At 67.4% G+C, this 115343-nt stretch carries 96 protein-coding genes and 5 tRNA genes (1 of these 101 only partly in view); 50 read left to right on the forward strand and 51 right to left on the reverse strand.

The genetic code is table 11. From position 1 onward, the window contains the following. Positions 1-15 precede the first annotated feature (15 nt). The 3 genes from HEP74_RS10090 to HEP74_RS10100 all read left to right on the forward strand — a co-directional run bounded on the left by HEP74_RS10090 (position 16) and on the right by HEP74_RS10100 (position 1849). Positions 16-615 (forward strand): NADPH-dependent F420 reductase, encoded by a 600-nt coding sequence (locus HEP74_RS10090; protein WP_185816319.1) that lies wholly within the window; start codon positions 16-18, stop codon positions 613-615. A gap of 80 nt (positions 616-695) precedes the next feature. Next, a complete protein-coding gene (locus tag HEP74_RS10095; RefSeq protein WP_185816320.1) occupies positions 696-1109 on the forward strand; it encodes a nuclear transport factor 2 family protein in 414 nt (137 codons plus the stop codon). A 107-nt stretch (positions 1110-1216) separates the two neighbouring features. After that, positions 1217-1849: a class I SAM-dependent methyltransferase gene (locus HEP74_RS10100; protein WP_185816321.1), complete on the forward strand. Its 633-nt coding sequence runs from the start codon at positions 1217-1219 to the stop codon at positions 1847-1849. Here the strand turns inward: HEP74_RS10100 and HEP74_RS10105 are convergent, their stop codons facing one another. The 3 genes from HEP74_RS10105 to HEP74_RS10115 form a co-directional block, all read right to left on the reverse strand. Continuing rightward, the gene (locus HEP74_RS10105; protein WP_185816322.1) at positions 1850-4915 is read right to left on the reverse strand and encodes an efflux RND transporter permease subunit; all 3066 of its coding nucleotides are present in this window, start codon (positions 4913-4915) and stop codon (positions 1850-1852) included. Beyond that, on the reverse strand, positions 4912-6018 hold the full coding sequence (locus tag HEP74_RS10110) for an efflux RND transporter periplasmic adaptor subunit (RefSeq protein WP_185816323.1): 1107 nt from the start codon (positions 6016-6018) through the stop codon (positions 4912-4914). The genes HEP74_RS10105 and HEP74_RS10110 overlap by 4 nt, the downstream gene beginning before the upstream one ends. Before the next feature lie 74 nt (positions 6019-6092). Continuing rightward, entirely contained in the window at positions 6093-6710 is a 618-nt protein-coding gene (locus HEP74_RS10115) for a TetR/AcrR family transcriptional regulator (RefSeq protein ID WP_185816574.1), read from the reverse strand. Between the two features lie 86 nt (positions 6711-6796). On the opposite strand from HEP74_RS10115, the gene HEP74_RS10120 reads away from it, so the two are divergent. The 7 genes from HEP74_RS10120 to HEP74_RS10150 all read left to right on the forward strand — a co-directional run bounded on the left by HEP74_RS10120 (position 6797) and on the right by HEP74_RS10150 (position 18189). After that, on the forward strand, positions 6797-8263 hold the full coding sequence (locus tag HEP74_RS10120; RefSeq protein ID WP_185816324.1) for an efflux transporter outer membrane subunit: 1467 nt from the start codon (positions 6797-6799) through the stop codon (positions 8261-8263). A 457-nt stretch (positions 8264-8720) separates the two neighbouring features. Continuing rightward, positions 8721-11411: a glycoside hydrolase family 31 protein gene (locus HEP74_RS10125; protein ID WP_343203500.1), complete on the forward strand. Its 2691-nt coding sequence runs from the start codon at positions 8721-8723 to the stop codon at positions 11409-11411. Positions 11412-11446: 35 nt separating this feature from the next. Beyond that, positions 11447-12832 carry a glycoside hydrolase family 43 protein gene (locus HEP74_RS10130; protein WP_221893178.1) on the forward strand — a complete coding sequence of 462 codons (1386 nt, stop codon included), beginning with the start codon at positions 11447-11449 and terminating at the stop codon, positions 12830-12832. A 263-nt stretch (positions 12833-13095) separates the two neighbouring features. After that, positions 13096-14217 (forward strand): PAS domain-containing hybrid sensor histidine kinase/response regulator family protein, encoded by a 1122-nt coding sequence (locus HEP74_RS10135; RefSeq protein ID WP_185816326.1) that lies wholly within the window; start codon positions 13096-13098, stop codon positions 14215-14217. Beyond that, positions 14214-14573, forward strand: coding sequence for a response regulator (locus tag HEP74_RS10140; RefSeq protein WP_185816327.1), 360 nt, complete (start codon positions 14214-14216; stop codon positions 14571-14573). The genes HEP74_RS10135 and HEP74_RS10140 overlap by 4 nt, the downstream gene beginning before the upstream one ends. 387 nt (positions 14574-14960) lie before the next feature. Next, on the forward strand, positions 14961-16487 hold the full coding sequence (locus HEP74_RS10145; RefSeq protein WP_185816328.1) for an ATPase domain-containing protein: 1527 nt from the start codon (positions 14961-14963) through the stop codon (positions 16485-16487). Next, entirely contained in the window at positions 16474-18189 is a 1716-nt protein-coding gene (locus HEP74_RS10150) for a response regulator (protein ID WP_185816329.1), read from the forward strand. The genes HEP74_RS10145 and HEP74_RS10150 overlap by 14 nt, the downstream gene beginning before the upstream one ends. A gap of 87 nt (positions 18190-18276) precedes the next feature. On the opposite strand, the gene HEP74_RS10155 is transcribed toward HEP74_RS10150, so the two are convergent. Further along, positions 18277-19629: an Nramp family divalent metal transporter gene (locus HEP74_RS10155; RefSeq protein WP_276568374.1), complete on the reverse strand. Its 1353-nt coding sequence runs from the start codon at positions 19627-19629 to the stop codon at positions 18277-18279. A 148-nt stretch (positions 19630-19777) separates the two neighbouring features. Between HEP74_RS10155 and mntR the strand changes: the two genes are divergently transcribed. The 3 genes from mntR (at position 19778) to orn (ending at position 21424) form a co-directional block, all read left to right on the forward strand. Then, positions 19778-20242 (forward strand): manganese-binding transcriptional regulator MntR, encoded by a 465-nt coding sequence (gene mntR, locus HEP74_RS10160; RefSeq protein ID WP_185816330.1) that lies wholly within the window; start codon positions 19778-19780, stop codon positions 20240-20242. Next, positions 20239-20736 (forward strand): tRNA adenosine(34) deaminase TadA, encoded by a 498-nt coding sequence (gene tadA / locus HEP74_RS10165; RefSeq protein WP_185816331.1) that lies wholly within the window; start codon positions 20239-20241, stop codon positions 20734-20736. The genes mntR and tadA overlap by 4 nt, the downstream gene beginning before the upstream one ends. 109 nt (positions 20737-20845) lie before the next feature. After that, complete coding sequence (gene orn, locus HEP74_RS10170; RefSeq protein ID WP_185816332.1) at positions 20846-21424, forward strand: oligoribonuclease; 579 nt, start codon at positions 20846-20848, stop codon at positions 21422-21424. 60 nt (positions 21425-21484) lie between these two features. Here the strand turns inward: orn and HEP74_RS10175 are convergent, their stop codons facing one another. Continuing rightward, positions 21485-22444, reverse strand: a complete 960-nt coding sequence (locus HEP74_RS10175; RefSeq protein ID WP_185816333.1) for a mechanosensitive ion channel family protein — start codon at positions 22442-22444, stop codon at positions 21485-21487. After that, complete coding sequence (ppsA, locus tag HEP74_RS10180) at positions 22444-24819, reverse strand: phosphoenolpyruvate synthase (RefSeq protein ID WP_185816334.1); 2376 nt, start codon at positions 24817-24819, stop codon at positions 22444-22446. The genes HEP74_RS10175 and ppsA overlap by 1 nt, the downstream gene beginning before the upstream one ends. 146 nt (positions 24820-24965) lie before the next feature. On the opposite strand from ppsA, the gene ppsR reads away from it, so the two are divergent. The 3 genes from ppsR (at position 24966) to HEP74_RS10195 (ending at position 26986) form a co-directional block, all read left to right on the forward strand. Next, positions 24966-25787, forward strand: coding sequence for a phosphoenolpyruvate synthetase regulatory kinase/phosphorylase PpsR (gene ppsR, locus HEP74_RS10185; RefSeq protein ID WP_039009881.1), 822 nt, complete (start codon positions 24966-24968; stop codon positions 25785-25787). A 146-nt stretch (positions 25788-25933) separates the two neighbouring features. Next, complete coding sequence (locus HEP74_RS10190; protein WP_185816335.1) at positions 25934-26440, forward strand: DUF1249 domain-containing protein; 507 nt, start codon at positions 25934-25936, stop codon at positions 26438-26440. A 57-nt stretch (positions 26441-26497) separates the two neighbouring features. Continuing rightward, positions 26498-26986: an NUDIX hydrolase gene (locus tag HEP74_RS10195; RefSeq protein WP_185816336.1), complete on the forward strand. Its 489-nt coding sequence runs from the start codon at positions 26498-26500 to the stop codon at positions 26984-26986. Between the two features lie 293 nt (positions 26987-27279). Here HEP74_RS10195 and HEP74_RS10200 read toward each other — a convergent pair whose 3' ends face one another. Then, positions 27280-28038 (reverse strand): 3-hydroxybutyrate dehydrogenase, encoded by a 759-nt coding sequence (locus tag HEP74_RS10200; protein ID WP_185816337.1) that lies wholly within the window; start codon positions 28036-28038, stop codon positions 27280-27282. A 144-nt stretch (positions 28039-28182) separates the two neighbouring features. On the opposite strand from HEP74_RS10200, the gene HEP74_RS10205 reads away from it, so the two are divergent. Genes HEP74_RS10205 through HEP74_RS10230 form a run of 6 tightly spaced genes read left to right on the forward strand, consistent with a single transcriptional unit; the run spans position 28183 to position 32233 of the window. Next, on the forward strand, positions 28183-28797 hold the full coding sequence (locus HEP74_RS10205) for a CDP-alcohol phosphatidyltransferase family protein (RefSeq protein ID WP_185816338.1): 615 nt from the start codon (positions 28183-28185) through the stop codon (positions 28795-28797). A 46-nt stretch (positions 28798-28843) separates the two neighbouring features. Further along, positions 28844-30052, forward strand: a complete 1209-nt coding sequence (phaE, locus tag HEP74_RS10210) for a class III poly(R)-hydroxyalkanoic acid synthase subunit PhaE (protein WP_185816339.1) — start codon at positions 28844-28846, stop codon at positions 30050-30052. Next, entirely contained in the window at positions 30049-31125 is a 1077-nt protein-coding gene (locus HEP74_RS10215; RefSeq protein ID WP_185816340.1) for a class III poly(R)-hydroxyalkanoic acid synthase subunit PhaC, read from the forward strand. Before phaE ends, HEP74_RS10215 begins: the two co-directional genes overlap by 4 nt. A gap of 19 nt (positions 31126-31144) precedes the next feature. Continuing rightward, positions 31145-31549 (forward strand): DUF5329 family protein, encoded by a 405-nt coding sequence (locus HEP74_RS10220; RefSeq protein ID WP_524540781.1) that lies wholly within the window; start codon positions 31145-31147, stop codon positions 31547-31549. A 28-nt stretch (positions 31550-31577) separates the two neighbouring features. After that, entirely contained in the window at positions 31578-31781 is a 204-nt protein-coding gene (locus HEP74_RS10225) for a PspC domain-containing protein (protein ID WP_179564868.1), read from the forward strand. Then, positions 31778-32233, forward strand: a complete 456-nt coding sequence (locus HEP74_RS10230) for a hypothetical protein (RefSeq protein ID WP_185816342.1) — start codon at positions 31778-31780, stop codon at positions 32231-32233. The genes HEP74_RS10225 and HEP74_RS10230 overlap by 4 nt, the downstream gene beginning before the upstream one ends. Before the next feature lie 3 nt (positions 32234-32236). Here the strand turns inward: HEP74_RS10230 and HEP74_RS10235 are convergent, their stop codons facing one another. Continuing rightward, positions 32237-33448 (reverse strand): NAD(P)/FAD-dependent oxidoreductase, encoded by a 1212-nt coding sequence (locus HEP74_RS10235; RefSeq protein ID WP_185816343.1) that lies wholly within the window; start codon positions 33446-33448, stop codon positions 32237-32239. Between the two features lie 176 nt (positions 33449-33624). On the opposite strand from HEP74_RS10235, the gene HEP74_RS10240 reads away from it, so the two are divergent. From HEP74_RS10240 to HEP74_RS10250, 3 genes are all read left to right on the forward strand, one after another. Further along, the gene (locus tag HEP74_RS10240) at positions 33625-33840 is read left to right on the forward strand and encodes a hypothetical protein (RefSeq protein ID WP_185816344.1); all 216 of its coding nucleotides are present in this window, start codon (positions 33625-33627) and stop codon (positions 33838-33840) included. A 75-nt stretch (positions 33841-33915) separates the two neighbouring features. Continuing rightward, the gene (locus HEP74_RS10245; protein WP_185816345.1) at positions 33916-35541 is read left to right on the forward strand and encodes a hybrid sensor histidine kinase/response regulator; all 1626 of its coding nucleotides are present in this window, start codon (positions 33916-33918) and stop codon (positions 35539-35541) included. 126 nt (positions 35542-35667) lie between these two features. Further along, a complete protein-coding gene (locus tag HEP74_RS10250; RefSeq protein WP_185816346.1) occupies positions 35668-38040 on the forward strand; it encodes a Tex family protein in 2373 nt (790 codons plus the stop codon). Between the two features lie 57 nt (positions 38041-38097). On the opposite strand, the gene HEP74_RS10255 is transcribed toward HEP74_RS10250, so the two are convergent. Next, positions 38098-41901: a PAS domain-containing protein gene (locus HEP74_RS10255; RefSeq protein WP_255427928.1), complete on the reverse strand. Its 3804-nt coding sequence runs from the start codon at positions 41899-41901 to the stop codon at positions 38098-38100. Positions 41902-42058: 157 nt separating this feature from the next. Next, a complete protein-coding gene (locus HEP74_RS10260; protein WP_185816347.1) occupies positions 42059-42439 on the reverse strand; it encodes a response regulator in 381 nt (126 codons plus the stop codon). Between the two features lie 134 nt (positions 42440-42573). Between HEP74_RS10260 and HEP74_RS10265 the strand changes: the two genes are divergently transcribed. The 5 genes from HEP74_RS10265 to HEP74_RS10285 all read left to right on the forward strand — a co-directional run bounded on the left by HEP74_RS10265 (position 42574) and on the right by HEP74_RS10285 (position 43697). Beyond that, positions 42574-42660: transfer RNA gene (locus HEP74_RS10265), tRNA-Leu, on the forward strand. A 532-nt stretch (positions 42661-43192) separates the two neighbouring features. Next, positions 43193-43268, forward strand: a tRNA-Ala gene (locus tag HEP74_RS10270). 48 nt (positions 43269-43316) lie between these two features. Beyond that, positions 43317-43392: transfer RNA gene (locus HEP74_RS10275), tRNA-Glu, on the forward strand. Between the two features lie 105 nt (positions 43393-43497). Continuing rightward, positions 43498-43573 (forward strand) — tRNA-Ala (locus HEP74_RS10280). A gap of 48 nt (positions 43574-43621) precedes the next feature. After that, positions 43622-43697: transfer RNA gene (locus HEP74_RS10285), tRNA-Glu, on the forward strand. A 100-nt stretch (positions 43698-43797) separates the two neighbouring features. Here HEP74_RS10285 and HEP74_RS10290 read toward each other — a convergent pair. The 5 genes from HEP74_RS10290 to HEP74_RS10310 are packed head-to-tail and all read right to left on the reverse strand — an operon-like array spanning position 43798 to position 52187. Further along, entirely contained in the window at positions 43798-45675 is a 1878-nt protein-coding gene (locus HEP74_RS10290) for an esterase/lipase family protein (RefSeq protein ID WP_524540793.1), read from the reverse strand. Then, a complete protein-coding gene (locus HEP74_RS10295; protein ID WP_185816348.1) occupies positions 45675-48770 on the reverse strand; it encodes an efflux RND transporter permease subunit in 3096 nt (1031 codons plus the stop codon). The genes HEP74_RS10290 and HEP74_RS10295 overlap by 1 nt, the downstream gene beginning before the upstream one ends. After that, on the reverse strand, positions 48767-49882 hold the full coding sequence (locus HEP74_RS10300) for an efflux RND transporter periplasmic adaptor subunit (RefSeq protein WP_255427930.1): 1116 nt from the start codon (positions 49880-49882) through the stop codon (positions 48767-48769). Before HEP74_RS10300 ends, HEP74_RS10295 begins: the two co-directional genes overlap by 4 nt. A 19-nt stretch (positions 49883-49901) precedes the next feature. Further along, positions 49902-50705: a MipA/OmpV family protein gene (locus HEP74_RS10305; protein ID WP_185816350.1), complete on the reverse strand. Its 804-nt coding sequence runs from the start codon at positions 50703-50705 to the stop codon at positions 49902-49904. Positions 50706-50729: 24 nt separating this feature from the next. After that, the gene (locus tag HEP74_RS10310) at positions 50730-52187 is read right to left on the reverse strand and encodes an efflux transporter outer membrane subunit (protein WP_185816351.1); all 1458 of its coding nucleotides are present in this window, start codon (positions 52185-52187) and stop codon (positions 50730-50732) included. Positions 52188-52300: 113 nt separating this feature from the next. Between HEP74_RS10310 and HEP74_RS10315 the strand changes: the two genes are divergently transcribed. The 5 genes from HEP74_RS10315 to HEP74_RS10335 all read left to right on the forward strand — a co-directional run bounded on the left by HEP74_RS10315 (position 52301) and on the right by HEP74_RS10335 (position 59229). After that, positions 52301-52990 (forward strand): response regulator, encoded by a 690-nt coding sequence (locus HEP74_RS10315; RefSeq protein ID WP_185816352.1) that lies wholly within the window; start codon positions 52301-52303, stop codon positions 52988-52990. Beyond that, positions 52987-54180 (forward strand): sensor histidine kinase, encoded by a 1194-nt coding sequence (locus HEP74_RS10320; RefSeq protein ID WP_185816353.1) that lies wholly within the window; start codon positions 52987-52989, stop codon positions 54178-54180. Before HEP74_RS10315 ends, HEP74_RS10320 begins: the two co-directional genes overlap by 4 nt. 110 nt (positions 54181-54290) lie before the next feature. Beyond that, positions 54291-54980, forward strand: coding sequence for a TetR/AcrR family transcriptional regulator C-terminal domain-containing protein (locus HEP74_RS10325; RefSeq protein ID WP_185816354.1), 690 nt, complete (start codon positions 54291-54293; stop codon positions 54978-54980). A gap of 89 nt (positions 54981-55069) precedes the next feature. After that, on the forward strand, positions 55070-56164 hold the full coding sequence (locus HEP74_RS10330) for an efflux RND transporter periplasmic adaptor subunit (protein WP_185816355.1): 1095 nt from the start codon (positions 55070-55072) through the stop codon (positions 56162-56164). Further along, positions 56161-59229, forward strand: a complete 3069-nt coding sequence (locus HEP74_RS10335) for an efflux RND transporter permease subunit (RefSeq protein ID WP_185816356.1) — start codon at positions 56161-56163, stop codon at positions 59227-59229. Before HEP74_RS10330 ends, HEP74_RS10335 begins: the two co-directional genes overlap by 4 nt. A 205-nt stretch (positions 59230-59434) precedes the next feature. Here the strand turns inward: HEP74_RS10335 and HEP74_RS10340 are convergent, their stop codons facing one another. The 7 genes from HEP74_RS10340 to HEP74_RS10370 all read right to left on the reverse strand — a co-directional run bounded on the left by HEP74_RS10340 (position 59435) and on the right by HEP74_RS10370 (position 65133). After that, a complete protein-coding gene (locus HEP74_RS10340) occupies positions 59435-59671 on the reverse strand; it encodes a hypothetical protein (protein ID WP_185816357.1) in 237 nt (78 codons plus the stop codon). A 55-nt stretch (positions 59672-59726) separates the two neighbouring features. Next, on the reverse strand, positions 59727-59978 hold the full coding sequence (locus tag HEP74_RS10345; protein WP_185816358.1) for a hypothetical protein: 252 nt from the start codon (positions 59976-59978) through the stop codon (positions 59727-59729). Continuing rightward, the gene (locus HEP74_RS10350) at positions 59975-61312 is read right to left on the reverse strand and encodes a TFIIB-type zinc ribbon-containing protein (RefSeq protein ID WP_185816359.1); all 1338 of its coding nucleotides are present in this window, start codon (positions 61310-61312) and stop codon (positions 59975-59977) included. Before HEP74_RS10350 ends, HEP74_RS10345 begins: the two co-directional genes overlap by 4 nt. A 19-nt stretch (positions 61313-61331) precedes the next feature. After that, positions 61332-62483: an SPFH domain-containing protein gene (locus tag HEP74_RS10355; protein WP_185816360.1), complete on the reverse strand. Its 1152-nt coding sequence runs from the start codon at positions 62481-62483 to the stop codon at positions 61332-61334. Between the two features lie 234 nt (positions 62484-62717). Further along, entirely contained in the window at positions 62718-62993 is a 276-nt protein-coding gene (locus HEP74_RS10360; protein WP_185816361.1) for a hypothetical protein, read from the reverse strand. A gap of 491 nt (positions 62994-63484) precedes the next feature. Beyond that, positions 63485-64408, reverse strand: a complete 924-nt coding sequence (locus HEP74_RS10365) for an alpha/beta fold hydrolase (protein WP_185816362.1) — start codon at positions 64406-64408, stop codon at positions 63485-63487. An 83-nt stretch (positions 64409-64491) separates the two neighbouring features. Then, positions 64492-65133 (reverse strand): cysteine hydrolase family protein, encoded by a 642-nt coding sequence (locus HEP74_RS10370; protein WP_185816363.1) that lies wholly within the window; start codon positions 65131-65133, stop codon positions 64492-64494. Between the two features lie 178 nt (positions 65134-65311). Between HEP74_RS10370 and HEP74_RS10375 the strand changes: the two genes are divergently transcribed. Then, positions 65312-65935: a response regulator transcription factor gene (locus HEP74_RS10375; RefSeq protein ID WP_185816364.1), complete on the forward strand. Its 624-nt coding sequence runs from the start codon at positions 65312-65314 to the stop codon at positions 65933-65935. 177 nt (positions 65936-66112) lie between these two features. On the opposite strand, the gene HEP74_RS10380 is transcribed toward HEP74_RS10375, so the two are convergent. The 3 genes from HEP74_RS10380 to HEP74_RS10390 all read right to left on the reverse strand — a co-directional run bounded on the left by HEP74_RS10380 (position 66113) and on the right by HEP74_RS10390 (position 68349). Further along, positions 66113-66907, reverse strand: a complete 795-nt coding sequence (locus HEP74_RS10380; RefSeq protein WP_185816365.1) for an SDR family NAD(P)-dependent oxidoreductase — start codon at positions 66905-66907, stop codon at positions 66113-66115. Positions 66908-67023: 116 nt separating this feature from the next. Continuing rightward, positions 67024-67515: a cupin domain-containing protein gene (locus HEP74_RS10385; protein WP_185816366.1), complete on the reverse strand. Its 492-nt coding sequence runs from the start codon at positions 67513-67515 to the stop codon at positions 67024-67026. Positions 67516-67737: 222 nt separating this feature from the next. Next, on the reverse strand, positions 67738-68349 hold the full coding sequence (locus HEP74_RS10390) for a hydrolase (RefSeq protein WP_185816367.1): 612 nt from the start codon (positions 68347-68349) through the stop codon (positions 67738-67740). 354 nt (positions 68350-68703) lie between these two features. Here HEP74_RS10390 and HEP74_RS10395 point away from each other — a divergent pair, with 354 nt between their 5' ends. The 6 genes from HEP74_RS10395 to HEP74_RS10415 all read left to right on the forward strand — a co-directional run bounded on the left by HEP74_RS10395 (position 68704) and on the right by HEP74_RS10415 (position 79413). Then, positions 68704-71814: a sensor histidine kinase gene (locus HEP74_RS10395; RefSeq protein ID WP_185816368.1), complete on the forward strand. Its 3111-nt coding sequence runs from the start codon at positions 68704-68706 to the stop codon at positions 71812-71814. A 124-nt stretch (positions 71815-71938) separates the two neighbouring features. Continuing rightward, positions 71939-73270 carry an SWIM zinc finger family protein gene (locus HEP74_RS10400; protein WP_185816579.1) on the forward strand — a complete coding sequence of 444 codons (1332 nt, stop codon included), beginning with the start codon at positions 71939-71941 and terminating at the stop codon, positions 73268-73270. Beyond that, positions 73267-74793 carry a DUF5691 domain-containing protein gene (locus tag HEP74_RS21920; protein ID WP_524540794.1) on the forward strand — a complete coding sequence of 509 codons (1527 nt, stop codon included), beginning with the start codon at positions 73267-73269 and terminating at the stop codon, positions 74791-74793. Before HEP74_RS10400 ends, HEP74_RS21920 begins: the two co-directional genes overlap by 4 nt. A gap of 27 nt (positions 74794-74820) precedes the next feature. Then, positions 74821-75903 carry an ATP-binding protein gene (locus tag HEP74_RS10405; RefSeq protein WP_185816369.1) on the forward strand — a complete coding sequence of 361 codons (1083 nt, stop codon included), beginning with the start codon at positions 74821-74823 and terminating at the stop codon, positions 75901-75903. 13 nt (positions 75904-75916) lie between these two features. Further along, positions 75917-78235 (forward strand): DUF5682 family protein, encoded by a 2319-nt coding sequence (locus tag HEP74_RS10410; RefSeq protein WP_185816370.1) that lies wholly within the window; start codon positions 75917-75919, stop codon positions 78233-78235. After that, positions 78232-79413, forward strand: coding sequence for a vWA domain-containing protein (locus HEP74_RS10415; RefSeq protein WP_185816371.1), 1182 nt, complete (start codon positions 78232-78234; stop codon positions 79411-79413). The genes HEP74_RS10410 and HEP74_RS10415 overlap by 4 nt, the downstream gene beginning before the upstream one ends. Positions 79414-79852: 439 nt before the next feature. On the opposite strand, the gene HEP74_RS10420 is transcribed toward HEP74_RS10415, so the two are convergent. Continuing rightward, a complete protein-coding gene (locus tag HEP74_RS10420; protein ID WP_185816372.1) occupies positions 79853-81133 on the reverse strand; it encodes a phospholipase D-like domain-containing protein in 1281 nt (426 codons plus the stop codon). 262 nt (positions 81134-81395) lie between these two features. After that, positions 81396-81626 carry a hypothetical protein gene (locus HEP74_RS10425; RefSeq protein ID WP_185816373.1) on the reverse strand — a complete coding sequence of 77 codons (231 nt, stop codon included), beginning with the start codon at positions 81624-81626 and terminating at the stop codon, positions 81396-81398. Between the two features lie 166 nt (positions 81627-81792). On the opposite strand from HEP74_RS10425, the gene HEP74_RS10430 reads away from it, so the two are divergent. Genes HEP74_RS10430 through HEP74_RS10455 form a run of 6 tightly spaced genes read left to right on the forward strand, consistent with a single transcriptional unit; the run spans position 81793 to position 86335 of the window. Next, the gene (locus HEP74_RS10430) at positions 81793-82332 is read left to right on the forward strand and encodes a ZrgA family zinc uptake protein (protein WP_255427931.1); all 540 of its coding nucleotides are present in this window, start codon (positions 81793-81795) and stop codon (positions 82330-82332) included. Then, positions 82329-83042, forward strand: coding sequence for an ATP-binding cassette domain-containing protein (locus HEP74_RS10435; RefSeq protein ID WP_185816374.1), 714 nt, complete (start codon positions 82329-82331; stop codon positions 83040-83042). Before HEP74_RS10430 ends, HEP74_RS10435 begins: the two co-directional genes overlap by 4 nt. 2 nt (positions 83043-83044) lie before the next feature. Further along, positions 83045-84298, forward strand: coding sequence for an ABC transporter permease (locus HEP74_RS10440; RefSeq protein WP_221893188.1), 1254 nt, complete (start codon positions 83045-83047; stop codon positions 84296-84298). Between the two features lie 2 nt (positions 84299-84300). Further along, the gene (locus HEP74_RS10445; RefSeq protein ID WP_185816376.1) at positions 84301-84888 is read left to right on the forward strand and encodes a DUF3299 domain-containing protein; all 588 of its coding nucleotides are present in this window, start codon (positions 84301-84303) and stop codon (positions 84886-84888) included. Further along, a complete protein-coding gene (locus tag HEP74_RS10450) occupies positions 84875-85519 on the forward strand; it encodes a DUF3299 domain-containing protein (RefSeq protein ID WP_255423843.1) in 645 nt (214 codons plus the stop codon). Before HEP74_RS10445 ends, HEP74_RS10450 begins: the two co-directional genes overlap by 14 nt. A gap of 33 nt (positions 85520-85552) precedes the next feature. Next, positions 85553-86335: a hypothetical protein gene (locus HEP74_RS10455; protein ID WP_255423842.1), complete on the forward strand. Its 783-nt coding sequence runs from the start codon at positions 85553-85555 to the stop codon at positions 86333-86335. A gap of 235 nt (positions 86336-86570) precedes the next feature. Here HEP74_RS10455 and HEP74_RS10460 read toward each other — a convergent pair whose 3' ends face one another. The 9 genes from HEP74_RS10460 to HEP74_RS10495 all read right to left on the reverse strand — a co-directional run bounded on the left by HEP74_RS10460 (position 86571) and on the right by HEP74_RS10495 (position 97478). Continuing rightward, entirely contained in the window at positions 86571-87665 is a 1095-nt protein-coding gene (locus HEP74_RS10460; RefSeq protein ID WP_185816377.1) for a DUF3800 domain-containing protein, read from the reverse strand. Positions 87666-88065: 400 nt separating this feature from the next. Next, positions 88066-88761 (reverse strand): adenylate/guanylate cyclase domain-containing protein, encoded by a 696-nt coding sequence (locus HEP74_RS10465; protein ID WP_185816378.1) that lies wholly within the window; start codon positions 88759-88761, stop codon positions 88066-88068. A gap of 5 nt (positions 88762-88766) precedes the next feature. Continuing rightward, on the reverse strand, positions 88767-89669 hold the full coding sequence (locus HEP74_RS10470) for a TIR domain-containing protein (RefSeq protein ID WP_185816379.1): 903 nt from the start codon (positions 89667-89669) through the stop codon (positions 88767-88769). A gap of 146 nt (positions 89670-89815) precedes the next feature. Continuing rightward, positions 89816-90340 carry a Pycsar system effector family protein gene (locus HEP74_RS22120; protein WP_221899260.1) on the reverse strand — a complete coding sequence of 175 codons (525 nt, stop codon included), beginning with the start codon at positions 90338-90340 and terminating at the stop codon, positions 89816-89818. Beyond that, positions 90285-91130 carry an E2 domain-containing protein gene (locus tag HEP74_RS10475; protein ID WP_185816380.1) on the reverse strand — a complete coding sequence of 282 codons (846 nt, stop codon included), beginning with the start codon at positions 91128-91130 and terminating at the stop codon, positions 90285-90287. Before HEP74_RS10475 ends, HEP74_RS22120 begins: the two co-directional genes overlap by 56 nt. Before the next feature lie 29 nt (positions 91131-91159). Next, positions 91160-92692 (reverse strand): adenylate/guanylate cyclase domain-containing protein, encoded by a 1533-nt coding sequence (locus HEP74_RS10480; RefSeq protein ID WP_185816381.1) that lies wholly within the window; start codon positions 92690-92692, stop codon positions 91160-91162. 917 nt (positions 92693-93609) lie between these two features. Beyond that, a complete protein-coding gene (locus tag HEP74_RS10485) occupies positions 93610-94317 on the reverse strand; it encodes a TraX family protein (protein ID WP_185816382.1) in 708 nt (235 codons plus the stop codon). Between the two features lie 230 nt (positions 94318-94547). Beyond that, positions 94548-96263, reverse strand: coding sequence for an ATP-binding cassette domain-containing protein (locus HEP74_RS10490; protein WP_185816383.1), 1716 nt, complete (start codon positions 96261-96263; stop codon positions 94548-94550). A gap of 156 nt (positions 96264-96419) precedes the next feature. Continuing rightward, positions 96420-97478, reverse strand: a complete 1059-nt coding sequence (locus tag HEP74_RS10495; RefSeq protein WP_185816384.1) for a phosphoenolpyruvate carboxykinase (ATP) — start codon at positions 97476-97478, stop codon at positions 96420-96422. Positions 97479-97680: 202 nt separating this feature from the next. Here HEP74_RS10495 and HEP74_RS10500 point away from each other — a divergent pair, with 202 nt between their 5' ends. Beyond that, entirely contained in the window at positions 97681-99177 is a 1497-nt protein-coding gene (locus HEP74_RS10500; protein ID WP_185816385.1) for a B12-binding domain-containing radical SAM protein, read from the forward strand. After that, complete coding sequence (locus HEP74_RS10505; protein WP_185816386.1) at positions 99174-100466, forward strand: nucleotidyltransferase family protein; 1293 nt, start codon at positions 99174-99176, stop codon at positions 100464-100466. Before HEP74_RS10500 ends, HEP74_RS10505 begins: the two co-directional genes overlap by 4 nt. A 95-nt stretch (positions 100467-100561) precedes the next feature. Here the strand turns inward: HEP74_RS10505 and HEP74_RS10510 are convergent, their stop codons facing one another. The 15 genes from HEP74_RS10510 to HEP74_RS10580 form a co-directional block, all read right to left on the reverse strand. Continuing rightward, complete coding sequence (locus HEP74_RS10510) at positions 100562-101668, reverse strand: glycosyltransferase family 4 protein (RefSeq protein ID WP_185816387.1); 1107 nt, start codon at positions 101666-101668, stop codon at positions 100562-100564. Next, positions 101665-102789, reverse strand: coding sequence for a glycosyltransferase family 4 protein (locus HEP74_RS10515; RefSeq protein ID WP_185816388.1), 1125 nt, complete (start codon positions 102787-102789; stop codon positions 101665-101667). The genes HEP74_RS10510 and HEP74_RS10515 overlap by 4 nt, the downstream gene beginning before the upstream one ends. A gap of 27 nt (positions 102790-102816) precedes the next feature. Then, positions 102817-104328 carry a B12-binding domain-containing radical SAM protein gene (locus HEP74_RS10520; RefSeq protein WP_185816389.1) on the reverse strand — a complete coding sequence of 504 codons (1512 nt, stop codon included), beginning with the start codon at positions 104326-104328 and terminating at the stop codon, positions 102817-102819. Positions 104329-104351: 23 nt separating this feature from the next. Continuing rightward, positions 104352-105050, reverse strand: a complete 699-nt coding sequence (locus tag HEP74_RS10525) for a class I SAM-dependent methyltransferase (RefSeq protein ID WP_185816390.1) — start codon at positions 105048-105050, stop codon at positions 104352-104354. Beyond that, positions 105047-106276: an amidohydrolase family protein gene (locus HEP74_RS10530; protein WP_185816391.1), complete on the reverse strand. Its 1230-nt coding sequence runs from the start codon at positions 106274-106276 to the stop codon at positions 105047-105049. The genes HEP74_RS10525 and HEP74_RS10530 overlap by 4 nt, the downstream gene beginning before the upstream one ends. Before the next feature lie 3 nt (positions 106277-106279). Continuing rightward, positions 106280-107128 carry a class I SAM-dependent methyltransferase gene (locus HEP74_RS10535; protein ID WP_185816392.1) on the reverse strand — a complete coding sequence of 283 codons (849 nt, stop codon included), beginning with the start codon at positions 107126-107128 and terminating at the stop codon, positions 106280-106282. Positions 107129-107265: 137 nt separating this feature from the next. After that, complete coding sequence (locus HEP74_RS10540) at positions 107266-108123, reverse strand: Wzz/FepE/Etk N-terminal domain-containing protein (protein WP_185816393.1); 858 nt, start codon at positions 108121-108123, stop codon at positions 107266-107268. After that, positions 108120-109307, reverse strand: a complete 1188-nt coding sequence (locus HEP74_RS10545; RefSeq protein ID WP_185816394.1) for a hypothetical protein — start codon at positions 109305-109307, stop codon at positions 108120-108122. Before HEP74_RS10545 ends, HEP74_RS10540 begins: the two co-directional genes overlap by 4 nt. Then, the gene (locus HEP74_RS10550; protein ID WP_185816395.1) at positions 109304-110245 is read right to left on the reverse strand and encodes a glycosyltransferase; all 942 of its coding nucleotides are present in this window, start codon (positions 110243-110245) and stop codon (positions 109304-109306) included. The genes HEP74_RS10545 and HEP74_RS10550 overlap by 4 nt, the downstream gene beginning before the upstream one ends. Next, the gene (locus HEP74_RS10555; RefSeq protein WP_185816396.1) at positions 110245-111498 is read right to left on the reverse strand and encodes an O-antigen translocase; all 1254 of its coding nucleotides are present in this window, start codon (positions 111496-111498) and stop codon (positions 110245-110247) included. Before HEP74_RS10555 ends, HEP74_RS10550 begins: the two co-directional genes overlap by 1 nt. Next, entirely contained in the window at positions 111495-112610 is a 1116-nt protein-coding gene (locus tag HEP74_RS10560) for a DegT/DnrJ/EryC1/StrS family aminotransferase (RefSeq protein ID WP_185816397.1), read from the reverse strand. The genes HEP74_RS10555 and HEP74_RS10560 overlap by 4 nt, the downstream gene beginning before the upstream one ends. Continuing rightward, the gene (locus tag HEP74_RS10565) at positions 112607-113542 is read right to left on the reverse strand and encodes a GNAT family N-acetyltransferase (RefSeq protein WP_185816398.1); all 936 of its coding nucleotides are present in this window, start codon (positions 113540-113542) and stop codon (positions 112607-112609) included. The genes HEP74_RS10560 and HEP74_RS10565 overlap by 4 nt, the downstream gene beginning before the upstream one ends. Further along, positions 113529-114488 carry a glycoside hydrolase family protein gene (locus HEP74_RS10570; protein ID WP_185816399.1) on the reverse strand — a complete coding sequence of 320 codons (960 nt, stop codon included), beginning with the start codon at positions 114486-114488 and terminating at the stop codon, positions 113529-113531. Before HEP74_RS10570 ends, HEP74_RS10565 begins: the two co-directional genes overlap by 14 nt. 4 nt (positions 114489-114492) lie before the next feature. Continuing rightward, complete coding sequence (locus HEP74_RS10575) at positions 114493-115158, reverse strand: acetyltransferase (RefSeq protein WP_185816400.1); 666 nt, start codon at positions 115156-115158, stop codon at positions 114493-114495. 4 nt (positions 115159-115162) lie between these two features. Next, a protein-coding gene (locus tag HEP74_RS10580; protein WP_185816401.1) for a sugar 3,4-ketoisomerase crosses the window boundary here: on the reverse strand, positions 115163-115343 show its end. The gene runs 236 nt beyond the window's last position; only the last 181 of its 417 coding nucleotides appear in the window; its start codon lies off the right edge, out of view; the stop codon is at positions 115163-115165.

Here is a 115343-nt window from a genome sequence, read left to right on the forward strand (position 1 = left end):
CCAACAGGAGGATCTATGAACTACGCAATCATCGGCTTCGGCAATGTCGGCCAGGCGCTGGCCAAGGCGTTCGCGCGCAACGGCATCGAAGTGTCCGTTGCCACCACGCGCGCTCCGGAAAATTTCGCGTCCGCTGCAGCCGCGATCGGCCCCACGATCATCCCCAACACGCTGGCGGAAGCGGTCAAGGCGGACATCGTCTTTTTGGCGGTCCGTTTCGAGTCGCACCCGGATGTCGCCAAAGCGCTCCCCAGCTGGCAGGGGAAGACCATCGTCGATGTGACCAATGCCTACGGCGTGCCCACCGAGGAACTGGGGGGACAGCCTTCTTCCAAGGCCGTCGCGCAAGCCTTCTCTGGCGGACGGCTGGTCAAGGGCTTCAATCATCTGGGCGCCGCGGTCCTCGCCCAGGCCCCCGCGGTACATGGCGGCAGGAGAGTCGTGTTCCTGGCGAGCGACGATGACGCTGCCGCAGCGGAAATCGCTGCGCTTGCGGAAGAACTCGGTTTCTCGCCAGTCAAACTTGGCGGGCTTTCGGAAGGCGGGCTGCTGGTCCAGGCACGCGGGAACAGCTGGGGTCCACTGATCTTCAAGGACTTGGTCAAGTTCGACTGATGAACACGGCGTCCCCGCCCAGCAGGGGCGGGACGCCCGCAATCGAGCGCGATCCGATCCGAAGCAAAGGAGACATTCCCATGAGTACCGAGAAGAACATCCAGACCGTGAAGGACTTCTTCGCCGCACTCGGCCGCGGCGACAGGCAGGGTCTGCTGGCGCTGGTCGCCGAAGACATCGAGTGGATCGTCCCGGGCGAAGAATGGCCGCTGGCCGGCACGTATCGCGGACACGCGGGGCTGGCGGAGTTGCTTGAGACGGCATCCAGGTCGATGGAAACGTCCACGCAACCCCGTGAGTTCGTAGCGCAAGGCGACCGGGTTCTGGTCGTCGGCTTCGCCAGCGGGAAGGTCAAAGCCACGGACAAGAGGTTCGAGGACAACTGGATCTTCGCCATCACCGTCCGTGACGGCAGACTGGCCAGCATCCGCGAATACATCGACACCCAGGCACTGGCGCGGGCCTCGCGGATGGACGCGTCCGGGCTCGCTTAGCGCTGGCCGCGTGCGGCCGCCGGGTCCGGGTAAACGGTGAATCAGCCGTGGATCGCCCACTCGCAGGTCACGCACTGGCCGAATACCCAACCGTAACGGAGATCGCGATGTACGACCAATCCAAACTATCCGAATTGATCCGGTTCGCACGTGTCGATGCAGGCTCCACTGTCATCGACATCTACCCAGGCGACGGCGACTGGACCCGTCTGTTCTCCGACATCGTGGGACCCGCAGGACGGGTCTACAGCGTCGTGCCGGCCGAAGTCGCGCACTTCAGCAACGATCCGGTCGGCCGCATGCGCGCGCTTGCGAAGGAGCCGGGCCGAGACAACGTCGAAGTCGTCTCGGCGGACCTCGTGGCGATGCCGGAGGCCATGCAGCCGGCAGATGTGCTGTGGCTGCACCTGTTCTACCACGATCTGCATACCGCGCTGATCCAGGCCAGGGGCGCGACCGCGGCGCGCTTCAATCGAGCCGTCTACGCGCGGCTGCGGCCCGGCGGGTCCTACGTCATCGTCGACCATGCCGCCGCTGTCGGTGCGGGTACGAGCGAGGCCTCGTCGCTGCATCGGATCGAGCCTGCATCCGTCCGCGAGGAGGTGGAGGCGGCAGGCTTCGTGCTGGAGGCGGAAACCGGCCTGCTCGCGAACCGCGACGATCCGCACTCGGTCAAAGTGTTCGATCCCCTGGTAAAGGGCGAGACCGATCGCTTCGCCTATCGATTCGTGAAGCCTTGATCAGCGCGAAGGTTCCGGCCTGATCCGGAACCAGATGGAGTACATGGCCGGCAGGAACACCAGGGTCAGAACCGTCCCGGCGAAGGTGCCGCCGATCAGCGTGTAGGCGAGGGTGCCCCAGAACACCGAATGGGTCAGCGGGATGAACGCCAGGATCGCGGCCAGCGCGGTCAGGATCACCGGCCGCGCGCGCTGCACGGTGGCTTCGACGACCGCATCGAACGGGCTCAGCCCTTCCTGTTCGTTGTGGTGGATCTGTCCGATCAGGATCAGCGTGTTGCGCATCAGGATGCCCGACAGCGCGATCAGGCCGACCAGCGCATTGATGCCGAAGGGCTGCTGGAACACGAGCAGCGTCGGCGCGACGCCGATCAGGCCGAGCGGACTGGTGGCGAACACCATGACCATGGCCGCGATCGAACGCACCTGCAAGATGATGATGAGCAGGGTGAGCGCGACCATGATCGGGAACAGCGGCAGCATCGCCTTGGTGGCCTTGCCGGCCTCCTCGATCGAGCCCGCCTGTTCGATCCGGTAGCCGGGCGGAAGCGTGCCGATGATCGGCTGCAGTTGGCCCATGATGGCGGTGGAAACGTCCGGGGGCTGCAGGCCTTCGGCGATGTCGCCGCGGACGGTGATGGTCGGCGTGCGATCGCGGCGGCGCAGGATGGGATCCTCCATGCGCACATCGACGCTGCCGGCCTGGGACAGCGGGATGCGCTGTCCTGCCGCTCCGACCAGCGTGAAGCCGGCGATCTTCGCCGGATCGAAACGGATCTCGCCGGCCGCGCGTCCCAGCACCTGCACAGAACGGATGTCCTCGCGCACCTCGGTCAGCGGCACGCCGCTCAACAGGAACTGCAGCTGCGAGGCCACGGCGCTGGAGGTCAGCCCGACGGCCTGGAGCCGGTCCTGGTCGAGGGTGAAGCGCAAGGTGGGGACGCGCGGCCCCCAATCCGTATTGACCGTGCGCATCATCGGGCTGGCATGCATGACATCGGCGACGTCGCCTGCGATCTTGCGCAGCACGTCCGGGTCGGGCCCCATGACGCGATACGCCACCGGAAACGGCGAAGGCGGCCCGAACACGATCTGGGTGGCGCGCACCTGTGCCTCCGGCGCCAAGCCGTCGGCCACGGCCCGGCGCAGCCTGAACTTGAGCACTTCGCGTTGCTTGTCGTCGCCGGCGAGCACCACGATCTTGGCGAACGACGGATCAGGCAGTTCGGGCGACATCGCCAGGAAGAACCGTGGCGCGCCCTGGCCGATGTAGGACGTCACGATCCGCGCTTCCTTCTGTTTCGCCAGCCAGGCTTCGACCTTCGCCGTCGCCGCACTGGTCTGCTCGATCGAGGTGCCGTAGGGCATCTGTACCTCGACCAGCACCTCGGGCCGGTCGGAGGTCGGGAAGAACTGCTTGTTGACCACGCCCATGCCGACGATGGACAGCGCGAACAGCCCGAGCACCGTGCCGGCGACCAGCCATTTGCGCGCGATGACGCGCCCGAGCACCTGCCGGAAGCGGTTGTAGTGGCGGGTGTCGTAGATGGCGGCGTGGCCGCCTTCGATCTTCTTGATGTCCGGCAGCAGCTTCACGCCCAGGTAGGGAGTGAACACCACCGCGACGACCCAGGACGCGATCAGGGCGATGCCGACGATCCAGAACATGTTGCTGGTGTATTCGCCGGCCGTGGAGCGCGCGAACCCGTTGGGCATGAAGCCCACGGCCGTGACCAGCGTGCCGGACAGCATGGGCGCCGCCGTATGGCTCCACGCATAGGCCGAGGCGGCGACGCGGCTATAGCCTTCCTCCATCTTCACCACCATCATTTCGATGGCGATGATGGCGTCGTCCACCAGCAGGCCCAGCGCCAGGATCAGCGAGCCGAGCGTGATGCGGTCGAAGTTCTTGCCGCTCGCGGCCATGACCACGAATACCGCCGCCAGCGTCAGCGGTACCGCCGCGGCGACCACGAGGCCGACACGCCAGCCCATGCTGACGAAGCACACCACCATCACCACCAGCAGGGCGACGAAGAACTTGACCATGAACTCGTCGACCGCCGAACCGATGTTGACGGCCTGGTCGGTCACCTTGCTCAGCGTCATGCCCAGCGGCAACCCGGCGTTGACCTTGGCCACTTCCGCCTCCAGCGCCTTGCCCAGATCCAGGCCGTTCCAGTCCTCGCGCATCACCACGCCCAGCAGCAGCGCAGGTTCGCCGTTGTTGCGGACCAGGAAGGTGGCGGGATCCTCGTAGCCGCGTTCCACGGTCGCCACATCCGACAGCTTCAGCGTCCGTCCCTGGGCGACGATCGGGGTCTGCCGGATCTTCTCCAGGCTGTCGAACGCGCCATCGACGCGCAGGAAGACCTGCGGTCCCTTGGTCTGGATGGAGCCGGCCGGGGTCAGCACGTTCTGGCTGTTGAGCGCGGCGAAGATGTCCTGCGGCGCGACGCCCAGCGTGGCCAGGCGGTCGTGGGAGAAGGAGACGAAGATGCGCTCGGGCTGCTCGCCTATGATGTTGACCTTCTTCACCCCCGCAACGTGCAGCAATTGCTGGCGCAGCGTCTCGGCGTCGCGCACCAGCAGCCGTTGCGGTTCGCCCTTGGCCTTGAGCGCGAACAGCGCGAAGGTCACGTCGGCGTACTCGTCGTTGAGCATGGGGCCGATGACGCCGGCCGGCAGTTTCCTGGCCTCGTCGCCGAGTTTCTTGCGGGCCTGATAGAACTCTTCCTGCACCTGCGCAGGCGGGGTGCTGTCGAGCAGCGAAATCATGGTGAAGGCCAGGCCGGGGCGCGTATAGGTTTCCGCGCGGTCGTACCAGCGCAGTTCCTGCAGGCGTTTTTCCAGCGGTTCGGCGACCTGGTCCTGCATCTCCTGCGCGGTCGCGCCCGGCCAGGCGGTGACGACCGTCATCTGCTTGATCGTGAACGGCGGATCTTCCGCGCGTCCGAGCTGGAAGAACGCGAGCACGCCGGCAACGGAGATCAGGAAGATCAGGAACAGCGTGATCGAACGCTCGCGCACCGCCAGCGCCGACAGATTGAAACGCCCCTCGCTCATGGACGCGCTCCGCCGGCCAGCGCCTGGCCCTGGCCGATCGGCCTGACCAGTTGGCCTTCGCGCAGCAGATGTGCGCCCAGCGACACCACTTGGTCGCCAGCCTGGAGATTGCCTTTCACCTGCGCCACCTCGTCGGTCAGGCCGAGCACCTGGACCGAGCGCCAGACGACCTTTGCAGGCTTGCCCTCGACGGCCCACACGCCCGGGCCCTTGCCTGGATCGAACACGGCGCCGATCGGGACTTGCAGCGAAGCGGCGGCGTCCGTGCCGGTCGGGATTTCGACGGTGACGGTGGCGCCCAGCGGCGCCCGGGCCAACGCGCCGTCGAGCACGTACCTGGCCTCGTAGGTGCGGGTCAGCCGATCGGCCGCATCGGACAGCTGCCGCAAGGTCGCCGGCACCGCGGCCTGGCGATCGCCGTACAGCCTGGCATGCGCCAGCGAACCCACAGCCGGCCGCAGCGTCTCCGGCAATTGCACGATGGCTTCGCGCTGGCCCGCATGCGCCAGGCGCATCACCGGCTGCCCGGCGCCGACCACTTGCCCCGGTTCGGCCAGCGTCTCCACGACCACGCCATCGGCGTCGGCGAGCAGGACGGCATAGCCGGACGCGTTCCTGGCGACGCCGGCTTGCGCCTCGGCCGCCTTGAGTTGCGCCCGCGCCGTGTCGGCGGCGGCCTTGATCTGATCGTAGGCGGACGCCGAGACGGCGCCTTCGGCGACCAGGTCGCGATAGCGCGCCGCATCGTCGGCGGTCTGCGTGGCGCGCGCCCGGGCTGCGGCGACCGTTTCCTGCTGCGCCTGCGCCTGCAGGCCCAGGTCGATCGGGTCCATGCGCATGAGCGCCTGGCCGCGCTTGACGGTCTGGCCGGTATCGACCAGGCGCTCGAGCACCTTGCCCGGCACGCGAAACGCCAGATCGCTTTGGATCCGGGCCGCGACGACCCCCGTGAACGACCGCGGCGCGGCGGCACCGCCGTGGACGGCCCTGACCCTGACCAGCGGCGCCTCCGTACGCGGATCGGCGGCATGTTCGTTACCGCATGCCGCTAGGACAAGAGGCAACAGGCAGATGGCATACGCAACAAACTGGCGCCGAAGCATGGGAACCCTTCCTGACGGGATAGGGCGTCCATTCTATACCTGTGACCAAAATGGTCAATAGTCACAACAAGGGGTCAGGGCGACAGGCTGCGCAGGATCAGGCCGGACAACTGGCCCGCCGCCTCGGCGGCGTTGTCCAGGTTGTGCTGCAGCAACAGCGGATTGATGAACGGGCGCATGACCAGGTAGATGGCGCCGGCTGTCTCGTCCAGCGGGGTCTTGCGCTCGAATTCGCCGGCTTCGCGACCGTCGCGCACGATCTGCAGGACCAGGGCCTTGATGTGCTCTTCGTAGGCGCGGGCGGAGGGCCAGGATTCGGCGGCCGAGGTCCTGGCGATGTCGTAGAGCTTGCGATCGTCGAAGAACAGTTCGCTGCCGGACTCCACAAGAGCCTTGAAAACGCGTCTCAAGCGCTCGGAGGCGGAAGGCGCGCCGGCGACGGCTTCGTCGACCGCGGCCATGATCGCGCTGAGGCGATTGGAGCAGATGACCTCGCCGATCGCCTGCTTGGAATCGAAGAACTTGTAGATGTAGGCCTTGGAAAAGCCGATCGCTTTGGCCAGGTCGGAAACGGTCGTCTTGTCGTAGCCGTACAGGCCGAAATATTCGGTCGCCGCCTCGACGATCTGGTCTCGGACATCGTGGTCCGAAGGTCCCCTGGGTTGGGGCGCGGGAGAAAGGGTCTTGGTCATGGCCACAGCGTACCGCGCGGCCCGTGGATTTGACAAATAGTGACCATTTCGTAATATGGTCACATCAGCCGGCTTTCAGGATCGCCATGCAGTTCCGTCGCTCTCTCGTCCTTTTGCTCTGCGCCGGCGTGACGGCCGGCTGCGCGGTCGGCCCCGACTACCGCCGACCCGAGGCGCCGCTGCCCAGCCACTACGTCGGACAGACGCAGGCCGGGCAGGCCAACGGCCCGTCTGCGGTCGACCTGGCGGCATGGTGGCAAGGCTTCGACGATCCGTTGCTGACGCGCCTGGTGGCGTCGGCGCTCGAGCAGAACCTGGACCTGGCGCAGGCGGCCGCGCGCGTCGCCCAGGCACGCGCCGGGCTTGGCGTGGCCAACGCAGCCCTGCTTCCGTCGGCAGCCGTCAGTGGTTCGACGGCGCGCGCGCGCCAGTCGCTGGAAACCCCGTTGGGGCAGGTGCTCGATGCCGCGCCCGGATACGACAGATTGGGAAGCGCCTACGAGTTGGACCTGGAGGCAGGCTGGGAGGCGGACGTGTTCGGCGGCCTGCGGCGTGGCCATGAGGCGGCATTGGCCGACTATCAAGCCTCGCAAGCCGGTGCCGGGGCAGTGCGGTTGGCGGTAGCCGCGCAGACCGCCGACATCTACATCACCATCCGCGGCCTGCAGACGCGCCTCGACATCGCCCGGCGCCAGGTCGGGACCCAGCAGGAGCTGCTGGCGAAAGTCGGCCTGCTCTACAACAAGGGACTGGCTGCCGAGTACGAAGTGCGGCAGACGGAAGGCGCGCTGTCGCAAGTGCAGGCGACGGTTCCCGGCCTGCAGACGGGCCTGGATGTGGCGATGAACGCCTTGGATGTGATGCTGGGTGTCCCGCCTGGGACGCATCGCGCCGAACTGGAAGCCGCCGCGCCGATTCCGGCGACGCCAGCAATTGCCGGGATGGGGTCCCCGGCCGACCTGCTGCAACGTCGCCCCGACCTCGTCGTCGCAGAACGCCGGCTCGCGGCGGCCAATGCCCGCATCGGTGAGGCGGTCGCGGAGTATTACCCGAAGTTCTCGTTGAGCGGCTTGCTGGGAAGCGCCACCGCGGTATCCAGCGGCAATCTGTTCACCAGCGGCGCCAGCCAGACGGCAGGTGTGTTGGGACTGCGCTGGCGGCTTTTCGATTTCGGCCGCATCAATGCGCAGATCGATCTGGCCAAGGGACAGGATGCCGAGGCCTTGGCCGCCTATCGCCAAGCGGTTCTGCGCGCGACCGAGGATGTCGAGAACGCCTTTTCGGCATTGGTCAATCGTCGGGACCAGGCCACGCTGTTGCAGCAAGGCGAGACATCGCTGACCCGGGCCAGGGGATTGGCGTTTACCGCGTACCAGCGCGGGACCGCGAGCCTGATCGACGTGCTGCATGCCGACGCATCGCTGTTGAACGCGTCCGACGCGAGAGCGCAGGCGCAGACCGAATCGGCGCGAGCCGCCGTCGCCGCGTTCCGTGCGCTCGGTGGCGGCTGGCAACCGATGTCTTCCGACGCGGTAGCGGCTCGTGGACCGTGAGGTACGAATGACTGCTTGACGGTCATGCCATCAAGGCAGATCGCAGGCATGCTGCCGCCGCGGGCCGATGCGATCCCATGGGCCGGGACCGCATGGATGCAGTTGCAACCTTCGGTTGATCGCACGAGCGCATCGCGTACACTTTTTTCGGAAAGCGAACGCCATGCGCCCACGACGGGCGACGAGGGAGTGGCACATGCGGATAGGGCGACAGAGGTTTCTGGCGGCGGCGCTCCTGGCCTTCGGGCTTGCGGTATCCATTCCGGCAGCGTTCGCTGCCGGAGCGAAGCAGGCTGCAAGCGCGACGGAAACCGGCTTGGATGCGCGCGGACATCTGCGCGCTGTCGCGACCGGACGCGGTGAGTCGTTCGCGTATACGCGGCTGCAGCAAGGGGTCCAGGTCCGAATCGGCCAGATCGCCAAGAACGTGATCTTCTACGGGCCGCAGACCGTTCGCGTGAATGCGAACCTTGGAGAGAATTACTGGACTGCTCCCAGCCTGGCGGTGATCGGCAAGCCGCACCCCATCCCCTTCGCCACCAGCGAGACTGCGGAGACGCTGACGCTCAAGAGCGCCGCGCTGCGCGTTGAAATCAGCAAGAAGACCGGCGCGGTGCGTTTTCTCGACGCTGCGGGCAAGCTCTATACCGAAGAAACCAGCGATGCGCCGCAGACCTTGAACAAGGTCGTGGTGTCGGGCGCGCCGACGTTCGAGGCGGCCAACCGCTTCACCTTGCGCCCGGACGAGGCGATCTACGGCCTGGGTTTCCTCGGCGAGCAGAGCAGCAATCGGCGCGGCAAGGAACTGCTGCTGGTGCAGACCAACGTGGGCATCGTCATTCCCGTGCTGATGTCCTCGCGCCGCTACGGGATCCTGTGGGACACCTACTCGCAGATGCGCTTCAAGGACGATGCGGACGGCGCATCGATGTGGGCCGAAAGCGCGCCCGGCGGCGTCGATTACTACTTCATGGGCGGCGACACCCCCGATGCGGTGGTCGCGGCCTACCGGGCGCTGACCGGCCAGGCGCCGATGTATCCGAAGCAGGCGTTCGGCCTGTTCATGAGCAAGGAACGCTACAAGACCCAGGAGCAGTTGCTCGACGTCGCCCGCAGCTTCCGCAACGACGGATTCCCGCTCGACTACATCGTGCAGGACTGGCAGTACTGGGGATCGGACAAGGACGGCAGCTGGAGCGGCATGACCTGGGATCCGGTCCGCTATCCCGATCCTGCCGGCATGGCGCGCCAGGTGCACGACATGCACATGAAGCTGATGGTGTCGATCTGGCCCTCGGTCGGCGACGATACCGCGCTGGCCCACGAACTGGACCAGCACCAGTTGCGTTTCGCGCCGCTGCACTGGATCTCCAAGCACGCGCGCGTCTACGACGCCTACAGTCCGCTGGGGCGGCAGATCTACTTCAAGCACATCAAGTCGGGCCTGCTCGACAAGGGCGTCGATGCGCTGTGGATGGATGGGACCGAGATCGAAGTCAGCAGCGCCATGTGGAACGCGCAGGACAATATCCGCGACACCAAGGCGCTGGGGTCCAACGCCCTGGGCGACTTCACCCGTTACCTCAATCCCTATTCGCTGCTCACCACGCAGGGCACCTACGACGGCCAGCGCGCGACCAGCGACAAGCGCGTGTTCACGCTGACCCGCTCGGCGTGGGCGGGCGCGCAGCGCACCGCGGCGGCGTCCTGGAGCGGCGACATCTACGCCAGTTGGAAGACGCTGCAGCAGCAGGTCGCCGAAGGCGTCAATGTGACCGTGACCGGCAATCCCTACTGGACCCAGGACACGGGCGGCTTCTTCGTCGCCGATTTCCCCGGCGGCGAAGGCAACCCGGCCTGGCGCGAACTCTATGCGCGCTGGCTGCAGTTCTCGGCGTTCAATCCGCTCATGCGGATCCACGGCACCAACGTCGAGCGCGAGCCGTACCGGTTCAAGTCGACGGACCCGGCGGTCTATGCCTCGCTGCTCAAGAGCACGCAGCTGCGCTATCGCATGCTGCCCTATATCTACAGCCTCAGCTGGAAGGTGACCGCGGACGGCTACACGCTGATGCGGCCGCTGATGATGGATTTCCCCGACGATCGCGCCACCGACACCATCGACGATACCTTCATGTTCGGCGGCGCCTTCCTCGTCCATCCGGTGACGCGGGCGATGTACCACGTCGAACCGCCGCCTGCGACGACCATCCCGGGCGAGGTGCTGCGCACGCCGGACGGGAAGCCGGGCCTGGCTGGCCAGTATTTCGAAGGCGAGAATTTCCAGACGCCCAAGAGCCGCTTCGTCGATCCGAAGGTGGACCACACCTGGCCCGATCCGCCGCTGGCCGAGGTGCCGGCCGGCCTTTCCGGCCTGAAGCACTTCTCCGCACGTTGGCAGGGCACGCTGACCGCGCCTGAAGAAGGGGAATACGAGATCGGGGTCGAAGGCGACGACGGTTTCCGGCTGATGCTCGACGGCAAGACCGTCGTGCAGGATTGGGACGCCGGCGCTGCGCGCTACAAGGCAACGACGGTCGCGCTGCGCAAGGGCCAGTTGGTCAGGCTCGGGCTCGAGTATTACCAGGGCGATGCCGAGCGCATGCTGCGCCTGGCGTGGAGAACGCCGAGCGAGCGGCAGGCGCTGAACGCGCCGCGCGCCGCCCTCGACGACAACGTCGACACCTATCTGCCCAAGGGCGCGGACTGGTACGACTTCTGGACCAATCAGCGCTTCGATGGCGGCCGCCACGTCTCACGGCGCACGCCGCTGGATCTGCTGCCGCTCTACGTGCGGGCCGGATCGATCGTGCCGATGGGGCCGCAGGTGCAATACGCCACGCAAGCGCCGGGGGCGCCGTACGAGGTACGGATCTATCCGGGCGCGAACGCACGCTTCACCCTGTACGAGGACGACAACGAGACCTATGCCTATGAAAAGGGCGCCCATGCCACCTACGATCTGGTCTGGAACGATGCGACCAGAACGCTGAGCATCGGCGCGCGGCGCGGCGGCTTTCCCGGCATGACCGCGCAGCGCGAACTCGACGTCGTGCTGATGGACGGCGCCGCCAAAGGCGGCATGGAGCCGGCAGCGGCCACCAAACGCATTTCCTACACCGGCGCCCCCGTCACCGTCCGGTTCTGAAATCTCCCTGCGTCGGTGTCCGGAGGAGTACGCCGTTGTCGAAACCCGCCATGTTCGCCGCGCTGGTCCTCGCCATCGGCCTGCCGCTGGCGACGGCGCGCGCCGACAACCCCATCGTGCAGACCCGGTTCACGGCGGACCCGGCGCCGCTGGTCCACGACGGCGTCCTGTATCTGTACACCAGCCATGACGAGGACGATGCCGCCGGCTTCAAGATGCTCGACTGGCGGCTGTACCGTTCCACCGACCTGGTCAACTGGACCGACCGCGGCGTGGTCGCCTCGCTCAAGACCTTTCCGTGGGCGGTGCAGAGCAACGATGCCTGGGCGCCGCAGGTGGTCGCGCGCGGCGGCAGGTTCTATCTGTATGTGCCGATCAGCGTGGCCGGTTCGCCCAAGAACGTCATCGCGGTCGCCGTGGCCGACACGCCCGACGGGCCATTCCGCGATGCGCTGGGCAAGCCGCTGATCGCGCCGGCCGAGGGCTTCTTCGACCCGACCGTGTGGATCGACGACGACGGCCAGGCGTACCTGTACTGGGGCAACCCGGACCTGTGGTACGTCAGGCTCAACCCCGACATGGTGTCCTATTCCGGCCCGATCACCAAAGTGCAGAGCAAGCCGGCGGACTATCAGGAGGGGCCGTGGTTCTACAAGCGCGGCGGCCGCTACTACATGGCCTACGCGTCGACCTGTTGCCCGGAAGGGATCGGCTATGCGATGAGCGACGGCCCGACCGGTCCATGGGTGCACAAGGGCAAGATCATGGACCCGAACCAGGGCTCTACCGGCAACCATCCCGGCATCGTCGACTACAAGGGCGGCTCCTATCTGTTCGGCTTCAACTACTGGCTCAACTTCGAAACGACGCCGATCCATCACGAACGCCGCTCGGTCACCGTCACCAGGTTCCAGTACCGGCCAGACGGCAGCATTCCCAAGCAGCCGTGGTGGGACCGCAAGGGGGTGGCGCAGCTCGGCACCATCGATCCGTACACGCGGGTGGAGGCCGAGACGATCGCCTGGACGTCGCGGCTCAAGCGCGACCGCGACCGGCCGTACGACTGGGCGCCGGGTGTAGACACCGCAGGCGACGCGGCTACCGGTATGTACGTCACACGCATCGCCGACCGCAGCTACATCAAGGTTGCCGGCGTCGACTTCGGCACGCCGGGCGCCAAGCGTTTTGTCGCCAGCGTCGCCAACGCGGTTGCGCAATCGTCGATCGAGCTGCGGCTCGACGGCGTGGACGGTCCGCCGATCGGCACGCTGCAGGTCGGCGCGAGCGATGCTGCGGGGCGCTGGCAGGAACGCACGGCGTCGGTGTCCGGCGCTGCCGGCACGCACGATCTGTACATGCTGTTCAAAGGCGGCGCGGAGCCATCGCTGTTCGATTTCGACTATTGGCGTTTCGCGCGTTGAAGCCTCTGCCAGGGCGGCACGGGCATTCGTGTTGCGGCGTCATTCGACTGGACGCTCGCGCAGCAATCGCGGCCGCCTGTGGTCGCAGGGTGCGGGCATCCGAGCCCTGCATCACCGGAGCCACGCGATGCGGGTTCCGCAACGACGGACTGTGGGCCGCAGCGAATGCGCGGCGTTACGCGGCGGGAGAGTGGCTGGTTCCACAAAAAACTAACAAATGGCTCGCTATTTTGGGGTCGACTTCACCGCATCATCTGGCTTGAATGCGCACTCCGCTCGCAACCGAAGCAGACCGTCTGCTCTTGCAGAGCGTGACCGACTACGCGATCTACATGCTCGACCCGGAAGGCTTCATCCTCAGCTGGAACACCGGCGGCCGCCATATCAAGGGCTACGAAGAGGCCGAGATCGTCGGCCAGCACTTTTCCAGGTTCTACACGCCGCAGGACACCGCCGCCGGCTTGCCGCGCAAGGGGCTGGACGCGGCCAGGCGCGAAGGCCGCTACGAGGCCGAAGGCTGGCGGGTGCGCAAGGACGGTTCGCAGTTCCGTGCCAGCGTGGTCATCGATCCGGTCTGGAAGGACGGCATGCTGGTCGGCTATGCCAAGGTCACCCGCGACGTCACCGAGAAATTCAACGCCGCCGAAGACCTGCGCAAGGCCGAACGCGCCCTGGCGCAGGCGCAGAAGGTGCAGGCCATCGGCCGCCTGACGCTGGGCATCGCCCACGATTTCAACAATCTGCTGGCGGTCATCGTCGGCAGCCTGGACCTGCTGGCCAAGACCCAGCACGACGCGCGCAGTCAAGTGCTGATCGGGGCGGCGACCGCTGCGGCGGAGCGGGGCAGCAGGTTGTCGCAGCAGATGCTGGCCTTCGCCCGCGGGCAGGACCTGGTCCCCGAGCCCAACGACGTCAACGCGCTGATCGTCGAGGCCGCCGAGCTGTACCGACGCGTGGCCGGCGACGCCATTACCTGCGAGTTCGAGTTCGCCGATGCGTTGCCGACGGTGGTGGTCGACGCCAGCCAGTTCGAAGCGGCGCTGATGAATCTGGTCGCGAACGCGCGCGACGCGGTACTGCAGGGCCGGATCGTGATCTCCACGCGGCTGTGCCGCTCCGACCTGTCCCTGCACGCGGAAGCCAGGCCCGATCAGGACTACGTGTGCGTGGCGGTGCAGGACGATGGCCCGGGCATGTCCGAGGAGGTGCGGCTGCGCGCCATGGAGCCGTTCTTCACCACCAAGGATGTGGGCAATGGCAGCGGCCTGGGACTGAGCCAGGTGTTCGGATTCGCCGGCCAGTCCGGCGGGTTCGCCACCATCGAAAGCGGGCAGGGGCAGGGCGCCCTGGTCACCATGTACATTCCGGTTGCGACGACGCCATGAGCACGAGAAAGATCCTGTATGTCGAGGACGACGCGCTGCTGCGGATGGTGACGGTCCTGGCCCTGAAGGACGCTGGGTTCGACGTCCTCGAAGCGGCCAACGGAACCCAGGCGCAGGCGGAACTGGCCAGCGGGCGGTTCGACTGCGTGATCAGCGACATCAGCATGCCCGGCGGCGTCAGCGGCATCGAGGTCGTGCGCACCGCGCAGGCGATGAATCCGGCCTGCCTAACGATCCTGCTGTCCGGTTATGCGCTGTCGCAGCTGCCGCCCTTGCCGCCCACGGCGCGTTTCCTGTCCAAGCCGTATCGCATGCACGACCTGCTGGGGACGCTGGATCCAGAAGGCCACGCGTGACAGGCGCTCGCCGGACGTTCCGAGTCTTGGCGAACCGCAAACCGGCTCGGGCGGATCGGTTTCGCGACCAGGCCACAGGGGAGTATCGGGGCCTGGCCGTTGATCGACGGCGTTCGCGGCCCTGTTTTCCGCACTGCACGGCGCTGGCGGGGACTGGTCCGACACGGGCTGTGTCTACACAAAAGCATCACTTTGCCGAACGTAGTGTGCTTTGGTCTCACCGAACCGTGAGCGTTGCGCCGTGCCAAGGTGAGCGAGCGCCGGTCGCGGCATCCATGCAAGGCATGCTGGCGAAAGGAGGCTTCCGATGCGAGTTGCTGTGCGCGGCCCTTGCAAGACAGCGGCAACACCTTACCTTCGATCCACACGCAACCTTCAAGGACATCTATGACCGCCCACCGGCAATCCGATCACGCGTACGGCGACGACCCGCCGCGCATCTCGACCGGCAGTGCGGGTCTGGACAATATCCTCGGCGGCGGCGTCGATCCCAACCGCCTCTATCTCTACGAAGGCCGCCCTGGCACCGGCAAGACCACGATCGCCCTGCAGTTCCTGCTGGAAGGCGCGCGGCATGGCGAACGGGCGCTCTACATCACCTTGTCCGAGACCCAGCGCGAACTGAGCCTGGTGGCCTCCCGCCACGGCTGGAGCATGAACCAGATCGATGTGTTCGAACTGGTGCCGCCGGAGATCGTGCTGGATCCGGAGCGCGAGCTCACCGTGTTCCATCCGGCGGAAATGGAGCTGACCGAGACCACCAAGCTGATCTTCGACAAGGTCGAGCAGCTCAACCCGGCGCGGGTGGTGCTGGACAGCCTGTCCGAGCTGCGCCTGCTCGCGCAGAGTCCGTTGCGCTATCGCCGCCAGGTATTGGCGCTGAAGCATTTCTTCGCCAGCCGGCAGTGCACGGTGATCCTGCTCGACGACCTGTCCTCGCAGCAGAACGACCTGCAGTTGCACTCCATCACCCATGGCGTGGTGTTGCTGGAACAACTCGCCATCGACTACGGCGCCGAACGCCGGCGGCTGCGCGTGGTCAAGATGCGCGGCATCCAGTTCCGCGGCGGTTTCCACGACTTCACCATCGAGAAGGGCGGCCTGGAAATCTATCCGCGCCTGATCGCGAGCGATTACAAGCACCACCATATCGAGGAGGTCGTCCCAAGCGGCAATGCCGAACTGGACCGGCTGCTCGGTGGCGGGCTGGAGCGCGGCACCAATGCTTTGCTGTTGGGCGCGGCCGGCGTGGGCAAGTCCTCGCTGGCGCTGACCTATGCCATCGCCGCGGCCGAACGTGGCGAACACAGCGTGTTCTTCGCCTTCGACGAGGGGCGCAGCACCGTGGAGGCGCGCTCGCGCACGCTGGGCTTGCCGCTCGACGAAAAGCTCGACAACGGCCTGATCCGTTTCCAGCAGATCGACCCGGCGGAGATGTCGCCGGGCCAGTTCGCCGCCAACGTGCGCCGCAGCGTAGAAGTGGACCATGCGCGGGTGATCGTCATCGACAGCCTCAACGGCTATCTCAATGCGATGCCGGACGAGCGCTTCCTGATCCTGCAGATGCACGAGTTGCTCAGCTACCTGGGCCAGCAAGGCGTGCTGACCATCCTGGTCCTGGCGCAGCACGGTTTAGTCGGGCCAATGGAAACTCCGCTGGATCTCAGTTACCTCAGCGATTCGGTGCTGATGCTGCGCTATTTCGAGGTGGACGGCACGGTGCGCCGGGCGCTGTCGGTGGTGAAGAAGCGCAGCGGCAGCCACGAGAACACCATCCGCGAGTTCCGGCTCAGCAGCAAAGGACTGGACATCGGTCCGCCGATCACGCAGTTCAGCGCCATCTTCTCCGGAACGCCGCGCTACAGCGGAAACGATCTGCCGTTCACGAGCTCCGTCGCGCATGAGCAGCAGTGACGCCAGCGAAAGCCGGGTCCTGGTCTACGCGCCGATCGGGCGCGACGGCGGGGCCTCGGTGGAACTGCTGCGGCGTGGCGGTGTGGTGGCCTGCAACTGCGTAGATCTGGACAGCGTGGTACGCGAACTGAACATCGGTGCCGCTGCGGTGTTCATCGCCGAAGAAGGCCTGTTCGGGAAGGATGCGAGCGCGCTGTTCGCCTGGGCCGACGCGCAGCCGACGTGGTCCGATCTGCCGTTCGTGGTGCTGACCAGCCATCAGGAACAACCGTCCGTGGTGACCTGGCGGCGCAAGTTGGTGGCCTCGCTGCGCAACGTCGCCTTGCTCGAGCGGCCGGTGCAGGCCATCACCTTGACCAGCACCATCAAGGCCGCGCTGCGCGCCCGCACCCGTCAGTACGAAGTGCGCTCGCTGTTGCGCGAACAGGCCTCGGCGGCGCAGAAGCTGGAGGCGCAGGTGGTGGCGCGCACGCGCGAACTGGAGCAGGCCAATCGCCTGCTGCGCACGCAGATGGACGAGCGCGCGCGGGTCGAGGAAACCCTGCGCCACGCGCAGAAGATCGAGGCCATCGGGCAATTGACCGGTGGCGTCGCGCACGATTTCAACAATTTGCTGATGGTGATCTCCGGCGGCCTGGCGATGCTCGACACCCAGGCCGATCCGGGCGTGCGCAAGCGGCTGATGGATGGCATGCAGAAGGCCGCGCAGCGCGGCGCCGGGCTGACCCGGCAGCTGCTGGCGTTCTCGCGGCGGCAGGAGCTCAAGCCCGAGCCGGTCGACCTGACCCGGCAGATCGGCGGCATGCGCGAACTGCTGGACCGCAGCCTGCGCGGCGACGTGCACGTGGATTTCGATTTCGCCGACGGCCTGTGGCCGATCGAAGTGGATCCGGGCGAGCTGGAGCTGGTGGTGCTCAATCTGGCGGTCAATGCGCGCGATGCGATGCCCAATGGCGGCACCATCGTGGTGCGGGCGCAGAACGTGGCGGGCGCGGGCAAGACCGATCCGGACTTCATCCGCCTGTCGATCGTCGACACCGGCGTCGGCATGGCGCCGGAAGTGAAGGCGCGGGTGTTCGAACCGTTCTACACCACCAAGGACATCGGCAAGGGCTCGGGCCTGGGCCTGGCCCAGGTGCACGGGTTCGTGCAGCAATCCGGCGGCTCCATCCACATCGACAGCGAACTCGGGCAGGGCACCGCGATCCATCTGCTGCTGCCGCGCTCGTTCCGCGCGCCGGCGCCGGACGAGCGGCACCTGGTGGACCTGCAACAGGTGGCGCGCCGCGCCCCGGGCGAGGCCGGCTACGTGCTGCTGGTCGAGGACGACGACGAAGTCGCCGCCCTGGTCGGCGAAATGCTGCGCCAGCTGGGCTACCAGGTGACCCGCGTGGCCAGCGCGGCCGCGGCGCTGGGCGCGTTGGCCAACGAGCGCGTGGTGGACATCGTGTTCTCCGACATCATGATGCCCGGCGGCATGAACGGCCTGGAGCTGGTCCACGAGATCCGCATGCGGCGCCAGGAACTGCCGATCCTGCTCACCAGCGGCTACGCGGAAGCGGCGAAATCTGCGGCCGAGGCCGAAGGCGTGCAGATCCTGTCCAAACCCTACCGGCTGGACGAACTGGCCACGGCGTTGCAGCAGGTACGCGCCAATCCCGGCGCCCAGGACAAACCGGAAGCGGCGCCCCTGTATTCGTGAGTGCAGGCGCCGTTGGCACCGGCCAGCGCCTGCGCCGAATCGCCTCGGGCAGACGCGTCAGCGCGGTGCCTGAGTCTTTGCGCCGGCTCAGTGCAGCAAGGTATCGCCGAGCAGTTTCACGTTCAGCGCCACGATCAGCGCGGCGATGACCCACGACAGCCCGATCAGCCAGCGCGGCGCGACCAGCGCGCCCATCTTGCGTTTGTCGGCGACGAAGCGCACCAGCGGGATCACCGCGAACGGCAGCTGCATCGACAGCAGCACCTGGCTCAGCACCAGCAGCTTGGCGGTGCCTTGCTCGCCGTACAGCCAGGTCACCACCACCACCGGTACGATCGCCAGGCCGCGGGTCAGCAGGCGCCGCGCCCAGGCCGGGATGCGCAGGTGCAGGAAGCCTTCCATCACGATCTGCCCGGCCAGCGTCGCGGTCACCGTGGAGTTGATGCCCGAGGCCAGCAGCGCCACCGCGAACAGGGTCGAGGCCAGGCCGACGCCGAGCATCGGCGCCAGCAGCTCGTAGGCCTGCTCGATCTCCTCCACGTCGGTACGGCCGTGCGCATGGAACACTGCCGCGGCCAACACCAGGATCGCGGCGTTGACGAACAGCGCCAGGCTCAGCGCGATGGTGCTGTCGGCCAGCGCCCAGCGCAGCGCCGAGCGGCGGCCGTCGTCGCTGCGTTCGTAGGCGCGGGTCTGCACGATCGACGAATGCAGGTACAGGTTGTGCGGCATCACCGTCGCGCCGATGATGCCGATCGCCAGGTACAGCGCGGCCGGATTGGTCACCACTTCGGCACGCGGGATGAAGCCGGCCAGTACCTCGTGCAGCGGCGGCGCGGCCAGCACGATCTGCACCATGAAGCAGGCGAAGATCACCAGCAGCAGCGCGATCACGAACGCCTCCAGGGTGCGGAAGCCGCGCCGCATCAGGTACAGCACCAGCAGTGCGTCGATCGCGGTGATGATCGCGCCCAGGGTCAGCGGGATGCCGAACAGCAGCTTCAGCGCGATCGCGGTGCCGATCACCTCGGCCAGGTCGCAGGCCACGATCGCCGCCTCGCAGGCCAGCCACAGCAGGAAGTTGACCGGCTTGGAATAGTGCTCGCGGCAGGCCTGCGCCAGGTCGCGGCCGGTGGCGATGCCCAGCCGCGCCGCCAGCCCCTGCAGCACGATCGCCATCAGGTTCGACAGCAGGATCACCGACAGCAGCAGGTAGCCGAAGTGCGAGCCGCCAGCGATGTCGGTGGCCCAGTTGCCCGGATCCATGTAGCCCACCGAGACCATGTAGCCCGGCCCCAGGAAGGCCAGGAAGCGGCGCCAGCCGAGCCCGCCGCTGGGCACGGCGACGCTGCCGTTCATGCGCCCCAGGCTGCGCCGCGGCGGCTCGCTGGCCTGCGGCCAGGCGGCGTTGGAATCGGGCAGGGGCAGGGGATCGGCCATGGCGGAAACGTGCGTGGGAGGAGCGCGATCGAGTATATAGCACTTGCTATTCTAGTTAGCATTGGCAAATCGGATCGCTGCGATAGACGCGATTTCGGCCAGAATAGGCAGCTGCCGGCGTTCGCCGGCACCGGACAAGGGCGTTGCGATGCAGAAAAGCGGGAAGTTGACGGCACCGGGGGCGGTGCTGCTCGACGCCGAAGTGCAGGTCGAGAGCTTCCGCCAGGTGCGCGAGGCGCACCGCCTGGAGCTGATCGAGGACTATGTGGAGCTGATTTCCGACCTGCTGGCCGACGGCGGCGAGGCGCGGCAGGTGGACATCGCCGCGCGCCTGGGCGTGGCCCAGCCGACCGTGGCGAAGATGCTCAAGCGGCTGGTCAAGGGCGGCTGGGTAATCCAGCGGCCGTATCGCGGCGTATTCCTGACCCCCGAGGGCGAGGCGCTGGCGGCGGCCAGCCGGCAGCGCCACCAGACCGTGGAGCAGTTCCTGCTGGCGCTGGGCATCGACGAGGACATCGCGAGGCGCGACGCCGAGGGCATCGAGCACCATGTCAGCGAAGCCACGCTGGCGGTGTTCGCCGAGTTCGTGCGCAAGCACGCCGCGGCGCGATGAACGCCGACAGCGACACCGCCGCGCGCGACGAGCGCTGGATGCTGCACGCGCTGGCGCTGGCCGATCGCGCCGAGCGCGAGTTCGACGAGATTCCGGTCGGTGCGGTGCTGGTCTCGGCGCAGGACGAGGTGCTGGGCGAGGGCTGGAACCTCAACATCGCCGAGCACGATCCCAGCGCGCACGCCGAGATTGTGGCGCTGCGCCAGGCCGGGCGCAGGCTCGGCAACCACCGTCTGGTCGGCAGCACGCTGTACGTGACCCTGGAGCCGTGCGCGATGTGCGCGATGGCGGTGGTGCATGCGCGCGTGGCGCAGTTGGTGTTCGCGGCGGCCGATCCGAAGACCGGCGCCTGCGGCAGCGTGTTCGATCTGGTTGCCGATCCGCGCCACAACCACCGCGTGCAGGTGCGCGGCGGAGTGCTGGCGGCGCCGGCTGGGCTGCGCCTGACCAACTATTTTCGCGCCAAACGCGGCAAGCCGCTGCTCGGCGGTTGAACGCCGCGGCGCTGGCCAATGTGAAGCCGCCGGGTCACGCGCGGTATCATGCACGACCGATACGAAACCCCCGCGCCGGCAGCGCCGCCGCGAACGACTGGATGGTGATATGGCGGAACCGCACGTGGACAACGATCGTCTGATCTGGATCGATCTGGAAATGACCGGATTGGATACCGACAAGGATTCGATCATCGAGATCGCCACGGTGGTCACCGACAGCCAGCTCAACGTGCTGGCCGAGGGCCCGGAGTTCGCCATCGCGCATCCGCTGCAGACCCTGCAGGCGATGGACGAGTGGAACCGCAACCAGCATCGCCATTCCGGGCTGTGGCAGCGCGTGCTCGACAGCAAGACCACCCTGGGCCAGGCCGAGGCGCAGACCGTTTCATTCCTGGCGCAGTGGTGCAAGCCGGGTGCGTCGCCGATGTGCGGCAACTCGATCTGCCAGGACCGGCGCTTCCTGCACCGGCAGATGCCGCGGCTGGAGCGCTTCTTCCACTACCGCAACCTGGACGTGTCCACGCTGAAGGAACTGGCGCGGCGCTGGGCGCCATCGGTCGCCTCGGGACTGAACAAGACCTCTTCGCACACCGCGCTCAGCGACGTGCACGACTCGATCGACGAGCTGCGCTACTACCGCCCGTTCATGGGCGCATTGAGCGGGCAGGGCAACGGCGCACGCTGAGTCGCGCTGCGCGACACGCAGGCCGCGCCTGTCCGGCGCGGCCTCGCGCAATGATCTGCGTCAACGGGCCAGCGGCGGCCCTTGCTTGGTCTCGCCGTCGTCGGTCACGCCCTTCAGCAACAGCTCGGCGATCGGCCGCCCATCGGCGTCGTGGTGGTACACGTGCAGATCGCGCTGCGGATAGGGAATGCTGAGCCCGTTCTCCAGCAACTGGTTGCGGATGTTCTCCAGCGTGCTGCTCTTGGCCGCGCCGAAGTCGCCGTTCCTGGCGTAGGCGAACAGCATCAGGTCCACCGTGCTCTCGCCCAGGTTGGTGACCTGCACGAACGGCGCCGGCGTCTCCAGGATGTTCGGATTGTCCTGCGCGATCTGCAGCAGCAACTGCTGCGCCTTCTTCAGGTCGTCGCCATAGCCCACGCCCACCGTGATCTCCAGGCGCCGATTGGGCAGGGTGCTGTAGTTGACGATCGGCGCGGTGGTGATGGTGCTGTTGGGCAGGGTGATCATGCGCTCGTCGAAGCTGCGGATGCGGGTCTGGAAGATCCGGATCTCGTCGACGATGCCTTCCTGCCCGGCCACCACCACGTGGTCGCCATCGCGCATCGGCCGCAGCACGATCAGCATCACCCCCGAGGCGATGTTGGACAGCGAATCCTTCAGCGCCAGGCCGACCGCCAGGCCCGCCGCGCCGAGCACCGCGAACAGCGAGGTCGGCGGCACGCCGATCTTCTGCAGCGCGGTGACGAACACCAGTACCAGCAGCAAGGCATAGGCGACGTTGCGCAGGAAGTTGCTGAGCGTGGTCTCCACCCGCGCGCGGACCAGCGCGCGGTGCAGCCACTGGCTCAGGCGCTTGGCGATCCACATCCCGAGCACCAGGATGACCAGCGCCACGCCCCAGTTGAGCGCGTACTGCGCCCAATCGAGGTCTCGCCAGTTGAACGGTCGTCGCGTCTGCGCCGCCGGTGCGGTGGCTGTCGCCGCCGCGACCGCCGCCAGCAACGTTGCTGCCGTGCCCATCAGCCGGCGGCTTTCAGCTTGGCCAGGCGCAGCCAGGTATCGACCACGGTGTCGGGATTCAGCGACACCGACTCGATGCCTTCCTGCATCAGCCACTCGGCCAGATCAGGATGGTCCGATGGCCCCTGGCCGCAGATGCCGACGTACTTGCCCTTGGCGCGCGCGGCCTTGATCGCCATCGACAGCAGCTTCTTGACCGCGGCGTTGCGCTCGTCGAACAGGTGCGCCACGATCGACGAATCGCGATCCAGGCCCAGGGTCAGCTGGGTCAGGTCGTTGGAGCCGATCGAGAAGCCGTCGAAGATCTCCAGGAACTCGTCGGCCAGCAGCGCATTGGACGGCAGCTCGCACATCATGATGATCTTCAGGCCGTTCTCGCCCTGCTTGAGCCCGTTCTTCTCCAGCACCTCGATGACCTTGCGGCCTTCTTCCAGGGTGCGCACGAACGGGATCATCACCCACATGTTGTCCAGGCCCATCTCGTTGCGGACCTTGAGCACCGCCTTGCATTCCAGCGCGAACGCGGCCGAGAAGCTCGGATCGACATAGCGGCTGGCGCCGCGGAAGCCGATCATCGGGTTCTCTTCGTGCGGCTCGTAGTTGCTGCCGCCGATCAGGTTGGCGTACTCGTTGGACTTGAAGTCGGACAGGCGCACGATCACCGGGTTCGGCGCCACCGACGCGGTCAGCGTGGCGATGCCTTCGGCCAGGCGGTTGATGTAGAAGCTGACCGGGTCGGCGTAGCCGGCGATCTTCTCGTCGATCTTCTTCTTGGTCGCCGCGTCCTGCTTGGCGTATTCCAGCAGCGCATTGGGATGGATGCCGATGTGCGCGGCGATGATCATTTCCAGCCGCGCCAGGCCGATGCCGGCGTTGGGCAACTGGCCGAAGTCGAACGCGCGCTCCGGGTTGGCCACGTTCATCATGATCTTCAGCGGCGCCGGCGGCATGTTGCCCAGATCGGTGGTGGTGCGGTCGAACGGCAGCAGGTCGGCGTAGATGAAGCCGGTGTCGCCTTCGGCGCAGCTCACCGTCACCTCGCGGCCGTCCTCGATCAGTTCCATCGCGTTGCCGGTGCCGACCACTGCCGGCACGCCCAGCTCGCGGGCGATGATCGCCGCGTGGCAGGTGCGGCCGCCGCGGTTGGTGACGATCGCCGAGGCGCGCTTCATCACCGGCTCCCAATCCGGATCGGTCATGTCCGCGACCAGCACGTCGCCGGGCTGCACCCGGCTCATGTCGTCCAGGCTGCGCACCACGCGGGCGACGCCGGCGCCGATCTTCTGGCCGATGGCGCGGCCTTCGGCGATCACCGTGCCGCGCTGTTCCAGCGCGAAACGCTCGATCTGGGTGGCATGGCCGCGCGACTTCACCGTTTCCGGGCGCGCCTGCACGATGAACAGCTTGCCGCTGACGCCGTCCTTCGCCCACTCGATGTCCATCGGCCGCTGGTAGTGCTTCTCGATCACCAGCGCCTGCTTGGACAGTTCCTGCACGTCCTCGTCGCTGATCGAGAAGGTGTTGCGCAGCTCGGCGGGGGTGTCCTCGATACGCACGCGCTCGCCGGGCACGTCCGAATACACCATGCGGATCATCTTGCTGCCCAGCGAGCGGCGCAGGATCGCCGGCTTGCCGGCGGCGAGGGTGGGCTTGTAGACGTAGAACTCGTCGGGATTGACCGCGCCCTGCACGACCATTTCGCCGAGGCCGAAGCTCGAGGTAACGAACACCACGTCGCGGAAACCGGACTCGGTGTCGAGCGTGAACAGCACGCCGGCAGCGCCGACGCCGGAGCGCACCATCAACTGCACGCCGGCCGACAGGAACACGTCCTCGTGCTTGAAGCCGTGATGCACGCGATAGGCGATGGCGCGGTCGTTGTACAGGCTGGCGAAGACTTCCTTGACCTTGTGCAGCACGTCGTCGGCGCCGGTCACGTTGAGGAAGGTCTCCTGCTGGCCGGCGAAGCTGGCATCGGGCAGGTCTTCTGCCGTCGCAGACGAGCGCACTGCCACCGCGACGTCGCCGCCGCCGTTCTCTGCACACAGTTGCGCGTAAGCCTCGCGGATCGCCTGATCCAGCTCAGGCTGCAGCGGCGCATCGGTGACCCAGCCGCGGATTTCCTTGCCGGCCACGGTCAGCGCGCCGACGTCTTCCACGTCCAGCGTTGCCAGCTTGTCGAAGATGCGCTGATAGAGATTGTTGTGGGCGACGAACGCCTTGAACGCTTCGGCGGTGGTGGCGAAGCCGCCGGGTACCGAGACTCCCAAACCCGCCAGGTTGCCGATCATTTCGCCGAGGGAGGAGTTCTTGCCGCCGACGCGGGCCAGGTCGGTCAGGCGCAACTCGTGCAACCAAAGGATGTTCTCGTTCAAGCGCGATGCTCCGTTGGGCCATCGCCCGAGGCGGGCAGAGTGGCCGCGTCCGTGGGGGAAGAAGCCGATATCATGCAGTGCGCACCCGAGTCGGCACAAGCGCGGCCGGGGGCATCCGTTGGGTTTCAGCAAGGAGAATCCAGGCAATGTCGACGATCCGACCGGTGTTCTACGTGTCCGATGGAACCGGTATCACCGCTGAAACCATTGGGCATAGCCTGCTCACCCAGTTCAGCGGTTTCAGCTTCGTCACCGACCGCATGTCGTTCGTAGACGATCCGGAAAAAGCGCGCGAGGCGGCGCAGCGCATCCATGCCGCGGGCGAGCGTTATCAGGTGCGGCCGATCGTGGTCAATTCCTGCGTCGATCCGCAGCTGAGCATGCTGCTGTCGGAAAGCGGGGCCTTGATGCTCGACGTGTTCGCGCCGTTCATCGAGCCGCTGGAGCGCGAGTTGAACGCGCCGCGGCATTCGCGGGTGGGGCAGGCGCACGGCCTGGTCGATTTCGAGACCTACCACCGGCGTATCAACGCGATGAACTTCGCGCTGACCCACGACGACGGCATCGCGATCAACTACGACGAGGCCGACCTGATTCTGGTCGCCGTCTCGCGCGCCGGCAAGACGCCGACCTGCATCTACCTGGCGCTGCACTACGGCGTGCGTGCGGCCAACTATCCGCTGACCGAGGAGGATCTGGAGCACGACCGGTTGCCGCCGCGCTTGCGTCCGTATCGCAGCAAGCTGTTCGGGCTAACCATCGATCCGGATCGGCTGCAGCAGATCCGCCAGGAACGGCGGCCGAATTCGCGCTATTCCAACCTGGAGACGTGCCGCCGCGAAGTGTCCGCGGCCGAGACCATGTTCAGGATGGAGCGGATCCCGACCCTGAGCACCACGCATACCTCGATCGAGGAGATTTCCAGCAAGGTGCTGGCGACGCTGGGGCTGCAGCGCGAGATGTTCTGAGCGCGGCAGCGTGGATCGTGGCGCCTGCGTGAAATCGGCCCATCTGTGAGGCGATCGCGCCTCGGTGCCGAGACTTCCAAGGTAGGCCGGCGCGGGCGATCCGTCAATGCTGCCGCGGCGGCGTTGCAGCGTGTAGCATCGGCTCCATGCAACACGCCCTGACCCGCAGCGAACGCATCCCCCGGCTGAGCCGATTCGGCTGGCTGATGGGGCTGTACGCCGAGAACTTCGTGCACCTGAACCGGCTGTTCGTGCCGTCCGACCTGGCCGTGGGCAGCTACCTGTCCTCGATCGGCGACGGCCTGGACCTGCGCCTGGACGTGATCGAGCACCACCGCTACACGGTGGAGTTGCGCATCACCTACGACCTGTGCGACCCGCTCACCGGCGAGCCGGATCCGTCGGCCTACGTGCGCCTGTACCGCGATGCGCGCCAGGCCGAGACCACGCATTGCTATGTCGGCCGCCGCTGGCAGGACGTGATGGGGCTGTATCCGCCGCCGGCGGAACTGATCAGTCACCGCATGCGCATGAACACCTTCCTCAGCAAATGGCTGGAATACCTGGCCGAGCGGGGCCATGGCGTGGCCACGCTGAAGCCGGCCGGGCCGCTGCGGCGCCCGGCCGAGGACACGGCGGCGCCCGCGCCCTGATCGTTGGCCGCGGCGGATGCGGCATACTGCGCGCCCGCCGACTCGCCCGCCTGCCGCATGCCTTACACCCCGATCGTCGCCACGCTGGGCTACGTGCTGTCGCCCGACCGCTCCAAGGTGCTGCTGATCCATCGCAATGCGCGGCCCGGCGACCACCACCTGGGCAAGTACAACGGCCTGGGCGGCAAGGTCGAGGCCGATGAGGACGTGCTGGATGGCATGCGCCGCGAAATCCGCGAAGAAGCCGGCATCGAATGCGATGCGCTGCAACTGCGCGGCACGATCAGCTGGCCCGGGTTCGGCAAGCATGGCGAGGACTGGCTGGGCTTTTTGTTCCTGATCAGCGCCTACAGCGGCGAACCGTTTACCGAGAACGCCGAGGGCACATTGGCCTGGGTGCCGGTGGCGGAGATGGACGCGCTGCCGCTGTGGGAGGGCGACCGCCACTTCCTGCCGCTGGTGTTCGACGGCGATCCGCGCCCGTTCCACGGAGTGATGCCGTACCGCGACGGGCGCATGCTGTCGTGGCGCTATTCGCGGGTCTGAGCGGCATCGCGCCTGCGCCGCGCTTGTCCACAGCGGCTGTGGATCGATCCTGCACAAGCCTGTGGGCAAGCGTGGCAAGTCGCTGAAACTGCTGTCCGATTTTTGTGTGTGGCGAAAATTTCGCCAGTACCGGCTGCGCTTCTCCACAGCGGGTGTGGATGGAACCGGCCAAACGCTGTGGATAAGACTTCGAGCGCGTTGTAGCGCAGTGCCTGTCACCAGGCTGGCGAAAAATTCGCCAGCATCGATTGCGGTTCCTGCCGGCGCCCGTCTTGCCGGAACGCGGCGCGCCGCTACTGCGCGGTCCAGCCGCCGTCGATGGCGATGGTCTGCGCGGTGATGTTGCGCGCCGCCGGCGAGGCCAGGAACGCGACGCAGCCGGCCAGTTCGTCGTAGTCGATGAACACGCCCTTGGGCATCGGCTTGAGCATCACCTGCGCGATCACATCGGCTTCGGAAATGCCGCGGGTGCGCGCCTGGTCGGCGATCTGCTTGTCCACCAGCGGGGTTTTCACGTAGCTGGGGCACAGCGTGTTGATGGTGATGTCGGTGTCGGCGGTTTCCAGCGCCACGGCCTTGGAGAACCCGACCAGGCCATGCTTGGCGGCGACGTAGGCGCTCTTGTACGGGCTGGCGACCAGCGAATGGATGCTGCCGATGTTGACGATGCGGCCGAAGCCGCGCGCACGCATGCCCGGCAGCACGGCCTGGGTCAGGCGCGCCACGCCGGTCAGCATCACCTCGATCAACAGGCCCCACTTGGCCATCGGGAAGTCCTGCAGCGGCGCCACGTGCTGCAGCCCGGCGTTGTTGACCAGCACGTCCAGCGGCCGCGAGATCGCCGCCAGCGCCGCGCCGATGCTGGCCTCGCTGGCCACGTCCAGCGCCACCGCCTCGACCGAGCCGCCGGCTTCGCGCAGCTGTGCGGCTACCGCCGCGGCCGCGTCCGCATCCAGGTCGCTGACGACGATGTGGCGGCCGCCGGCGGCCAGTTCGCGGGCGATGCCGGCGCCGATGCCGCTGGCGGCACCGGTGATCAGGACGGTCTGCATGGGAAGCACCTGTCGGAAGGGGAGGTGCGCAGCGTAGCAGCGCCGGGCGAGGGCGCCATGGCACCGGTCCTCGCCAGTGCGGTGGCGCCACGCTACCCTGTGCCGGTCGCACTCTTCTCACGCCGGATCCGCCACGCTATGCCGATGAAACGCCACTTTTCGATGCTGCGCGAATTCCAGTTGGCCGACTGGTTCACCCTGGCCAATGCCTTCTGCGGCACCGGCGCGGTGTTCGCGTCGATGCGCTTCCTGCAGGAGGGCCGGCGCAGCGACCTGCTGATCGGCATGGCGCTGATTCCGCTGGCGTTCGTGTTCGATGCGCTGGACGGGCGCGTGGCGCGCTGGCGCAAGTCCTCGTCCACGCTCGGCCGCGAACTGGATTCGCTGGCCGACGTGATCTCCTTCGGCGTCGCCCCGGCGGCGCTGGCCTATGCCTGCGGCATGCAGGGCGGCTGGGACTGGCTGGTGCTGAGTTTCTTCGTGTGCTGCGGGGTCAGCCGCCTGGCGCGCTACAACGTCACCGCCGAGCAGCTGGCCGGCGACGGCGACAAGGTGCCGTATTTCGAAGGCACGCCGATCCCGAGCAGCCTGGCGCTGGTGATCGTGCTCGCGGTGGCCGCGCACCTGGGCCATCTCGGCGATGCGCTGTGGTGGGGCCAATGGCGGCTGGGACCGTGGCTGCTGCACCCGCTGGTGCTGCTGTTCGCGCTGTCCGGTTCGCTGATGATCAGCAAGACCCTGCGCATTCCCAAGCCTTGAGCGGCGGCAGGTTGCTATCATCCCCGTCTGACCTGGGAGGGTGGCGATGAAGGCTAGCGGCGGCAGCGGTGCCGGCGATTTCGAAGCGTTGGCGCGGCAGTACTGGGGCGCGTGGAGCGACGCGTTGCGCCAGGGCGGCGGCGCGGCTGCGCAAGCGCCCGCCGACGGTGCCGGCCACGGTTCGTGGCGCGAGGCGATCGACACCTGGGCGCAGTGGTTGCCGCGCGGCACCGGGGCGCAGGCCGAAGATGCGGTGTCGCAGCTGCAGCAGCAGGCCGGCGAGTGGTTCGGCGCGATGCAGCAGGTGGCCGCGCAGTTCGCCGGGCGCGATGCCAGCAGTGCCGACGTGGCCGACGCCTGGAAGCAGCAGGTGCAGGGCCAGCGCGAGCAGATGCTGCAATGGCTGCTCGGCACCGCGCGTGGTGCCGGCCAGGCCGGCGTGGATCCCTGGCTGCAGCAGGCGGCGCAATGGCTGCAGGGCTGGCAGCGCGACAGCGGGCCGTGGCTGCAGATGCCGGGCTTCGGTCCGGGCCGCAACCACCACGCGCGCTGGCGCGCGCTGGCCAAGGCGCAGCAGGACTACCAGGCGCAGTTGCAGGCCTACATGGGCCAGTTGCAGGGTGCGATCGATCGCGCCTTCGGCGTGTTCGAGGCCAAGCTGCGCGAGCACGAGGATCCGGGCCGCCAGCTGACCAACGCGCGGGCGATGTTCGACCTGTGGATCGATGCCGCCGAAGAGGCCTACGCCGCGTCCGCGTTGTCGGAAGAATTCCGCGAGGTCTACGCCGGCTTCGCCAATGCGCAGATGCGCCTGCGTGCGCTGCTGCAACGCGAGACCGAGCAGCTGTGCGAACAATTGGGCCTGCCCACCCGCACCGAGCTGGATGCGGCGCATCGGCATATCGCCGATCTGGAGCGGCGGCTGCGCCGGTTGGAGCGGGGTGCTGCGCCGACCGCTGCGGCGGCGCCTTCGGAACCGACCGCAAGCGGCAAGGCCGCACCGCGGCCGCCGTCGCGATCCAGGCCTGCGGCCGCTGCGGCGTCCAAGGCGACTGGCGCGAGGAGCAAAGCCGCTTCCAAGCCGTCCGCTGCGCGTTCTGCTGCCACGCCCAAGCCGCCGGTCCAGTCCAAGCCTGTCGCGAAGCCAAAGCCCAAGCTTGGTGTGAAATCCAGGCCTGCCGCGAAACCCAAGCCCGCTGCGGCCAAGCCGGCACGTGCCAAGCCGGCTGCGGCGCCGCGTAGGAGCCGCGCATGAAAGGGCCGTTGAGCTTCAGCAGCGACGACCTGCTGCAGGAAACGCTGGAGCTGCAGCGCAAGCTCATGGAAGGGCTGCGCGTGCTGCCGGGGCTGGACGAAGTGCAGTACGGCGTCACCGAGCGGCAGGAAGTGTGGCGCGACGGCAAGGTGGTGCTGTACCGCTTCGTCGGCGAGCGGCCGCCCACCGCGAAGGTGCCGCTGCTGATCGTGTATGCGCTGGTCAACCGCCCGTACATGGTCGACCTGCAGGCGGACCGCTCGCTGGTCAAGGGCCTGCTGGCGCTGGGCGAGGACGTGTACGTGCTGGACTGGGGCTATCCCGACCGTTCCGAGCGCTACCTGACCCTGGAAGACTATCTGCTGCGCTACATCGACGGCGCGGTCGATCACCTGCGCGACGCCGCTGGCGGTGCACCGATCAACGTGCTCGGCATCTGCCAGGGCGGCACCTTCTCGCTGTGCTATGCGGCGCTGCAACCGCACAAGGTCCGCAACCTGGTGACGATGGTGACGCCGGTGGATTTCCATACCTCGGACAACATGCTGTCCAACTGGGCGCGGCAGGTGGACGTGGACCTGTTCGTGGACACGCTGGGCAACGTGCCGGCGGACCTGATGAACGCCAGTTACCTGATGCTCAAACCGTTCCGGCTGAACCTGCAGAAGTACGTCGGGCTGCTGGACATCCTCGACGATCCGCGCGCTCTGGAAGATTTCCTGCGCATGGAAAAGTGGATCTTCGATTCGCCCGACCTGGCCGGCGAGACCTTCCGCGAGTTCGTCAAGCAGTTCTACCAGGACAACGCGCTGATGCATGGCCGCGCGCGCATCGGCGAGCACGCGGTGGACCTGGCCAAGCTCGCCATGCCGGTGCTCAACATCTACGCCGAACAGGACCACCTGGTGCCGCCGGACGCCTCGCGTGCGCTGCGCGGCTTGGTCGGCAGCGACGACTATGCCGAACTCAGTTTCCGCGGCGGCCACATCGGCATCTACGTGTCCGGCCGCGCGCAGCGCGAAGTGCCGGCGGCGCTGCATCGCTGGCTGGCAGAGCGCGATGGCGGCGAGTGAGCGCGTGATGCGGCGCGCCGTGCGATTCCCGCGACGGCTCGGTGTGCGCTTGCTGGCGTTCGGCCTGGCCTGCGTCTGCACGGTCGCCGCTGCCGCGCCATCGCCAGTCGCCGAGCGCGAAATCGCCGCGCTGCTGGCGGCCTTGCAGGCCTCGCCGTGCCGGTTCAAGCGCAACGGCAGCTGGTATCCGGCGGCGGAAGCCAGGGCGCATCTGCAGCGCAAGTACGACTACCTGCGCAAGCGCGACCTGGCCGCCAGCGCGGAGCAATTCATCGAGCGTGGCGCCACCCGCAGCAGTAGCAGCGGGAAGGCCTACCGGGTGGCCTGTCCGGGCCAGCCCGAGCAGGACGCGGCGACCTGGTTCGCGCAGCAACTGGCTGCGCTGCGCCGTCACGCCGTGTCCGCGGCGCCGCGCCCAGACTGAGCGCGCCTTCGCTGCAGGAGCCGCCGCCATGTCCCAGTCCACCCCTACGCTGTCGCGCTCGCTCAACGACCGCATGCTCGCCGGCGTGATCGGCGGCATCGCGCACCGCTTCGGCTGGAGCGCGACGCTGTTGCGCGTGGTCTACGTGGTCGGTTCGATCGCCTCGGCCGCGTTTCCCGGCATCCTGGTCTATCTGATCCTGTGGCTGCTGATTCCCAACGAAGCCGATTGACCTGGCCGGCGCTGGCCGCGCTGCGCCTGGCCTGTTTCGCGCTGGGCGCGCTGTGGACCTCGCCCAATACGCTGCTCGGCCTGATCGCCGGATGCGCCGGCATGCCGTTCGGCGCACGCGCGCGGATCAGCCGGCGCGAGCTGGCGCTGGTGTTCGACCGCTTCCCCTGGGGACCGCGCGGGGCGTTGACGCTCGGCAACGTGATCCTGGTCAGTGCCGACGACCTGGACGTGGCGTGCGCCACCTACGAACATGCCGCCGGCCGCTGCCAGCATCCCAATGTGCGGTTGGGCGACCACGAGCGCGCCCACGTGCTGCAATACCTGCTGCTCGGTCCCTTGTTTCTGCCGGTGTACTTCGTTTGCGGCGGGGTCGGCGTGCGCAATCCGCTGGAGCGCGCCGCCGACCGCTATGCCTTGCACGGCCACGGCTGGTGGCCATGGCGGCGCTGACGCTCAGTCCAGCCGCGCGAAACCGAACAGTTGCTTCAATGGATGCGCGCGGCGCTCGATCTGCGCGCGCAGCAGGGCGGCGCCGAGCATGCTGTAGGTGATGCCGTTGCCGCCGTAGGCCATCGCGAACTGCATGCGCGGCCCGTGCTGCGGGTGCGGGCCGAAGAACGGCAGGCCGTCGGCGGTCTCGGCGAAGGTGCCGGCCCAGGCGAAGGTCGGCTGCAACTGCAGGCCCGGCATCGCCTTGGCGATCTTGCGGCACAGCTTGCGCGCCTTGCTGTCCACGCGCGCGTCGCGGCGCATCGGGATGTCGACGCTGTCGTCCTCGCCGCCGGCGACGATGCGGCCGTTGCCGGTGCTGCGCAGGTACAGATAGGGGCGCGCGCTTTCCCACACCATGGTGTCCTTCAGCACGCCGAGCTGGGCGTCGTCCAGCGGATCGCTGACGAAGGCGTAGCTGCTACGGTTCCTGGCCACGCGCTGGTCCAGCCAGCCCTGGCTGGCATAGCCGGCCGCCATCACCACGTGGCCGGCGCGCACCTGCGCGCCCTGGTCGGTACGCAGGATGGCGCCGCGGCCGTTCACCTGGATGTCGGCGATGCGGGTGCGATCGTAGACGCCGGCACCGCGCTTGTGCGCGCGGCCGAGCAGGCGGTAGGTGAGGCGATAAGGATCGACCCGCGCGGCCTGGTGGCTGAGGATCGCGCCGTGCGCCTCGACCCCGTACCCGGCGCGCAACGCCTGCGCGTCCAGCCATTCCACGTCCAGGCCGTGGCGCGCGCGCAGCTGCAGTTCCTGCTGCAGCACGCGCACGTGGCGACGGCGGCTGGCGTAGTACAGGCTGTCGTTCCAGCCGAAGTCGACGTCGCGCAGCGGCCGTGCCAGCGCACGCAACTGCTCCAGCGCCTGCGCGCAGGAGCGGTAGGCGAGGGCGGCGGCGTCTTCGCCATAGCGCTTGGCCAGGTCGAGCATGTGCGTGTCGATCTCGTACTGCAGCAGCGCGGTGCTGGCCGCGGTACTGCCCCAGCCGATGTCGCGTTGCTCCAGCACCGCGACATCATGGCCATGCGCGACCAGTTCGTCGGCGATCAGGGCCGCGGTGATGCCGCCGCCGACGATCGCCACGTCGCAGCGCAGGTCGCTGCGCAACTGCGGAAAGCTCTGCATCAGGCCATTGCGCACCGACCAGAAGGGATAGCCGCTCTTGAGATCCATACATGCCGGTCGCCGTGGAGGTGCGCGACTAATGCCTAGATCCGGTTAAGCCGGCGTGAGGCAGGCGTAAGTCATTTGCGGGCAAACAGCCGCGATTAACCTGCGTGGAGAGCGCCCTCACGACGCGCTGTGTAGGCTGCGCCCCAGTTCCACGAATTCCCAGCAGAGGAAGCGTCATGTCGGTCGTTCTGTATATCGGTGGCAGCAAGGATGGCCAGAAGGGCGTGATGCCCTATGGCTTCAGCAAATCGATGAAAGAGACCGACAAGGGGCCGGAGATCTATGTCGAGCGCGTGCTCGCGCTGAGCGATCGTCGGGTCCGGATCATGGCGCTGGAATCGCTGCAGGACGAGATCGTCGTGGAACGCTTGCACCAGTATTATTCGCGTTGACACCGGCATGCGAACCCCGGTGTGGTCGCCCGCCTAGCCGGGCCAGCAGCGGTTCGCATCGATCTCTCCTCGACCATGCCCGCACCCGACTCCAGCAATTCGCGCGTCACCGTCCACGAAAGCACCACCGCCGATCTGTCCGAGCACCGCAGCGATATCTTCTTCGCCGCGGTGGAAACCACGCGGATGCCGATGATCGTCACCGATCCGCGGCAGGCGGACAATCCCATCGTGTTCGTCAACCGCGCGTTCCTGGAAATGACCGGCTACAGCAGCGAAGAGCTGCTCGGCAACAACTGCCGCTTCCTGCAGGGACCGGACACCGATCGCGACACCGTGGACAGCGTGCGCGAGGCGATCGCCGCGCGCAACGAAGTGGCGGTGGAGATCCTCAACTACCGCAAGGACGGTTCCAGTTTCTGGAACGCGCTGTTCATCTCGCCGGTCTACAACGAGCACGGCGAGCTGGTCTATTACTTCGGCTCGCAGCTGGATGTCAGCCGCCGCCGCGACACCGAAGACGCATTGCGCCAGGCGCAGAAGATGGAGGCGCTGGGCCAGCTGACCGGCGGCATCGCGCACGACTTCAACAACCTGCTGCAGGTCATGTCCGGCTACCTGGAACTGATCGAGCATGGCCTGGAACGCGAGCCGCTGGATCCTGCGCGGCTGCGCAAGAGCGTGGAGCGCGCGCGCGACGCGTCCGGCCAGGCCGCGCGGCTGACCCAGCAGCTGCTGGCCTTCGCGCGCAAGCAGAAGCTGGAAGGGCGCGTGCTCAACCTCAACACGTTGGTCGCCGGCATGAGCGACGTGGCCGAGAGAACCTTGGGCGACGGCATCGTGTTCTCGCTGGACCTGGCGCCGGACCTGCGCAACTGCCGGATCGATCCGACCCAGGCAGAAGTGGCGCTGCTGAACATCCTGATCAACGCGCGCGATGCGATGGCCGAGCAGCCCGCACGGCGCCTGGTGATCCAGACCCGCAACGTCTCGATCCGCGCCGACGAACCGACCACCTACGACAATCTGCTGCCCGGCCACTACGTCTGCGTGTCGGTCACCGACAACGGCAGCGGCATGTCCGCGGACGTGCTGGCGCACGTGCTGGATCCGTTCTTCACCACCAAGGACGAGGGCAAGGGCACCGGCCTGGGCCTGTCGATGGTCTACGGCTTCGCCAAGCAGTCCGGCGGCGCGGTGCGGCTGTATTCGGAAGAAGGCCACGGCACCACGGTGCGGTTGTACTTCCCGATCGACGACAATGTCGAGAACCCGGCGCCGCGCGATTCGCGCGCGCGCCGCGCCTCCGACCGGCAGGGCAGCGAGACGATCCTGATCGTGGAGGACCGGCCGGACATCGCCGAGCTGGCGCGGTTGTTCCTGGAGGACCAGGGCTATGCCACCCACGTCGTGCACAACGCGCGCGAAGCGCTGGAACTGCTCGACAAGGGCGTGCAGGTGGACCTGCTGTATTCGGACCTGATCATGCCCGGCGGCCTCAACGGGGTGATGCTGGCGCGCGAAGTGCGGCGGCGCAGGCCAAAGATCAAGGTGCTGCTGACCACCGGCTACGCGGAGACCTCGATCGAGCGCACCGACGCCGGCGGCACCGAATTCGACGTGCTGTCCAAGCCCTACAACCGCCAGGAGCTGGTCCGTAAGGTGCGCATCGTGCTGGACGGCCCCACTGGCGTGAGCTGATGCCGACAAGCCGGCCTGCGGCGTGAGCCGACGCCGACAGGTCGGCGCGCCCGTGTCAACGGGTTCCCGGACGGCGCCGGCGCTGCGAAAATGGGGTTTTCCGCAAGGCGGCTTCGGCCGGATGCAATGCACGACACTCAGCTCGCCCAGCAGATCGCCAATACCATCGCCGCCGAGATCGGCGCGCAGCCGGCCCAGGCCCGCGCCGCCATCGCCCTGCTCGACGAAGGCGCCAGCGTTCCGTTCATCGCGCGCTACCGCAAGGAAGTCACCGGCGGCCTCGACGACACACAGCTGCGCAACCTGGAAACCCGCCTGACCTATCTGCGCGAGCTGGAAGACCGCCGCGCCGCGGTGCTGGCCAGCATCGACGAGCAGGGCAAGCTCAGCCCCGAATTGCGCGCGGAGATCGTCGCCGCCGATACCAAGTCGCGGCTGGAAGATCTGTACCTGCCGTACAAGCCCAAGCGCCGCACCCGTGCGCAGATCGCGCGCGAAGCCGGCCTGGAGCCGCTGGCCGACGGCCTGCTGGCCGATCCGTCGCTGACCCCGGACAGTGTCGCCGCCGGCTTCGTCGATGCCGACAAGGGCGTGGCCGACGTCAAGGCGGCGCTGGAAGGCGCGCGCGCGATCCTGATGGAGCGCTGGGGCGAGGACGCGGCGCTGGTCGGCGAACTGCGTGGCTGGCTCGCCGACGTCGGCGTGATCCGCGCGCGCGTGGCCGAAGGCAAGGAGCAGGAAGGCGCCAAGTACCGCGACTACTTCGACCACGCCGAGGCGCTGGCCAAGATTCCCTCGCACCGGCTGCTGGCGCTGTTCCGCGCGCGCCGCGAGGAAATCGTGTATCTGGAACTGGACCCGGGCAGCGATGCCGAGGCCGGCCACCAGTACGCCGAAGGCCGCGTCGCGGTGCGCGCCGGCATCGCCAACCAGGGCCGTCCCGGCGACCGCTGGCTGCTCGACGCGTGCCGCCTGACCTGGCGCGCCAAGTTGCACATGCACCTGCTGCTGGACCTGTTCAACCAGGCACGCGAGAAGGCCGAGGCCGAGGCGATCGCGGTGTTCGGCGACAACCTGCAGGACCTGATGCTGGCCGCGCCGGCCGGCGCGCGGGTGACCCTGGGCCTGGATCCGGGCATCCGCACCGGCTGCAAGATCGCGGTGGTCGATGCCACCGGCAAGCTGCTCGCCACCGACACCATCTATCCGCACGAGCCGCGCAAGCAGTGGGACCAGTCGCTGCACACGCTCCGGCAGCTGTGCACGCAGCATGGCGTGGAGTTGATCGCGATCGGCAACGGCACCGCCAGCCGCGAGACCGACAAGCTCGCCGCCGATCTGATCAAGCAGAACCCGCAGCTGACGCTGGAGAAGATCGTGGTCAGCGAGGCCGGCGCGTCGGTGTATTCGGCGTCCGAATTCGCGGCCAAGGAATTCCCGCAACTGGACGTGTCGCTGCGCGGCGCGGTGTCGATCGCGCGGCGCCTGCAGGATCCGCTGGCCGAGCTGGTCAAGATCGAGCCGAAGGCGATCGGCGTGGGCCAGTACCAGCACGACGTGGACCAGTACCGCCTGGCGCGGGCGCTGGATGCGCGGGTGGAGGACTGCGTCAACGCGGTCGGCGTGCACGTCAACACCGCCTCGGCGGCGCTGCTGTCGCGCGTGTCCGGGCTGTCGGCCAGCGTGGCCGAGAACATCGTCCGCCACCGCGACGACAACGGCCCGTTCAAGCGCCGCAAGGACCTGCTGAAGGTGCCGCGGCTGGGCGACAAGACCTTCGAGCAATGCGCCGGCTTCCTGCGCATCGCCGATGGCGACGAGCCGCTGGACGCCTCGTCGGTGCACCCGGAAGCGTATCCGGTGGTGGAGCGCATCGTCGGCGCCACCGGCAAGCCGATCAAGGCGCTGATCGGCGACGGCGGGTTCCTGCGCGCGCTCAAGCCGGACCAGTTCACCGACGAAAAGTTCGGCGTGCCGACCGTGCGCGACATCCTCAAGGAACTGGAGAAGCCAGGCCGCGATCCACGTCCGGAGTTCAAGGCCGCGCGCTTCGCCGACGGCGTGGAGGACATCAAGGACCTCAAGCCGGGCATGGTGCTCGAAGGCGTGGTCAGCAACGTGGCCGCGTTCGGCGCCTTCGTCGATATCGGCGTGCACCAGGACGGCCTGGTGCACATCTCCGCGTTGTCCGACAGCTACGTCAAGGATCCGCGCGATGTGGTCAAGGCCGGCGATATCGTCAAGGTCAAGGTGCTGGAAGTGGATGTGGCGCGCAAGCGCATCGCGCTGACCCGGCGCCTGGACGATGCGCCTGCACCGGCGTCGGCGCGTAGTGGAGAGCGCGATGGCGGCGCGCGTCCGGCGCCGGGCGCGCCGCGGCGCGAGCGCGATGCGCGCGGCGGCAATGGTGGCAGTGGCAACGGCAAGCCGCGCGCACCGACTGCGCCGCCATTGAACAGCGCCTTGGCCGACGCGTTCGCCCGCGCCAAGCGCAACTAAGCGGCCGCGTGCCGCGGCGGCCGCGGCACGCGTTCGGCGCCGTGGCGCCGCGCCGGCTCAGGCCGGTTCGGCTTGCGCGTTCGGGTCCTGTTCGGTGGCGCTGTGCGGCTGCGCCAGCGAGGCGGCCAGCGCGATCAGTTTGACCGGATCCACCGGCTTGCCCAGATGCGCGTTGAAGCCGGCCTCCAGCGCCAGCGAACGATCCTCGCCGCGCACGTACGCGGTCAGCGCGATCGCCGGAATGCGGCTGACTGCGCCGGCGCCGCGCGCACGCACGCTGCGGATCAGGCTGTGGCCGTCGCGGCGCGGCATGCCCACGTCGCTGACCAGCAGGTCGTACGGACGCTCGCGCAGCAGCGATTCGGCATCGTCGGCGGACACCGCGGCATCGACCACCGCACCGGCTTCCTGCAGAAAACGCTGGGTGACGCCGCGCGAGTCCATGTCGTCGTCGACCACCAGCACGCGCATGCCGTTCAAGCGGATCCCGCCGCGCTGCAACGCGGCGGCGGCGTTCGCCGCGCCGTCGTTGCGTCGCGCCGGATGCAGGCTCTGCGGATCGTTGCGCGGCAGCAGCAGGGTGAAGGTGGCGCCCAGGCCGACGCCTTCGCTGCTCACCGACAGCTGGCCGTGGTGCATTTCGGTCAATTGCTTGGCGATCGCCAGGCCCAGGCCCAGGCCGCCGGCGCTGCGCGTGCTGCTGGCGTCGGCCTGGCGGAAGCGGTCGAACACATGCGGCAGGAACAGCGGATCGATGCCGACGCCGCTGTCGCTGACGCTGATCCGCAGGTGGGTGGCGCTGTTGTCGAGCGTCACCGCGATCTTGCCCGCGCTGGGGGTGAACTTGATCGCATTGCCGATCAGGTTGGTCAGCACCTGCTGCAGGCGCACCGCATCGCCGAGATAGGGCAGGACCGGGGCGTCGCTGCACGGGGTCAGGGCGATGTCGATGCCTTTGCTCTCGGCGCTGGGCCGCGCCGCATCGATCGCTTCGCCGACCAGCGCGCACAGATCCAGTTCGGTGGCTTCCAGCCGCACCTTGCCGGACAGGATGGCGCTCATGTCCAGCAGGTCGTCGATGATCTGCGCCTGCGCATGGGCGCTGCGCTCGATCACTTCCAGGCCCCGGCTCAGGTCCTTTTCGCGTACCGCATCGCCCTGCATCAGCCGCGACCAGCCCAGGATCGCGTTGAGCGGGGTGCGCAGTTCGTGGCTCAGCGTGGCCAGGAATTCGTCCTTCATGCGGCTGGCACGCTCGGCCTCGCCGCGCGCGCTCTGCTCGGCGGCGAGCAACTGTTGCAGGCGCTGATCGGTTTCGCGGCGTTCGATGATGATGCCGGCCAGGTGCGAGGCCGAGCGCGCCAGGTCCTGCTCGTGCACGGTGGGGTAGTGCACGAACGGGTGGTACAGCGCGACCACGCCCAGCACCTGGCCGTCGCTGGCCAGGATCGGCGTGGAGCAGCAGGCCACGATGTCGGCTTCGGTGGCCGCGACCAGATATTCCTGCCAGTTCGGGTCCACGCGCACGTCGCTGCAAAGCACCTGCCGGCGCAGGAACGCGGCGCGCCCGCAACAGCCGCTGCGCTCGCCGATCGGCAAGCGGTGCACCATTTTGCGGAACGCTGCGGGCATGCTCGGCGCGGCGCCTTCCAGCAGGCACTGGCGGTGTTCGTCGACCAGCATGATGGTGCAGCGCAGGCCCGCGTCGCTCTGCGCCTCGATGCCGCGCGCGATCGATTCGAGCACCGCGCGCAGCGGCTTGCCGGTGGTGATCATCTCCAACGCCGCACGCTCGGCGGCGGTGGCGTTCTCGATGCGCTTGCGCTCGGCGATGTCCAGCAGCGAGCCGATGAAGCCGAGGAACTGGCCCGACGAGCTGAAGCGCGGCGAGGCGGTATCCACGCACCAGCGGTACTCGCCGTCGTGGCGGCGCAGGCGGTATTCGATGCTGAAGGCGCGGCGATCGGCGGCGGCGCGGGCCAGCGTGCGCCCGACCGCCGCGGCGTCGTCGGGGTGGATCTTCTCCATCCAGCCCGAGCCCATCGCCTCCTGTTCGGTCTGTCCGGTGAACAGGTACCACTGGCGGCTGACGTATTCGCAATCGCCATCGGCGTTGGCCATCCAGATCAGCACCGGCGCGTTGTCGCACAGGTTGCGGAAGCGCAGTTCGCTTTCCTGCAGGCGCTGCTCGACCACACGACGATCGTGGATGTCGGTATTGGTGCCGATCCAGCGCACGATCCGGCCGCCGTCGTCGCGGATCGGAAGCGCGCGGCCCAGGTGCCAGCGATAGCTGCCGTCGTGGCGGCGCAGCGGGTATTCGATTTCGTAGGGCTGGCCGCTGCGCACGGCCTCCGGCCAGGCCTGCAGCGCCCGCGCCAGGCCGTCCTCGGTATGCACCTTGCGCCAGCTGTCGTAGCTGGATTCGCCGACCGGCAGGCCGGTGTATTCGTACCAGCGCCGGTTGAAATAGTCGACGTCGCCCTCGGGCGTGGCGGTGAACACGATCTGCGGCATCGCATCGGCCAACTCGCGCAGGCGCGCTTCGCTAAGCGCCAGGTCCGACTGCGCGCTGGCGCGCTCCATCGATTCCCAGCAGCGCGCCGCGACCAGCCGCACCAGTTCGATTTCCGCCGAGGTCCATACCCGCGGCCGCAACTGGTGCACACCGACCACGGCGACCAGGCGCCCGGCCTTGTGCAGGGGCGCGCTCAGCAAGGCGCGCATGCCCAGGCGCCGGTAGCCGGGGTTGTCGAAGTGCGGCGGCGGCGAATAGGTCTCGCTGTCCTGCACCACCCATGGCCGGTTCTCGCGCATGCATTCCAGCAGGTCGCTGCCGAAATCGCTGAGGCGCGAGCGCCCGGTCAGATGCGCGGTGCCGTCGGCATAGTCGGCGCGTACATCGAAGGTATCTTCGTCGGCATCGACGATCGCGTACGCGCAGCGGTTCGCCTGCAGGTGCCGGCCGAGCAGCGCGGCGCCGGTCTCGCAGATGGCCTCGGCGCTGTCGAGGTTCTGCAGCGCGTCCTCGAGCATCAACAGGAAGCTGTCATGGGCCTGCGCGCGCGCCTGCTCGGTGCGGTCGATGCCGTGGACCAGCACCCCGGTGACCTTGCCTTCGGTGTCGCGCATGGGCTGGTACACGCATTCCAGCGTGGTTTCGGAGACCGTTTCGTGCGGCGTGCGGCGCAGGTTGAAGGTCATCGACTCGCCGGTGAAGGGCAGGCCACTGGCGCGCACGTTGTCGAGCAGGCGGATGAAGCCCTGCTGCTGGATCTCCGGGATTGCCTCGGCCAGCGGCTTGCCGACCACCTCGCGCGGCCCGACCAGTTGCTGGTAGCGGCGATTGACGCTTTCGACCACATAGTCCGGGCCGCGCAGGATCGCCAGCGCCGCCGGCGACTGCTCGAACGCGTCGGCCATCTGCGTGCGCTGCGCATCCAGCGCCTTCAGCAAGGCATCGCGCTCGCGTTCCAGCTTGATCCGGGCGGTGTCCTCGGTGCACACGCACAGCACGCCGCCGACGCCGCCGTGGTCGTCGAACAGCGGGCTGTAGGAAAAGGTGAAATACACCTCTTCGCTGTAGCCGTTGCGCATCATCACGAACGGGACGTGCTCGTTCCAGGTCGATTCGCCGGTGGCCATCACCTGTTCGGCCTGCGCGCTCACCGTCGGCCACACGTCGGGCCACACCTCGGCCACCGCGCGCCCGAAGGCGAAGGGATGGCGCATCCCCAGGATCGGGATATAGGCGTCGTTGTAGAGGTTGATCATCCGCGCACCCCAGCGGATCACCATCGGGAAGCGCGAGCTCAGGCAGATCGACAGTGCCGAACGCAGGCTCTGCGGCCATTCCTGCATCGGTCCCAGCTCATGGCTGGACCAATCGATGGCGCATAGCAGGTCTCCCGTGACGCTGTTGGCGGGTAGCCAGACAGGAGGGGGCGATCGGTCATGAGCGTTGATGGCGAAATCCCTCGAATCGATCCCTGCGGGGCAGGCTCCCGATCCGGGATTCTCAAGGGCGAGCGGTCATTTTCGCGTGAGCATCGCCCAGCGCCTTGATCAGCTGTTCCGACAGATAGGGCTTGGTCAGCACCACCCCGGCGGCGAAGCCGGCAGGAAGCGATTCGGCCGCGACGCCGGTGGCCAGCACATACGGGATCGCACGCTCGGTCAGCATCCGCGCGACCGCCTCGCTGGTCTCGCCGGCGGCCAGGCGGAAATCGAGCACCGCCCGATCCGGCCGCTCCTGGTCGATCAGCACAAGCGCTTCCCGCACCGATTCCGCCGGGCCGATCACGTCGGCGCCGGCTTGGGCAAGCTGCAATTCCAGCAGCGTGGCGTTCATTTCGTCGTTCTCGACCACCAGGATACGCAGGCCCCGCAATGCCGACATCGCTTGCTCGTTAAGGTTTGGGAACGGAAATTATAGCGGCAGCCGCGCCGACCCTGGTTGGATCGCGATCCCAACGAAGATGAAGGATTTACCCCTGTCGCAGCCGGTTGCGGTCGGCTATACTTCGCGGCCGCGCCGAAGTGGCGGAATCGGTAGACGCAGCGGACTCAAAATCCGCCGCCCTTAAAAGCGTGTGGGTTCGAGTCCCACCTTCGGCACCAGGAACCTACGGCAGCTTCGGCTGCCGTTTGTTTTTTGCGCGATCGGGTTTGGGGCTCCGCACCGGCATGCCGCCGCGCCGCGGTGTCTGGCCGGGAGGATCGCATCTGCACCGAAGCCGGCGTCGATCTCCTGTGCTTGCTGGAGGCGGGCAGGGCATCCCTTTGCTTCCCATCGATGCTTGCTTGCCCGGGAACTGGAAGTAATGACCTGTTCCCGTCCACGCTGCCGCGCGGGCGAACTGGAGCGGGAAGCCGATAGCGACTTCGCCTTCCTTGGCTATCTATCTATTATGTGATGTGCGATTCGGCCTTTCGCGCTCGGCGCGTCTGTCTGGCCCGCACAACGACAGTGGCCAGCTTTCGGCAATCGAATGCGATCGAACACGATTGCGTCGATGCGATGGATGCAGACGATCGGCGCGTTCGACAATCGGTCGCCGAATTCGCCTGCGCCGCGGCGTTAAAAAAACTTCAAAAAACGCTTGCGCAGGCAGGGCGCCATCGCTAATATTCCGCTCCTCGCAGCACACGTGGGGCCATAGCTCAGCTGGGAGAGCGCTTGCATGGCATGCAAGAGGTCGCCGGTTCGATCCCGGCTGGCTCCACCAACTTTTTCGGGCACTAGGCCTGTCCGCAGAAGCTACATCGTTATCAGCGTCCCCATCGTCTAGAGGCCTAGGACATCACCCTTTCACGGTGGCGACCGGGGTTCGAATCCCCGTGGGGACGCCATTTTATTTGCAAGAAATCTGAAGTCCGGCACTGCCGGACTTTTTTTGTGCGGGGTTTGTACATGCCGCCAAAATCGAGTAAGATTCCGCTTCTGCCAGTACACGTGGGGCCATAGCTCAGCTGGGAGAGCGCTTGCATGGCATGCAAGAGGTCGCCGGTTCGATCCCGGCTGGCTCCACCATCTTTTTCGGGCATTAGGCCTGTCCGCAAAAGCTACATCGTTATCAGCGTCCCCATCGTCTAGAGGCCTAGGACATCACCCTTTCACGGTGGCGACCGGGGTTCGAATCCCCGTGGGGACGCCATCTACAAGAAGACACCCGGCATTGCCGGGTGTTTTTTTGTCTGCGTTTCGCGCGGCGCTTCGCATCTGGTCCGCAGCTTTGTCGCTTGCCGCTGCGCGGTTCAGCGCAGCAGCTTGCGGATCTGCAGGATGGCCTGCGGGGTTTCCTGCACGCTGTGCCCGGAGGCGATCACGGTTTCCGACGCCGCGCCGTCCAGGTGCGCGCTCCAGTAGGGCACGAAGCCGTCGTCCGATTGCGCCAGCGGCACGCGCGGATCGCGGCGGGCGATGATCGAGTGATAGGTCACCTGCGGCGCGATCTTCAGCTCCGCTGCGGCCTCGACGAAAGCGTCGTGGTCGTTGAGATTGTCCATGCTGGTCGGCAGCTTGCCGACCAGGCCGGTGCCGGTGATGTCCTGGAATTGGTCGAGAATGCGCGCGGGCAGGCCGATCAGGCCGCCCACCAGGCTGCCGAGCATGCCGGTGGCATGCGGGGTTCCGCGATGCGGCGAGGCCAGGAAGATCGCCTCGGAGACTTCCGGCATCGGTTCGAAGTGCAGCATCGGCGACAGCTTGTCGCGCAGCGTCTGCATCGCCTGCGGCGCGAGCGTCGCGTTGCCGAACAGGCGCTGCCAGAGACGGTCGCCGTCGCTGGAGGACACCATCAAGCGCGCCAGCACGCCGCCCATGCTGTGCACGACCAGCACCATGTCGTGCGCCGAGGCGCTGCGCCGTTGCGGATCGAAATGGTCCAGCGCCTGCTCCAGTCCCTTGCGGATCTGCAGATGGTTGTAGGCGATCGGCAGGTTGGTCGGGTAGTAGACCAGCCAGATCTGATAGCGGGCGCGCAGGTGTTCGTCGCCCAGCAGTTCATTGGCCAGGTTCACCCAGGCCTCGGGGCTGCTGGCCAGGCCGTGCAGCAGCACCAGTACCCGGCGGTTGGGATCGTAGGGCTGGGTCAGGAAGATGTGCGGCCGGTCGATGCCATGGGCCATGCCGAACAGCGTGCGCAGCGATTGCTCGGCGAAACCCGAGCGCGCCATCCACACCCCATAGCCGGCGCTGAAGTCGCCGGCCAGCGTTACCGCGTAGTCGCCCAGCGTGGCTTGAGCGCTCAGGTACGGATCGTAGGCTTCCACCCGCACCGCGCGGCTGGCCAGCACCTTGGCCAGCGTGTCGCCATCGAAGCGCAGCAGCACGGTCAGGCTCGGTGTCGGCATTGCGCTGTAGGCCGGGCTTGTCGCGTCCGACTCGCTTGCCTCGTTCTGCAGCGACGTCGCGTTCGGCAGCACCGCGACCATCTCCGCGCCGAACCCGTCGCGCCGGTACACGCTGCGCAGCCCGGTGAAGCGCAGGCCGCTGGCCGGCAACATCGCGTCCGGCATCGGCATGTCCTGCAAGGCGCCCAATTGGCTCACGTCCAGCGCGATCTTCCAGCCGGGCAGGGCCGACAGTTCGGCCGCGCTGTCGGCCTGCTGGCCCTGTTGCTGGAAGCGCACGAACAGCGCCGACACCGCTTGTTGCACCGCGTAGTTGTAGTAGTCGCGCACCTGGGTCTGGCGGTCCTCGAAGGCGCGCTCGCTGGGTGCGCGCTCGCTGAAGAACAGGTAGGCGTAGGCGTAACGCGCCGTCTCCAGCCAGGCGCTCAGTGCGGCGTCGCTGCGCGGCTGGCGCTTGGCCAACTGCAGCGAGGCCTGCAGCCACAGTTCGGCGACGGTCGCCAGCTTGCGTTCCTGGGCCACGCCGTCGTTGTCGAGCAGCTGCTTTGCGCAGCGCCGGGTATGGGCGCTGCAGGCGCTTTCGTCCAGGCCGAGTACGGTGAGCGTTTCGATCGCAGCGGTGCTGAGGTGGCCGCTGCCGAGCGGGTCGCCGCGCTTGGCCTGGATGTATTCGGCCGCGCTCACTGGTTTCAGCGTGACAGTGGAGCAGCCACCAGCGCCCAGCGCCAGGCACAGCAGGGCGATCGAGCGCAACGCCAGGCGGCGTCCGCGCTGGCCGATCACGCCGCCGCCTCCGCCGTGCGCGTCTCGCTGCGGCCGTTGCGCAGCGAGAACAGCAGGTCGTACAGCACCGGGATCACGCCCAGCGTGACCAGGGTGCCCAGCGCCAGGCCGCCGATCATGGTGATGGCCATGCCGGTCCACAGCGGGCCGGCGAACAGCATCAGCGGGACCAGGCCGACGATGCAGGTCAGCTTGGTCATCACGATCGGGCGCAGGCGCTTGACCGCCGCCGCGATCACCGCGTCGTGCCGGTCCAGGCCGTCCGCCAGTTCGGCATCGATGCGCTCCAGCAACAGCACCGCGTTGTTGACGATGATGCCGGCCAGCGCGAGCAGGCCGAAGGTGGCCATGAAGCCGAACGGGTAGCCGGTGACGAGCAGCGCCAGCGCCGCGCCGATCAGCACGAACGGAACGCTGGCGACGACGATGAACAGCTTGCGGAGCGAGTTGAATTGCCAGATGAACAACAGCAGGATCGCGCCCAGCGCATGCGGCATGTACTGCAGCAAGGCCTGGTTGGCCTCGGCCGAATCCTCCAGTTCCCCGCCCATCTCGATGCGGTAGCCCGGCGGCAGGCGCAGCGCGGCGACCTCGCCGGCCAGCGCGGTCACCACTTCGTCGGTGGTCATGTTCGGGTTGTGCCCGGTGACGGTGATGGCGCGGCTCAGGTTGCGGCGCTGGATCGCCGACGGCTCCGACGACAGCGCGATCTCGGCGATCGCCGACAACGGCACGGCGGCGCCGCCTGACGCGGGATAGAGCAGGGTGCTGCCCGGATCGCTGGCCGCGGCGCGTTCGTCGGCGCCGCCGCGCAGCACGATCGGGACGTTGACGCTGTCGTCGCGGATCATCGAGGCGTCGATGCCGCTGTAGCGCAGTTGCAGGGCCTGGGCGATGTCGTCGCTGCTGACCCCGGCGCGCCGCGCCTTGACCTGATCGACGCGGACGTCATAGCGCGGGATGCGAATCTCCCAGTCGTCGCTGACATCGATGGTGCCGGGCAGCTGGCGCAACGCCTGCGCGATCCCGGCGGCGATGCGGCGCAACTGGGTTTCGTCCGACCCGACCACCCGGTAGATCGCCACGCCGGATTCGGTCGAGCCCATCGAGAAGCGCTTGGGCTCGGCGCGCACGGCGGGATAGCCCTGGCGGATGTGTTGGCGAACGCGGGCGATGAGTGCGTCGAGGTCGGTGCCGGGGCGCACGCTGACGGTGAAGTAGGCGATGTTGGCGGCGGCCTGCGGCGGATTCAGGCCCAGCACGATGCGCGGTCCGCCGTCGGCCACGTAGCCGATGCTGTCCACGATCTCCGGATTGCGCTTGCGATCGGCCAGCCAAGTGCTGATCGACTGCACGGTGCGCAGGGTCTGGCGCGAATCGCTGCCCGGCTGCAGGGTTACCGGCATCTGGAACTGCAGGCGGTCGGACTTGGGCAGGAAGCTGTAGGGAATCGAGCCGAGGATGGTGGCCGCCCCCGCCAACAGCAGCAGCATGCTGCCCAGGAACAGCGCCTTGTGCCCGAGCAGGGTTTCGATGATGCGTCGGTAGCCGCGGTACAGCCTGGAATCGTAGTGGTTGGCATTTTCGCCACCGTCGGCATGCGCGCTGCGGTGCGCCCGCGCGAAGTACATGCACAGCAGCGGGGTCACGGTGACGCTGAGCAGCCACGAGCCGAGCAGGGTCACCGCCAGCACGATCGCCAGCGAACGCATGTACTCGTTGGTGCTGGTCTGGCCGAAGAAGAACGGCGAGAACGCGAGCACGATGACCAGCGAGGAGGTCAGCAACGGCAGCGCCAGCGTGCGCCCGGCGGCTTCGCAGGCGTGCCGGCGTTCCTCGCCGGCGGCCAGGCGGCGCTCGATGTCTTCGGCGATGACGATGCCGTTGTCCACCAGCAGCCCCAGCGCCAGGATGATCGCGGCGATCGACACCGTCTGCAGTTCCACGCTCAGCGCCCGCATCGCGATCAGCGTGCCGAGGATGGTCAGCGGCACGATCGCGCCGACGATCAGGCCGGTGCGCCAGCCCAGGAACAGCATCACCACCGCCATCACGATGAGCACGGTCTCGCCCATGACGTGGTGCATCTTCCCCATCTCGCGTTCCACCACGTCGGCCTGGAACGTGACCACGTGCTGCGAAAAGCCCACCGGCAGCATCCGCGCGGTCTCGCCGAGCTTCTGCCGCAGCGCCTGGCCGACTTGCGCGATGTTGTAGCCGGGCGCCATCGACACCGCCACCACCACCGCCGGCTGGCCCTGGTAGATCGCAGCGCTGTCCGGCGGATCGGCCGGCATCAGCTCGATGCGCGCCAGCTGCGACAGCGGGATCTGGCGCGCGCCAGCGGCGCCGGGAACCGAGATCAGCGCATTGCGCAGTTCGTCCAGGGTGCGGATCTCGCCGGACGTGGTGACGGTCATCGCCAGCCCGGACGCGGCGATCTGGCCGCCGCTGGCGACCACGTTTTGGGTGCGCAGCTGTTGCGCGACCGCGCTGGGCGTCAGCCCGGCCTCGCTCAGCCGGGTCCGCTCGAAGGCGACGTAGATGCGGTCCTCGCGCAGCCCGTGGAAGCTGACGCGTTCCACCCCGGGCACGGTGTACAGCTGCTCGCGCATCTGCCGCAGCGGCGCGCGCATCTCGCTGGTGGCGAAGCCCGGCGCGGTCACCGCGATCGAGGCGATCGCGACGCGGCCGAAATCGTCGTCGACGAACGGCCCCTGCGTGCCCGGCGGCAGTTCGGCGCTGGCATCGGCCGCCTTGGTGCGCACCCGCTGCCACAGCGCGGGCAGGTCGTCGACGTCGTCGCGGGCGGTGAGCTGCACGATTGCGCTGCCCGGCCGCACCGTGGTGACGATCTTCTTGATGCCGGTCAGTTCGCGCAGGTGCTCTTCGAGCGGGCGCGCGATCGTGTTCTCGACGCGCTCGCTGGGCATGCCCGGAAACGCGACCTGCACCACCGCATCGCGCACGGTGACGCTGGGTTCCTCCTGCGACGGAAAACCCAGGAAGGTGACGATGCCGCCGATCAGGATCAGCGCGGCGGTGAACAGCGCGAAGCGGCTGGAAGCGAGGGTGGCGCGGGTCAGGTTCATGGCGAGGCGGAGCCGGTCAGGCGCGTAGCGGGATGGAAGGGAATGACGGTCTGTCCGTCGCTGAGGAAGGCCGCGCCGGCGGCGACGATGCGTTCGCCGGCGCGCAGTCCCTGGCGGACCTGCACGCGGTCGCCTTCGGCATTCCCGGTCACGATCTGGCGCCGGCGCACGCTAGCGTTGCTGTCCTGGTAGACGAACACCATCGGCTTGCCGTTGGCCATGCTCGGCACCAATGCGCTGAGCGGGACGCTCAATAGTCGTGTCGCGTCTTGGGGCAGGGCCAGCAGCAGGTTCTCGCCGCTGCGCAAGCCGGCGGCGTCGGCCGCGGTACTTTCGAACAGCGCCTGCACGGTGGCGCCGCCATCCAGGCGATCGGACACGCTGCGCAGCCGCAACGGCAGTGCCTGCTCGGGTGCGCCGGCCCGATACGCGGTCGCCGCCTGGCCGGGAAGTAGCGACGCTGCCAGCGCCGACGGCAGCGCGACCGTCACCTGTGCACGCCCGCGGCCTTCCAGTTGCAGCACCGGCTGGCCCGCTGCCACGTTGGCGTCGGGCTGCTGCAGCCGAGCCACCACGCTGCCGTCGAACGGCGCACGCAGCTCGGCCTGGCGCAGGCCGCGACGCGCCAGCGCCAGGTCCGACTGCGCGCTGCGCACGCGCGCTTGTGCGCTGGCGAAGGCGGCCTTGGCGGCGGTCAAGGTGGTGGCCGATGCAGCGCCGTCCTCGAACATGGCCTGCTGCTGGGCCAGTTGGGTCTGTTGCTGTTGCAGGTCGGCGGCGGCGATATGGACGCTGGCCTCGGCCTGCTCGACGCGCAAGCGGTTCGGTTCCGGATCCAGCCGCGCCAGGATCTGGCCCTGGCGCACGCTGTCGCCGACATCCACCTCGACCGAGGCGATGCGGCCGCCGCCTTCGAAGCCGAGTTCGGCGCGCTGCGCCTGTCGCACCTGGGCCACGAGGCGATCGCCGGTGCCGTCGGTGCTGCCGACGGCCTCCAGCTTCACCGCGCGCGGCACTTCCGCAGGCGGCGTCGCGTCGCGGCTGCAGGCGGTCAACGACACTGCTGCCAGCGGCACGCAGACGCAGAGGAACATCGCAAGGCTCGGTTTCATGGGCATTCTATGTGGCGGGTCAGAAGGTGTAGGTCACGGCGCCGATGGCGCTGGCGAAGGCGCGGCGCTGCACGATCGGGCTGCCGTCGGCGTTGTCCACATAGCGCGTGCCGGCGACGGTCAGCGAGGTGCTCCAGTGCTTGGACAGCGCATGGTCCCAGTTGGCGGCGACCGAATAGGCGTACAGCCCGGAGCCGGCGCGGTAGGCGGCAAACCCGCTACGTGCGCTCTGTGCATCGGTGACCCCGAAATAGGCCTGGTTGTAGCGGCGGTCGCCCCAGTGCGCGTCCAGGTTCATGGTCAGCGTGTCGCGGTCGTTCTGCAGCAGGGTGAACTTGGCGCCGGCGCGATAGTTGTTGCGGCGCGCAGCGTCCTTCAAGGCGAACTCGGCTTCGGCGTCCAGCATCAGATACGAGGTGAACTGCTGCGCGACCATGCTGCGGCTGGTGATCGACCCGGGCACGTCGCCCATGCCGGCCAGGGTCCTGGAACCCGGGCGCCAGCTGCTGTTGCGGTCCAGCCGGCCGAGGTCGTAGCCGAACGACTGGCTGACGTAGAAGCCGCCATCGCTCTGGAATTGCGCGCCGAGGCCACGCACGCTGTCGAAGAACAGCAGGCCGCTCTGTGCCGCGAGCACCGGGGCGAATTGCACGCGGTCGTCCCTGGAGCCGAAGTAGCGCGGCGCCGCCACTGCGGCGGCGCCGATGCTGAGTTCGGTCTGGTGGCCGAACAGGCGGAAGCCGGAGGCGTCCGCATCGGCGGCGTTGGCCGCCAGCGGCGATACGGCGCAGGCCAGGAGCGGGAGCAAGGCGATGGTTTTCATGAGCGGTCTCTTCGACGTGGGGGATCAGGAGGCGTGCGGCAGTTGCACGCCATAGAAGGCGCGGAACAGCGCGATGCGGTTGAGGATCAGCTCCTGGCGGGCCTGCAGGTGATCCAGTGCGGCCTGCTCGGCGGCGATGCGTTCGCCAAGTAGCGCGGGGCGATCCTGCAGGCCCTGCGCGACGCGCCGGTCCATGCGTTGGATGCGTTGCCGTTCGCGCTCACTGTTGGCCCGCTCGCGCTGTTCGCGTTGCAGCAGGGCGGGGCCGGCGTCGAGCGCATCGGCCACCTCGCGGAACGCGGATTCGATCGCCTTCTCGTAGTCGGCGACGCCGGCCTGCTTGCGCAACTGCGCGATGTCCAGGTTGGCGCGGTTGCGGCCGAAGTCGAAGATCGGCATGGTCAGTTGCGGAACGAAACTCCAGGTGCGGCTGCCGGCGGCGAACAGGCCGCTGAGCACGTCGCTGGCGGTTCCCAGCGAGGTGCTGAGCTTGATCGACGGGAAGAATGCGGCACGCGCGGCGCCGATGTCGGCATTGCGCGCGCGCAACTCGGCTTCGGCCTGCTGGATGTCCGGACGCTGCAGCAAGACCGCTGAATCCAGGTCGCGCAGCGCCATGCTGCTTGCGTCGGCCGGCAGCAACTCCTCGATAGCGCCGGCGCTAGCCGCTGCGTCATAGCCGGCGACCAATTGCAGGGCGCGGCGTGCGGCGGCATGGTCGCTGGCCGCCTGCAAGGCACGGACCCGGGCCTGGTCGGTCTGATGGCGCTGGCGATCGAGCGCATCGGTGGAGATCAGCCCGACATCGTGCTGGTCGTCGGCGAATGCCAACAGCGCGCCGCTGTCGTCGGCGATGGCCTGGAAACGCACCTGTGCCTGGGCGGCGGCGCGTTCCAGCGTATAGGTACGCAACACCTCGGCGACCAGCGCGCCGCGCGCGGCCTGCTGGCCGGCGCTGGACGCCAGATAGCGCTGCTGCGCGGCAGCGGACAAGGAGGCCAGCTTGCCGAACAGATCAAGCTCGAAATCGTCGATGCCGACCGCTGCGGTGACCAGCTTCTGCCCGTAGCGCTCCTGCTGCCGCGGATCGTCGTAGCTCTGCCGGGCCTGCTGCGCATCGATGCCGATCTGCGGCAGCTGCTGTGCGCGCTCGATCCGGTATTGCGCGCGGGCCTGCTGCACTTGCAGGACGGTGTTGCGGAAATCCGGATTGTGCGCCAGCGCCTGCTGCAGCAGCGGCGCGAGGTCGTGGTCCGGCGAGAATGCGCGCAGGAACCGCTGTTCCTGCTCGGACAGCGCTACCGCGGAAGCTGCGCTCGCCTGCGGCAGCGGCGCCGCCGTTGCGCCGCCCAGCGTACTTGGCACGGTGGCCAGTGGGCGCTCGTAGACCGGTGCCAGCGAGCAGCCGCCGAGCAGCACCGCCAGCGCGGCGACGAGGAGGCGAGGGCGGTACGGGCGCTTGCCTGCGGACGATACAATCATGGGGGTCAGTCGGGGTGGCCAATCTCGAGTGATAGAGTCGGCCGGCAAGTTCAAGCTGGCTTCTAGGAATCTTCAAGATTTCGTCAAGACGCGCGACAAGGGCGGCACAGGGCATGAGTTCCAAGAAGATTCTTGTCGTCGAGGACGACGCCGACAGCGCCAGTATTCTCGAGGCCTATCTGCGTCGCGACGGATTCGACGTCGCCATCGCCGGCGACGGCGCGCGCGCGATCCAGCTGCACGCGCAGTGGAAACCGGATCTGGTGCTGCTGGACGTGATGCTGCCCAAGCTGAGCGGGACCGAGGTGCTGTCGACGATCCGCCGCAGCAGCGACACGCCGGTGATCATGGTGACCGCGATGGGCGACGAGCCGGAAAAGCTCGGCGCGCTGCGCTACGGTGCCGACGACTACGTGGTCAAACCCTACAGCCCGAAGGAAGTGGTCGCGCGCGTGTACGCGGTGCTGCGCCGCGCCGGGCCGGCCAGGGCGAGCGAGGAGCCGTTGAAGTACGAGCGGCTCACCGTCGACACCAATGCGGTGCTGGCCACGGTGCAGGACACCGACGGCAACGACGTGCCGCTGGACCTGACCCCGACCGAATTCAACATCCTGGCCACCTTGCTGAAGACGCCGTTCAAGGCCTATACGCGCAGCGAACTGCTGGAAATCTGCCTGCCGGAAAGCGACGCGCTGGAGCGGGTGGTGGACGCCCACGTGCACAACCTGCGCAAGAAGCTGGAAGGCGAGCGCATCACCGGCGTGCTGGTAACGGTGCGCGCGATCGGCTACCGCTTCCGATGAAATGGCAGTGGCCATTCGCGCGGCGTCACGCGCACGCGCCGCTGTGGCAATGGGTCGGCCTGCGCATGAGTGCGTTGGCGGTGGTCACGGTGCTGGTGATCGCATTTGGCATGTGGCTGCGTTTTGCGATCTGGGATATTGCGACCCTGTACAAGCTGCCGCCGGCGGCGCGACAGGAGATGCTGGCGCTGCGCGAGGACCCGCACAGCAATGCACAGCGCCTGTGGCAACTGTTCGAGCGCTATTACGACGTCGCCGATTTCCTGCCGGGATTGGCCAATCGCGACTGGTTGTTGCTGGCGGCCTTGTTGATTGCCTCGATCCCGATCATCGTCGTGTGCGGACTGCTCGCGTCGCGACCCTTGTCGCGCCAGTTCTCCAATGTGGCGGAGGCGGCTAGGCGCATCAGCGACGGCGACTTTTCCGCGCGCGCCAAAGTGATCCCCTCCGCGCCGGACGAACTGGCCAGCTTCGCGATGGACTTCAATGGCATGACCGCGCAGCTGCAGCAATACGAGCGCGAGGTGCGCGATTCCAGCGCGATGCTGGCGCACGAACTGCGCACGCCGTTGAACGCGGCGATGGGCCGGGTGCAGGGCATGCTGGACCAGGTGTTCCCGTGCAGCGACGAGCAGTTGCAGATGGTCCATCGGCAACTGGAACAGATCAATCGCCTGGTCGGTGACCTGCATTTGTTGTCGATGGCGCGCGCCAATCAGCTGATGCTGGAGCCGCACACCTTCCCGATCGACGCGCTGATCCGCGAGCGCCTGGCCTGGCTGGCGCAGCCGCTGCAGGCTGCGCAGATGGAGGTGGAGGTGCGCGTGCCTGGCGGCGTGTCGATCAGCGCCGACCGCGACCGTCTCGGCCAGGTGCTGTCGGTGTTGATCGACAACGCGCTGCGCTATGCCGCTGCTGGCAAGCGCCTGCTGATCGAAGTGAACACCGGGGCCAGCGAGGTGCTGATCTGCGTCAGCGATCGCGGACCCGGCGTGGCGCCCGAACTGTTGTCGCGGATGGTCGATCGCTTCTGGCGCGCCGAGGACTCGCGTGCCCGGCACTCGGGCGGCAGCGGCCTGGGCCTGTCCATCGCCGCGGCGATCTGCCATGCCCATGGCGGCGCGCTGGAGTTCGGCAACCGCGAGGGCGGCGGGTTGTGCGCGCGGGTGCGGTTGCCGCGGGGGGCATGAATCGGACTCGGCAGCCCCGGACACTGCGGTCGAAAGACCGTTCCAGAGCTACACTTGCCCACCCACCCTAACACTGTTAGATTTCGCCAACTAACAGCGTTAGGGTAGGCATGCGCAAGCCCCTCGGGCGCGAACAGATCGTCGACGCGGCCTTCCAGCTCCTGGACGCAGCCGGCATCGAAGGCGTGAGCCTGCGCAAAGTGGCCTGCCAGTTGGGCATCCGCGCGCCGTCGCTGTATTGGCACTTCAAGAGCAAGCAGGCCTTGGTCGACGCCATGGCCGATGCCTTGATCGAACAGGTCGCCCGCGACATTCCTGCCGATCAACCGTGGCGGGCGACCCTGCTGCAGATCGCACATGAGCTCCGATCCGGTTTCAAGGCGCACCGCGACGGCGCGCGCGTCTATGCGGGCACCTACATCGCGAGCGAGAACGTGCTGCGCCTGGGCGAAGCGATGATCAAGGCATTGGCCGAGGCCGGCGCACCGGTCGGCTTCGCCGCCACTGCGGCGATGGATCTGGCCTATTACGTCATGGGCTTCGTCATCGAGGAACAGGCAATGCCCGACTATCGCCAGCTCGAGGACGTGGGCAAGGCGTTCCTGGCGTTGTCCCAGGCGCGTTTTCCCTACTGCTGGCAGGCGAGGCATCTGATGACCGAGCCGGATTTCGATCGGCGCTTCGAGCAGGGCCTGGGATTGATGCTGGACGGCATCGAGCACTGGCTGGCCCAGGCCGACGCGCAACGCGACCAGCAAGGGGCCCTGCCTGCCCAGGCGCGGACCGCCGCTGCGCCATGACCGCCATCGCGTCCCGCTTTCCCTCCCGCCAGCCATCGCCAGCGTCCACTCTTCCAGCGCCCGTGCACTGCGGGCTACAGGCGTCCTCCATGCGTATCCACATCCTGCGTTGTTCTTCCCTGATCCTGATCGGCGCGCTGCTGTCGGCCTGCGGCGGCGCGGACAAGAAACCCGATGAGGCGGGCACCGCGTCCGCGCTTGCGGTCACCGTGGCGGCCGCGCAGACGCAGACGCTGGCACGCACGGTGGTGGTGTCCGGCCCGGTCTCTGCCTACGAGGAAATGCAGCTCGGGGTCGAGCTCTCGGGCCAGCGGGTGACGGCGTTGAAGGTGGACGTGGGCGAATGGGTCAAGCAGGACCAGGTGTTGCTGGAACTGGACCATCGCACCCTGGACAGCGAACTGGCGCAGGCGGACGCCGCGCTGCACCAGGCGCAGACCGCGCAGGAGCTGGCGCGACTCAACTACGAACGCGGCGCGAAGCTGGCGGCCGAGCGGCTGGTCAGCGCCAGCAGCCTGGACGAATTGCGCGCCACGCGCGTGGACGCGGAGGCGCAGACCGCCACCGCCCGCGCCAGGCGCCAGGCGGCGCAGCTGCAGCGCGACTTCGCGCAACTGCGCGCGCCTGCCGACGGCGTGATCTCCAAACGCCTGGTGCAGGCGGGGCAGGTGGTCGCGGCGGGCAACGAACTGCTGCGCTTGATCCGCGATGGCCGGCTGGAATGGCGCGCGGAACTGTCCGAGGAGCAGCTTGCCGGCGTGGCCGTCGGCAACAGCGTCGAACTGCCGTATGCCGGGCAGACCATCGCCGGCCGCATCCGCGCGGTCAGCCCCGGCGTCGATGCGCAGACGCGCACCGGCACGATCTATGCCGATCTGCCTTCGCCTGGCCCGCTCAAGCAGGGCATCTACGTGGAAGGGCGCATCGTCACCGGCGATGGCCGGGCGCTGACCATTCCCAGCGCCGCGATCGTGCAGCGCGACGGGCACAGCTATGTGTTCACCGTGGATGCCAAGCAGCACGCGCAGCGCCGGCGCGTGCGCAGCGGCCAGACCGTGCAGGGGCGGACCGAGATCGTGGAAGGATTGAAGGAGGGCGACCGGGTGGTGGTGGACGGCGCCGGTTTCCTGGGCGAGGGCGACCGCGTGCGCGTGGTCGCCGACGCGAAGGCGGCCGCCCGATGAACATCTCCGCCTGGGCGATCAACCGCCCGCTGCCCGCGATCCTGATCTTCTTCGTGCTGTGCGTGGCCGGCCTGTGGGGCTTCCACCAATTGCCGGTGGCGCGCTTCCCGGACATCGCCTTCCCGATGACCACGGTCACGGTCACCCAGCCGGGCGCCTCGCCCAGCCAGCTGGAGGCCGAGGTCACGCGCAAGATCGAGGATTCCGTGGCCACGGTGACCAACGTCAAGCGGGTGATGTCCACCGTCAGCGAAGGCGTCAGCACCACCACCATCGAATTCCAACTCGAGGCCGACCTGGCCACCGCGCTGGACGACACGCGCGATGCGGTGACGCGCATCCGCACCGACCTGCCGCAGGACATCCAGGAACCGGTGATCTCCAAGGTCGACATCGGCGGCTCGCTGATGACCTATGCGCTGGTGGCGCCGCGGATGACGCCCGACGAAGCCAGCTGGTTCGTCGATCGCGAGATCTCGCGCGCCATGTACGGGGTACCGGGCGTGGCCCGGGTCACCCGCGTGGGCGGCGTGCAGCGCCAGGTGCGCGTTGACCTGGATCCCAACGCCTTGCTCGCCTTCGGCATCACCGCCGGCGACGTGTCCAAGCAGCTGGCGCAGATCCAGGTGGAGCGGGCAGGGGGCAAGGCCGAACTCGGCGGTGAGCAGCAGACCATCCGCACCCTGGGCACCGTGGGCGACGCGCAGGCCCTGCGCGATTTCTCGATCAGCCTGCCCGACGGGCGCGCGGCGCGCTTGTCCACGCTGGCGCGGATCACCGACGCCGCCGCCGATCCCGCCGAAGCCGCCTTGCTGGACGGGCGCGACGTGGTCGCCTTCTCGATGTCGCGCACCCGCGGCTCCAGCGAAATCAAGGTGGAAGCGGGCGTGCACAAGGCGCTGGACGAGATCAAGGCCGCGCATCCGGGAATCGATTTCCGCCTGGTCACCACCGCCATCGACGAGACCCACCGCTCCTACGAATCGTCGATGACCATGCTCTACGAAGGCGCCGCGCTGGCGCTGCTGGTGGTGTGGCTGTTCCTGCGCAACTGGCGCGCGACCTGGGTCTCTGCGCTGGCGCTGCCGCTGTCGATCATTCCCACCTTCGCGGTGATGCACCTGTTCGGTTTCACCCTGAACATGATCACCTTGCTGGCGCTGTCGGTGGTGGTCGGCATCCTGGTCGACGACGCCATCGTGGAAATCGAAAACATCGTGCGCCATCTGCGCATGGGCAAGCCGCCGCTGGAAGCGGCGCGCGACGCCGCCGGCGAGATCGGCAACGCGGTGATCGCCACCTCGCTGACCCTGGCCGCGGTATTCGTGCCGGTGGCGTTCATGCCCGGCATCGCCGGCAAGTTCTTCCGCGAATTCGGCTGGACCGCGGCCACCGCGGTGCTGTTCTCGCTGCTGGTGGCGCGCCTGCTGACGCCGATGATGGCCGCCTACCTGCTCAAGCCGCATGGCGAAGAACAGGCCGATTCGCGGCTGATGCGCTGGTACCTGGGCTGGGTCGACGCGGCACTGCGCCATCGCGCACGCACCTTGTGGATCGCCACCGGGCTGTTCGCCGCCTCGCTGGCGCTGGTGCCGCTGATCCCGGCCACCTTCATCCCGCAATCGGACCTGGGCCGCAGCAATCTGAACCTGGAACTGCCGCCCGGCACCCGGCTGCAGGAAACCGTCGCCGTCACCGAGCGCGCGCGCGCCTTGCTCAAGGACATTCCCGAACTCAAGCAGGTCTACACCGCGGTCGGCAGCGTGCTCGACCTCGGCGATCCGAACGCCACCGGCGTGGGCGAGGCACGCAAGGCCACGCTGGTGCTGGACTGGGGCGTCGCCGACCACCGCGAGCGCGACCAGCGCGTGCTCGAGCGCGATGCGCGCGCGCGCCTGGCCGACATGCCCGGCGTGCGCGTGAGCTACGTGAGCTCGGAACCGGGCAATCTGCTGCAGCTGGTCCTGGCCGGCGACGACCCGCAGCACCTGCAGGACGCCGCCACCGCGCTGGAGCGCGACCTGCGCGGCATCGCCGGACTGGGCAGCGTCACCTCCACCGCGTCGTTGCTGCGGCCGGAGATCCAGATCGTTCCCGACCCCGCGCGGGCCGCGGACATGGGCGTGGCCACGGCCACCATCGCCGAGGCGGCGCGCATCGCCACCGCCGGCGACTACGAGCAGCGCCTGGCCAAGCTCAATCTGCCCGACCGCCAGGTCCCGATCCGGGTCGGCTTCGCCGAATCCACCCTCGCCAATCCGGCGCTGATCGGCCAACTGCGCGTGCCGGGCCGCTACGGACCGGTGCCGCTGGCCGCGGTGGCGGAGATCCGCATGGGCAGCGGCCCGTCGCAGATCTCGCGCTACCAGCGCCAGCGCAACGTCACCCTCACTGCCGAGCTCAACGGCCGGCCGCTGGGCGAGGTGATGGACCAGGTGCAGCAGCTGCCCAGCGTGAAGCAGTTGCCGCCGGGGGTGAGCTTCCTCAACACCGGCGACGCCGAAGTGTTCGTGGAGCTGTTCGTCGGCTTCATGCTGGCGATGGCCGCCGGCCTGGTGTGCATCTACATGGTGCTGTTGCTGCTGTTCAACCATGCGCTGATGCCGATCACCATCCTGGTCGCGGTGCCGCTGTGCGCCGGCGGCGCGTTCGGGGCCTTGCTGCTGACCCAGAACATGCTCTCGCTGCCGGCGCTGATCGGCTTGCTGATGCTGATCGGCATCGCCACCAAGAACTCGATCCTGCTGGTGGACTACGCGGTGATGGCCGAGGACGAGCACGGCATGAGCCAGCACGACGCGCTGATCGACGCCTGCCGCAAGCGCGCCCAGCCCATCGTCATGACCACCCTTGCGATGGGCGCGGGCATGATGCCGATCGCGCTGGGCTTCTCCGGCGATTCCAGCTTCCGCGCGCCGATGGCGATCGCGGTGATCGGCGGCCTGATCACCTCCACGCTGCTGAGCCTGATCGTGATCCCGGCCGCGTTCACCCTGGTCGACGACCTGGGCGAGTGGATGTCGCGGCGCTTCCGCCGCCGGTCGTCGCATTCGGCTGCGGGTTGAGCGCGGTGGCTCAGGCGCGCTACGTGCTCTCGCGTTCGCGTGGCCGCAACGCCAGTGCGCGACGCAGGCTTCAACGGCGGCCCGATCGTGGCGGATTTGGCGGTAAAGTTGTGCCTGGCCGATGCAAGCGGCCAACCTGGATTTCCACGACCGGACAAACGCATTGACTGCAAAGCGCCCAGCCGGGCCGACCGGCACGACCCATTCACAGTGGCAGGCGATCGAGCGAGCCGCGGAAGAGGAACTGCAGCGCCGCACGCGCGAGGCGCATGCGGCGATCCTCGCATTGCTTCAGCGCCATGCCCAGGATTTCAGCCCGCGGCAGATTGCAGGGCTTCAGCGACGCTTGCGCAAAGGGCGTTGAGCGGCAGGGGCGGGCGCGCACATCGATTGGCGCGGAAGCATCGCGCCATGGATGGATCGTCGGGTCAAAGCGGTGCATCTCGCGCTGCACCGCCGCCGTGACCCTTTGGCGCGGCATGGAGCTGGACAGCGCCTCAGCCGGTGTCCCGCTGCACGCGTGCCCGGTAAGAGCGCACGTTGCTGCCGCTGATGTACTGGTCCTGCGTGCCCGTCACCGTCCCGACCTTGCTGTCCGAGCCGGTCACCGGCTTGGCCTCGACGCTCGTCTCCCGCTCGAAGGCGTGCGATTTGTCGGTATTGCGGTAGTACCGGTACAGGGTCCAGTACAACGCGCTCGCGCCGGCCGGACCGGCCAGCAGCAACCAGAGTCCACTGTCGTCGCTCATGAGGTGGTCACCACGATCCAGAGGGCGATGGCTTCGATGACGCTGCCGGCGGTGAGCGCGGCCAGCAGCAGCTTCCACTGCTGCACCGGCACGCTGCCCATGGTTTCGCCGGTGCGGCCGTTCACCGCGATGTAGTGCAGCATGCCGCCGTTGCGGCCGGGCTGGTGGTACGAGTACAGCCACACCGGCAGGTACATCGACACCCAGCGCGTGCCGTGGACCTCGAGCCGTTCGTGCTCCCAGCGCACGCCGCGGTCGTAGCGGTCGACGGAGTCCTCGACCTGGGCGCGGGCGATCGACAGCAACTGGTCTTCCAGCCGCGGCCGCAGGTGTTCGACGTCGCGGTTGCGCTTTTCCGAGGTGAAACCCGCCAGGTACGACGCGTTCCACTGCACCGCGTTCTTGGTGTCGAACGGCAGGATCGTGTTGATGATGTTGTTGGTGTTGGCCTGGGCGTCCAGGTTGCCGCGCTCGGAAGACGATTCCAGCGGCAGGTCGTCCACGGTGAAATCCACGTGCCGTTGCACCTGGTACACGTCGGCGTCGTAGTAGGTGGTCTTGTTCTTCTCGGTGCCGCGCGTGTATTCGCGGGTCTTGATCTCGCCCTTGCCGGCCACGCTGGCGCTCACGTTGCCGTCGACGATCATGTAGGGCAGGTACACGCCGACCACGTTCTCGGGCGTGAACTGCTCCTTGAAGGCCTTCAGCGCGAACAGGCGCCGCTTGTCCACGAACTGGCGGATGCGTGCGACCGCATCCTCTTTCTTGATGTGGAACGGCAGCACCGCGTCGGGCACCGCGCCGTTGGCGATCTGCTCGTTGACGCCGAACACGTGCCGGCACCAGTGACAGCGTGCGGTCATCGTGCTCTCGGTGTTGACCGTGACCTCGGCGCCGCAGCCGCTGCACTTGAAGCTCATCAGGCTGGCGGCGTCGGCGGCGATGTCGCGCGCGCCCGAGGCGATGACCGTACCGTGCAGCTCACCGATGCCGGCACCGAAGCCGAATACCTCTTCGACCCGCGCGCCATGCCATTCGTTGCGGCAGTACTGGCAGACCAGCAGGTCGGTGCCGAGCTTGGGACGGATGTCGGTGGCGCCGCATTTCGGGCAGCGGTTGAGGCCGTCCTTCAGCTCGTTGGCGGCGGTGTCGATGGCGAGCGGATCGGGCGCCTGCAGTTCGTCGCGGATCGGAGCGGGCAGGGTGGCCGGATCGAGCGGAAAACTGCCGGGCAGGGGCGGCACGTCCTGCGGCGAGCCGGGCCCGGTCACGGCCGCCGCAGGCAAGGGCGGCGGCACCGGCGGCAACGGCGGTGGGGTTCTGGAGTCGGACATGATCGTGGCGTCCGGCGGCTTACAGACCCAGCGCCTTGGCTTTGGCCGCGTCGTAGTCGCTTTGGGTGATCAGGCCCATGTCCAGCATCTCCTTGGCCTTCTTCAGCTTGGCGACCGCATCGTCGGCGGCCGGCGCGGCGGGCGCGACCGGCTGTTGCAGACTGCCCACGCCGCCGACCATGCCGGTGGCCATGCCGACCCCGACCAGGCCCGCGGCGCCGCCATGCTCGCCCGCCGACTGGATGCCCTGGGCCACGCTCGCCTGCAGGTTGGAGTTGCCGCGCGCGCCGGCCAGCGCATCGGCGCGCTGCACGGTCTTGAGCAGTTCCCGCGTGTTCGCGTCGTACTCGATCGACACGATCGCGGTCTTGACGATGGCCAGGCCGCGCTCGGAGCGCCACTGGTACGCCTGCTCCACCGCATCGGACAGGCTCTTGGCGAAGCCGAGCGAATCCTGCTGCAGCTTGGTGATGCGGTTGCCCTTGCCCGGGTCGTTCGTGTACAGGCTGAAGGCCGGCGCCAGCGAACCCACCACTTCGTTGAACAACTGGTTGGCAGCGGCGTTGTCGAGGTCGGTGAAATCGAACACCTGGCCCGGCTGCAGATAGCGGGCCGGCACGAAGTTCTTCACGAACAGGATCGGGTCGACGATCTTCAGCGTATAGGCGCCGCGCGTTACCGCACCGACCTGGGTGCCGAGGAAACCGTCGTCCCAGTAGATCTCCGACTGCGTGCCGAAGCGATTGTCCGGCAGCTCCTTCAGCGACACGAAGAACGCGGCCTGCTGCGAACCCGGCTGGCCGCCGAACTTGAAGCGCTCCCAGCTCTGCCGGATGAGCGGCGCGACCAGGCCGTCGCCGGCGAAGATCGACTGCGAATTCGGATCGTCGGAGCGCCATTCGTAACCGCCCGGCTCGGCGACGAAACCGGTGATCGCACCGTCCTGGATCAGCAGCAGCCCGTAGCCCTCGGGCACGACGATCTTGGACCCGTTGCTGATGATGTTCGACGACGCGCCGGTGTTGGAGCCGCGCCCGGCATTGGTGCCATGCGGCACCGCGGCGAACAGCGCCGCCGTCGCCGGCAGGCCGGCCGGCACGGTGTAGAAGTCCTTCCACTGATCGGCGAGAACGCCGCCGACTGCACCTGACACCGCCTGGACAAGACCCATGACAACTCCGTTTGATTCGTGGACGGGCACCATGCCCATCGTGCTGGCCGGACTATATCAGGAGCGGGCGACGGGAGAAGGAGGGGACTGGTCTGGCCCCGGCGTGCCGCTGGCCTTGTGCCGAAGCGGCCATCGCGGTACACCGAACGCCGAAAAACAAAGCCCCGCGGGAGCGGGGCCTTGTTTGGGTGACGGGATTTCAAGGCGCGGACTGGTGCCGCGCCGGTAGCAGCCTTACGGCAGATTGCACTTGAGCTTGCCGTCCACGTAGTAGGGCTTGGGGACATCCGGGTTCTGGCTGGTCTTCTCGAACACCACCTCGAACGACTCGAGATCAGGCGTGCCTTTGCGCGACGTGCAGGCGTCCTGCAGCTTCTGCTTCACCGCGGCGATGCCGGCGTCGCGATTGGCGCCATCGGCGCTGTTGGTCAGGTTGACGACCTCGGCGGAGGCCAGCGGGCTCAGGCCGAGCAAGCAACCGGCGAACACGAGTACGTGCAGCTTCTTCATGGAGTCTCCTTTGCGATGTCGATGTCCGTTGGCGGCCGGTGACGTGGCCTGTGCTCAACAGATCTGCGTGAGAGCGTGGCAGGCGTCGTCCGGCGCGTCGGTAGGATAGGGGAAAGGAGTTAAGGCTTCGTGGGGACGGGAAGGCGCTATGGCATTTCCCATTGGGTCGTACGCCAGCTACGCGTATCGGATCAATGAGCGGGATCTGGTGATCGGGTGTGTAGTCAAGCGGGTAGATGCGATCAGGGCGGCGTTATCGCAGTTAGGCACTGCCTGCGGACAGGCAGCGCCACCATCGACCACCGCGCATATGGTGAATGATCGTTCTATTGCTGGTGGTCGCCGCACCGCGCGTTCGCAGCAGCCATCCTTGCAATTCGCTCACTCCCAGACGGTCTGCATGGGAATGAACCAACCAAATGCCGTTGGCCGGGGACGGCCGCATCGTGCATGCGAGCCGGTTCTTCGCACGGTACGTTTTTTCTCCCGCGCTATTTGTCCAGAAAAGAAACGAGCGCAGGAATTGTCTGCTCCGGCGCCTCCTCCATCAGCCAATGGCCCGAGCCCTTGACGATGACGCCCTCGACATTGGTATCGACCAAACGCGCCTGGTCGATCAGGAACTGGCCACCGGCCTTCTCGCCGGACAGGACCAGCATGGGGACATGGATCGGGGTCCTAGCGAAGTCGGCGAAGTCCTTCGCGTCCTGCTCGAAGTTGCGGAAGTACTCGAAGCCGGCGCGCATGCCTCCCGGCTTGGCGTACTGCGCGGCGTAGAACTGCCGGTCCGCTTCGGAGATCGAACGCGTGCGATCGGCAGCGAAGTCGTTCCAGAAATGCTCGAAGTAGATGCGTTCGCGTCCATCGACCAGCTTGAGCGGCACCTCTCCATAAAAGTGGAAGTGCCAGAGGTCGCGCAGCAGCCAGACCTTGGTCCAGTCGCCTACGCCCGGCAGGAAGGCATCCATCAGCACGACACTTTCGACCTGGTCGGGGTACTGGGCTGCATAGGCGTAGGCGACCATCAGGCCAATGTCGTGGCCGACGATCTTGACCTTGGCATAGCCGAGCGACTGCACCAGCGCATGGATGTCCTGGGCCATGGTCTTCTTGTCGTAGCCGCCTTGCGGTTTCGAGGACGAGCCCGCACCGCGCAGGTCGGGTGCGATCACAACATGGCGATCGCCCAATTGGCTCATCAGCGGACGCCACATGTGGCTGGTCTCGGCATAGCCGTGTAGCAGCACGACCGGCGTACCGGTGCCATGGCCGGCCTGCAGGTAGTGCAGCGTGACGCCATTGACGTCTGCCATGTGGCTCTGGATGGGATCGTTGGCCGCATAGGCGGTGGATGCGGTGAGGAGCACCAGCAATGCGATGACGGCATGCCGGAAGGAGCGAAGCAGCGTTTTCATGGGAATTCCTCGTTGGGAGCGTTGCGGGAGGAGGATTTCCTCCCGGTCATGCGGGCACCGTTGCCGGCGGAGAAGGAACGGGGTCATGGGTCGGGGGCGAACGGCACGCGTGCCAGGAACTCACGCGTTGTCAGCAGTGCATGGGCATAGGTGGGCCCGTTGATTTCGTGCGCGTAGAACATCGCGTCATGGCTCAAGGCCGCCGTGGCATCCGTGACCAGGGTGACGTGGTAGCCCAGTTCGCTGGCGTGGCGGGCGGTGGTTTCGACGCAGAGATTGGCGATCAGCCCGACCACGACAACGTGGCTGATGCGCTGTTGCTTGAGCAGCAGATCCAGGTCCGTGCTGACGAAGCCGTTAGCGCCCCAGTGTTCCTTGGCCACGGTGTCGCCCGACGCCGGCGTGAAGTCCGGATGCCACTGGCCTCCCCAACTGTTCTTCAGGAATTCCTGCGCTTGCGAGCTCGCCTTTTGGTAGGGGGTAGGGTGCCGCCAACGGTCGAAGTCGTTGGACTCCGCGCGGTGATGGGGGACGAAGAACAGCGGCCATCGGGCGCAGCGGATCGCCTGCCGGATCCGGCGCAGGTTCTGCAACAGGTCGACGGCCCCGGCAACTTCGGCCAAGCGTGGCCAGAGCTTTCCGCCGTCGGACAGCACATCGTTGTAAGGGTCTACCAACAGCAGAGCGGTATGGCCTGATGGATAGAACGGCCCCAGCGAATCCATGGCTGCTTCTCCGGGCGCGCCGTTGCGCCCACGACGCCAGCATCGGCCGCTCGTCGCAGGGCGGCATCGCGGATAACGGTGGCTCGCGCGTCCTCCATTTGGGGGATCCCGCTGTCGCCCCGGGTTTGCTGTACATTGCACCGCGAACGACAGCGGCAGGCGTAGCGGGGAGCTGGGCATGGCCATCCGGATACTGACCATCGACGATCATCCACTGGTACGGGAAGGCATTTCCGCCATGCTGGAGGTCGAGCAGGACCTGATCGTGGTAGGCGAGGCCGGCGATGTCGAAAGCGGCCTGGAAACGTTCCGCCGCCTGCTGCCGGACATCGTGCTCGTGGACCTGCAGATGCCAGGCTGCAACGGCATCGAGTTCATCCGCAGGCTGCGCGGGGAGTTTCCCGCGGCCAAGGCGGCAGTGCTCACGACTTACGGCGGGGATGGCAATGCGCGCGAGGCGATGGCGGCGGGTGCGTATGGCTACCTGCTGAAGAGTTCGCTGAGGGGCGAACTGATCGACGCGCTGCGCAAGATCGCGCAGGGAAAGCGCTGCGTGTCCGCCGAGGTGTCGCAGGAGATTTCCCGGCACATCGGCGAGGAGGCGCTGACGGCTCGCGAACTGACGATCCTCACGGCGCTGGCGCGCGGCTGGGAAAACAAGCGGATCGCCAATGAGATGGGAATCTCGGCCGAAACCGTCAAGTCGCACCTGACCCGCATCTTCGAAAAGATCGATGCCAGCAATCGGACCGAGGCATTTCAGATCGCGCTGCGCCGAGGCCTGGTGAGGCTCGACGATTGAACGGTCGCCCCGTACGGACTACGAGGGCGACCGCAGACTGCGTCTCAAGATGATTCCACGTCGCTGACCCCAGCATGCCGATGGACGACGCGGCTTCCTGGCCTTGGTCGATTGCGATTGCAGCAGCGTGACCCAGATCGGCCAGCGCCGCAGCGTCAGCGCAGTCTTACCGTCAGTTCAGACAATGGAGCGCACCACGCCACCATCTACGCGTACGGCCGCGCCGGTGGTGGCCGAGGCCTGCTCCGAGGCAAGATAGACGCTGAGATTGGCGACCTCTTCGACCGTTGCGAGGCGTTGAATCAAGGAGGTCGGGCGGTGGGTGGCAATGAAGTCCTGTTCGACCTCGGCCTGCGAAATTCCCTTCTCCGTGGCGATTTTCCCGAAGAAATCGCCAACACCTTCGGATCTGGTGGGGCCCGGCAGGATGGCGTTGACAGTGACCCCTGTTCCAGCCAGCGATTCGGCCAGGCCGCGCGACACGGCGAGCTGCGCGGTTTTGGTCGTGCCGTAATGCACCATCTCCACGGGAATCTGCACGCCTGATTCGCTGGAGATGAATTGAATGCGGCCCCAGCCACGCCGGGCCATTTCCGGAGCGTAATGCCTGGCAAGGCGAACGCCACTCAGCACATTCACTTCGAAGAATCGCATCCAGTCTTCGTCAGGAATATCGAAGAACGCTTTCGGCTCGAAGATGCCCAGACTGTTGACCAGTATGTCCGTCGCCGATACGGCAGCGATCAGTTCCTGTGCGCCTTTGCTTGTCCCCAGGTCGGCGGCAACACCCGACACCTCGGCATGGGGAACGTTGTTGGTAATGGCAACGATCGCGGCGTCCACGCGCTGCTGGGTGCGTCCAGTGACAACCACTCGCGCGCCAGCAGCGGCCAGGCCATTGGCGATGGCAAGTCCAATGCCTGCCGTCGAACCCGTGACGATGGCGGTCCTGTTGTTCAGGTCGATCTGCATGGAAATCTCCTTAGAGGTTTGACAAACGTTGTTCGGGGCTTGCGGTGGCTCATGAAGCTTTGCATTGCAGCGCCGCGACGTCGAGCGCTCCCTCTGCCAGCACCCGACGGACGGACTCAGTGCTTGGCCCTCGGAGTGTCCGCGGGATTCTCGTAGACCGTGTCCGTCGGCCCAAAACCGGTGATGAGCACGGTGACCGCCTCGTCACCGGTTTGCGCGAAGTGCGCGGCATTTGCCGGCTCGGTGTAGACCGAACCGGCCGTCAGTGTCTTGAGCTTGCCTGGATCGAACTTCTGTCCGTAACCGAAATGCCACGTGCCGGACAATACCGTCCCGGCGCGGTCGCCCGCATGATGATGCGCGGGAATGGAAGCATGCGGGGCCACGCGAAGCAGTTGGCTGTAAGGGCCGGGCTGCGATGGATCGCCGAGAATGGTCACGACCTGCACTTTCGCATTGCCAGAGCCGCCTGCACCGCCGGTGGGGGAAATGGCAGAGAGTTCGCTGGGCGTCTTTGCATAGTTGTCCGAGAACGTGGGGCCACTCGGCTGCTGGGCATGCGCATCCGCGGCAAGAGCAACCAGGAAAGCAATCATCGGCTTGTTCATCTTGTCTCGTCCTTTCGTTGGTGTTCGGTTCCTTTGCACCCGTCATTGGCGACACGGACGCCAAGTGCGCACGGAAGTCCGACGTACCGTGTCGCGCCGGATCGGGTTCCGCGTGGCACCGTCGGCGGGGCCACGCGCCTGCCGACGTTCCGCTTGAGCAGTTGCGTCACTTGCACGAGTCGGCCCGAGGTGACGAAGCGCAACGTTGCTTGCAACGGCGCGTCAATGGCCCTCGATCGCGAAAAGAATCTCGGCGAAGCCGGGCACCGTCGCCTCCCGGTTCCAGTCCCGCTGCAGTTCGCAGATCAGTTGCACCCAGCTTGTTGGCTTGGCGCCGGCCTGGCGTAGGCGGTCGAGGGCAGCGTCGTGGGCCTCGAGCGACGTTCCTGCGCAGGCGTCAACGACGGGGTACACCTCGAAGCCGTCCGCGATGGCGTCCAAGGCAGGATGGACCAGGCACACCTCCGTCCATAGCGCCGCCATGACCAGCTTCTTTCTGCCTGTCGCTTTCACTGCGGACACGAAATCCTGGTCCTCCCAGGCGTTGATGGAGGTGCGGTCGATGATCGGGATATGCCCGAGGACTTCGGTAAGTTGATGGATCGTGGGCTGGTTTCGCCCGGTGGAAACGTTCACCGACGAGAGCACGGTCGGCAGGCCGTAGAGCTTCGCGATACGCGCCAGCGCCGCGATGTTGGCGACCAACTGGCGCTTGTCGCGCGAGGCGATCGAACTTACCTGCACCGGTTGGAAATCGATGATCACCACAGCGGAATTCTGTGGGGTGAGAAGGTGGTCGGTGGCCGCATCTCGGGTGCTGGGATATGACGTCATTTCGAAGATCCTTTGGGATAAGGAATGTCATCGGCGCGGTCAGAAACACTGCGGATATGGAAGGGCTCTGGGAGAACGCGTGGCCCGGTGAACGGACTGGCCGCAGCGAGTCCATGGCAGGTGCTCCAGGCGCGTGCCGTGGCGCTCACCACACCAGCATCGGCCGATCGTCGCAGGGCGACATCGCGAGAATCGGTTGGTCGCCCGTCCTCCATTTGGGGGATTGCCCGTGTTGCCCGCGTTCGCCGATCGCCGCGACCGTGCGCATGCAGCGCTTCACCTGCTGCGCCATACTCCTGACGTCCATCCGGCGTGGGAGATCGCCGGGCACATCCCTCCGACTGCGACCCCCCCATGGCCCTTCTGGTCCCCGTCGTGCCGTCCTTCCGGTTTGGCGAGCCGGGCAGCGTGCGCCGTCTCCTGCATGGCGGCTTCGCCTTGCTCCTGCTCGGCTTGTGCGCCACGGCGCACGCCCTTGCTCCCGATCGCGCCTTGTCGCAGCTGCGGCATGACCGATGGACTCCCGACCAGGGGGCGCCGGCGCAGGTCATGTCGATCGCGCAGACGCCGGATGGCTTCCTCTGGCTGGGATCCCGGCAGGGCTTGTACCAGTTCGATGGGCTGCGCTTCGAGCGGATCACGCAAATCGCAGGCAAGCCCATGAGCGATGACGACATCCTCAACCTGTTCGCCGACGAAGACGGCAGCGTCTGGATTGGCTATGTCAGCGGCGGCATGAGCCGCATGGGCGGACCACGCTCGGCGAACTACGCCTATCAACGCGACGATGTCCCCGTCGGTTCGGTGATCGGGTTTGGACGGGACGCAACCGGGCGGTTGTGGGCAGCCACGTCGAGCGCGATCGTGTATCTCGACCTCGCCACAGATACGTGGAAGACCTCCCGGGACATGGGCTTCGATCCGGCGTGGTCGCCGCGGCGCCTGTTCGTCGATCGCGAGAAGGGCGTGTGGGTGGCCTTTTCGAATGGGGCGCAACACGGTATCGCGCACCTGGCGCCCGGCGCGACGCGGTTCGAGCGCGTGCCGCAGTCCATCGAGACTCCATTTTTCGACCAGGCGCCAAACGGCACGCTCTGGGCGGTGGACGAATGGGGCGCACGTCCGCTTGCTCAGGCGATGCCGCTGCCCGGACACGCTGGGGCCGCGGCCAGCTGGCTCGCAGCGGATTTCAAGGGCGCCGGCCTTCGCTTCGACCGCGACGGCGTGATGTGGCTCGCCACCGCGGATGGAATCGCGCGTGTACGCGATCCCGCCAAGCTGCATGCGCCGGACAAGACCCATCCCGCGCCGTCGCCGGAGTACTTCGGCACCGCGCAGGGATTGACCTCCGAGGTGGTGTGGACGCTGTTCGAGGATCGGGAGGGCAACATCTGGACCGGCACGGCCAACGGCCTGGACCGCTTTCGGGGGAACGCGCTGGCCGCGATCCGCCTGCCGCGGCGCGAGCAGGCATTTTCCATAGAGGCGGATCGCTCGGGCCGCATCTGGGCGGGCAATCCGGACCAGGGGCCGATGCGCGTTACCCCGGATGCCGACCAAGCTACCGGTGCCATCGTGCAGGAAGTTGGGGGCGCGGATGACGGCGTTACCGCACTGCATCGCGACGGCGCCGGCAACCTCTGGGTCGGAGACGCCGACGGCGGGTTGTGGCGCAGCGACGGGGCAGGGCTCCGGCCTGTCCCGCTGCCGCCGGAGGTCGCTGGTGGCGGAAGGATCGTGACCATGGCCAGCGATCACGCAGGTGGACTGTGGCTGAGCAAGGTCAATGGCGGATTGCTACGGTTCCAAGAGGGAAAGTGGGAAGCACAGAACGCCAAGTACGGCATGGACGCGGGGACTGCGCCGCGGGCGCTGGTGGAGGACGCGCAGGGCCGGATCTGGTCCGACGCGGGACAGACGATCCGGGTGTTCGAGCATGGAGGGCACCACGATTTCGATGAAGATGGGCCGGGCGTCGGTCGCATCGCGGTGTTGCGCGCCTGGAAGAGCGAGCTCTGGATCGGCGGCGTGCAGGGCGTGGCGGCGCGTATCGACGAGCACTTCCAGCGCCTGCTGGGCCGCGGTGGCGAGACGTTCGAGCGCACCGCCGGGATCGTGATGCTGGCCAATGGCGAGGCGTGGTTCATCGGGCGCCCCGGCGTCACCCGGGTGCCCGCGAGCGAGATGGCACGCTGGCGTGTGCAGCCTTCCTATCGGGTCGCCTTCGATCGATTCGGGGTGTTGGATGGCCTGCGGGGCGCAGCAGAGCAGAGCGGGGCCTCGCCGGTCGCAGTGGCCGACGGCCAGGGCCGGGTATGGTTCGCGACCAGTCGCGGCGTCCACTGGATCGATCCGCGCGAGCTCCAGCACGGCAATGCGAGTCCAGGTGTCGAGCCCGTCGTGCTGGCCCTGCACGTGGACGAGAAGGAGCTGCCGCTCGCATCGTCACCGACCCTGCCGGCCGGCAGCCGGGACCTGCGGATCGGCTACACGGCGCCATTCCTGCGCAGGCCCGAGCAGGCCCGGTTCCGCTATCGCCTGGACGGACTGGACGATGACTGGCGCGACGCCGGCGCCCGACGCCAGGCCTTGTACAGCCGCCTGGCCCCGGGCACCTATCGGTTCCGGCTCATGGCCAGCGACGGGGCACAAGCCTGGTCCGGACGGGAGGCGGCGTTTACCTTCGAAGTGCTGCCGGCGTTCTGGCAAACCTGGTGGTTCGCACTGGCCTGCCTGGCGCTCACGCTGCTGCTGGTCTGGTGGCTGGTGCGTTGGCGCGTCGCGATCGCGCGCGAGGGCCTGCAGCGGGCGTACCGCGCCCGCATCGGCGAGCGCGAGCGTATCGCGCGTGACCTGCACGATACGCTGCTGCAATCGATGCAGGCGCTGGTGTTCCTGGTGGATGCCGCGCGGGGCCGGCTCGAACGCGGTGACGGCGAAGCCGCCAAGACCGGACTTTCCCGCGCGATACGGGAAGCCACTGCCGGGCTGGTGGAAAGCCGTGATCGTATCCGCGACCTGCGGCAGCAGGGCGCGGAACCCCAGGACCTGGAAGCGGCCCTGCGCGACATGCCGAAGAAACTCGAAATGCCGCCGGACTTCGCCTATGAATTCAGCATGCGGGGCAGGTCGATCCGCTGGCATGCGCCGGAGCAGGACGAGGTGTATCGAATAGTGCGCGAGGCGGTCGCCAACGCAGTGCGGCATGCAGGTGCCAGGCATATCCGCGTGCGCGTGACCGGTGGATGGCTTAGCGTCCTGGTGGAGGTCGAGGACGATGGTTGCGGGATCGAAGCAAACCTCCTGGCACGCGGCAACCGCAATGGCCACTGGGGACTGACCGGCATGCGCGAACGGGCGAGACTTTTGGGGGCGACGCTATCGGTGACCTCCAGGCCGGCGGAGGGCACTGTGGTGCGGCTGCACCTGCTACGTTGGCGCGTGGTTAGAGGCATTGGAGTGTAGGTCGGGTTTCGGCTCTATCTACTCAACGAGGGGGGCGTCGTCACTAATACCCCCAACAACCATGAGTCCTGCAGCTGTATCCGACCTCGGCTATCATCCTCCGCAATCTGATGTGAGTACGGATATGGAAGTGCGACTCACGCGCGAGCAGGTGCTCGCGCTTGCGCCTGATGCATCGTCAAGCAAGGCGGCCGGTGGTCTGGCTACAGATGGAAAGTGGGGCCTGCTCGGTGCAGATGCCGAAGCCCTATGGGGTGAATGCCAAGGCAGCGGCGCCAAGCCATACCAGACCCAAGTGGAGCTGACCACGCTGGTGAGCCGCTGCTCGTGCCCCAGCCGCAAGTTTCCTTGCAAGCATGGCCTGGCATTGCTGCTGCTATATGCCGCCGGCAATCCGCGCTGCGTGCCGGGCGCGCGCCCAGCCTGGGTGGAGGAGTGGATGCAGGGCCGCCGCGCCCGTGCGGTCCGGAAGGAGGAAGCTGCCGCCAACGTGTCCTCGCCGGATCCGCAGGTGCAGGCCGCCGCTGCCGCCAAGCGCGAACAGGCGCGCTGGTCGCGCATGGAAACCGGTGCGGCAGAACTGCAGCGCTGGGTGGCCGACCAGTTCCGCCAGGGGCTGGCCAACCTGGGCGCCGGCTTCGAGCAGGAAGCGCAGCGCATGATGGCACGCATGGTGGATGCGCAGGCCCCGGGACTGGCCAGTCGGCTGGAACGAGCGCTGGGCGAGGGCGGGCGCGACCTTGCCCAGCTGGCCGAACTGGGCGAATGCCTGGGGTTGTTGCAATTGCTCACCCAGGCGGTGCCCCGCATGGACACCTTCAGTGCAGCGCGTCAGGCGGACCTGCGCACTGCGCTGGGTTGGCCGATGGAGCGCGAAGCGGTGCAGCGGGAGGGCGAGGCCGTGCGCGACCGTTGGCACGTGCAGGGTCAACACGTGATTGAACAGCCGGGCAACTTGCTCGAGCGCCGCGTGTGGCTGCACGGCCTGGAAAGCGGGCGGGCCGCGCTGCTGCAGGACTACAGCCACGCTGGGCGCGGTTGGGAGCAGCACTGGCGCAACGGCCATGTTCATGCGGGCACGCTGCATTTTCACGCGGGCACGGTACCGCTGCGTGCGGTGCCGGGCGAGGTGGAAGCGGGCATGGACGCCGGTACGGCGCTGCCGCGCGAAGACACGCTGGACGCCGCTGCGCAGGCGTATGCCGTCAACCCATGGCTGCCGCAGGTACCCATGCGCCTTGGGCAGGCGCATGTGGCGCACGATGGCCGCAACGCTTGGGTGCAACACGCCGAGGGCACGCTGCCGCTTCGGCTTCCGACAATGCAGGGCTGGGCGCTGATGGCGTTTGCCGGTGGCCACCCGCTGTGCCTGATGGGCGAGTGGGACGGCCAGGCGCTGCTGCCACTGACCGCCTGGAACGCGCCGGGCGAGCGCTGGGAAAGGAGTGGGGCATGAGCGAGGCATGGTTGAAGCCGGCCCTGCTGGGCATAGACCGCCCGCAGGTCATCCCCGCCACAGGCGCGCTCGGCGAAGTGCTCGCCGCCGTGGCCACGCAGGAAGATGCCGCGCTGGGCTACAGCCGGCAGGTGGGCGTCCTGGCCGCCTGCCGGCGCGCCGCCTTGCGCATGGCCGCGCCGGTCGCGCTGCCGCCGCCTGCGGAAGTCGATCCTCTGGCGCTGCCCACCGGCCACGCCTGGGCACCGTTGTTGAAGGGGCTATTCGGCAATGCACAGCCGTCGCCGTGGATGAAGCGCGCCCGTTACGAGGCCTGCTTGCAGCTGGCCGCACACAACCGGCACCTGCCGGTGGCGGTGCTGCCGCAGGCGCTGGAAGCCGGTGTCCGCCTGAGCGCGTTGCGCCCCGGCCTGCGCCCGGTGCTGGGTGTACGCGGCCGCTGGCTCGCGGCCCGCAATGCAGACTGGGCCTACGCGGCAGATACAGCGGTCGACGCGGATGCGCCGACGGACCTGGAGCAGGTGTGGAACGAAGGCGCGTTCGATGCGCGCCTGCTGGCCTTCCGGCAACTGCGTGCGCACAACGCCGAGGACGCCCGCGCGCGTTTGCAGGGCACGCTGAAAGACCTTTCCGCGCGCGAGCGGGTGGACTTCGTCGCTGCGCTGCAGCCACAGCTGAGCGAGGCCGATGCGCCGCTGCTGCAGCCGCTGTTGAAGGACCGCAGCCGCGAGGTGCGCATGCTGGCGGGTCCGATGCTGGCCCGGCTGCCGTCCACGCCGCACGCGCAATACGTGCAGGCGCAGATGCTCGCCCTGCTGCAGCACCAGCCTGGCGGGCTGATGCGCCGTATGGCCTGGAAGCTGGAAGCTCCCGCGGCGGCCGATGCCGGATGGGCCGAAGCCGCCATCGACAGCAAGCGCCCCAACAACGATATGTTGGGTGAGCGTGCCTGGTGGCTCTATCAGCTGGCGCGCCAGCTGCCGCTGGCCTGGTGGTGCCATACCCTGGAAAAAGCGCCAGCGCAGGTGCTGGCCTGGGCTCGCGGCACGGACTGGCATGACGCGCTGTTGCGCGCCTGGCTGGAGCGTGTGGACGCCAGCGAACCAGAATGGGTGGAAGCCCTCATCGGTGTGGAGCAGCGGCACATGAGCCTGGGCGATCTGCTGGCAATGCTCCCGCCGGCGCAACGCGAACGGCATTGGCCCACCAGTGCGGCCGAACTTCAACACAAGCGCCTGTTGGGCGAAGTGCTGGACAGCACCGGCCTTGGCCAGACTCTCAGCGCCGCTTACTCGCGGCAACTGGCTGCCGGGCTAGGCGCGCTGTTCGGCGAAGCGTCCCTGCGTTATGACTACACCCTGCGCGACGCGCTGCTGGAACTGTTGGCCGTGCTTCACCCTTCCATGCTGTCGCACGTGCAGGTAGCCGACGCACAGGCCGATGCCACCGAGGCCATGCGCGACTGCGTGCACCAGGCACGCCAACTTCTGGCCTTGCGCCAGACCCTGCATTCCGCTTTCTGATCATCACGCCCTTTCATTGGAGCCAACATGAGCACTGCCGTCCTGCGCCAGCACGCCGAACACCAATACGCAGAAGAGTTGGAAGAACTGCGCCGCCAGGACACCCGTCAGCGCCCGGCCAACTGGATCCTCTCGCCGTGGGCGGTGGTGACCTATCTATTGGGCGGCACGCTGGAAAACGGCTTTGTGGTCAGCCCCAAATACATCGGCGAGCGTCGCCTGATGGAAGTGGCCGTGGCCACCATCGCCACCGATCGCGCCCTGTTGCTGTTCGGGGTGCCGGGCACGGCCAAGTCGTGGGTGTCCGAGCACATGACCGCGGCCATCAGCGGCGATTCCACCCTGCTGGTGCAGGGCACGGCCGGCACCAGCGAAGAGCAGATCCGCTACGGCTGGAACTACGCGCAGCTGTTGGCCCACGGCCCCAGCGAGAAAGCGCTGGTGCCCAGCCCGCTGATGAACGCCATGCGCCTGGGCAAGATCGCTCGCATCGAAGAACTCACCCGTATTCCTGCGGATGTGCAGGATGCGCTTATCACCGTGCTTTCCGAAAAGACCCTGCCGGTGCCGGAACTGGGCAGCGAAGTGCAGGCCGTGCGCGGCTTCAGCGTGATTGCCACGGCCAACAACCGCGACAAGGGCGTGAACGAACTTTCCAGCGCGCTCAAGCGCCGCTTCAACACGGTGATCCTGCCGGTGCCCTCAAGCGAAGAAGACGAAGTGGCCATCGTGGTCAAGCGCGTGGCCGAAATGGGCGTGGCGCTGGACCTGCCGGCCGAACCGCCGGCGCTGCAGGAAGTCGCGCGGGTGGTACGCATTTTCCGCGAGTTGCGCAACGGCGTTACCGAAGACGGCAAGGCCAAGCTGAAGAGTCCCAGCGCCACGCTTTCGACCGCCGAGGTCATTTCGGTGATCAACAACGGCATGGCCCTGGCCGGCCACTTCGGCGATGGCGTGCTGCGCCCGAGCGACATGGCCGCCGGCATGATCGGTGCCATCGTCAAGGATCCGGTGCAGGACGCGCTGGTGTGGAAGGAATACCTGGAAACCGTGGTGAAGGAACGCGACGACTGGAAAGACCTGTACCGCGCATTCCGCGAGCACGTCTGAGCGGCCCGCGCCAATGAGCGAAGGCATCTCCCTTTTCGGCATCCGCCACCATGGACCGGGCTGCGCACGCAGCCTGCTGGCTGCGCTGGAGGCGCTGCAGCCGGACTGCGTGTTGATTGAAGGCCCGGCGGGTACCGAGGCGCTGCTGCCGCACGTGTTGGAGGCAGGCATGCAGCCGCCGGTGGCGTTGCTTTCCTATAGCGTGGACGACCCGCAGCTGGCGGTGTTCCATCCCTATGCGCTGTACTCGCCGGAATGGCAGGCGATGAGCTGGGCGCTGCGCAACGGCGTGCCGGTGCGCTTCATGGACGTGCCCCCGGCGCTGACGCTGGAATGGCAGGCGCAGGCCCGCGCGGACCGCCTGGTGCCGGAGGTCGCCGAGGCGCCGGACGCAGCGGATGAAACAGCGGTGCAGCCCCACGGCGACGCCGGATCTGCCGCCGAAGAAGACGCCGAAGCCCGCCCGGCCGACCCACTGGACTGGCTGGCGCGCGCCGCCGGCCACGCCGACGGCGAGGCCTGGTGGAACTACATGGTGGAAGAGCGGGGCAACGGGCAGGGGCTGTTCGACGCCATTGCCGAGGCCATGGCAGCCGTGCGCGAGCACACACCGGAATACCCCGGCCTGCGCGGCGAGCACGAGGCCGTGCGCGAGGCGCACATGCGCACCGCATTGCGCAGCGCCAGCAAGGAATTCGCGTGCGTTGCCGTCGTGTGCGGGGCCTGGCACGTGCCGGCGCTGCAGCCGGCCGCCCTGAGTGCCAACAGCGCCACGGCAGACAACCGCCTGCTCAAGGGCATGCCCAAGCGCAAGACGCAGAGCACCTGGGTGCCGTGGACCTACCGCCATCTGAGTGCCGAAAGTGGATACGGTGCCGGTGTGGAGGCGCCGGGCTGGTACGACCACCTGTGGCGCAACGCCGGCGCGCACGACCAGCGCACCGTGGGCTGGTACGCCCGCGTGGGCCGGTTGCTGCGCGAGCACGGGCTGGACTGCTCCCCGGCCCATCTCATTGAAGCCACGCGCCTGGCCGACACCCTGGCCGCGCTTCGCGGCCATCCTTCGCCTGGACTGGAAGACATTGCCGAAGCCAGCCGCGCCGTCATCTGCAATGGCGACGACGCGCCCATGCGGCTCATCCGCGAACGCCTCATGGTCGGCGACGCGCTGGGCCAAGTGCCTGAGAGCGTGCCGGTGGTACCGCTGCAGCGCGACCTGGAAGCCCAGCAAAAACGCCTGCGCCTGAAACCCGAGGCGCTGGAAAAAACGCTGGATCTGGACCTGCGCAAAGAGAACGACCTGGCGCGAAGCCACTTGCTGCACCGCCTACGGCTGATCGGCATCGAATGGGGCAGGCTTGCGCGCACCGGGCATTCGGTGCGCGGCACCTTCCACGAGGTCTGGCAGTTGGCGTGGCAACCGCACTTCCTGGTGGATCTGGTGGAGGCCAGCCGCCACGGGCAGACCCTGCTGGACGCCGCTTCCGGCAAGGCCATCGCGCAGGCGCGCAAGGCCGAAGCGCTGCCCGAGCTTTCCGGACTGGTGGATCAGGTGCTGCTGGCCGATCTGCCGCAGGCGGTGCGCGCCATTGCCGCCGAACTGGAGGCGCGCGCAGCCACGGATGCCGATCCGCTGGCCCTGCTTGGCGCACTGCCGCCGCTGGCCAACATCCACCGCTACGGCAACGTGCGTCAGACCGAGGGCGTGCAGGTGGCGCACCTGTTCGACAGCATGCTGGAACGCGCGGTCATCGGCCTGACCCTGGCCCTTTCCGGCCTGGACGAAGCGCGCGCCGAACAGGCCCGCACCGTGGTGCTGGATGCCGACCGCGCCATTGGCCTGCGTGACGACGCAGGCGGCAGTGCCGGCTGGCAGCAAGCATTGCAGCGGGTCGCGCTGTCGTCTTCGTGCAGCGCGCTGCTGCGCGGCGTTGCGCTGCGTTTGCTGTTCGACACGCAGGCGGTGGCGGCCGAAACGGTGCACGTACAGCTGCAGCAGCAGCTTTCGCCGGGTGCCGAGCCGCTGCAAGCCGCGCAGTGGCTGGATGGCTTCCTCAACCGAAACGCTACCGTGCTGCTGCACGATGATGCGGTGTGGCGGATGATCGACGCATGGGTGGTGGCGCTGGACGAGGCGCAGCTGGTGCGCGTGCTGCCGCTGGTGCGGCGGACCTTTGCCGCTTTCGAGGCCGCCGATCGCCGTGACCTGGGCACTCGCGTGAAGCGGGCACCCATGCAGAAACCCGTGGCCGTGCTGGCCCCGGACTGGAACGTGGCACGCGCCGAACGCGCGTTGCCGATGCTGCGCGAACTGCTCGGGCTGCCCGCATGACCGATACCACCGAAGCACTGGACACCCCCACCTCGCGCGAGCAGCGCTGGCGATTGATTCTGGGCCAGGAGGCCGAGCGCAGCTGCGGCGCGTTGCCCAAGAACCTGCAGGGCATCGACCAGGCCCTGGCCGCGCTGTACGAACCTGATGGCCCCGGCGGCCTGGGTCGCCGCGGTGGGCGCGGGGCGTCTTCGCCGAATGTGGCCCGCTGGCTGGGCGACATTCGCCGTTATTTTCCGTCATCCGTGGTCCAGGTGATGCAGCGCGATGCACTGCAGCGGCTGGACCTCACCCAGATGCTGCTGGAAAAGGAAATGCTGGAGCAGGTGCAGCCCGACGTGCACATGGTGGCCAACCTGATCGGCCTGAGCCGGGTGATTCCGGCGCAGACCAAGGACACCGCACGCATGGTGGTGCGCAAGGTGGTGGACGACCTGCTGCGCCAGCTCGAAGAGCCCATGCGCTCTGCAGTGACCGGCGCGCTGGACCGCGCCCGCCGCAACCGCCGCCCGCGCCTGGCCGAGATCGACTGGCACCGCACCATCCGCAGCAACCTGCGCCACTGGCAGCCGGAACTGCGCACCGTGGTGCCGCAGGAGTTGGTCGGCTATGGCCGCAAGGCAAGAAAGCCGCAGCGGGAAGTGCTGCTGTGCATCGACCAGAGCGGTTCCATGGCGGCATCGGTGGTGTACTCGAGCATCTTCGGCGCGGTGATGGCCTCGTTGCCGGCGGTGGCCACGCGCCTGGTGGTGTTCGACACCGAAGTGGTGGACATGAGCGAGCAACTGGACGACCCGGTGGATCTGCTGTTCGGCGTGCAGTTGGGCGGCGGCACCGACATCCACCGCGCGGTGAGCTACTGCCAGGGCATCATCCGTGAACCGCACAACGCCATCCTGGTGCTCATCTCCGACCTGTACGAGGGCGGGGTGGAAGACAACCTGCTGGCCCGCGCCCGCGAGCTGCTGGAGGCCGGCGTGCAGTTCATCGTGCTGCTGGCACTCAGCGACGAAGGCGCACCTTCCTACGATCGAAGCTTGGCCGGCAAGCTGGCGGCACTGGGCGTACCGTCCTTCGCCTGCACGCCGGATGCATTCCCGGGGCTGATGGCCGCTGCGATCCGCCGCGATGACATCAACCAATGGGCAGGCGGGCAGGGGCTGTTGACGACGCGTTGAGGCCTGCACTGGATCGCGCAGCAAGGAATGGTGCACAGACGGGGCAGGGCAGCGCGAACGCATTGCGATTAGGGAGGTTTGACGCCGGATGCGCGGCAGGTCGCAGCGTTGCCGACACCGCGCGCCGCAACGCGCTCGCCTTGGTCGACACGTCGGCGGCGCGGAAGCAGGCGATCGACCCGCCGATGCGTTCGGCCGAATTGGATGCAGGCGGATAGGCCCATGCCTGGCAGTGGCAGTACCGCGGCTGGTGGCCGACGCATTGCGATGACCTCGGCGATTGCACGTTGCGGCGACATCCTGCAAATCGAGGCGGGCGATCACAGCTTGCGCCGTTGCGCGCGCGGGCCGATGGCATGATCGAACGCGCACCGGGCAGACAAACTCTGCTCGAGCCATGGAGGCGCGCGCCTTCAGAGCAATACCAGGGCGCCGGGGACTACTCGGTGCGCGGCGCCTTGTAGTCCTGGCCCGGCTGCAGCGTGGTGACGTAGGGGCCGTTCCAGTCGCGGTCGAAGATGTGCGTCAGCGTTTCGGCCGGGCCCTTGCCCTTGACGAACACCGAGGCGTCCACCGCGGTGTTGAAGTAGCTCCATTCCCAGTTGCCGGTGCCGATGAAGCTGCTGCGGTCGTCGGCCACCGCGTACTTGGCGTGCTCGACGCGCGCATATGGAATGAAGCCTTCCGGCGCCGGCGGCAGGCTGCTGAACTTCACCGTGATGTTCGGGAGTACTGCCAGGCTTTTCAGATACGCCTGCATCGGTTCGCGCAGCGCCCAGTCGGCGACGATGATGTGCACCTGCACGCCGCGCGCCGCGGCATCGCGCATGGCGCTGTCGACCGGCGCCCACCAGCCCTCGGGTCCGAAGCTGCGGATCGCCGAGAGCGTCATCACCTGGATGCGCAGCGCATGCTGGCTGGAGCGGATCATGTCGACAAGGGCCGGCTCCTCGGCGGTGACCCACGCGGGTTGCAGCGTCGGCGGGCTGAAGGCGGGGAAGGCGATCAGCGGCGCGTCGCTGCCGGCATCCAGCAGCACCGGATCGCTGGCGGTGGCCGGGGCGAAGTCCGGCGGCTGCACGCCGCGCGCCTGCGCCTTGGCCAGCTTGCCTTCGTCGGCCAGGCGCCAGCTGAAATCGAAGCTGGCGGCGAAGGTTTTGGCGAAGCGTGCATCGTCGATGCGCGCGCCGATCTCGTGGATCTGCTCCAGCGCACGCCAGTCCCAGTTCTGGCTGCCGACGAACACGCTGGCGTCGTCGATGACCATGTACTTGGCGTGCAGCACGCCGCCGGTCAGCGTATCGACCGGCAGCACACGCACCGTGATGCCCGGCACCTTGCCCAGCCAGGCGATGCTGTCCGGGTTCTTGGCCAGGAAGCTGTGGTCGACCAGCAGATGCACCGTCACCCCGGCGCGGGCGCGGGCGGCCAGTGCGTCGAGCACCGGGGTCAGGCCGGTACCGGGTTTTTCGGAGAGATAGAACGCGGCGATGTCGATGCGGCGCTTGGCGCCGTTGATCATCGCCAGCCAGGTCTGCTGGGTGCGCGGCACCCCCGGCTCGCCGTAGACGCTGGCTTCGGGCACGCTTTCGACGATCTGGAACTGTGAGGGCTGCGGCTGGGCCTCGATGCCGGTCGCTGCCGACAGCAGCAGGCAGGTCAGGGCGGCGTGCAGGGAGCGGCGCGCGGGACGCGCGCGGACGGGGGACGAAAGAGGCACGTTGGGAGTCCTTGCGATGACGTGGGAAGTGGGCGCCATGCCGGCGTCGCGGGTACTGGCCCTATCGCACCGGTGGCTGCAGCGCGTCGGCCAGTGCGGTGGCGTTGTAACGCATGAGTTCCAGATAGCTCGGTGCGGCCCGTCCGCAGCCGACAGCGTATCCGAGCCAGTGCGACCCGCGGCGCGGCGCCCAGCAGCAGCGGGTCGTCGGCGTGCAACGGTTCAGGCGACGGCGCGGTGGCCGCGGGCAGCTAGGGATGGCTCAGGCGCGACCGTCGGCGCGTTCGGCGTGCGCCTGCGCAAACCATTGCAGCACCTGCTGGCGAAGCGGCTCGCCCCAGCAGCGTACGAACTGCTGGGTGTGGTGGTCATTTTTGTCGTTCAGTGCGGCGATGCGTTGCTCGATATAGGCCTGGTGCAGGCTCAGATCGCATTCGACCTCGATGCAGTGGCGCCAGGCGGCGTAGCTGTCGGGGATGACGAGGAGAGACATGGGGATGCCCTTTGCTTGCGGCGCCAAATGAGGGCATGTGCCCGCCGTGCTGCGCGGTCTGGTTGTGGCCGGAGGCGAACCGCGGCTGACTGAGGGCAGCGTCAGCTTGAATCACCTGCCTACTTTTCAAGTAATGTAATATTATAACTTAACTTGCGTGGTCCGTATGCGACATCCCATTCCGCTGTTCCTGCTGCTCGCCTCGGCCAGCCTGCCCGTCGCTGCCATCGCGGTCCGTCATCACGGCCCGCACGTGCATGGCCAAGCCAACCTGGATGTCGCCGTGGATGGCACGGCCTTGGAGGTTCAGCTCAGCGCACCGGGCATCGGCATCCTCGATTTCGAGCATCCGGCGCGCGACGCCGACGAGCGCCAGCGCCTGGATGCCGCGGTCGCCACGCTGCGCGGTGCCCGCTGGCTACAGTTTCCGGTCGCTGCGGCCTGTTCGCTGCGCAGTGCGCAGGTGAACACCGAGGGCTATGACGTGGCGATGGCGGACCCGGACGAACCCGGCCATAGCCATGCCGAGTTCCACGCCCATTACGCGTTCCAGTGCGCGCATCCGGCCCGGCTCGATCATCTGCAGGTGCTGCTGCCGCAGCGCTTCGCGGGGCTGCACAAGGTGGTGGTGAACGTCGCCACCGCGGCCGGCCAGGACCGCACCGAGGCGGTGGCCGGGCAGACCCGGGTGAACCTGCCGGGATGAGCCTGCACCACGTCGTCGAAATGAGCGATGTGCGCTTCGGCTATCCCGGCGCCGCCGCACCGGTGCTGGAGATTGCCACGTTCGCGCTGCCGCGCGGGCAGCAGTTGTTGCTGCGCGGCGCCAGCGGATCGGGAAAGAGCACCTTGCTGGCGCTGATCGCCGGCGTGCTGCAGCCCGATGCCGGTTGGGTGCGCGTCGCCGGGCAGGACCTGGCGGCGTTGCGCAAGGCGGCGCGCGACCGTTTCCGTGCCGACCATTGCGGCGTTGTGTTCCAGCAGTTCAACCTGCTGCCGTTCCTGAGCGCGCGCGACAACATCGCACTGGGCCTGCAGTTCTCCGCGCGCCGCGGCCGGCTGGCGACCGGCACGCAGGCGCTGGATGCGGAGATCGAACGGCTGATGGCTGCGCTGGGGCTGGACGTGGCGGCGCTGTGGTCGCGGCCGGCCAGCCGCCTCAGCGTCGGCCAGCAGCAGCGGGTGGCCGCCGCGCGCGCGTTGATCGCGCGGCCGCCGTTGCTGCTCGCCGACGAGCCGACCTCGGCGCTCGACCCGGTCGCGGCGCAGGCCTTTCTGCAGCTGCTGTTCGCCGAATGCCGACATGGCGGCACCAGTTCGATCGTGGTCAGCCACGATCCGTCGATCGCGCCGCTGTTCGACGCCCAGGCCGACCTGGCCACGCTCAACCGCGCCAGCGCCGGAGGTGCGCGATGACCCTGTTGAAGCTGGCCCTGGCCAGCCTGCGCAGCCGGCGCCTGGGCGTGGCGTTGACCGTGCTGGTGATCACCCTGAGCGTGACCCTGCTGCTTGGCGTGGAGCGCATCCGCGCGCAGGCGCACGAGGGCTTCGCCAGCACGGTGTCGGGCACCGACCTGATCGTCGGCGCGCGTTCGGGCCCGGTGAACCTGTTGCTGTATTCGGTGTTCCACATCGGCGACGCCACCAACAACGTGTCGTGGAAGAGCTACCAGGACCTGACCGCGATGCCCGAAGTGAAGTGGGCGGTGCCGCTGTCGCTGGGCGATTCCTACCGTGGCTACCGGGTGGTCGGCACCAGCACCGGATTCTTCGCGCACTACCACTACGGCGCGCGGCATGCGCTGGCGTTCGCGCAGGGCAGGGCGTTCGCCGATCTCTACGATGCGGTGATCGGCGCCGACGTGGCCGCCGCGCTTGGCCGCCACGTCGGCGACGAGATCGTGCTGACACATGGCACCGGACGGATCGGTCTGGCCACCCACGCCGACAAGCCGTTCCGGATCGTCGGTCTCCTGCGCCGCACCGGCACGCCGGTGGACTCCAGCGTGCTGGTGTCGCTGCAGGCGATCGAGGCGATCCATATCGACTGGCATTCCGGCGTCCGCCTGCCAGGCCGGCACGTCAGCGCCGAGCAGGCGCGGACGATGGACCTGACCCCGGACAACATCACCGCCTTCATGCTCGGCCTGAAGACCCGCATCGCCACCTTCTCGGTGCAGCGGCAGATCAACGAATACCCGGAGGAGGCGATGCTGGCGATCATGCCGGGCGTGACCCTGCAGCAGCTGTGGAGCACGCTGGGCACCGCCGAAGGCGCGCTGCGCATGATCGCCTCGCTGGTCGTGCTGCTCGGCCTGGTGTCGATGGTCGCGCTGCTGGTGGCCACGCTGCAGGGGCGCCGGCGCGAGATGGCGATCCTGCGCGCGGTCGGCGCGCGGCCGCGCGACATCGCCTGGCTGCTGCTGTTCGAGGCCGGCCTGGTCACCCTGGTGTCGTGCGCACTGGCGCTGCTGGTGGTGAGCGCGGCCAGCTGGCTGGCGCGCGGCTGGGTGCTCGACCATTTCGGTCTGGCGATCAACCGCATCGCGCCCAGCGCGGTGGAATGGGGCTGGCTTGGCTGCGTGCTGCTGGCCGGCGTACTCGCCGGCATCGTACCGGCCCTGCTGGCCTATCGCCGCACCTTGGCCGATGGCCTGTCGCCGGAGCTGTGACCATGCGCCGCTGGATGCTTCCGATGCTGGCGCTCGCGCTGCTGTGCGGCTGCGGCCGTCAAACCGCCACCCCAAAGGCGCAGGAGGCACCGGCGGCGCAGCCGGCGCCGGTCGCCGACGCGCCGATCGAGCCGCCGCTGGGCGAGCCCGACGCCGACGGCTATCGCGAGCTGGACTGGACCGCGATGCTGCCGCCCGCCGACCTGCAGGCAATGGAAAACGGCGGCGAACCGCAGGTCGACCACAGCGGCAATCATGCGATGCCGCAGACCGGCACCTACCACACGGTGGCGGCGGTGCTGGCGCGCAAGGTGCGGCTGCCGGGCTACGTGGTGCCGCTGGACAGCGACGACGCCGGCCGCGTGCGCGAGTTCCTGTTCGTGCCGTATTACGGCGCCTGCATCCACGTACCACCGCCGCCGCCGAACCAGATCGTGCATGTGCGCCTGGACATCCCGATCGACCCGCCCGACATGTACAGCCCGTTCTATCTGTCCGGCCAGTTGCGTGCCGAGACCCTGCACGGCGAACTCGCCGGCACCGCCTACACGATGGAGCAGGCCCGTCTGCATCCCTATGAAAAAGATTGATCGCCATCTACCGCTGGCCACGGTGCTGTGCCTGCTGGCCGCCTGCCACGGTCACGACGGGAAGCCCGGCACGAGGCCCGAACCGTCGGCGGCAGCGGCGAACGCGACCGCTGCGGCCAGCGGTGTCGCCGACACGGTGGAGCGCTGGGAACAACTGGCGCCGGCCAACGACATCTACCAGCGCCCGCCGCCGCGCATCAGTGCGGGCTGGAGAGGGGATAGCACCGCGATGGATCAGGCGGCCGGCGACGATGGCCCCTCGATGGTCAACGGCATGCCGATCGACCACTCCGGCACCCAGCGCGCCGCGCAGTTCGGTTCGTCGGAAGTGGTGAAGGCGTTGGAAGGCAAACGCTTCGCCCTGGACGGCTACGTGGTGCCGCTGGAAAGCGACGACCAGGGCAAGGTCAGCGAACTGCTGTTCGTGCCGTTCTATGGCGCCTGCATCCACGTGCCGCCGCCGCCACCGAACCAGATCCTGCACGTCGTGCTGCGCACGCCGATCGACGTGCCGGAGCTGTGGGACCCGTTCCATCTGCAGGGGCGGCTGCATCTGGCCAGCTTCAAGGCGCACATCGCCAATGCGACCTATGACGCCGAGGACGCATCGATCACCCCAGTGAAGGGCTGAGGGCTCGGATCGATGCAGCCGACGTCGCCAAGCATGCGTTGGATCGCGCTCGCCGCATGCGCGCTCGCCGTCGCTGGCGGTGTGCTGCTGGCGTTGCGCGCGCACCGGCAAGCGGGACCGACATCGGGCGCGGCGACCGCGGCGGTCCGCACGCCGGTCGCCCTCGCATTCCATGTCGCGCCATTACCCGACGATGCGGCCGGCAAGCGCATCGCCACGCTGCTGCACAGCGATGCCGCGTTCGCCCGCGACGTGGCGTTCCTGCTGACGGCCAGCGTGCGCGAGCGCTGCGCGCCGGCACATGCCGGCGAACTGGCGAAAATGGCCAACCGCGCGCGCCTGCCGGTGTTGGCCGCGACGTCCGAGGTGACTGCGCGCGAGCAGGACCTGGACCAGCCGATCTACCAGGCGATCCAGCGCATCGCCGCCGCCGCACCGTGCGGGCGCACGCTCGACCTGGCGGCGACCGGCCTGCCGCTGCAACTGGACCCGGAGCGCTACTCGGCCGCGTTCCCCGACAGCTATTACCAACCGACGCTGGACACGGTACCGCACGAGTACGCCAGCCAGCCGCTGGGCGCACGCGCCGCGCAGGAATGCCAGTCGATCGCCTATGCGGTGCTGCCGCTGGGCCGCAGTGGCTGGCAGTGCAGGGCGCTCTGGGCCAGCACGCGCCCCCGGATCGTCAAGGCCTGCGAACAGGCGCGCAGCGAAAGCGGGCAGGGGGCTGGCGAAGCGATTCCGGCCGAGGTCGCAAATCGGTTGACGCCGGTGGTGGCCGGCATGCTGGACAGGTTGCCCGACTCCTGCCGCTGAGTGCTGTTGCTGCTGTTTCTGCGAAAGCAGACTATTGCGAATGGCATGGTGTTGGCCAAGACAGAGGCTCGCGGAGCAGTGGATTAGGGATATTTATCGGGGGTAGGGCGAATGTCCGCTTCGGCCGGAAGCTGACATTCACGGCCTTGCCCTGTCAGTAAGGAGACGACGGCGTCAATAATCTTCGTGGGGTATTCGATCTTCCTGGCATCGCCAAATCGTATCCAGGGGGAAATTAGTATCCGTCAACTCCGAATAATTTATCTACCATGTTGTGCGGCCCTACAATATTGATACCTACTCCCCTGCCTGGATTGATATGGTGAAGGAGAACGTCTACGGGTCGGTCAAGAACGTCGGTGTCATCTTCATTCTTGAGATGAGCCTGATACCAACGCATGCATAGACCTGCGACGATATCTGCCAATTGAACTCCATTACTTTCAGGTGACGCCTTGAAAAATAGATCTGAAATTTGCTTGAAATTATAATCGGAGCAGGGCGGCTTGAACTTATCAAATCTGATATTGACTTTCTCGGCTTGACGTTTTGCAGTAGCAATAATTTCATCGAAATGCGTCTGCTCATCATGGAAGATTCTAGTGCCTTCTAAATTTCTCGAAAGAAATAAATTCATGCGAGCATAGATGTTGGTAAAAGAAGAGTAGTTAGGAAGTAACCAGACCTCCTGTTCGCGCTTGCCTATGTCTGGAATGGGGAGAAAGCGCCGGTGTGCTCTACCACCTTCCTGTTCGATCATTATGCGAAAGTCGTCCTTGCTTTCGTCAACCTGAGACACGATGCCTTTGGCTACGTCGTGAGAGTCTTGGCTGACAAATTCTTTGAGAAGGCCAAAATATGCGGCTGTGTTCTCATTAGAAGGAAAGTTCATGCACTGAACAAAAGCAAAGAAAACTTCATTCGAGAGATTTTGATAGAGATAGTCCGCAAAGATGTTCTTGAGCCACACGGTATTTTGTGATTCTTCCGTGTTGAAGTAGGGAGGCCAGATGAATCCGTTGGTGATGCTCGCCGCAAGCTGGTATTTCTTGTCTACAATTTCAACGAAGAATGGGAAATCGTTCTTGACTAGAAGCTCAACTGCATCCAAAGCAAAAGCAGGCTTGCGCTTCAAAATCTTGCTGAGTTTGAGTTCGGCTGCCTGAACGTTGTGCTTCCTCCTTAGCGCAGCTAGTTCTTCTGTGAGAGATTCTTCGTCCTCAAAGCCGATTGCGGCCAAACTGAAAACAGCCTGCCCACCGAAATCAAGGGTTGGGCCTGTTCGTGCCAAGTCGCCCGTGTTGCCGCTCTCGTCTATGTAGAAATCCATGCACTCCCTCATGCTCATGTGTTGTCAAGAATAAATATCGGAAATGATGTTATGGGCAGGAGATGCGCCCAATTCAGCCCACGATTTTAGTCCATATGGAATCAATGCCGAATGGCCACTTATGGACGAAAACAGGCGCTGAACAGGGCAGGGGATTAGCAGGATTTATCGGGGGGGGTAAGAGTGTAGTTGACGATTAGGAACAAACATCCAGTGGAATGGCGCGCATGGTTGCACATCCCGCCAGCCGCTTGGCGGTGCCCTTGACATACTCATTGATGATGACGATCACGCTGCGCTACACGACATTCCTTTGTCCCCATTCTCTGCAGGAGCTTCGCCAAGCGCTTGTCACTAGAGGATGCTCGGGACGCAAAATTGTTAGCATAAGAGGCATGTTTCAAGAGATCGGTAGCTCCCACGTAGAGGATCGAATCGGGTGCTGGTTCATCGAGGTCCACTCCCATTTTTTCCAGATCGGCACGCCATCCTTAGCTAGTAGCCCCTCAGACAGCTTGTCGTGAACCGCCTTGGTAATCCAGGTAGGACTCTCCGTACTGAGCGTAGTCAGTTTGGCCGCGTAGTTGGCAGCCCGCCCTACCCAGACCAGATCGTTGTCCCCGCGCACGCCCGTCCTAACCGCATGTAGGTCTGAGATATCAATACCTACGGTATGACGGGCTATAAAATCTGTGTTATATCGCGCCTTGATTGCCGGATTTATTATGTTTCGCACTGCCCAATTGATCCGCAATGCGGCTCTGACTGCCGCGTCGCCCCCGTTAGTTTCAAAGAAGATTGCCATGATCCGATCGCCGTCATAGGCGGTGATTACGCCACCCTCCGATTTGACGATTTTGGCCGCTGCATTAAGGAAGTTCTTGTAGACCTCGGCGCTGAACCACCAATATTTGGTGTCTACCATGGCTGTGGACCCGTCAAGATCTGCGTAGAGCACCACCGCTTGCGACAGATTCTTGGCTGCATTACCTAGCCCAATATCTATCGGAGCGGGGACCACGCGCGCGGCGACTACGTCCCATTTGGTGGCATGTACTATCGCGCAGCTGGCAATCAGGTCATCTTTGAGTCCCATCTGTGTTAACCCTCTCGGCGCGGGCCTGTGTTCATGATGTGGTCACGCAGTTCATTGCATGCCGGCGCGATCATGGCCTGCTTGTCTGCGCTGGCCTTGTCGAACCGATAGGTGATGGTCGTGACGCCGGCTAAGTCGCTAGGAAGCTTGACTTTGTTATTGCGTGGCTCGAGTAAGATGGCGCGCTGACGGCCCAGTCGTCCCATGAATAGGCCAAGTTCGAAGATTACATTGTCGCGCGGTGCTGGCCAGTCCTTTTCACAGTACTCGACGATGTCGTCCGCATGAGCGATAGCGATGGCGAAGTCGGCCCTATCGACTTCGTCCTCCAGCGTTTGGAGCGTGTAACCGGTTGCCTTGAAAGCCCCCTCCTGCCAAGGAATAACATCAAAAGCGTCATAGGAAAACGCGTTATGGACGGCACGGGCGATCGGCATGGACTCACGCGAGCTGATCAGAAAGACGCGTATCTTGGAGTGTGTAGCACGCACCCGATCGTTACGCTGCTTCAGCTTCTGGCCCATCAAGACCGCAATGTGCCGAAATACTTCCGGGTGGACGGCGGAAACCTTTGATAAATCCTCTTCTGTCAGCGCGGCGACCAGCCCTTCGGTCACTGCGAATACATCCGCCGTGCGCCGCATTGTTGGGTCGACTGCTGCGATCTCTCCTACCACGTCGTTGATCTTTCTCTGTGCAACTTTTGTGCCTTTCACGACAATGTCGAACGTGCCATCAAGCACGAGGTACAGATCGTTGTCAGCCGCGTTCTCTACGATGAGCGGCTCTCCTGCTTCCAACTGACGTAGTTGGACGAGATCGGCCAGCATCTCAGCCAGCGCCATATTGCCCCCCACCATTTTTTGGTGGATTAGTGCACCGACAAGCAGTCGTCGACCGGCAATCATTCGTCACCTCTAAAACGATTTCATGCATCCCCCTTGAGCTGTAATCCCATAAGTGGCACCGCCACCCAAAGTCGCAGCGCCAATATAGAGTCAAACTACCTGATTAGATGTGCATACTTGAAGCTATCTCATACCTGCAAGCGAGGCTACTTTGGAGGCGGCGGCAGTACGGTGATGAGTGCCATCCATGGAGCTATGGCCACTACAGTGGCGCGATAGGAATACTTTAAAGACTGGAACTTGAGCGAAAGTACCTTGGAGTTCCGCCAGCACTGACCCAGGATGTCGCTCTCAAATTCGCTCAATGTTCTCTTCGAGCACGCCGCTATGAAGTCCGACTCGCTCAGGCGGGCTATTCGAACGAAGTAGATTAGCGAGTCAGATCCACCGCGCATGTCCGGGAAGTATCCCCACCATAGATGCCAGAAGCTTACGGTGAGCGGGGCGAGGAAAAGCACCCCAATGACTGAGATCAGTAACGTTAGCTCATCCACCTTGGGCAGTCGGGTAGCAATCATGGCGAGCATGCCCAAGTTGATGCCAAGCCCAACCGAAAGTTTCGTATCTACGCGCGAGAAGAATCCAAGCACGAGCTGGAGTTGCTGCCATGCAGCGTTAACGCGGTCGCTTTGATTTGGCTGGTGGCAGCCAGTATTTTGAAGTTCTTGCACGCTGAGAGCTCTCTTTTTTTGCGGATGAGGCCTGCTTGCGCCGGATGGCTTTCCGAAGTCCGCATTCTTCAAGCGTGCCACAGCAGATATCACCTGCTGCAGCGCATTGGTCGAGGTAAGCCTTGTCCGCCACCACGCAGCGATGCTGTTCAAGAATGAATGTTGCCAAAGCTTCGGCATGGTCACTGCATGTATCTATTTCGCACTCTGGACTGGACCCACAGGGGCAGGGCAGCCGTTCGGCTAGCAGGGTTTTGCTGCGAAGTGAAACGCGCGCAACCAGCCGATTGGCCCGCCAGAGTTCCAGTCGATGTTTGTTGGGGCGCACATCCTCACGCACCAAAAAGTTACCCATACTGGCCGCAGCCTTGAACTCTGCACCCAGACGTTCTGCTGCTCGCTCGGCAATGGCTTGGTGCTTGGCAGCATCGCCATGAGCTCGACCGTTCTCTGCGCCGGGGAAGACCCCGCGGGCGTTCGCGCTGGCTTGATGGGTCAGGAACTGGTAAACCGTAGCCCACCACTGCCTAGCTGCAACTTCGTCGATGATGCGGCTAGGATTGCCGTCCCCCCAGCCTAGGCAGAAGCTTTGGTCATGGTTGATATGGCGATCAGGGCAGAATTTTGGCAGTAGGTGATGGTCGGGTGCTTCTCGCGCAAACACATGTTCCCCGGCGATTGTGAGGTGGAGCTTGAACGCACGCACTGTTCCGCCTGGGCGGGTGACTGAGATGTCAACCAGCCCGCCTGTTGCGCCAGGATACAGCGTGGCACCGTATTCGGTTGCCACGCTCTGCAGCAGTTCAAATGGCGACGCCATCAACGGGCGACGACGTGGGGGCGAATGGGTTGCGCAAGCGCCGGCGCGACCGCGGGAGCCACCTCAGCATAGTGCGCCGCCAAGGCTTCCTTGGCTACTCGGTCTCCAGAGGCCGCAAGCTCTTCTACGGCCGCAGCGTAGTCGAGGTTGGCCACCTTCCGCTCAGTGGTAAACACCCTACGAACTGCTTCGGTTCCGGCCTTGTAGGCCTTTTCGCCAATAGCGGTCTGCACGCCATCACAGCCCTTCTGTTCGGCCTCCGAAATCAAAACGGCTCGGCCAGTTGCGCAGCGCAAGAGGCTTCCCTTCATGCCCAGTCGGGAAATCGCAAGTGGACCCAGTTCGAAGCCAATGGCCAGACCCAACTCATCAGTTTCCGAGCCTTCCGAATTCAAGTGCTCAATAGCCGCGGAGAAGCTGCTCCGCAGCGCCCCCGCACATTGAACGGCGCTACTGACTGTCGCCTCCGAATCCGTCGCGTGTGCCGTTCCTTCCAATAGAACTCCGTGCAGGCAGTCACCGATGAAGCGAACGCGGCGCCCGCCGAAGTCGGAATGCACTACCGCGTCAAGCTCAGAGCGCAGGACATGCAAGGCGCGAACAAGATGCTCCGGGTCGTCTTCCAAGTGCCTATCCACGAAGTTGGTAAACCCATCAATGTCCGCATACATCGAGACACCATCGAAGCGCTTCGACTTTGCCGCGCTAAGCAGGCTGAATTCCAGATCTGAAAGCGGCGGGGTGGGTCGGCTGAACTCAAACTCACCAATGGGGATGTCCTTTTGCTCATCCTTCCAGAGCTCGATGATGCGCGCCTTGGAAACGCCCAGTGCGGCCCCCTCTACGCAGGCCGCAATCTGTTCCTCGGTGAGCGGGGTGCTGCGGTCTTTGTCTCCGCTCAGAGCCGGCAGTTCCAGCATGGCTCGGGCGCTGTGCGTGAGGTAGATGCCCTCCGTCGTGCCATACCCGGCGCACTTGGCGGCCTGGTTGGCCGGAGAGCCAAGGAAGAGCGGCTCACGACTCGCGCGGCGGCCGTTGTTGACGGCCAGCGCCATCCCGCTGTCAATACCGACGCGAACCTGGGCATTGGCGATGTGCTCATCCGCACTGCCGGTTTCGGCCAGCACGTCGATGGTGAGCTTGGCGATGGCGATGGCGCGCTCGATCCGGGCGCGCTCCTCGGCAGCGCCATAGGGCTTAGTCACCACCGCGTGGAGGCGCTGATTGTGAAAATCGACGCGGACCACCTCGCTCTCGAGGAGGATGCGATGCACGGCCCGGTAATGCTGATTCAGGAAGCGAAGAGCGCGCTTGTGGCAAATCTCGCCCTCGACGCTGGTGCAGTTGAGCATGTCCTGCAGATTGACGATGTCGATATAGACATGCGCGCCGTTAACCCGGTAGGCACGGCTGACGGGGATGTCATCCAGCGAGGTTTCCCGCTTGTAGTCGCGGATGTCCACCTGGCGAACCTCCTCGTAACGAGTTGCGAGGCGCTTCTTGGTGCGATCTTCGTTCCAGCTATGTCCCATCATGGTGCTCCCAGCGGCCAAGTTTAGACCAGGCCGGAGTGGGTCGCGTCGCCCTCAGCCTGTGTGCCAGTCGGAGTTCGGCTGGTTCCTTTTGCCGTATATTGCGACTCACTTCACGCTTTCAAGGGGCGTAGGAGACCTGGCACCCAAGGCCAGGGCAGCCCATTGAGGGGGTGAAACTGCACCGCTCTCGACGGCTGAGACAGCGGTCGGCTTGCTGCGCGACAACGCCACGCGCGATGGTATGCGCAATTTCGCATAATGTATATTATGTTAAAATCGCCGTGTGGCTACGTTGGGTTGCTACCGTTCTTGCTGCTCTTGCCCCCTGGCAACCCTAAAGTCGGCTCCATCTCGCCTTGCAGGTGGATTGATCGCAGGATAAGGAATACCCAGTGGCACGCCCCACCCCGGTCATCGACCAATGGATATCGCCGGCAGCTCTACCGAGGGTCGGCAGCGCAGATAGCTACGCTGCTGATCGAGCACTTGCTCCCAGCCATTGCCTACTCTGCGGATCACACGGCCCTCGGAACATGAGACGCCGGAAGCCTTGGCTTCAGCGGTACCAAGTGCAGGGATATCGAGAAGAACCGAAGATGGCCGAGGACGTCCCCAGGCGCGGGACATGCCGTCCTGCATCGCGAAGTCGACATGCTCGCAATATGCATGTACCCATGGCCGAGGATCGCTAGCAAGAAGCTTGCGACAATCGAGCTTCGGAACCGCAGTGACATTGCGATTCGGGTTCACACGCTCGATGCCACGGCCAGCGGCTGAGCGCGTCTGCGCAGACAAAGCGGACGCCGAAAGCAACAAGAACAGCCCTAAGACACGAACATCCATGCTCACCCCCCGTGGCAGAGATGATATGTGAGGAGTGAAGCGCACGCTTAGACAGATGCAACGCCCTGATGTCAGGCGGCATGTACGGCCATCGTTCTCGCCAGCACCGCAAGCAGCGCCAGATGCCCCACGTAGTAGATGTAGAACGCCCAGCGCGTCCGTGGAATGGGGAAATTGCGATTCGCCAGCAGCGCCATCACCGGCAATGCCAGCAAGGCCCAGCCGTTGCCGTTCCACCAGCACAGCGGTCCGAACGCCACGACGAGTATGGCGATGCGCGCATAGCGGTGTTCGACCGCGTGGCGGACGCCGTGCCGCGTGGCTTCCTGGCGTGGCGCCTGCGGCACCGCGCGCAAACGGAACACCCACCAGGCTGCCAGCACCAGAATCAGTCCGGCCCAGTTGTAGTCCACCAGCGGCGGCGCCGCCAGGACGCACATGCCGAGCAAGGTCCATTGCCGTTGCTGGATACTCCAGATCGCCGCCGCCGCCAGGGCAAAGCTCAGCAGCACGTTGAACGGCACCCAGTAGCCGAACGCCAGTCCGCACGCCGGCTGGGCCAGGATTCCCCACAGCAGCAGCCTGCGCACGGACTTGAGCACGTCGGCGCCAGGCTGGGCCAGGTTGTAGGCCATGACCAGGGCGAACAACGGGAACGCGACACGGCCGAGTTCGGACACGACCGGGAGGTAGCCGTCGTCGAGCACCTTCGCTACGTGATCGCCGGTCATCAGCAGCAAGGCGATCCATTTCAACAGTTCGCGGGCACTGCTGGTCATCGTGTCGTTCAGAACGCCGCTCCTGGCGGCCAGGTGTCCGCCCTGCCCCTACCTTGCGCCATCGCCTGTGATGGGCGATGCGGTGCGTAGGGCGGTGATCCGGCGAGCAGCAGGCGCGCATGCTGTCGAGGCCATGGACGGTAGACGGTTCCGTGCAGGTCGGCAATACGGACGACGGCGTTTCCCGACGCGGCACGCCATCGCGGATCGCGCCTCGCCAGCGACGGCGGTCAGTGTGGCTGTTGCTGCGCCATCGGGAGTGGCGCCGATGCCGGGCGCGCCATGTGCAGGCAGCGGTCGGCCACGGCCGACAGGCTGGTCCGGTGCGACACGACGACCAGCGCGGTGCGCGGCAGGCGTTGCCGCAGCGTCGACAGCACGTGCTTCTCCGAGACCGCGTCGAGTGCGCTGGTGGCTTCGTCGAGCAAGGCGATCCGCGGCTGCCTGAGGATCACCTGCGCCAGCAGCAAGCGCTGCAGTTCGCCACCGGAGAGTTTGGCGGCGGCGCTGTTCAAGGTGGTGTCCAGGCCCTGCGCGCCAGCCTGCAGGCGCGCGGCCAGGCCGATGTCGCGCAGCGCCTGCCACATCGCCGCTTCGCTCGCGCCCGGCTCGGCCCAGGCGAGGCAGTCGCGCACGGTGTGCTGCCACGGGCGTACGCTCTGGCCGACATAGGCGCCATGCCGGACCAATGCACGGTACGCCGCGAAATCCAGCGTTTGCCCATCGCATTGCGCCGCGAACTCGCGCGGTTCGACCATGCCGGCGAGCACGTCCATCAGGCTGCTCTTGCCGGCACCGGAGTGTCCGCAGATCAAGGTCATGCTGCCGGGCGTCAGGATCAGTTCGCCGATTGCGACGGCGGCCAGCGGCGGCGCCAGGCCGATCCGGTGGATCCGCAGCGGGCCATGCATGGGCGGTGCCGCGTGCAGCGGTGCCGGCAGCGCCCTCGCCGTCCCCAGGCCCACATAGTGCTGCCATAGCTCCAGCGCCGGTGCTGCCGATCGCAGTTGCTGGAAGCTCTGCCGGGTCGAGACCAGATATGGCAGCAACCGCCCCAACAACAGGCCTACGGTGATCAGCGCGCCGCGGTCGATGCCGTGCCAGAGGCCGGCCAGCAGCATGATCGCGGCGATGGCGGCGACGGCGCTGAGTTCGAGCAGCAGTCGGCCCGAGGCGACCAGTGCCTGTTGCCGCCAGTAGCCATGGCTGAGCCGGCTGGAGATCGCGTCGTAGCCGCTTTTCTCCAGGTCTTCGCGTTCGAACGAACGCACGTGGCGCAGGCGCCGTGGGAAATCCTCGCTGAGCCAGAACAGCCGGGTCATGTCGGCGACATACTGGCGGCTGACCCGGGCCTGTTCGTGGCCGGAGATGCGGAACGCGAGCACGGCCAGGCCCAGCAGTGGCGGCAGCGCCAGCACCAGGATGGGCGACACCAGAAAGGCGATGCCCAGGCTGACGCCGGCGGTGATGGCGGCCACCAGCAACTGCAGCAAGGCGCTGAAGCCCTGGACGATGATCTCGATGTTGTAGGTGAGGACGTTGGCGATTTCCGCCGAGCTGGCGTCGGCCAGCGCCGGCAGCGGCGCGTCAAGCAGGCGCGCGTGCACCATGCGGCGCAGGCGCACCGCATGACCGCTGGCCAAGTCAGCGGCCAGCCGCGCGCCCGTCCAGCGCAGCAGGGCGAAACCGGCGCTGGCGACGACGAAGATCGCCGCTTGGGCCAGGACGCCGTCGGGCAACGCGAGCAGGTGGCCGCCTAGCGTAAGTGCATGCCCTGGTTGCACCAGCGGTACCAGGGCGACCGTGGCCACGGCGCCGGCCAGCGCGCAGACCAACGACAGCACGACGTAGAGACAGATGCGCATCCGCTCGCCACGATCCAGGGTGGCGATGAAGGTGCGCAGCAGCGGTGGCGCTTGGTCGGGCGCGGTGGTGCGTGCGGTCATCGGTGACAGCCCTGGGACGTAGCCCGTTCGCCGATCAGCACGGCGCGCTGCGACGCGCCTGCACGCGGCGCCAGTGCGAGCACGGCGCCGCGGCCGCCCTCGCCTGCGCGCGACGTCTCCGTTCTCATGGCCGGCATACGCTCGTCGTCGCCGCTCTCATCGCAGCAACTGCAGCACGGCATCGACCGACGCATCCGGATGCGTGCCGCGTTGCAGTTCGTACACGCCCAGCCGTTGCAGCTGGCGTGCGAACAGCGACCATCCCGGTTGCGCGGCAGCGTAAGGCTGGTCGGCGGTCAGGCGCTCGAGCACCTCGTGTTCGGCAATGGGCCGCAACAGCTGCTGCGGATCGGCGGCGGCCGTGCTGGAAACGAACACCGCGCCGGCAAGCTGCAACGGTGCGGGCGCAAGGCATGCGCGACCGTTGCGGATATCGACTTCGTGCTTGACCGCGCCGCTGCGGCGCCGGATCGTCGGCGCGGCGGCGATCCAGTCGCGGGTCTGTTCGTCGACCAGCCGCAGCAGATCCGGCCGCAGGTGCAGGAAGTTGCCGATGCCGGTGGCGAGCATGCGCTGCGGCTCGACGAACAGCGCGTCCTCGGCGAGGAACTCCAGCCCGCGCAGCATGCTGTGCAGGGCCAGCGTGGATTTGCCAGCACCGCTGGCGCCGAGCAGCAACACGCCGCGCCCGCCGGCGCCGACACAGGCGCCGTGCAGCGGCACCAGACGCATCGCGCGCGCCGCAAGCACGAACACCGCGAACTCGATCAGTTCGTAGCGCACATGGTAGGGATGGGCGAGCATGTCTTCCGACACCACCAGCAGCGCCCTGCCCTGGTCCGGCATCAGCACCATGTAGTTGTCGGCGTCGATGACCCCGCACAGCGCGCCGGCGCCGGAATGGGTCTGCACCGGCGGCGGCTGCAGCGCGAACACATAGGGTGCGTCGTGGCGCGCGACCAGGTTCAGTTCGATATGGAAGTTGGTTGCCTCCGGAAACTGGTGCGGCGGTACGCCGCCGAACGCCGCTTCGACCAACTGCAGCAAGGCCTCGCTATTGCTTTCGAAGCGGAAGCGCCCGCCAAGCAATCGCTTGTTAAGGACGTGGTCGCGCCGCAGCCGGTCGCGGAACGGATCGCCGGCAACCCCAGCCTGGGGTGCGGCAGTGCTGACCACAGACTCCCAGGGTTGCGTGCGCACGGTCGAGAGCTGCATCGGGGATGGATCCGTGGGGTGGATGCGCGTGAGTGCGTGCAGCGGCAGCAAAGGTTGCGCGGGTCGCGCGCGCCGACGTGCCTGCACAGCGCTCACAACCAAAGACGCCGCCGGCGGCACTTACGGCACGGCCACCTGTGCGCGGCCACTGCTGCATGCGCCGCGGCATCTGTCGCTGGCGCCGAACGAGACCCTTCCGCCGATGCCAAAGATCCAGGTCAGCCACTCCTATTTCCTGCGCTACGATCCCAAGCAATGGGAGCGCGGCAAACCGTATCCGCCGCTGGCCACGCTGCAGGTGGCCACGCTGCTGCGCCGGCACGGGCACGAGGTGACGCTGTTCGACGCGATGCTGGCCGACGGCGTGGAGGACTACCAGGGCTCGCTGCGCGCCGCGCAGCCGGACCTGGTGGTGTTCTACGAGGACAACTTTAATTTCCTGACCAAGATGTGCCTGAGCCGGATGCGCGAGGCGGCCTGCCGGATGATCGCCGAGGCGCGTGCCGGCGGCAGCCGGGTGATCGTGGCCGGCTCCGACGCGTCGGATCATCCCGAAGCGTTCCTGGCCGCCGGCGCGCACGCGGTGCTGATCGGCGAAGGCATCGCGCCGCTGCTGGAACTGGTCGAGCGGCTGCAGCAAACGCCCGACATCGATGCCGCGGCCTGGGTGGCGGACGTGGCCGATGTCGCCACCGCCGCGCTGCCGCAGCTCAAACGCGCGCAGATCGGCGCGCGGCCGCCGGATCCGCGCCTGTCCGGCCTGGCCGCCTGGGACCTGGTCGATATCGAACGCTACCGGCGCCTGTGGCTGCAGCGGCACGGCTACTTCAGCCTGAACATGGCCGCCTCGCGCGGTTGCCCGTTCCGCTGCAACTGGTGCGCCAAGCCGATCTGGGGCAACCACTACAAGCGCCGCAGCGCGCCGGAAGTGGCCGCGGAAATGATCCACCTCAAGCGCACCTTCGCCCCCGACCATATCTGGATGGCCGACGACATCTTCGGCTTCCACATCGAGTGGGTGGAGGAATTCGCCGCGGTGCTGGCCGCGGCCGACGGCTCGATTCCGTTCACCATCCAGACCCGCGCCGATCTCGGCAGCGAGCGCATGGCCGCCGCGCTGGCCCGCGCCGGCTGCGCCGAAGCGTGGATCGGCGCGGAAAGCGGCAGCCAGCGCATCCTTGACAAGATGACCAAGGGCACCGCGGTGGAGGACGTGATCGCCGCGCGCCAGCGCCTGGGCGCGCACGGCATCCGCGTCGGTTTCTTCCTGCAGCTCGGCTACCTGGACGAGCAACTGGACGACATCCTCGCCACCCGTGCGCTGGTGGCGAAGGCGCGCCCGGACGACATCGGCGTCAGCGTGTCGTATCCGCTGCCGGGCACCAAGTTCTACCAGCAGGTGAAGAACCAGCTCGGCCGCAAGACCCATTGGCAGGACAGCGACGACCTGGCGATGATGTTCCATGGCGCCTACGACTCGGAGTTCTACCGACGGGTGCGCGATCTGCTGCACCGGCAGGTGGACCTGCAGCGTACCGAAGCCACGCGCCCGCCGCAGGACTATGCGCAGGACTGGGCGGCACTGGATGCACAGTGGGACGCATTGATCGCCAGCGAAGGCCAGCACCGGACCGACGCCGCCCTGCCGGCCGCCGCCATCGCCTCCGACCGCCGCATCCCGCTGGCGCAACGCCAATGACCGCGCAGGCGACGCCGCAAGCGCATGCGCCCTCCTCCGCCGATCCCTTTATCGATTCATTTGCCGAGCGCGCGACGCAGCCTGCGTTGAAGCAGGTCGGCCGCGGCTTGCGGCTGGCGACCGAAACCCTGGCGCACGAGCTGGCGCGGCCGGGCAACCCGATGCCGCAGTGGAACCGGCTGCAATGGCAGCTGGCCGCGGCGGCGACCGTCGCGCACGGCATCGGGCCGTTGCTGAGCCGGCTGTCGGTGTGGCCTGATCGCGACTGGAGCGCGTTCCTGGCCGAGCAGCGCGAGCACGTCGCCCACCGCTACCGGCGCATCGCCGCGCTGCTGCAGCGGATCGATACGCTGGCGCAGGCCGCCGGCGTGGCGATCGTGCCGCTGAAGGGCGCGGCCTTGCACGCGCAAGGCCTGTACCTGCCTGGCGACCGGCCAATGGCCGACATCGACCTGCTGGTGCGCGCCGAAGATGCGGCGCAAGCGGGTGCGCTGCTGGAAGAGCTCGGCTACGTGGCCGAGTTCGCGCAGTGGAAGCACCAGACCTTCCGCCCGGCGCAGGCGCAGCCCGTCGCCAGCCTGGGCGAGCATCGCGACACGCCGATCAACATCGAGCTGCACCTGCGCATCCAGGAGCGGTTGCCGCTGGCTACGGTCGATATCAGCGAGCGCATCTTCCCGCGCGACAGCCGCCCGGGGCTGAACCCCTACCCGTCCAACGGCGCGCTGATGAGCCATCTGCTGCTGCACGCGGCCGGCGGCATCTGCAGCCGCAGCCTGCGCTTGATGCATCTGCACGATATCTCGCTGCTGGCCACGCGGATGAGCGGCAAGGACTGGCGGGCGCTGTGCGATGACGCAGATGGCGCGCCGTGGTGGGCGCTGCCGCCGTTGCAGCTGGTGCTGCGCTATTACCGTACGGCGATTCCGAAGGCGGTGCTGGCGCAGTTGCGCGCGCAGTGCCCGCCGCTGCTGCGGCTGGTCTCGCGGCGGCTGGACCTGACCCGCGCCTCGTGCTCGCAGCTATGGCTGCCGGCGCTGCCCGGCATCGAATGGGCGCGCTCGCCCGGCGAGGTGCTGCGCTATCTGCGGCAGCGGCTGCAGCCCTCGCAGGAAAGCCGGCAGGAGCGCGCCGACATGATCCGCACCCAGCTGTGGCTGCAGGGCCAATCCTGGGTCGCCCTGCCGCAGCGGCGGCGCGTGTTGTTGCGCCTGCTGCGGCCGGTGCCGCGCATGGATACGCTGTATGCGGTGCGCAGCGCCTTGCAGGGGTATGCGGCGGCGCGTTGAGTTATGTAGCTCCCTGTAGGAGCGGCTTCAGCCGCGACATGCATTGCCGGAAGAGCTGTCGCGGCTGAAGCCGCTCCTACAGGGAAAACGTATGTTCACGCGCGCGCCGGGCACAGCCGGCGGTATATCGCGCCGAAGCTGCGCACGGTGTGTTCGGCGTCTTCGCGCACCGCGCGGCATTGCGCGGACCAGGCCAGGCGCAGGCGCAGTTCGTCGTCGGCCAGGACCTGGCGCAAGGCTTCGGCCAGGCCGGCCCAGTCGCCGGTCGGCACCGCCAGCGCCGCCGACGGCGCCCATTCCAGCAGGTGCCCTACCCCGGTGCCGACGGTGGGCACGCCGGCCACCGCCGCTTCCAGCAACACCATCGGCCCTGCTTCGTGCAGCGACGACAGCACCAGCAGATCGGCGGCCTCCACCAGCGGGCGCAGTTCGCGCTGGGTCTTGAAACCGAGGAAACGCACCTGCTGCGACAGCCCGAGCTGCGCGACCAGGCGCTGCATCTCGCCGTCGAGCGTGTCCACGCCGACGATGTCGATCCGGAACGCGACCCCGGCCCGCGCCAGCGCCGCCAGTGCGCGCAGCAGCGTCGGCTGGTCTTTGACCCGGTTGAGGCTGGCCACGTGCAGCAGCTGCGCGGTGCCGCCATCGCGGCGGCGCGGCTCGCGCTGCGGCCAGGCGCGCAGGTCCACGCCCAGCGGCACGCGTTCGGCGGCGATGCCCAGCGCCTGCAGGGCCTCGACGATCGGCGCGCTGGCCGCGGTGACCGCGTTCGCCAGCCGCAGCACCAGCGCCTCGCGCAGCCGGCCCTGCCATTTGCGCCGCCCGCCGTAGCCGATGGCATGCAGCGCGACCAGTTCGCCGCCGGCGATGTGCACCAGGCTCGGCCGCCGCAGCAAGCGCGCGGCGGCCACCGCGATCAGGCTGCAGTGGCCGGAGAAGATCGATTGCACCAGGTCGAACGGCGCCAGGCGATGCTCGGCGCGGATCGCGGCGATCGCGCGCAGGCGGGTGCGGCCGTCGCCGATGTTGTGGATGTGCGCGCCGAGCAACTCCCAGCATGCCGGCGCAGGCTCCTGGTGCAGCACGAACACATGCAGCTCGTGGCTGCGTGCCAGGCGTTCGATCAGGGTCAGCAGCACCGGGATCACCCGGTACTCGCCGCTGCGGTCCACTCCGCCGGGCACCACCAGCGCCAGCTTCATGCCTCGCTCCGCGCGGCTTGCTCCAGCAGTTGCGCGTAGGCGCGCGACCAGCGCCGGCCCACCGCATCGAACGACAGCTGTGCATCGAAATGGGCGCGGACCTGCTCTGGCGACGGCCGTTCGGCGGCGGCATGCACCAGCGCCTCGGCGAGCAGGCCGGCATCGCCGGACGGCCACAGTTCGCCGACGCGGCCGCAGTCGGTGAGCGCGCGAAACGACGGGATGTCGGTCAGCACCGGCAGCGTGCCGCAGGCGAAGGCTTCCAGCGCCGCGTAGCCACAGCTTTCGCCCAGGCTGCCCGACACGAACAGATCCGCCGCGCGCATCAGCGTCTGCACCTGCGCATGGTCGACCTTGCCGAGCAGATGCACGCGCCCGCGCAGGCGCGGATCCTGCTGCACGCGTTGCTGGACCGCTTCCAGCAACGGCGCGCTGCCGTACGCGCAGAACAGCTGCAGTCCGGGCAGCCGTGCGGCGGCGCGGGCCACGCCTTCGAGCACGGTCAACGGGTCCTTGCCGGCGCTCAGGTGCCCGACCCACAGCACGCAGGGTTCACCATGCAGGCCGCTGTCGCGCCGCGCCTGGGCCCGGTCGCCGGGGGTGAAGCGGCAGCTGGATTCGGGAATCGCGAACAGCCGGGTGGACGGCGCGAACAGCCCGGCATGCACAAACGAGCGTGCCAGATCCAGCGAGGTGAAGGCGATGCCCGCTGCGGCCGCGTACCACTGCCGCCACTGCGAGCGGCGCCACCAGCGCGGCGGGCGATTGGCATGGTCCTGCAGCAGGATCGGCACCTGCGGCAGCTGCCGCGCCATCGCGCAGGCCTCGCGCGCGAACTCCAGGCCGTGCACGTGGACCACGTCGGCGCCGATCGCCTGCACGATGCCGGCGATGCGCCGCGCACGGCTGCTGGTGCCGGCATTGCCCGGATCGGTGAAGTGATATTCCACGCCGTTGCGCAGCAACTGCTCCGATGCGTCGGCGGCCTGGATCACCGACACGCGGGTGCCGGCGCTGGCCACCGCTTCGGAGATGTCGGCCAGCGACGGCCAGTGCGCGAACACCTGCGCCGGCGCCAGTCCCGGCGGCGTGCGGACGAAATTGATCTGGGCGACGTGCATGGATTTTCCGCGGGAAGACGACACGCCCTAGATGCCGGAGACCTGCGGCCGGCGCAGGCGCACCAGCCAATTGGCCAGGTTCAGTTCCCACGGCCGGTCGTAGCGCCGGTAGCGGTAGCGCCACGCTGCCATCGCGCTCAGGCCGCGCTTGGCCCAGCGCGGCGAGCGCAGGTCCTGCGCGGTGGGATAGCGGCAGCCCAGCACGGTGACGAAGTCGCGGATGCGCTGGCGCAGCGCGTCGTCGAGCCAGGGCGCGTCGGCATGGCAGGCGTAGTCCACCCATTGCGGCTGGGTCCACTCCTCCGGCGTGCGCGGGAACTCCACCGGCGCGCCGCGCAGGTCGCGCAACGGCATCGATGCGCGCTTGCCGCGGTCCTTCTCGTGGCGGCTGGCTTCCGGCAGCGGCGTGTACACATAGACGATGATTTCCGACTGCGGATTGATCTGCTTGAGTTCGCGAATGAACTCGAAGGTCTGCTCGGTCTCGTGCACGGTGTCCTGCGGCGGCGCGACCATGAACGACAACTCCGGGATCACCCCGTTGCGCCGGCACAGCTCGGCCACCTCCAGGGTCTGGTCCGGGCGCGTGCCCTTGCGGATTTCCTTGAGCATTGCCCCGCTCGGCGATTCGGCGCCGATGTAGGCCATGCGCAGCCGGCTCTTGCGCACCAGCTTCCAGGTGCTCTCGGACAGGTTGAGCAGCGCGTCGGCGCGCGCATAGCACCACCACGGCATCTCCAGCTTGGCCATGACCTCCAGCAGCGGGATCATCTCCGCCTCGCGGTCGAAGAAGTTGTGGTCGAAGAACTGGATCGAATCGGCGCCCAGTTCCTCTTTCAGATAGCGCAGCTCGCGCTCCAGCCGCGCCGCGGTGGGCAGCGCGGTGGCGCCGCCGAACATCGCCGCCACGCCGCAGAAGGTGCAGCGGAAACGGCAGCCGAGCGCGGCCTGGTGCGAGGCGGTGCGGCGGCCGAGGAAGCTGCGGCCCAGGTACTGGCGCGGGTCGCCGAGCTTCGCGTAAGGCAGCGCCGGCGCCGCCTCGCCGCGGCTGAAGCCGCGATTGCGGTTGTGCACGATCGCGCCGTCCTGTTTCCACGACAGGCCATCGATCTGCGCCAGACCTGGGCCTTCGCCGCGCAACGCCGCAACCAGTTCCGGCAGCGTGTCCTCGCCCTGCGCGCGGATCGCGTAGTCCACGTACGGCGCGCTCAGCGCGGTGTCGGTGTACAGGGTCGGGAAATAGCCGCCCCAGACGATTGGCATGGCTGGGAAGCGTTCGCGGATCGCGGTGGACAGCGCGATCGACGGTGCGATCTGCGGTCCGCCCATGACGCTGATGCCGACTGCGTCGTAGCGTTGTTCCTGCAACGCCTGCAGCGCGCTGTCGATGAAGCCGCGATCGACGTTGCCGTCGATGATGCGGCTGTCGCCGCTGCGGTCCAGCGCCGCGGCCAGGTTCAGCAGCGCCAGCGGAAAGCGGGCGTTGCCGCGCGAGGTGATGGTCGGATTGACCAGCAGCGTGTTCGGTGTGGAAGGCATGGGAGATGACCGCAAGGCGAGGCTCACGGCAGGCGCCGCAGCCGGAACACCAGCGCCACCGGAACCTGCAGCGCGGCAGGATCGAAGTGCGCGCCGGCGGGAATGTCGGCAGGATCGAGCATCGGTTCGCGCACCGCCTCGATCGCCAGCCCGAGCGCGGCGCAGGCCGCATGCCAGTGGCTGTAGAGGTGCTGGGTATGGCGCACCGCGTAACGCTGGCCAGCGGCCTTGAAATCGCGCTTCCAGCCCAACGCGTGGCCGATCGGATGCACGTCGCTGCACAGCACGCTGCCGCCTGGGCGGGTGACGCGGTGCAGTTCGGCCAGCGCCGGCAGCAGCTGCGGCAGATGCCCGACGACCAGGGCGCAGATGCTCAGGTCGGCCCCGGCATCGGCCACCGGCAGCGCGTCCAGGCTGCCTTCGCGCAGCGTGTAGCGATTGCCGGCGCCGGCCGCATCCAGTTCGCGCGCGGCGCGGCCGAGCATCTGTGGCGACAGGTCCACGCCGGTGGCGTGCGTGGCGTGGCGCTGCAGCGCATGCAGCAGATAGCGTCCGCTGCCGCAGCCGGCATCGAGCACGCGCTGGCCGTGCAGCGCGGGCGGCAGCAGCGCCAGCATGGCGCGCTGCTCGGCCTGCATCACCGGGTTGTGGGCGTGCGCCGGATAGCTCGCCGCCCACAGCGCATAGGCCTCGAACGGGTCCAGGATCGGCACGGCGCTCACGCGCGGCGCGCCTGCAGAGCGGACGGCTCGGCCGTGCGAAGCGCATCGCCCTGCAGCTCCAGCCCGGGTTCGAGCGCGAGCAGCGCGGGGTCGGCCAGCTCGGCGGCCAGCAGCTTCGGTACGCCGTCCAGCGTGACCGGCACCGCCGCCACGCCGGTGGCCTCGAACCAGTCGGCGAAATCGGGATCGGCGATGCGGGGTTGCCCATCGCGTACCACCGCACGCAGTTCGCTGCGCGCCAGCCCGACCAGGCTATGCGCCGGATCGCCGCCGCGGTCGCCGACGATCAGCAGATCCGCGGCGGTGCCGACCGCGAGACTGCCGCGTCCGGGCAGGCGTAGGATGCGCGCCGCGGCGGTGGTCGCCAGCGCCAGCGCCTGCCCGGCATCCACGCCGTTGGCGGCGGCCACCTGCAGTTCCTCAAGCAGGTCGCGCGCGCCGCTCAGGCGCGAATCGCTGCCCAGCGCCAGGCGCCCGCCCGCGTACAGCCGGCGTGGATCCAGCGTGCGCCCCAGCAGCGCCAGGTTGCTCGACGGGCACCACACCACGGCGGCGCCGCAGGCGAGCACGCGTTCGATGTCGGCGGTGTCGAGGCCCACGCCGTGGATCAGCACGCTGTTGGCGGCCAGGCAGCCGCGCCGGTCCAGTTCGGCCAGCTCGCCGGCGGCGACCGCATCGGTGCCCTCGGCCAGGTGGATCATCCACGGGCGGTCGGCGGCGGTCGCGGCGAAGCTCTGCGCCAGCGGCGGGCCGTAGTCGGGGCCGTGCAAGGCGTAGCTCCAACCGAACTCGCGTAGCAGCGCGACCGGGAAGTCCGCCGCGTCCAGTTCGGCATGCCACGGATCGTGGTGGGCGACGCAGGTGACGCCGGCGAGCAGGTTCTTCAGCGCGCCGTGGCGCAGGCGCAGCGCCTTGGGCAGCTGCAGCGCGGCGGCGACGGCGGGATCGCGGAAATGCGCAGCGAACGCCTCGATCCACGCGTAGCTGTTGGCGAACGGCGCGGTCTGCGGCAGCGGCGGCACCGCGTTGACCTGCAGGTGCTCGTGCGCATTGATCAGCCCCGGAAACACCAGGTGCCCGTGCAACGCGATCCGGTACGCCGCGGTGGCCGGCGCGGCGGCGATGCGTGCGCCGCGCAACGCCAGCGAGGCGCGCACCGCGCCGGCCGGTGTGGCCAGGCGCGCGCCGTGCAGGCAGGTCTCGGCGGTGGCGGAAGGCGTGCGCATCGGTCAGCGCTTGCGCATCACGATCAGGAAGTGATCGCCCATGTCGCGCAGCAGCGGCCAGCCGCCGATGCGGTCGTCCAGCCGGCCCAGGCGCTCGCCCCAGCGCGGGTGGCGGCGGTAGTGGTCGACCAGGTACGGCGGCGGCAGGCACAGGCTGAGCGCGCGATAGGATTCCAGTTCGAAATGCGCGGAAAAGGCGCGGTAGAACTCGCGCGGCAGGTAGTACCAGGTCCAGATCGTGTGCCCGTTCATGCCCACCGCGGTGACCCCGCGCGCGCCACGCACCGCGGCGCGGCGGAAGCGTCCGCGCAGCGCGTAATGGCCCACTTCCCACGGACACAGGCGTCCGATCACCGAGAACACCAGGCGCCCGTCGCGGCGCAGCAGGCGCGCGCATTCGGCTGCGACCGCGGGCAGGTCCGGCGCGCAGTTCAGCGGGCCGAAGTTGGAATACATGCCGTCGAACTCGCCGTCGAGGCGGTCCAGTTGCTGGATACCGACGTGCGCCGCGCTGAGCCGTCCCTGCAGCGCCGGATCCTGCGCCCGCTGCCGGGTACGCTCCACCATCTGCGGCGACCAGTCGGTGGCCAGCACCCGATAGCCGCGCTGCGCGAACTCGTGGGCGTCCAGGCCGGTGCCGCAGCCCAGGTCGATCAGCCGCGCGCCGACCGGCAACTGCGCCGCCACCGTGTCCCACAGGGTGGTGCGCATGCGCTGGATCAGCTCGTTGTTGCCGCGCGGGCCGTCGTAGTCGGCGGCGACGCTATCGAAGGCGCGCTGGGTCTCCAGCAGCAGCGCCGGATCGATCGTCGCCGCGCGCGCAGCGGCGCCGGGCTTGCCATTCGCAGTCACATCCACTCTCCACTCGCCTGCCGTCGTCGTCGGGATTGCCGTGCCGTCCGCAAGCGCGGATCGCACGGTATGCCAGTGAGTGCGGGTGGCGGGCGGTTTGGTTGAATCGCCGTGAGCGGCGGCGTACGTATTGGCGCTTATGCGCCGCTAAGGGCCTGCTGAGGCTGCGGCATGCGTGCGGCCTGCCGGCGCCGCAGCGCGTTGCGGACGATCGCGGCGAACACGCCAAGCCCGGCGCCCAGCATCAGCGCCACCGCCAGCACCAGCACCGGATTGGGAAATGCCGGGCGTTCGGGCACGTAGGCCGCCCACGGCGCGGAGGTGTCGTAGGTATAGCGTGCGCCGAGTCGGGCGAGCAGGTCGTCGCGCTCGGACTTCAGGCTGCGGATGGTCGCGTTCTTTTCCGACAGCAGCATGTTGCCGAGCAACTGCTGCTCGACGCTGCCCTTGCCCTCGGCCTGCTGTTGCAGCAGGTGCGCGCGCTCGGCCTGGGTCGTGGCGAGTTCGCTGCCGATGTCCTGCAGGCGTTCGCGCGTCTGCTGCATCGGCACGGCCTGGATGCGCCGGTGCAGCGCCTGCAGTTGCGCCGTCGTCGCCGCGGCCAGGGCGCGCGCCTGCTGCGCCGAATCGGCGCGCAGGCTCAACTCGATCAGGTTGGCGTAGGGATCCGGGTCCAGTTTCAGGCTGCTGCGGTACAACGCGGCCTCGTGCCCGTTCAACGGCAGGCCCAGGCTGCGCAGCACCTGGTCCTGGAACAGCCGGGTCTTGATCCGCTCGATCACGCGCTGGAACGGCTCCAGCTTGGGATCGCGCCCGGCCGGGGTCGGGCCGAATTCGCCGACCTGCACCCACGCGGTGGCCTGCCACTGGCGCGTGGCCACATGCAGGAAGGCGAACGCCAGCGCCAGCGCGGCGAGCAGCGGCAGCACGCACCATCTCCACTCGCGCCGCAGGATCCGCCACAGGTCGATCAGGTAGATTTCGTCTTCTTTCATGGCAAGGTACTTCCCGGAGAAAAAGGTGGCGACAGCGCCTGCCCCGCCCTGCCCGGCGCTGCCGCCAGCGCCGCGCGGCGGTTCGGCAACAGCGCGCTGCAGGCGTGCAGGACCAGGCACAGCGCGATGAAACCGGCGTTGGTCCAGGTGAAGGCCTGCGGCGCGAACGGCGACATCAGGCAGGCGTAGGCGATGCGCAGGAACACCAGCAGGTTGAACAGCGACACCGTGCTGCCGAGCAGGCGCACGCTCCACAGCAGCGCCGCGTACAGCGCCAGCATCGCGGCCAGCGCGGCGCCGGCGCCGCCGGCCAGCAGGAACGGGAAGAATTCGGTGCCGACGTTGATGTTCGGCGCATCCAGCGGAATGCCGGTGCCGGCGGTGGCGATCGAGCCGCTCAGCGGCACCAGCTGGTTGACCAGGAAACTGGCGTTGACGTAGTCCTTGGCCAGCATCGCGCCGAAGTTGTAAGGGCCGGCGCCGATGTACAGCAGCAGCCACTTGATGCCTTGCGGCGCGGCGCGGTACAGCGCGCCGAACGGCAGCGTCACCGAATCCAGCGAGCCCGAGCGCAGCGTGCCCAGCAGCGAGAACGCCGCGCCGCCAGCGACCAGCAACGCCACGATGGCCTTCCACGGCACCGGCCGCGCCGGATCGCGCCGCAGCAGCAGGAGCAGCGCGAAGCTGAACAACCCGGCGAAGATCCGGTTGCGGTCGATCACCAGCACCGGGAACACGAAACCGGCGACGATCATCGCGTTGCGCAGCGCCTTGTCGCGTACGCACAGCAGCGCGATCGGCGGCAGGATCCAGCACATGTTGGACAGGTGCCGCACGTGCGAATGCAGCGGTGTCAGGTCGGCATACGCGGAAGGATTGGTGAACAGCGGAATCGGGAACAGCGCCAGGTCCAGCACGCAGAACACGCCGACCAGTGCGGCCAGGCACAGCGCGACGAAGGCCTCGCGGGTGCCGGCATAGCGGCGCGCGCGAAACGCGGCCAGCGACGGCAGGCGGATGCCGTGCAGCGCATCCAGCAGCAGCGTCGTCGCGGCCGCGGCGGCCAGCAAGGCGATGCCGGCGGCATAGCCGGGCGGCAGATCGAAGCTGAGCAGGGTCAGCGCGCAACTGAACAGCAGCGGCAGGCCGAAATAGCTCGACGGCAGGCGCAGCAGGCGTTTCATGCGCGCTCGGCCAGAGGCGCCGCTGCGGCCGGCCGCATGCGCGCCAGCAGCGACAGCCAGGCATGCGCCAGCAAGTGGCCGCCCAGCGCCGCCGGCTGCCGCCGCAGGAACGCGATCTTGGCCGCGATGTAGTGCGCCTGCGCATGCAGCAGCGTGCGGCACGGCGCATCGAACAGCGCCGCGCGGCGCAGCGCCACCTGCCGCGACTCGGTCAGATTGGCCAGGCGGCTGGGCAAGTGCCGGGTCCTGCTGGCGTTGGCGCCGTGCAGCCGGTAGGCGCAGACGCCGACGTCGATGAAACCCAGCGCGTCGCGCGCGACCAGGCGCAGGAAGAAATCCCAGTCCTCGATGTGCAGCTCTTCGTCCCAGGCCACGCGCGCCTGCAGCGCGCTGCGCCGCACCAGCGCCACCGCCCCGCTTACCGCCCAATGCCGGATCACCGCGCGGCGGATGCCGGCGTCGCTCAGGTACAGGCGTTTGTCCACGCCGTGCAGGTCGCGCATGCTGCTCTGGTGCAGCAGGCGCCCGTCCGCATCGACCACCACCGCATCGCCGATCACCGCGGTCTTGTCCGGCGAAGCGCGCAGGTAGGCGACCTGCGCGGCCAGGCCGCCCGGCAGCAGGTAGTCGTCGCTGGCGCCCAGGCGCAGGAACTCGCCGCTGGCCATCGCCACCAGATGGTTCAGCGTGGCGGCGATGCCGCGGTTCTCGCGCGGCCAGAACCGCACCGGGATGCGCTGTCCGTGCAGCGCGATCCACTCGGCGATGCGCGCGGCGGTGGCGTCGCTGGAGCCGTCGTCGACGATCACCAGTTCCTTGTTCGGATACGGATCCTCCAGCACGCTGTCCAGGCAGCGCTGCACGAAGCGTTCGTGGTTGAACGCCGGCACCAGCACCGACACCAGCGGCATGTCGCCGCGCAGTCCGCGTTCGTCCATCAGCGCAACCCTCCCAGATAGCGGCGCACCACCACGACGTTGAACGCCAGGTACAGCGCATAGTTGACCGCGAATGCGTATGCCGCCCCGATCAGGCCCATGCGCGCGGTGAACAGATAGACCAGCCCCAGATAGCTGGCCGCGAACACGCATTCGGAGATCACGAACAGCCGCGTCATCGCCTTGGCCAGCATCAGGTACGACAGCACGAACGAGGCGATCTTGATCACGTCGCCGACCAGCTGCGGCGCGTACAGCGGCGCGGCGGCGGCGAAGTCGGCGGCGAACAGCAGCCGGGTGATCCAGTCGCGGCACAGATAGATCGCCGCGGCCAATGCGATCACCGCCGGCAGCACGTAGCGGTAAGCCGTGCGCAACTCCAGCAGCAACCCGGCGCGATCGCGCAGCGCCGCCAGCTTCGGCAGGTAATAGACGTTGATCGCGGTGGTGAAGAACAACAGATAGGCCTCGGAGACCTTGCTCACCGCCTGCCAGTAGCCGACCTGTTGCCAGCCGAAGGTGTCGGCCAGATGGTCGCGCACGCCGATGTTGACCAGCAGCGGCAGCAGCGCCGAGGTCAACGTCATCACCGAGAACGCGGCTAGCCGCCGGGTCATCTCCGCATCGAAGCGGATGCGCAACATGTCGCGGCGGAAATACGGGCTGCGCCGCAGCGCCGGCAGGCCGGCGCACAGCCACAGCACCTGCCCGGCGACCAGCGCCAGCAGCGCGCCGTACAGCTGCAGCCAGCGCGACAGCCACAGCACCACCAGCACGCTGAGCACCGAGCCGGCGACCTGGATGAAGGCCAGCCGGCGCACGTCCATGAAACCGTTGACCACCGCCAGGATGTAGTTGACCAGGGCGATGCCGAGCTGGGCCACGGCCAGCACGCAGATCAGGCTCTGGTACTGCGGATCGCCGAGCAGGCGCTGCGCGATCTGGCGGCTGAACAGCAGCGCGACCAACCCCATGACGCAGGCAGCGCAGCACGCATAGCCCAGTGCCGCGCCGAGCAGCCGCGCCAGTTTTTGCGCATCGTCGCGGTACTCGGCCACGTACTTGACGATGCCGGCACCGATGCCGCCGCCGGCGAGCACCGCCAGCAGCGACATCAGGCTGGTGAACTGGCCGAGCCGGGCCACGCCGGCCGGCCCGGCATACACCGCGACCAGCTTGAGCACCAGCAACGCGGCCAGCAGCTTGGCCGCGGTGGCCACGCCGCTGTACAGGCCGCTGCGCAGCACGTTCATGCCGCGCTGGCCTCGAACGCCAGGCAGGCGTCGATCACCCGCTGCACCGCGGCTGCATCCAGGGTCGGCCCGATCGGCAGGCTCAGCACCTCGCGGTGCAACTGCTCGCACAGCGGCAGGCTGCGTCCGCTCAGCCCGGCATAGGCCGGCTGCCGGTGCGGTGCGACCGGATAGTGCACCAGGCAGTGGATGCCGCTGGCCAGCAGATGGCGCTGCAGCGCGTCGCGCCGGGCGCAGCGCAGCACGAACAGATGCCAGGCGTGCGCCGCATCGTCGGGCACCTGCGGCAACTGCAGCTGCGGATGCGCGATGCCTGCGCGGTAGCGCCGCGCCACATCGCGGCGCAGGGCGATGTCGGCATCCAGGTAGTGCAGCTTGACCCGCAGCAACGCCGCCTGCATTTCGTCCAGGCGTGAGTTCACGCCTTGCACCAGGTGCCGGTACTTGATGTCCGAGCCGTAGTTGCGCAGCATCCGGATCTGCGCGGCCAGCGCGTCGTCGTCGGTCGTCACCGCGCCACCGTCGCCGAGCGCGCCCAGGTTCTTGCCGGGGAAGAAACTGAAGCCGGCGGCGTCGCCGAAACTGCCGGCGTGGCGTCCGTGCAGGCGCGCGCCGTGCGCCTGCGCCGCGTCCTCGATCAGCAGCAGGCCATGCTGCCGCGCCAGCGTCCGCAGCGCCGCCATGTCCGCCAGTTGGCCGTACAGGTGCACCGCCATGATCGCCCGCGTGCGCGGGCCGATCGCGCGTTCCACACTGGCCGGATCCAGGTTGAAGCTGACCGGATCCGGTTCCACAGGCACCGGCAGCAGCCGGTTCTCGCTGATCGCCAGGAAGCTGGCGATGAAGGTATTGCCCGGCACGATCACCTCGTCGCCGTCGCGCAGCCGGCCCAGTTCGCGGTAGCCGCGCAGGATCAGGGTCAGCGCGTCCATGCCGTTGCCCACGCCGATCGCATGCGCGGTGCCGCAATAGGCGGCGAACTCGCGCTCGAACGCGTCGAGCTCCTCGCCCAGCACGTACCAGCCCGAGTCGATCACCCGTGCCGCCGCGGCCTTCAGTTCGTCGGCATAGCGGGCATTGAGCGCGCGCAGGTCCAGGAACGGCACGCTCATCGCAGGTCCCAGGCGTAGAAATCGTGGACCACGCCGCGCGCGCCGAAGCGCTCCTTCTGCGTGACCAGGCCGTCGTTGAGCAGTTGGCCCTGCTGCTCGGTGGAAATGCCGAGGCTGAAGTAGTCGCGCTGCGCGTAGCGGTGTTCGATCAGGTCGGCCAGCAGCAGGCTGAGCGCGTCCACGCGCCGGCCCTGCTCGGAACAGGCCAGGTACTGCGTGTGCACCACGCGGCCGAAGTCGTACAGCAGCGTGCCGGCCAGCAGGCTCTCGCCGTCGCGCACTTCGTACAGCAGCAGTTGTTCCGGGAAGCGCCCGCACAACAGGCGCAGTTCCTGCAGGCTGTGGGTGGGCGTGGCGCCGTGGCGCTGCAGCACCTCGCTCAGCAGCGCATGGAACGGGGCCGGATCGTCGCTGCGCTGCACGCGCAGGCCGGCCTTGCGCGCCTTGCCGATCGAGCGCCGCCGTTCTGCGGCGAAGTGCAGCGGCTCGCGCAAGGCGATGGCCGAGGACAGGTCGCGGCGTTGCAGCCGCGCACCGAGCCGATGCAGGGCGTAGAGATCCTCTTCCGCCGGCGACGCATGGAACAGGTGCGGCACCGCCTTGTACAGCAGCTCGTGCACGCCGAGGGCACGGTAGTGCGCGGCGATCTGTTCGAACACGTCCAGCGTGGCCGCCGCGCGCAGGCCATGCGCGGACAGCAGCCCGGCATAGCTCAGCCCGGCATGGCTGACCACGCGCGCGCCCTCGAGGTTGGCCGGGAACACCGCAAGCAGCGCACCGCCGCGTTCGACCAGCAGCGAGGCGTCGACGAAGCGCTCGGCGTGGTAGTCCATGTAGCCGCGCCGGTGCAGCAGGTTGCCGTTGCGGGATTCGGCGATCAACGCGTCCCAGGCCGGCGCATCGGCGGCGGTATAGGGCCTAACCGAAATCATCGCCACTCCCCTCGCCTGCGCCCTGCGCCAGCGGCGCCACCGCCACGCCGAAGCCGTCGCGGCCCATGTCGTTGCCGTTGTAGAACATCAGCACGCGGTCGCGGTGCCGGATCAGCGCCGGATAGCACAGCGTGCGCGCGTCCCAGCCGCCGGGCGAAAGCGCCATGCCGAAGGCCTCGTCGCAACGCTGCCAGTGGTGGCCGTCGTCGCTGCGCGCCACGCCGGGGAAATACGCCCCGCCGACATTACCGCGGGTGAAGTACATCAGGTAACCGCCCTGGTGGCGGTACACGCGCGGGCGGCCGATGCGGTATTCGCTGCCCTGCGGTTGCAGGCATAACGTGTCCTGGCGCGGGATCGCCTGCAGGTCGTCGGTCTCGGCGTAGCGGATGTGGTAGCGCGGGAACGGCGTGCCGTCGATGTGCTCCCAGTCGTCGCCGACCGCGTACCACAGCCGCCAGCGGCCGTCCTCGTAGCGCGCCGAATGCACCGCGGCGATGGTGCTGCGCCCGGGTGCGCGGTCCAGCAGCGGCGTGTCCTGGCGGCGCTGGAACGTTTCGCCGCCGTCGCTGGACACCGCCAATCCGGTGAAGGCCAGGAACTTGGCCTTGGCCACGCGCTGGAAGCCGACATAGAACATGTACAGCCCGTCCGGCGCGGCGACCACGTCACCGAGGATCATGCCGTTGTCGTCGAAGCAGCCGTCGCGGCCGATGTCCAGCACCGGCGCGGCGCTGACCCGCACCACCCGGGTCGGATCGTCGCCGCGCACGTCGACGTAGCCGATGCGGCTGATCCCGGCGTCGTCGCGGAAGCCGGCGTAGACGCGGATCAGCTCGGCGTCCAGGCGATGCGGCGTCGGCGTCAACGCCGAATGCCGCATCCAGCCGCCGACGCCGTCGCGTGCGGTGGCGAACGCCAGGCCGCGTTTGCTCCAGTCGAACATGGCGTCAGAGCGTCACGTCGAAGCTGGACTTGCCGGCCACCGCGCGCGCCGGCGCGCCGACGTAGACCCGGCCCGGCTCGGTGTCGCGGGTGACCAGCGCGCCGGCGCCGATCACGTTGTCCGCGGCGACCTTGACCCCGTCGCTGAAGGTGGCATTGACTCCGACGAAACTGCTCTGGCCGATCTCGCAATAGCCGGAAATCACCGCATGCGAAGCGACGAACACGTGGTCGTGGATCACCGTGCGGTGGCCGATGTGGTTGCCGCTCCACAGGATGCAGTTGTCGCCGATGCGCGTGAACGGTTGCACCACATTGCCTTCGAACACGAAGCAGTTCTCGCCCAGCTGCGCATTGCGCCAGACGAAGGCGCGCGAACTGACGTAGCTGGCCAGGCGGTAGCCGCGGCGCTTGGCGTCGAGGAAGAAGCGCGTGCGCAGGCGGTTGAGGCCGCTGGCGGGAATCGCCACGAACGCCTCGACCTCGCCCGGCGGGTACAGCCGCTCCAACTCTTCGTACGCCACCACCGGCCGCTCCGCCAGCGTCGGCGCGGCGATGTAGTCGCGCTCGGCGCTGAAGGCCAGTACCTCGTAGTCGCTGTCGTGGCTGAAGTATTCGCAGGCGATCTGCGCCATTTCGCCTGCGCCGATGATGACCAATGATTTCGCCATGGCGCTACGCCTCCTGCCGGCGTTCGCCCGCGGCTTCGCGCAGGAAATCGTCGTAGTCGAGGATGTAGTCGGCCGGATCGTAGGCCTGGTCGGCCAGCACCATCAGCACGCAGTCGGCACTGAAATCGTACAGGTCGCGCCACACCATGCTGCCGAGCAGCAGGCCCTGGGAAGGGTCGTCGAGC

The sequence above is a fragment of the Xanthomonas sp. SS genome (genome assembly GCF_014236835.1).
In the GTDB taxonomy this organism is placed as follows: Bacteria; Pseudomonadota; Gammaproteobacteria; order Xanthomonadales; family Xanthomonadaceae; genus Xanthomonas_A.

Coding starts and splice junctions, on each gene's coding strand:
- HEP74_RS10315 (WP_185816352.1), top strand. CDS start 52,301: ATGAGTTCCAAGAAGATTCTTGTCGTCGAGGACGACGCCGACAGCGCC.
- HEP74_RS10215 (WP_185816340.1), top strand. CDS start 30,049: ATGAAAGGGCCGTTGAGCTTCAGCAGCGACGACCTGCTGCAGGAAACG.
- HEP74_RS10400 (WP_185816579.1), top strand. CDS start 71,939: ATGGAAGTGCGACTCACGCGCGAGCAGGTGCTCGCGCTTGCGCCTGAT.
- HEP74_RS21920 (WP_524540794.1), top strand. CDS start 73,267: ATGAGCGAGGCATGGTTGAAGCCGGCCCTGCTGGGCATAGACCGCCCG.
- HEP74_RS10095 (WP_185816320.1), top strand. CDS start 696: ATGAGTACCGAGAAGAACATCCAGACCGTGAAGGACTTCTTCGCCGCA.
- HEP74_RS10115 (WP_185816574.1), bottom strand. CDS start 6,710: ATGACCAAGACCCTTTCTCCCGCGCCCCAACCCAGGGGACCTTCGGAC.
- HEP74_RS10225 (WP_179564868.1), top strand. CDS start 31,578: ATGTCCCAGTCCACCCCTACGCTGTCGCGCTCGCTCAACGACCGCATG.
- HEP74_RS10575 (WP_185816400.1), bottom strand. CDS start 115,158: ATGGCGAAATCATTGGTCATCATCGGCGCAGGCGAAATGGCGCAGATC.
- HEP74_RS10255 (WP_255427928.1), bottom strand. CDS start 41,901: ATGCAGGAATGGCCGCAGAGCCTGCGTTCGGCACTGTCGATCTGCCTG.
- HEP74_RS10455 (WP_255423842.1), top strand. CDS start 85,553: ATGCGTTGGATCGCGCTCGCCGCATGCGCGCTCGCCGTCGCTGGCGGT.
- HEP74_RS10190 (WP_185816335.1), top strand. CDS start 25,934: ATGCAACACGCCCTGACCCGCAGCGAACGCATCCCCCGGCTGAGCCGA.
- HEP74_RS10555 (WP_185816396.1), bottom strand. CDS start 111,498: ATGAACGTGCTGCGCAGCGGCCTGTACAGCGGCGTGGCCACCGCGGCC.
- HEP74_RS10375 (WP_185816364.1), top strand. CDS start 65,312: ATGGCCATCCGGATACTGACCATCGACGATCATCCACTGGTACGGGAA.
- HEP74_RS10490 (WP_185816383.1), bottom strand. CDS start 96,263: ATGACCGCACGCACCACCGCGCCCGACCAAGCGCCACCGCTGCTGCGC.
- HEP74_RS10550 (WP_185816395.1), bottom strand. CDS start 110,245: ATGGACGAACGCGGACTGCGCGGCGACATGCCGCTGGTGTCGGTGCTG.
- HEP74_RS10205 (WP_185816338.1), top strand. CDS start 28,183: ATGAAACGCCACTTTTCGATGCTGCGCGAATTCCAGTTGGCCGACTGG.
- HEP74_RS10325 (WP_185816354.1), top strand. CDS start 54,291: ATGCGCAAGCCCCTCGGGCGCGAACAGATCGTCGACGCGGCCTTCCAG.
- HEP74_RS10505 (WP_185816386.1), top strand. CDS start 99,174: ATGACCGCGCAGGCGACGCCGCAAGCGCATGCGCCCTCCTCCGCCGAT.
- HEP74_RS10120 (WP_185816324.1), top strand. CDS start 6,797: ATGCAGTTCCGTCGCTCTCTCGTCCTTTTGCTCTGCGCCGGCGTGACG.
- HEP74_RS10110 (WP_185816323.1), bottom strand. CDS start 6,018: ATGCTTCGGCGCCAGTTTGTTGCGTATGCCATCTGCCTGTTGCCTCTT.
- HEP74_RS10150 (WP_185816329.1), top strand. CDS start 16,474: ATGAGCAGCAGTGACGCCAGCGAAAGCCGGGTCCTGGTCTACGCGCCG.
- HEP74_RS10105 (WP_185816322.1), bottom strand. CDS start 4,915: ATGAGCGAGGGGCGTTTCAATCTGTCGGCGCTGGCGGTGCGCGAGCGT.
- HEP74_RS10510 (WP_185816387.1), bottom strand. CDS start 101,668: ATGAAGCTGGCGCTGGTGGTGCCCGGCGGAGTGGACCGCAGCGGCGAG.
- HEP74_RS10565 (WP_185816398.1), bottom strand. CDS start 113,542: ATGATTTCGGTTAGGCCCTATACCGCCGCCGATGCGCCGGCCTGGGAC.
- HEP74_RS10145 (WP_185816328.1), top strand. CDS start 14,961: ATGACCGCCCACCGGCAATCCGATCACGCGTACGGCGACGACCCGCCG.
- tadA (WP_185816331.1), top strand. CDS start 20,239: ATGAACGCCGACAGCGACACCGCCGCGCGCGACGAGCGCTGGATGCTG.
- HEP74_RS10155 (WP_276568374.1), bottom strand. CDS start 19,629: ATGGCCGATCCCCTGCCCCTGCCCGATTCCAACGCCGCCTGGCCGCAG.
- phaE (WP_185816339.1), top strand. CDS start 28,844: ATGAAGGCTAGCGGCGGCAGCGGTGCCGGCGATTTCGAAGCGTTGGCG.
- HEP74_RS10175 (WP_185816333.1), bottom strand. CDS start 22,444: ATGGGCACGGCAGCAACGTTGCTGGCGGCGGTCGCGGCGGCGACAGCC.
- HEP74_RS10260 (WP_185816347.1), bottom strand. CDS start 42,439: ATGTCGGCATTGCGGGGCCTGCGTATCCTGGTGGTCGAGAACGACGAA.
- HEP74_RS10305 (WP_185816350.1), bottom strand. CDS start 50,705: ATGAAAACCATCGCCTTGCTCCCGCTCCTGGCCTGCGCCGTATCGCCG.
- HEP74_RS10340 (WP_185816357.1), bottom strand. CDS start 59,671: ATGCACCGCTTTGACCCGACGATCCATCCATGGCGCGATGCTTCCGCG.
- HEP74_RS10430 (WP_255427931.1), top strand. CDS start 81,793: ATGCGACATCCCATTCCGCTGTTCCTGCTGCTCGCCTCGGCCAGCCTG.
- HEP74_RS10515 (WP_185816388.1), bottom strand. CDS start 102,789: ATGCACGTCGCCCAGATCAATTTCGTCCGCACGCCGCCGGGACTGGCG.
- HEP74_RS10485 (WP_185816382.1), bottom strand. CDS start 94,317: ATGACCAGCAGTGCCCGCGAACTGTTGAAATGGATCGCCTTGCTGCTG.
- HEP74_RS10385 (WP_185816366.1), bottom strand. CDS start 67,515: ATGAACAAGCCGATGATTGCTTTCCTGGTTGCTCTTGCCGCGGATGCG.
- HEP74_RS10140 (WP_185816327.1), top strand. CDS start 14,214: ATGAGCACGAGAAAGATCCTGTATGTCGAGGACGACGCGCTGCTGCGG.
- HEP74_RS10540 (WP_185816393.1), bottom strand. CDS start 108,123: ATGAAAGAAGACGAAATCTACCTGATCGACCTGTGGCGGATCCTGCGG.
- HEP74_RS10390 (WP_185816367.1), bottom strand. CDS start 68,349: ATGACGTCATATCCCAGCACCCGAGATGCGGCCACCGACCACCTTCTC.
- HEP74_RS10250 (WP_185816346.1), top strand. CDS start 35,668: ATGCACGACACTCAGCTCGCCCAGCAGATCGCCAATACCATCGCCGCC.
- HEP74_RS10135 (WP_185816326.1), top strand. CDS start 13,096: ATGCGCACTCCGCTCGCAACCGAAGCAGACCGTCTGCTCTTGCAGAGC.
- HEP74_RS10465 (WP_185816378.1), bottom strand. CDS start 88,761: ATGGGACTCAAAGATGACCTGATTGCCAGCTGCGCGATAGTACATGCC.
- HEP74_RS10330 (WP_185816355.1), top strand. CDS start 55,070: ATGCGTATCCACATCCTGCGTTGTTCTTCCCTGATCCTGATCGGCGCG.
- HEP74_RS10370 (WP_185816363.1), bottom strand. CDS start 65,133: ATGGATTCGCTGGGGCCGTTCTATCCATCAGGCCATACCGCTCTGCTG.
- HEP74_RS10295 (WP_185816348.1), bottom strand. CDS start 48,770: ATGAACCTGACCCGCGCCACCCTCGCTTCCAGCCGCTTCGCGCTGTTC.
- HEP74_RS10345 (WP_185816358.1), bottom strand. CDS start 59,978: ATGAGCGACGACAGTGGACTCTGGTTGCTGCTGGCCGGTCCGGCCGGC.
- HEP74_RS10320 (WP_185816353.1), top strand. CDS start 52,987: ATGAAATGGCAGTGGCCATTCGCGCGGCGTCACGCGCACGCGCCGCTG.
- HEP74_RS10435 (WP_185816374.1), top strand. CDS start 82,329: ATGAGCCTGCACCACGTCGTCGAAATGAGCGATGTGCGCTTCGGCTAT.
- HEP74_RS10245 (WP_185816345.1), top strand. CDS start 33,916: ATGCCCGCACCCGACTCCAGCAATTCGCGCGTCACCGTCCACGAAAGC.
- HEP74_RS10355 (WP_185816360.1), bottom strand. CDS start 62,483: ATGGGTCTTGTCCAGGCGGTGTCAGGTGCAGTCGGCGGCGTTCTCGCC.
- HEP74_RS10495 (WP_185816384.1), bottom strand. CDS start 97,478: ATGCAGCTCTCGACCGTGCGCACGCAACCCTGGGAGTCTGTGGTCAGC.
- HEP74_RS10410 (WP_185816370.1), top strand. CDS start 75,917: ATGAGCGAAGGCATCTCCCTTTTCGGCATCCGCCACCATGGACCGGGC.
- HEP74_RS10470 (WP_185816379.1), bottom strand. CDS start 89,669: ATGATTGCCGGTCGACGACTGCTTGTCGGTGCACTAATCCACCAAAAA.
- HEP74_RS10530 (WP_185816391.1), bottom strand. CDS start 106,276: ATGCGCACGCCTTCCGCCACCGCCGAGACCTGCCTGCACGGCGCGCGC.
- HEP74_RS10100 (WP_185816321.1), top strand. CDS start 1,217: ATGTACGACCAATCCAAACTATCCGAATTGATCCGGTTCGCACGTGTC.
- HEP74_RS10235 (WP_185816343.1), bottom strand. CDS start 33,448: ATGGATCTCAAGAGCGGCTATCCCTTCTGGTCGGTGCGCAATGGCCTG.
- HEP74_RS10380 (WP_185816365.1), bottom strand. CDS start 66,907: ATGCAGATCGACCTGAACAACAGGACCGCCATCGTCACGGGTTCGACG.
- HEP74_RS10240 (WP_185816344.1), top strand. CDS start 33,625: ATGTCGGTCGTTCTGTATATCGGTGGCAGCAAGGATGGCCAGAAGGGC.
- orn (WP_185816332.1), top strand. CDS start 20,846: ATGGCGGAACCGCACGTGGACAACGATCGTCTGATCTGGATCGATCTG.
- HEP74_RS10405 (WP_185816369.1), top strand. CDS start 74,821: ATGAGCACTGCCGTCCTGCGCCAGCACGCCGAACACCAATACGCAGAA.
- HEP74_RS10310 (WP_185816351.1), bottom strand. CDS start 52,187: ATGATTGTATCGTCCGCAGGCAAGCGCCCGTACCGCCCTCGCCTCCTC.
- HEP74_RS10425 (WP_185816373.1), bottom strand. CDS start 81,626: ATGTCTCTCCTCGTCATCCCCGACAGCTACGCCGCCTGGCGCCACTGC.
- HEP74_RS10395 (WP_185816368.1), top strand. CDS start 68,704: ATGGCCCTTCTGGTCCCCGTCGTGCCGTCCTTCCGGTTTGGCGAGCCG.
- HEP74_RS10480 (WP_185816381.1), bottom strand. CDS start 92,692: ATGGGACATAGCTGGAACGAAGATCGCACCAAGAAGCGCCTCGCAACT.
- HEP74_RS10460 (WP_185816377.1), bottom strand. CDS start 87,665: ATGGATTTCTACATAGACGAGAGCGGCAACACGGGCGACTTGGCACGA.
- mntR (WP_185816330.1), top strand. CDS start 19,778: ATGCAGAAAAGCGGGAAGTTGACGGCACCGGGGGCGGTGCTGCTCGAC.
- HEP74_RS10500 (WP_185816385.1), top strand. CDS start 97,681: ATGCCAAAGATCCAGGTCAGCCACTCCTATTTCCTGCGCTACGATCCC.
- HEP74_RS10560 (WP_185816397.1), bottom strand. CDS start 112,610: ATGAGCGTGCCGTTCCTGGACCTGCGCGCGCTCAATGCCCGCTATGCC.
- HEP74_RS10450 (WP_255423843.1), top strand. CDS start 84,875: ATGAAAAAGATTGATCGCCATCTACCGCTGGCCACGGTGCTGTGCCTG.
- HEP74_RS10545 (WP_185816394.1), bottom strand. CDS start 109,307: ATGAAACGCCTGCTGCGCCTGCCGTCGAGCTATTTCGGCCTGCCGCTG.
- HEP74_RS10195 (WP_185816336.1), top strand. CDS start 26,498: ATGCCTTACACCCCGATCGTCGCCACGCTGGGCTACGTGCTGTCGCCC.
- HEP74_RS10350 (WP_185816359.1), bottom strand. CDS start 61,312: ATGTCCGACTCCAGAACCCCACCGCCGTTGCCGCCGGTGCCGCCGCCC.
- HEP74_RS10415 (WP_185816371.1), top strand. CDS start 78,232: ATGACCGATACCACCGAAGCACTGGACACCCCCACCTCGCGCGAGCAG.
- HEP74_RS10200 (WP_185816337.1), bottom strand. CDS start 28,038: ATGCAGACCGTCCTGATCACCGGTGCCGCCAGCGGCATCGGCGCCGGC.
- HEP74_RS10445 (WP_185816376.1), top strand. CDS start 84,301: ATGCGCCGCTGGATGCTTCCGATGCTGGCGCTCGCGCTGCTGTGCGGC.
- HEP74_RS10300 (WP_255427930.1), bottom strand. CDS start 49,882: ATGAAACCGAGCCTTGCGATGTTCCTCTGCGTCTGCGTGCCGCTGGCA.
- HEP74_RS10570 (WP_185816399.1), bottom strand. CDS start 114,488: ATGTTCGACTGGAGCAAACGCGGCCTGGCGTTCGCCACCGCACGCGAC.
- HEP74_RS10335 (WP_185816356.1), top strand. CDS start 56,161: ATGAACATCTCCGCCTGGGCGATCAACCGCCCGCTGCCCGCGATCCTG.
- HEP74_RS10365 (WP_185816362.1), bottom strand. CDS start 64,408: ATGAAAACGCTGCTTCGCTCCTTCCGGCATGCCGTCATCGCATTGCTG.
- HEP74_RS10520 (WP_185816389.1), bottom strand. CDS start 104,328: ATGCCTTCCACACCGAACACGCTGCTGGTCAATCCGACCATCACCTCG.
- HEP74_RS10090 (WP_185816319.1), top strand. CDS start 16: ATGAACTACGCAATCATCGGCTTCGGCAATGTCGGCCAGGCGCTGGCC.
- HEP74_RS10360 (WP_185816361.1), bottom strand. CDS start 62,993: ATGAAGAAGCTGCACGTACTCGTGTTCGCCGGTTGCTTGCTCGGCCTG.
- ppsR (WP_039009881.1), top strand. CDS start 24,966: ATGTCGACGATCCGACCGGTGTTCTACGTGTCCGATGGAACCGGTATC.